Here is a 113,896-nt window from a genome sequence, read left to right as displayed (position 1 = left end):
GCGTTGATCTCGGCCGCCGCCTCGGGCGTCACTTCGCCCCATTCGGCATGCATCTTGTGGGTCGTCACATCCTCGACCTTCACGGGCAGGAAAGTGCCCGCGCCGACATGCAGCGTGACCTCGGTGAACTGCACGCCCTTTTTCGCCAGCGCCTCCAGCAGCCAGGGTTCGAAATGAAGGGAGGCCGTGGGGGCCGCCACGGCGCCGGAATGGCGGGCGAAGATCGTCTGGTAGTCGGTCATGTCCTGGGCATCGGGCGCCCTTTTGGCGGCGATATAGGGCGGCAGGGGCATCTGGCCCGCCTCAGCCAGGGCCGCGTCGAAATCATCGCCCGTGAGGTTGAAAGAGAGGGTCAGGTCGGTCTCGGACTTTTCCGCCACCGTGGCCGAAAGGGCATCCGAAAACCGGATGACCTCTCCGACATTCACCTTGCGCAGCGGCTTGGCCAGCGCCCGCCAGCCCGTGGCACGGGGCTCCAAGAGGGTGATTTCGACCTTCGCCACGGCCTCGCCGCGCTGGCGGGTGCCCGTCAGACGCGCCGGGATGACCTTGGTGTTGTTCAGGATCAGCCGGTCGCCGGGCTGAAACACCTCCAGCAGGTCGGCCACCGTCCTGTCCTGCATCCTGTCGCCCTCGACCACCAGAAGCTTGGCGGCCGAACGGGGCACCATGGGGCGGGTCGCAATCAGGTGCTCGGGCAGGTCGAAGTCGAAATCGGACAGGTTCATCCGCCATTTCCTAGGTTGGGGGCCGGGGCGCGGAACAATTCGCGGAACATGCCCGGCGTCAGGATCGACAGCGGGTTGACGCTGACATCGGGCACCGCCGCCGTGCCGCGCAGTTTATAGGCAAAACCGAAGAGCCCTTCGCCCTTGCGGGTCAGGATCGCGCCGATGCCGTTCAACAGGTAAAGCGGCGAGACGACGCCCTGCATGTCGAACCGGGTGGAGCCCGTGTCATAGCGCCCCTCCAGCGAGACGCCCATCGACAGGCCGATGGCCGAACCGCGCCGGATCTCGATGACCGAGGGGGTCAGAAGGAATTCCGCCTCGGCGCGGTCAAAGACGATGCCGTCGCCGTTCAATTGGTCCAGGAGCCCCACGACCGAGATGGCCGAGAGGAGATCGGCCATGAAGGAGCCGTATTTGACCCGAACCCGCTCGATCCGCGCCGTGCCGTCATAGATGCCCGATCCCGCGAGGGGGACAAGCGACAGGGTCAGCTTGCCGCCCTGGGCCGAGGCGAAGAGCCCGGCCGAGCGGGCGACGGCGCCGGCGTCATCGGCCTCGATCCGCACGGCCGATCCGTTGCGGGTGGGCACGACGGTGCCGGTGATCGGCGCCTCGCCGTTGACGCGGCCGCGGAAAGTGCCGTTGAAGCCGCCCCTCAGGGTGAAATCGCCGCTGAAGGGGGCGATGCGGATGCCCTCGGTCACCCGGAGCGAGGCCAGGTCGGCGCGGATGCGGTTGCCGCCCGAGCCGCCGCCGCCCCGGTTCTCGGGGAAGCGCCGCATGTCGATGCTGCCCGAGGTCACGGCGAATTCCACCAGCTTGGAGCCGTTGCCCTTGATATCAAGCCCGCCGTCCAGCCAGCCGCCCATCTTGACGCGGGAGAACCGTGCGAGGTCCAAAAGCCCGTCCGAACGCAGGGTGACCGTGCCCTCGGCCGACAGGCCCGGGGCCGACAGCGCGAGGCGGTCCACCCGGGGGACGGTGCCCAGCGTGACCTCGGCCTTGAGCGTGCCCGCCGTCCCTGCCCCCTTGCGCCAGCCAAGCTCGGGGATGGCCAGCACCAGGCCCTCCAGCGTCGAGGTGAGCTCCATGCGGCCGGGCTGGCCCTTGGCCAGGGTCAGGACGACCTCGGCCGGGCCCTCGCCCTGGACGGCGGTCTTGGGGAGCCCCAGGCGGAACTCTTCGACGGCGGCCGGAGAAAGCGTGACGGTGCCCGCAACCAGGGTCGGCGGGGCGGGGATGGCCTCGGGGAAGATCAGGACGCCCTGGGGGAGGTTGGCTTGCAGCGACGCCTGGCGCGGGGTCAGGCGGGAGATGGGGATGACCTGGGACAGGGTCATGTCGAAGGGCACCTGGCCCACCGCGCCCTTGCCCGCGATGGTGAGCTGGGTCGAGGTCACATGCACATCCAGCGCGGGGGCCGTCACGCGGTGATCCTTGATCAGCTTGTCGGACAGGAAATCCCGCACCACGGCGCGCACATCCAGGGTCACATGCTCTTGCAGGACGCGGGCGATCAGCGGGAAGGAGATGCGGGCGGTCAGGTCGACATTGCCCGTCCCGAGGTCCACCGGCTGCCCCGCCTTGCGCATATAGGACAGGGGCGGCTGGTCCAGAAGCGACAGCGTCGCGGTCAGGGGCCCGCGCAGGCGCAGCCCGATCTCGGCCACGGCAGGTTTCAGCGTGATATCGGGCACGGCAAAGACGGTGCCCGAGACATCCAGAAGCCCGCCCTCGGGCGGCCGGATCTGACCCTTGGAGACCACCAGCGTATAGCGCCGCCCCTGGATCGTCGAATAGCCATCCGCCCCCGTGACCTGGGGCATCTTGGGCATGAAGCGCAGCTCGGCATCGGCGAAGGAATAGGACAGTTCGGCGCGCGGCTCCTGCCCCGGCGCGAGGCGTAGGGCGGCGGTCAGGTCCTTCAGCTGCGCATTGCGGATATTGTCGCGCACCCAGTTGCGCGTGCCGGTCACCAGCCGCAGGGGCCAGATCGCCAGAAGCCGGTCGCGCGAGATGCGGTTCAGGTTCAGGTCGATGGCCGTCGTCCAACCCTTGGGCGAGGCCGAGATGCGGCCCTTCAGGCTCAGCGTGTCGCCCGCCTCGGCCAGGGTGAACTGGCCGATGTCCAGCGTGAAGGGATCAAGCCGCAGGCGGGCGTCAAAGGCGCCCTCGCTGAACTGCACGGGCGCGGCAAAGAGCCCGTCCGGATCGACGGAAAGGTCGGAAATCGTCAACTGCCCGAGGAAGGCCGCAGGAATGCGCGCCGACAGGGGGCCCGTCTCCCTCTGGCCCTGGGCGTCGACCATATAGGCCTGCCCCTTGGCCTTCAGCCGCAGGGTCTGGCTTTGCAAGGACAGGTCCGTCAAGAGGAGCCGCCCGGCCTGCGGGTCGAAGCCCAGCCCCAGGCTCGCCCGGTCGAAGGCGATGGGCGTGGTGCCGGGCGTGGGCTGCAAGGCACCCGCCCCGATCTCGAGCCGCCCTTCCAGCGCCGAGACGCCCTCGGTCCCGATCGTGGCCGCCAGCCGCCCCGAGATCGGCGCGTCCAGCACCCCAAGCCAGGCCAGGGCCGGAGCCCCCGAGGCGAGGTCCGGGGCCGAGACCTGGGTGACCTCGGCGGAAAGCCGCGCCTCGGCCTTGCCCTTGCCCAGCACCGCCGTCAGCACGGCCTGGGCCGGGGTCTCGCCACCGGCCACCAGGGTCATGGCGAGCTGGGCCGCCAGTTCCTCGGGCCGGTTGTCGATGGAAAGCCGCCCGTCGCCCACCTCCCAGGTGCGGTTCGTGGCGCGGTCGGTGAGGGTCAGGCTCAGGGCCTCGACATCGATGCGGGTCAGATGGGCGAAGGCGGGTTGGGCAAAGGCGGCCTCCAGAAGCGCAAAGGCCTGGGCCGGGCTTTCCAGACGGGGGGCGGGGGCGGAACCGGCGCTGCCGAGGTCAAGGTCGAAGCGCCCATCCGCATCGCGCCGCACCGCCAGCCGCGCCCCCACGATCCGCAGGCTTTGCGGCTGGATGGCGCCGTGCAAGAGGCTGCCGGGGTCCAGTTGCAGATGGCTCTCGGGCAGGGTCAGGAGCGTCTGGCCCGAGGGCTGAAGCAGCCGCAGGTCCTCGATATCCAGCGTTGGCGTCCAGTCGCTGCCCACGGTCAGGGTGATGCCGCCGACCGAGGCGGCATGCTGCGGCAAGACGCGGTCGATGGCGTCATTCAGGCGGGATTCGATCTCGGCCACGGCCCAGACCGGCAGGGGGATGGTCCGCCCGTTCAGCGCCAGAAGCCCAAGGCCAAGCGCCGCGACGAGGAAGAGAAAGACCAGCCGCCCGCCAAGGCCCGAAGAGCGCCGACGCCGACGCCTTTCGCGCCCGCCGGGGGGGCCGAGGTCAGCCTTGCGGCGGTCGGGGAGCGCGGCATCGGGGAGCGCTGTGTCGGGCTGCGCTGTGTCGGGGGGCGCTGTGTCGGGGACTTCGGCCCGGGACAGGTCTCGACCGGGGCTGACGCGCGCAGCAGGCTCCAGCACCAGCGGCGCTTCGCCCGCCGGGCTCGCTCCGCCGGACGGGCCAGCAGTCTGGCCAGCCGTCTGCGTCTTGCCTGTTGCCGTCATTCCGCCTGACCTGCCGCCTGACTTGTTCGTTTCGCTCTGCCCGCGCCCCGGGTTGGGGTTTTTTCCGCCCCTTGTCCCGGCCATGCCTTTATCTTTGCCGCAAGGCAACTAAAACGCCAAGGAAGCGGGGGCAATCCCGCAGAAAACAAGGCAAGGAGCCGCCCATGGCCGATGTGAAACCCGCAGATCACCCTCCGATCGGGCAGATGGCCCCCGATTTCACCCTGATGCGTGAGGATGGCAGCGCGGTCACGCTTTCCGCCCTGCGGGGCAGCCGGGTGGTGCTGTTTACCTATGGCGCCGATGGCACGCCCTCTTGCACCAACGAGATCATGGAGTTCCAGGCGCTCTTGCCCGAGTTCCAGGCGGCGGGGGTGACGGTCCTGGGCCTGTCCAAGGACGGGGTGGAAAAGCACCGCAAATTCGCGGCCAAGCAGGGGCTTGGCATGGCGCTTCTCTCCGACAAGGAGGGCCATGTGATGGAAGACTGGGGCTCTTACGGCGCCAAGATCTTCTTCGGCAAGGAGGTCGTGGGGGTTCTGCGCTCGACCTTCCTGATCGGCGCGGATGGGGTGCTGGAAAAGACCTGGCGGGTCGAGAAGGTCAAGGGCCATGCGGCCGAGGTCCTGACGGCGGTCAAGGGCTAGACCCCGCAAGCCGCATCTGTGGCAGGCCTGACGGATGGTCTTTCCGGGCCAGGCGGGAGGGGCGTTCCGCCCCTCCCGCACCCTCCCCAGACCGGGAGGGGGCAAGCCCCCTCCCGGACCCACCCCATCCCGAGCCGGTTGGCCCCCCTTGGGGACAGAGGCGAGAAAAAAGACTTGCGGCGCAAGCCGCTCCTTTGGATAGACGGGGCCAGGCGCCAAGGGAGGATCGTATCGTGACACTGGCTGAGATGGCGGTTCAGGTCCTGAGCTGCGGCGAGGCACGGGCCAAGGTCGAGCTGGGGCGGACCCATGCGGCGGCCTGGTTGGCCTCTCGGGCAGCGGGAGCTCCCTTGGAGATCGGGCGGGCCGATCCGCCCTTGCAGCCCGCCCGGCCCTCCGAGCCGGTGCTCCTCGACCCCCGCGATGTTCCCAAGCGCAAGCCGGGGTCGCTGGCGGGGCGGCAGGCGATGCTCCATGCGGTCGCCCATATCGAGCTCAACGCGGTCGATCTGCACTGGGACATCATCGCAAGGTTCTGCGATCAGCCGATGCCCCTGGGCTTCTATGACGACTGGGTGCGGGCAGCAGATGACGAGTGCCGGCATTTCCTGATGGTCTGCGATTGTCTGCACGCCATGGGCAGCCATTACGGCGCCCTGCCCGCCCATGCCGGGATGTGGCGGGCGGCCGAGGACACGGTGGGCGACCTCCAGGCCCGGCTCGCGGTGGTGCCCATGGTGCTGGAAGCCCGGGGGCTGGATGTGACCCCTGGGATGATCGCGCTCTTCGAAAAGGCCGGAGAGACAGGGGCGGTGGAGGCGCTGAACGTGATCTATGCCGAAGAGGTCTCCCATGTCGCCTATGGGTCCAAGTGGTTCAACTGGCTCTGCGGCCGCGAGGGCAGCGATCCGAAGGAGGTCTTCCACGACCTGGTGCGGCGCTATTTCCACGGGTCGCTGAAACCGCCCTTCAACGAGGAGAAGCGCGCCGATGCCGGGCTGCCGCCGGATTTCTATTGGCCCCTGGTCGAGGAGCGGGAATAAACGCGGCACTCGCCCCATGTCTCCCCGGCACAGTCGGCGGGGCGACCGAGCATGAGCCAACGCAGGCTTCCAGTCGGCAGGGCGACCTGCCACTTCACAGTCGGCGGGTCCTCCCTTCAACGTTCGCACCAAGGCTCCAGTCGGCAGGGCCCCCTCCCCCAAGGGCGCCCCCCTTTCAGCGGATTCCCGCAAGCCCGGGGTCGGGGCGGTTGAAACCCGAGCGCCGGGCGGCTAGCCAAGGGAAAGCCCGTCTCTGGGGCGGAACTCAAGGAACCGGACGACGTGCTGCAACGTTTTGCCTATCGCCTCAACCTTGCGCTGGAACCCTGGTTCCCGGAGCAAAGGCTGTTCCTGAAATCCGACACCGCCACCCGATTCGTCCGCCTGCGCCCGCTCACCCAGGCCATGGGGCTCATGCTGGGCACGCTGGCCATGGGCTGGATGATGGTGGCCTCGGCGCTTTTGATCGTCGACATGCTGGGCCAGGCCAACAGCCGCGACCAGGTGGCCAGCCAGACCGAGGTCTTTGCACAGCGGCTCGAGGCGCTTTCGGCCGACCGCGACCTGCGCGTGGCCGAAGCCGCCGGCGCCCAGTCGCGCTTCAACCTCGCCCTGGACCAGGTCTCGGCCATGCAGGAGCGCCTTTTGGCCGCCGAGACCCGCCTGCGCGAATTGCAGACCGGCATCGACGTCATCCAGAACACGCTGCGCCGCACCATCCGCGAACGCGACACCGCCCGCGCCGAGGCGCAAACCGCCCAGGCCGCCCTCGCGGCGGGCGGGTCGGGCAGCCCGGTCACCCAGGCCGAAGACCTGGCCAGGACGCTGGACCTGATGTCCGAGGCCCTGACCAGCGCCGCCCGCGACCGCGACACGATGCTGACCGAAGTGGCCGAGGCCGAGGCCAAGACCGCCGAAGTCGCCAAGGCCAAGGCCGAGGTCGAGGCGCGCAACGCCATCATCTTCGCCAAGCTCGAAGAGGCCCTGACCGTCTCGGTCGAACCGCTGGAGAAGATGTTCACCGCTGCCGGGCTGAACCCCGATGACCTGATCTCGGCCGTCCGTTCGGGCTATTCGGGCCAGGGCGGGCCCCTCGTGCCGATCAAGCTGTCCACCATGGGCCTTTCGGGCAGCCCGGACGAGACGCGGGCCAATGCGATCCTGGCCACGCTGGACACGCTGAACACCTATCGCATGGCCGCCTTCAAGGTGCCGCTTGGCCTGCCGCTGAAGACCTCTTTCCGCCTGACCTCGGGCTTCGGCGGCCGAAACGACCCGATCAACGGGCGCCACAAGATGCATGAGGGCCAGGACCTGGCGGGTGATTACGGCGATCCGATCTATGCCACGGCCGATGGAACCGTGACCTATGCGGGCTGGGAGAACGGCTATGGCCGGCTTGTGAAGATCAGCCATGCCTTCGGCATCGAGACCCGCTATGGCCACCTGTCCGACATCGGCGTGAAGGTCGGTCAAAAGGTATCGCGCGGGGAAAAGATCGGTGATATGGGCAATTCTGGCCGGTCCACCGGCACTCACCTTCACTACGAGGTCCGCCTCAGCGGAACCGCCGTCAATCCGATGACCTTCATAAGGGCTGCGAGAGATGTTTTCTAAGAGTCGCATCAATGAACCCGGACCCAAGGGCGAGGGAGACAAACCCAAGGCACCGGAGGCTCCGATGACGAAACCCACGACCGACTACACCCCGGCCGCCCCGCGCGGCAAGGTCGGCGCCTCGATCCTGTCGGCTGACCTGACGGTGGTGGGCAATCTGAAGACCTCTGGCGACATCCAGGTCGAGGGCACGGTCGAGGGCGACATCCGGGCGCATCTCTTGACCGTGGGCGAATCGGCGACGATCCGCGGCGAGATCGTGGCGGATGACATCGTGGTGAACGGGCGTGTGATCGGAAGGGTGCGGGGCCTGAAGGTCCGCCTGACCTCGACGGCCCGCGTCGAAGGCGACATCATCCACAAGACCATCGCCATCGAATCGGGAGCGCATTTCGAGGGTTCGGTCCAGCGCCAGGAAGACCCGCTCGCGACCTCGCGCGGGGCCCTGCCCCCGCCGGTGGCCGGCGAAGGCGTCTGAGCGCCAGGCCAGCGGTCCGCGGCATTTGTCCGGACCGGAATGCATTGCGAGAGCAAGAAACAGATTTGCCAATCCAGGGCCCCCCGACGGGGGCCCTTTCCTTTCCCCGAAGGGGCGCGGTCCTTCGGGTTTCCAATCGGGCAAAGCCCGACTGGAAATCCGAAGGAGGGGGGCGGCGCGCGCTTGCGCGCGCCGCCCGGGTCCCGGAGGTGGCACTGCGGGCAAAGCCCGCTGCGCCACCTCCGGGAGGGCGCGGTCCCTGGCGGGACCGAAGACGCGCTGCGCCAGGGGGGCCCCGCCAAGGCCCTGTCAGACGACCAGCCGCCGGTAAAGATGCCAGGAGGCATGGCCGAAAAGCGGCAGCACGATGAAGAGCCCCAGGAACCCCGTCAGCATCCCAAGGATCAGCCCCAGCCCGATCAGCCCGCCCCAGCCCAGCATGACAACCGGAGAAGCCGTCACGCAACGCAGCGAGGTCAGCATCGCGGTGATGAAATCCACCTCGCGCTCCATCAAGAGCGGCAGGCTCACCACGGTCAGGCTGAACAGCAAGACCGCGATTGCCGCCCCCAGCACCGTGCCGAAGGCCAGCATCCCCAGGCCTGCGGGCGTGGCAAAAATCGCCATCGAGGAAGAGACATTCGTCAGCGTGGCCGTCCCGAGGAAGAGCGCAAAGACGATATGCGACAGGAAGTTCCAGAACAGGAAGAAGACCACGACCACCGCCGCCATCGAAGGAATCTGGCGGTCCTTCTGGCGCCAGATCATCCCCACCACTTCCCGCGCGACCAGCTTCTCCCCCAGTTCCAGGCGCCGCGAGACCTCGTAGAACCCGCAGGCGATGAAGGGCCCCAGGATCGGGAAGCCCGCCATGGCCGGGATGGTCCACCAGATCTGCCCATGCGCGGTCAGCGCCGCCAGGATCCCCCAGCCGCCCAGCACATAGACGACCGAGAAAAACGCCCCATAGGTCGGCGCCGCCAGGAAATCCGCCCAACCCGCCGCCAAGGCCGCCCGCAGATCGCTGAGATCGGCCTGCATGACCGTGACCCGCGCCGGGCCCGCCACCACATCCTCCATCGCCCAGGGCCTCCCAACCCCGCCCGATGCCTTTCAACTTGGCTCAAATATCTCCGGGGGGTCCGGGGGGCTGGCCCCCCGCTGCCGCCGCCGCAGGGCATCAGGTAGACCTCAGGCTAACCCCGCCCCCTCCGAACCCCAAACAAAAAAACCTCCCCGTCCAGCGAAGAGGTCCCATTCAGACTGCCCCAAACACGCACGGGGTTTCTCAAGGGGGATGAATCCCCCTTGAGGCAGGGGGTGCGGGGGGTATGCCACTTGGTTCGCCACTGGTTCGAGAAACAAGTGGCATGAGCCCCCCGCTTTCACTCGCCCTGGGCGTCAGCCCGGCTCTTGCCCGCCACATCCATGGCGAGCGTCGCCGCCATGAAGCCATCGAGATCGCCGTCCAGCGTGCCTTGCGTGTCCGAGGTCTCGTAATTCGTCCGCAGGTCCTTCACCATCTGGTAGGGCTGCAGAACATAAGACCGGATCTGGTTGCCCCAGCCCGCATCGCCCTTGTTCTCGTGGGCCTCGTTGATGGCGGCGTTCCTTTTGTCCAGCTCCATCTGGTAAAGCCGCGCCTTCAGCGCCGTCATGGCGATGTCGCGGTTCTGGTGCTGCGACTTCAAGCTCGAGGTCACGACGATGCCAGAGGGGAAGTGCGTGATCCGCACGGCCGAGTCGGTCTTGTTGACGTGCTGACCACCGGCACCGGAGGAGCGATAGGTGTCGATCCGGATGTCCTTGTCATGGACCTCGATCTCGATGCTGTCGTCCACCACCGGATAGACCCAAACGCTCGCAAACGACGTCTGCCGCTTGTCGCCCGAGCCAAAGGGCGAGATCCGCACCAGGCGATGCACGCCCGATTCCGTCTTCAGCCAGCCATAGGCATTCTTGCCGGTGATCTTGTAAGAGGCCGACTTGATCCCGGCCTCGTCGCCATCGACTTCGGACAGCAATTCGACCTGGTAGCCCTTGCGCTCGGCCCAGCGGGTATACATCCGCGCGAGCATCAGCGCCCAGTCGCAGCTTTCCGTGCCCCCAGCGCCCGCGTTGATTTCGAGGAAAGTGTCATTGCCATCGGCCTCGCCGTTCAAGAGCGCTTCCAGCTCTTTCTGCCGCGCGACCTCCACCAGGCCCGCGATGGCGCCCTCGGCCTCGGCGACGATCTCGGCATCGCCCTCGGCCTCGCCCATCTCGATCAGCTCGATATTGTCGCGCAAGCCATTGGCCAAAAGGTCGTAAGACCCCTTGGCGTCGATCAGCCCCTGGCGCTCGCGCATCAGCTTCTGCGCTTTGCCTGGGTCGTTCCACAGGTCCGGCGCCTCGATCATGGCGTTGAACTCTTCCAGCCGGTGGCCGACCGTTTCCAGGTTCAGACGCTGCCCCAGCAGGACCAGCGACTTCTGGATCGCATCGACATGGTTCTGGATTTCGGCGCGCATTTGAGACCTCGGAAGACTGACGGCACGCGGGGAAGCCCGCAGGCGGGGGAAATAGCGGCTGATCGCCTCTGGGGCAAGCCCGATACGCCGGTCAGTAAAGCCCGCCCGAGCTGGCAGAGCCGAAAGTGGCCTTCTTGGGCACTTCCTTGACCTGGCCATCGCCGGTGGTCACCGTCTCGGTCTCGACCGAGACGCCGATATCGCTTTCGCCGGGTGCAAAAAGCGGCAGGTCCTGGCCCATGCCGAAGCCGCCATCGACCAGCGCGCCCAGGCCAAAGACCGGAACCTCGCCGTCGCGGAAATATTCGGCCACCACATTGGGGCCCGAGGCGTCGTCGGGCAGTTGCGCGCCGGAATAGCGGTCGATCTTGATGAAATGCCCGCCCGGAGGCACCTTGAACTCGGTCCCGCCGTATTTCTTCACGACCTCGTCCATGAATTCCTTGAAGATCGGAACGCAGAGCGTGCCGCCAAAGGCGCCTGGACCCAGGGTCCGGGGATTGTCGTAGCCAAGATAGCAGCCCGCCACGGTGTTCGAGGTAAAGCCGATGAACCAGACGTCCTTGGCGTCGTTCGTGGTCCCGGTCTTGCCGGCCGTGGGCACGTCCAGGCGGGCGCCGGTGGCCGTGCCATGATCCACCACGCCCTGCATCATCGAGGTCAGCTGATAGGCGGTGATGGCATTCATCACCCGCTCGCGGTTCGAGGTGATGGCAAGGCCCGCCCCGGGCGGAAGGCTCTCGGCGGCGCAATCCTCGCAGCTGCGCGCATCGTGGCGATAGATCGTCTTGCCATAGCGGTCCTGGACGCGGTCGACGAGGGTCGGTTCCACCCGCTCGCCGCCATTGGCAAACATGGCATAGGCGGCCACCATCTTGAACAGCGTGGTCTCCTGCGCGCCCAAAGAGTTCGCCAGAAGCGGTTGCAGGTGGTCATAGACGCCGAAGCTCTCGGCATAGCCCGCAACGGTCTCCATCGTCACATCCTGCGCCAGGCGGATGGTCATCAGGTTGCGGCTTTGCTCGATCCCGATGCGCAGGGGGGCGGGGCCGTAGAACTTGTTCGAGGAGTTCTTCGGCGTCCAGAGGCCCTGGGGCGTATCGACCACGATGGGCGCGTCGACGACCATGGTGGCGGGGGTAAAGCCAGAGTCCAGCGCCGCCGCATAGACAAAGGGTTTGAAGCTGGAACCCGGCTGGCGCAGGGCCTGGGTCGCGCGGTTGAAGACCGAGTCCATGTAGCTGAACCCGCCCTGCATGGCGATGACGCGGCCGGTGTTCACGTCCATGGCCATGAAGCCGCCCTGGATTTCGGGCACCTGCCGCAGGCTCCAGCGGACGAAAGAGCCGTCCTCGTCGCTGGTGATGGCGCGGACCATGACGATATCGCCGACCTCGACCAGGTCGGCGGGCACGCGCGCCTTGCGCCCCAAAGAGCCATCGGCGTTGCGCTTGCGCGCCCAGGTCACATCCTTGGCCGGGATCGTGCCGGTCGCCTCTTCGCCCTCGATGCCGACCTCGGCCGTGTCTTCGCCCAGCGACAGGACGACAGCGGCCTTCCAGCCCTCGACATCGCGGGCAAGCCCCGCGACATCGGAGAGCGCCTTGCGCCAGTCGGAGAGCTCTGCCGCCGTCAGCCTTTTGCCCGTTCCGCGCCAGACGCCCTGGTCGCGGTCGTATTTCTCAAGGCCCGTGCGCAAGGCCTTGGCGGCGAGCTTTTGCAGCTCGGGGTCTTCGGTGGCGCGGATCGCAAGGCCGCCCGAGAAGAACTCTTCCTCGCCGAAGGTGCCCGAGAGCTGGCGGCGAATCTCGTCGGTGAAATAGTCGCGCGGCGGCAGGGCTGCGCGATAGGGCGGGATCTCGCCGCCCTGGACGGTGCGCAGGGGTTCGGCCTTGGCGGCCTCTCCGACAGGCTCGTCCAGGTAGCCGTTCTGCTCCATCTCGTTCAGCACATAGTTGCGCCGGTCAAGGAGCTTCTCGCGGTTGCGGACGGGGTGATAGTCGGAGGGCGCCTTGGGCATGGCGGCCAGCGTCGCGGCCTCGGCCGGGGTCAGTTCGGAGAGGGTCTTGTTGAAATAGGTCTGGGCGGCGGCGGCCACGCCGTAAGAGTTCTGACCGAGGAAGATCTCGTTCAGGTAAAGCTCCAGGATGCGGTCCTTGGACAGCGCCTCTTCCAGGCGCGGCGCGAGGATCAGCTCCTTGATCTTGCGTTCGGCGGTGCGGTCGCCCGAAAGGAGGAAGTTCTTGGCCACCTGCTGGGTGATGGTCGAGGCGCCCCGCGCATCCTTGCCGCGCGACTTGAAGGCCTCCCAGGCGGCGGCGGCGATGCCGCGCAGGTCATAGCCCGGGTGGGTGAAGAAGTTCTTGTCCTCGGCCGAGACGAAGGCCTGTTGCACCAGGGGCGGGATATCGCCGATGGGCGTGAAGAGGCGGCGCTCGGTGGCGAATTCGTCCATGAGCTGACCCTCGGCCGAATAGATTCGGCTGATGGTCGGCGGCGCATAGGTTTTCAGGCTTTCGGGCGAGGGGACCTCGCGGCCATACATGTAGAAGATCCCGCCCACGGTGAGGACGAGAAAGGCCAAACCCAGCGTGGCCATGGAGAAAATGGCCCCGACGACAGAAACGATGAAACGCAGCAAGCCCTGACCCTCGCGTGGATGGGCTGCTTATAGGGCGAAGACGGGGCAAGGTCAAAAGCGGTCGCACAAGACCGCGTGATCTTGCCGATGGGGCGCTGCCGACTGTGGGGGCGGGGCCCGGCGCCGGACGTGGCCCTGCCGACTGCCGGGGGGGGCCTGCCGACTGCACCCGCGCGGGGTCTGGCCCGGGGGTGGCCCTGCCGACTGGGCAGGCAGGCGGTCGGGGCGCGGGGTGCCCTGCCGGGGAGGGGAAGGCGGAATCGGCGCGAGGGGGGCGAGACCGTTCAGCAAAGCTGCCGCCGCAGTCGGCGGGGCGAGGCTGTGGCAGGACCGACCGGCGGGCGCAGTCGGCAGAGCCCAGGCCGCAGTCGGCGGGGCGCCGGCGGGGACCAGTGGGCGGGGTCATTCGGCAGGGCCCCCGGCGCTCAGGGCGCCGCCGCTTCCACCTCGGCCCAGGTCTTCAGCCCGTCCAGGATCGCCGCCTGAAGCCGCGCCCGCCACTCCGGGTCGGACAGGCGGTCCAGGTCGGACTGGCTGGACATGAACCCCACCTCCAGAAGCACCGAAGGGATATCGGCAGATTTCAGCACCGCGAAAGAGGCCTCCTGGTGCGGGTGGCGGTGCATCTTCAGCCCCGCCCCCTTGATCGCCGCGACCAGCGAGGCCGCCAGGCGCTCGGTGCGCGGCGTGGTCTCGGCCCGCGCCATCTCCATCAGCACCTTGGCCACCTGGTCATCCTGCCCCGACAGGTCCACCCCCGCCAAAAGGTCGTCGCGGTTGTGCCTTTCGGCCAGGGTCTGGCTGGCCTTGTCGCTGGCCTCCTCGGAGAGGGTATAGACGGTGGCACCCACGGCCTCGCCTTCGGGGATCGCATCGGCATGCAGCGACAGGAAGACCTGCGCCCCGGCCTGGTGGGCCAGGGAAATTCGCGTCTCCAGGGGCACGAAGACATCCTCTTCCCGCGTCATGGTCACGGCAAAACCACCATCGCGCAGAAGCAGCTCCTTCAGCTCGCGCGCGAAGGTCAGCATCAGCGCCGCCTCGGAGAAGCCATCGCGCTCGGCCCCGGGGTCGAGCCCGCCATGCCCTGGGTCCAGCACGACGACCAAGGGGCCCTCGCCCCGAGGCGCCACCGGAGCCAGAGCCGCGGCCTTAGGCAGGGCCCAGCCCGGAGGCTCTGGCAGGGCCGCGGCCTTGGCGAAAGCCTCCGCCGTCGTGGGGCCCAGGCGGATCGTCACCTGGGCCTCTGCCCCGGTGGCCATCCCCGCCTCCTCCACGGCCAGGGGCCCCTTCAGGTCCAGGACCAGCCGCGACCAACCCGGGCGGAAGACCCCGGCACGCAGGCCCGCGACCCGTGCCGAGGCCTGGGGCATCTCTTCGAGCCCCGTCCAGTCGACCTCGCGGAAATCAACGACCAGGCGCGGCGGCTGGTCCAGCACCCGCACGCGCCAGGGCACCGGCTGGCTGATCGCAAGCCGCAGCTCCACCCAAGCGCCATCATCGCGGAGCTCACTCGCCGCCGGATCAAGCCGGGCCAGGGCCGAAAGCTCCTGCGCCGCTGCGGGCCCGCACAGGACCGCCAGGACCAAGGCGAGCACCCTGCCCCACAGCACCCTCAAAACGGCACATCCGTGACCTGGTGCGCCGGGATCACCCAGCGCGCGACGATGTTCTTCAGCCCGGAGTGTTCGAAGTCGATCTCCAGCTTGTCGCCCTCCATCGCCACGATATTCCCGTAACCGAATTTCTGGTGGAACACCCGCTCGCCGATGCCATAGCCGGTCACCGCCTGGGCGTCGATCGTCAGGTGAGAGGCCTCGCGCGGGGCCGAAACGCCGCGCGTCTGCTGGCTGTTCTGCAACCGCCGCCAGCCGGGGGAGTTGTAGACATCGGCCTTGGCCACCCGTGCATCGAAGCTGTTGCCCCCGCCCATGCCATAGCTGTTGTGCAAGGAGGGCGCCGAGAGGACATCGACATGGTCCGCCGGCAATTCATCGATGAAACGGCTGGGGAGCTGACTTTGCCACTGACCGTAAACCCGGCGGTTGCTGGCGAAAGAGATGGTGCACAGCTCCTCTGCCCTTGTGATGCCGACATAGGCCAGCCGCCGCTCCTCCTCGAGCCCCTTTTGCCCGCTTTCATCCATCGAGCGCTGAGAGGGAAACAGCCCCTCCTCCCAGCCCGGCAGGAAGACGGCGGGAAACTCCAGCCCCTTGGCGGCGTGAAGCGTCATGATCGAGACCTTCTCGGTCTGCTCTTCGCTCTCGTTCTCCATGATGAGCGAGACGTGTTCCAGGAAGCCGGTCAGGTTTTCGAACTGCTCGAGCGCTTTGACGAGTTCCTTGAGGTTCTCGAGCCGCCCCGGAGCCTCCGGCGTCTTGTCCTGGACCCACATGTCGGTATAGCCGGATTCTTCCAGGATCGCCTCGGCCAAGGCAATATGGCTGGTGAGAAGCCCGAGCCGAAACTGCAGCGGAGAAAGGCGGCGGGCGCGCTCCCGTTCCGCCTCGGCCCTGTCGTCTTCTTCGAGATGCGAGAAATTCAGGTCTTTCAAGGACGCGATTTCCGCCTCAAGCGGCGCGACAAGCTCTGGATTGTCCCTGTTGAGCACAAACCAGTTCCACCGATCTATGCTTTCCACGAAGGTCCGAAGGGCAGCGCCTCCCTTGCCACTGACTTGACCATGGGCGAGACACTCTCGGGCACCATCCAGAAGCGAAACCTCGGCAGCGCGGGCAACTTGATTGATCGTCGCAAAGGCCTTTTCACCCAATCCGCGCTTTGGAAGATTATAGACCCTCTCGAAAGCCAGATCATCGCCCGGCGAGACCGCGAGCCGGAAATAGGCCATGGCGTCGCGGATTTCCTGGCGTTCGTAGAAGCGGGGTCCGCCGATGACGCGGTAGGGCAGGCCGATGGTCAGGAAACGGTCCTCGAAGGCGCGCATCTGGTGGGAGGCGCGGACGAGGATGGCCATATCCTCGAGGCTCAGGTCATGGCCGAGGCGGCCGCGTTGCAGGTCCTCGATCTGCTCGCCGACCCAACGCGCCTCTTCCTCGCCGTCCCAATGGCCGATGAGTCGCACCTTCTCGCCCTTGGTCTCTTCGGTCCAGAGCGTCTTGCCCAGGCGGTTGGCATTGCCCTTGATCACCCCCGAGGCGGCGGCGAGGATATGGGGGGTGGAGCGGTAGTTCTGCTCCAGCCGGACGACGACCGCGCCGGGGAAATCGGCCTCAAAGCGCAGGATATTGCCGACCTCGGCGCCCCTCCAGCCATAGATCGACTGGTCGTCATCGCCCACGCAGCAGATGTTGTGATGGGCCTGGGCCAGGAGCCGCAGCCAGAGATATTGGGCGACGTTGGTGTCCTGGTATTCGTCCACCAGGATATAGCGGAAGCGGCGCTGCCAGTCCTCCAGCACGTCGCGGTGGCGCTGGAAGATCGTCACGCAATGGAGAAGGATATCGCCGAAATCGACGGCGTTGAGGGTCTTCAGGCGGTCCTGATATGCCTCGTAAAGCTCCGTCCCGCGGTTGTTATAGGCGGAGGCTTCGGAGGCCGGCACCCGGTCTGGCGTCCAGGCGCGGTTCTTCCAGCCGTCGATGAGGCCCGCCAGAAGCCGCGCGGGCCAGCGCTTTTCGTCGATATTGGCCGCCGCGATGAGCTGTTTCAAAAGCCGCAGCTGGTCGTCGGTGTCGAGTATGGTGAAGGAGGACTTCAGCCCCACGAGCTCCGCATGGCGGCGCAGGATCTTGACGCTCAGCGAGTGGAAGGTGCCCATCCAGGCCATGCCCTCCGCCGCCTCGCCAAGCTGGCCGAGGATGCGGGTCTTCATCTCCCGCGCGGCCTTGTTGGTGAAGGTCACGGCGAGGATCTGGTTGGGATAGGCCTTGGACTGCCGCACAAGGTGGATGATCCGAGCCACCAGGGCCTTGGTCTTGCCGGTGCCCGCGCCCGCCAGCATCAGGACCGGGCCGTCCAGGGCCTCGACCGCCTCGCGTTGCGCGGGGTTCAGGTCGTTCAGGTAATCGGCCTCGGCCGCGACCGGGGCACGGGCGGCGAGAGCGCGGGCGGAGAGGGAGAGGGACTCGGACATTCCCGAGAGCCTAAAGCAATGCGCGCGGCTTGGGAAGCGGTGTTCTCTTTATGTTCCAGCCGCTCCCCAGAAATTGTGCAAGGGTCGCCCGTGGCCACTTTCCGTAGGGCGGGTTTCAACCCGCCATCCCCGGATACCGCCCCTCGGCAGCGACGAGGTGACCCCCGACCCAGGCCATCCAGGCACAGGCGATGCGGTGGGTAAACGCAGGCTGCGTGATTACACGCACCGCGCCGCCAACGGTGCGTGAGATCACGCACACTACAGGCGACCCGGCGCCGCAGGCGTCATTTCGTGCCGGGATATTCCGCCCGCATCCCCTCGGTATAGCGGCCGAAGAGACGGGAGAAGGTCAGGATATCCTCCTCCGACCAGGTGGAAAACAGCCGCATCGTGCGGCGCCACTTGGCCTTCAGGAACCCGTCCAGCAGGGCAAAGGCCGCTTCGGTCGGCTCCAGCACCGACCTGCGCCCATCGGCCTGGGAGACGGCGCGCAGGAGAAGCCCGCGCTCCACCAGGTCCGAGGCGATGCGGCTGGCGCGGGAAGGGTCGAGCGACATTTCCTCGGCCAGAAGGCCCACGGTGGCCTCGGCCGCCTCGCGGCCATAGCCGAAACGGATGCGCAGGATGGCCGACAGCGCGTGGAACTGCGTGGCCTCGAGCCCCGCGCCCAACTCGTCCATCAAGCTTTGCGGCACATCGCCCTTCATCACCCGGCGGACATAGTGGAAATGGTCGGCATCCAGCGCCAGGAGCGCCTGGACGGCAGCCTCGCCATAGCCCGCCTCGGTCAGGACGGAGCGGATGCGCTCGGAAGGCGGGGGAAGGGTCTTGTCGCTCATGGCCCCATCTGACGCGATTGCCTGCGCCTGTCAAGTGCGTGATGGGCGCAATTATATGCCATTGACATATATCTGCGCCCCACCTATGACCCGGAGGGCGAAACAGCGCCAAGGAGCCCCCCATGTCCGAACCCAATCCCCGCATCACGCATGGCGGCGAGGCCAAGTCGCTGCGCATGGTGATCCTTTCGGTCGGGCTCTTGCTGCTTCTGGCGGCGCTGGACCAATCCATCGTCTCGACCGCCCTGCCCCGGATCGTCAAGGACCTCGGCGGGATCGAGCATCTGAGCTGGGTCGTCACGGCCTATATCCTGACCTCGACCGTCGTGGCGCCGCTTTACGGCAAGCTCGGTGACCTTTACGGGCGGCGGAACACGATCTTCGCCTCGGTGGGGATCTTCCTTTTGGGGTCGCTCGCCTGCGGGCTGGCGGGGACGATGACCGAACTGATCCTCGCCCGCGCGCTGCAGGGCCTGGGCGGCGGCGGGCTCTTCGTCCTGGCCCTTTCGGTCGTGGGCGATGCCGTGCCGCCGCAGGACCGGGGCAAGATCCAGGGCGTCTTCGCGGCGGTCTTCGCGACCTCGTCGGTCATCGGGCCCCTGGCGGGAGGCTGGCTGACCGAATATGCCGACTGGCACTGGATCTTCTTCATCAACCTTCCGCTTGGCGGGCTTGCGCTGGTGGGCTTTGCCGCCTCGTTCAAACCGCGCGGGACCAGGGTCTCCCACAAGATCGACTGGTGGGGCGCGCTGGCCCTGACCATCGGCATCGGCGGGCTGACGCTTTTGACCTCGCTGGGGGGGCGGAGCTTCGGCTGGACCTCTGCGACCGGGCTTGGCATGGGGCTGGTCAGCCTGGTGGCGCTGGCGGCCTTCCTGCGGATCGAGACCAGGGCGGCCGAGCCCATCCTGCCGCTCTGGCTCTTCAAGATGAATGTCTTCTGGGTGACCTCGGTCCTGGGCTTCGTCGTGGGGGCGGCCATGTTCGGCGCGGTGACCTTCCTGCCGATCTACCTGCAATTCGCCAAGGGCTCGACGCCGACCGCCTCGGGGCTGGAGATGATCCCCCTGACGGCTGGCATCCTGGCGGCCTCGACGCTGGCGGGGCGCTACATGGGGCGGACCGGGCGTTACCTGATCCTGCCCAAGCTCGGGATGAGCGGTCTGGCCATCGGGCTTCTGGGCCTGTCGCAGATCGGGGTTGAGACGCCTTATCCGGTGTTTGCAGGGCTGCTCCTGGTCCTGGGGCTGGGCATGGGCTGCATCTTCCCGGTCGTCACAACGGCCGTGCAGAACGCCGTCCCCCGCCACACCCTGGGCACGGCGACGGCGGCGGGGATCCTCTTGCGGCAGCTGGGCGGGGCGCTTGGCGTCGCGGCTTTCGGCGCCATCTTCTCGGCCGGGCTCTTCGCCCGCCTGGGCGAAGCGGCCAGCCAGATCACCGTGGGCGAGGGCGCGAGCAGCCTCGACCCGGCCAAGGCCGCGGCGATGGCGGATGCGGTCGTCCTGTCGGTCCACCCGATCTTCTGGATTGCAGGGCTTGCGGCGCTGTTCGGCCTGGCCTTCGCCTTCGTGCTGGAGGAGATCCCGCTGATCAACCGCGTGGTGCCCAAGGGCGAGTGAGGCAGCCCCCCCGGAAAACAAGGCCGCCGCCTGTCGCTTCGTTTGACCGGCGGCGTGTTTCAGGGCCCGATCGCCACTGCCCGCGCCGCGAAAGGGATCGGTCGGAAGCGCGGGCTCCCGGTTTCTCGCCCCACCTGGTTCAGCAAGATCCAGCCCGAGGCGACCCATGTCCTGCTGCTTTCCCGGGCAGTGGGGACGCTGACTGCGGAAATCTTGCGCGAAGCGTCGCTCTCCCCCCTTGCGCTGCGGTGCAGCACCCATAAAGTGCAGGCCAAAAGCTGCGACAAACACGCGCAGGGCCAAAGGGGATGCCGATGACCGTCTTCAAGAAAATTCTCGTCGCCAATCGGGGCGAAATCGCCATCCGCGTCATGCGCGCCGCCAATGAGATGGGCAAGAAGACGGTCGCCGTCTATGCCGAGGAAGACAAGCTGTCCTTGCACCGCTTCAAGGCCGACGAGGCCTATCTGATCGGCGAGGGGCTCTCGCCCGTGGGCGCCTATCTCTCGATCCCCGAGATCATCCGGGTGGCCAAGGAATCGGGCGCCGATGCGATCCATCCGGGCTATGGGCTCTTGTCGGAAAACCCTGACCTGGTCGAGGCTTGCGACCAGAACGGCATCACCTTCATCGGGCCCCGGGCGGAAACCATGCGGGCCTTGGGCGACAAGGCTTCCGCGCGGCGCGTGGCGATCGAGGCGGGCGTGCCGGTCATTCCCGCCACCGAGGTCCTGGGCAATGACTTCACCCAGATCAAGGAAGAGGCGGCCAAGATCGGCTATCCCCTGATGCTCAAGGCCTCCTGGGGTGGCGGCGGGCGCGGGATGCGCCCGGTGAACGGCCCCGACGAGCTGGAAGCCAAGGTGCTGGAGGGTCGCCGCGAGGCCGAGGCCGCCTTCGGCAATGGCGAGGGCTATCTGGAGAAGATGATTCTCCGCGCCCGCCATGTCGAGGTGCAGATCCTGGGCGACAAGCAGGGCAATGTCTGGCACCTCTGGGAGCGGGACTGCACCGTCCAGCGCCGCAACCAGAAGGTGGTCGAGCGCGCCCCTGCCCCCTATCTGACCCCCGAACAGCGCGCCGATGTCTGCGAGATGGCGCGGCGCATCTGCGCCCATGTGGGCTATGAATGCGCGGGCACGGTCGAGTTCCTGATGGATATGGACTCCCAGAAGTTCTATTTCATCGAGGTCAACCCCCGCGTCCAGGTCGAACATACCGTCACCGAACAGGTCACCGGCATCGACATCGTCCAGGCCCAGATCCTGATCGAAGAGGGCAAGACGCTCCCCGAGGCGACCGGCGTCGCTTCGCAATCCGAAGTGCGGTTGAACGGCCATGCCGTGCAGTGCCGCGTCACGACCGAAGACCCGCAGAACAACTTCATCCCGGATTATGGCCGCCTGACCGCTTACCGCTCGGCGACCGGCAACGGCATTCGCCTCGATGGCGGCACGGCCTATGCGGGGTCGGTCATCACGCGCTATTACGACTCGCTCCTCGTGAAGGTCACCGCCTGGGCCCAGACGCCCGAGGCCGCCATTCACCGCATGGACCGGGCTTTGCGCGAATTCCGGATCCGGGGGGTTTCCACGAATATCGAATTCGTCATCAACCTGCTGAAACACCCGACTTTCCTGGATTATTCCTACACCACCAAGTTCATCGACACGACGCCCGAGCTCTTCCAGTTCGTCAAGCGCAAGGACCGCGCGACCAAGATCCTGACCTATATCGCCGATATCACGGTGAACGGTCACCCCGAGACCGCAGGCCGCCCCAAGCCCCATGCCGAGGCCCGGAAAGCCCGCGCGCCGAAGGCGAAGTCCGAACCTCCGATGGGCACCCGCAACCTCCTGGAGCAAAAGGGCCCGCAGGCCGTCGCCGACTGGATGCTGAAACAGCAAAAGGTCCTGATCACCGATACGACGATGCGCGACGGCCACCAGTCGCTTCTGGCGACCCGGATGCGGTCGATCGACATGATCAAGGTTGCGCCGGCCTATGCGGGCAACCTTTCCCAGCTTTTCAGCGTTGAATGCTGGGGGGGCGCGACCTTCGACGTGGCCTACCGTTTCCTGCAGGAATGCCCCTGGCAGCGCCTGCGCGACCTGCGCGCCGCCATGCCCAACCTGATGACGCAGATGCTGCTGCGGGCCTCGAACGGCGTGGGCTATACGAACTACCCCGACAACGTGGTTCAGGCCTTCGTGAAGCAAGCGGCGACCTCGGGCGTCGATGTCTTCCGGGTGTTCGACTCGTTGAACTGGGTCGAGAACATGCGCGTCGCCATGGATGCCGTGTTGGAGGCCAACAAGCTCTGCGAAGGCACGATCTGCTATACCGGCGATATGCTGGACCCGAACCGGGCCAAGTATAACCTGAAATACTATGTGGATCGCGCCAAGGAACTCCGCGACGCCGGCGCCCATGTGCTGGGTCTGAAGGACATGGCGGGCCTCTTGAAGCCCGCCGCTGCCCGGCAGTTGGTGAAGACCCTGAAACAGGAAGTCGGCCTGCCGATCCACTTCCACACCCATGACACCTCGGGTGCTGCGGCGGCCACGATCCTCGCCGCCTGTGACGCAGGCGTCGATGCGGTGGATGCGGCGATGGACGCCTTCTCGGGCGGCACGTCCCAGCCCTGCCTGGGTTCCATCGTCGAGGCGCTCCGCCACACCGACCGCGACACCGGCCTCGATATCGCCGCCATCCGCGAGATCTCCAACTACTGGGAGGCGGTGCGCGGCCAGTATGCGGCCTTCGAGTCCAGCCTTCAGGCCCCGGCCTCGGAAGTTTACCTGCACGAAATGCCCGGCGGCCAGTTCACCAATCTCAAGGCGCAGGCCAGGTCTTTGGGCCTGGAGGACCGCTGGCACGAAGTGGCCCAGGCCTATGCCGATGCCAACCAGATGTTCGGCGATATCGTCAAGGTCACGCCCTCCTCCAAGGTCGTGGGCGACATGGCCCTGATGATGGTGGCGCAAGACCTCTCCCGCGCCCAGGTCGAGGACCCCGCCGTCGAGGTCTCCTTCCCCGAATCGGTCGTGGACATGATGAAGGGCAACCTCGGCCAACCCCATGGCGGCTGGCCGCAGGGCATCCAGAAAAAGGTCCTCAAGGGCGAGGCGCCGATGACCACGCGTCCGGGCGCGAGCCTGCCCCCGGTGGACCTGGAAGCCACCCGCGCCAAGCTGGAGAAAGAACTCGGCCGCAAGGTCGATGACGAGGATCTGAACGGATATCTCATGTATCCCAAAGTCTTCACCGACTACATGGCGCGGCACGAGGCCTATGGCCCGGTGCGTGTCCTGCCGACCAAGACCTTCTTCTATGGCATGGATGCGGGCGAAGAGATCAGCGCGGAAATCGACCCCGGCAAGACCCTGGAAATCCGCCTGCAAGCCGTGGGGGAAACCACCGAGGAAGGCGAGGTCAAGGTCTTCTTCGAACTGAACGGCCAGCCCCGCGTGATTCGCGTCCCCAACCGCGCGATCAAGGCCAAGACCGCGGCCAAGCCCAAGGCGCAAGAGGGCAACCCCAACCACCTCGGCGCGCCGATGCCGGGCTCCATCGCCAGCGTTGCGGCCAAGGTGGGGATGAAGGTGAATGCGGGCGATCTGCTCTTGACGATCGAGGCGATGAAGATGGAAACCGGGATCCATGCCGACCGGGCCGGGGTGATCAAGGCGGTTCACATCCACCCCGGCGCCCAGGTCGAGGCAAAGGATCTCTTGGTGGAGCTGGAATGAAACGTTTTGCGATTGCGCTGAGCCTGCTGGCTTGGACCTCTGCGGCCCAGGCCGAAGAGAAGATCTTCGCCATGGCCTCGGATGACCCGGCCATGATGGCCGCGACCGAGGAGGCGCTCGCGACGCTTCCGGTCTTCATGGACCATGTCATCGGCCCGCGCGGCATCGCCAAGGAGGGTGCTGTCCTCAAGGCCTGCGTCGAGACCGGCGATGCCGAGCACCCGTCCGAGTGCTTCTGGTTCTCGCCCTTCCTGCTTCTGCCCGATGGCAAAATTGCGGGCATGTCGCTGAACGAGGGCGTCTATACCGACAAGGTCAAGGCCGATGCGCCCTTCGCCTTCGGCCGCGAGCAGGTGATCGACTGGGGCTGGCGGCCGGGCGACGGCAAGGCCTGGGGCGAATACACGACCCGGGTGATCTTCGAAGCCCAGGGCGCCGATGCCGAGGCGCTCCTCGGCCTGCCCTTCTCCGAGACGCCCCTGCCGCCCGAGTGGAAGTAAGCGCCCCTTCCCTTTCACACTGGCCCAAATATCCCGGGAGGTCCGGAGGGCAGTGCCCTCCGGGGGTTCCGCATGGAAAAGGCCGCCAGGATCGCTCCTGGCGGCCTTCCCATCATGGCTGCCCGAACGGGCGAACCTGGATCAGGCGGGGCCCGATCATGCCGGAATGGTGCCGGCTTCTTGCGCAGCCTTCAGCTCGTCGGCCGAGATCTGGCCATCGGCATTGGTGTCAGCGCCCTTGAAGGCCTCTTCCGTCAGGTCCGGGAAAGCGGCTTTCAGCTCTTCCATCGAGAAGGTGCCATTGCCATCGGCATCCTTGATTTCGGTGGCGGCCAGGGAGGCGACCGAGGTCAGAGCCACGAGAGCGGCGGCAAGAACGGTGTGCTTCATCTTTATTCTCCAGATATTCCAGGGCCGGATCGGCCTCTGTCGAAGGACTTGACCTTCGCCGCGCAACCTACTGACTGCGATACGGAAATCCAGATGATAACGCTTTGGCTCACAGCGATTTTACTGCACCTGCAAAGGCCATTGACGCAGCGCAGCGAAAGGCGTTGGAAGGACGGTTTGCCCCTCGATGGTCGAAACCGCGCGGCCCCCAAGCCCAGGCGCACAGCCAAATTTTCGCAGAAACTTCGTTTTCCCCCTTGCAGCCACGCGACCCATTCCGTAAATCCCCCTCCACGGAGTGCGGGCGTAGCTCAGGGGTAGAGCATAACCTTGCCAAGGTTAGGGTCGAGGGTTCGAATCCCTTCGCCCGCTCCAGTGAAAAAGGGCGCCCCAGGGCGCCCTTTCGCATTCTTGTGCGCCCTTTCGCGTTCTCGTGCGCCCTTTCGCTTTGCCACGCGCCCCTTCGCAGTGCCGGGCGCCCTTTTCCTCTTCGCAAGAGTCTTGCGCCGTAAGGCGCTCCGCTGGATCAGCGCTTCCGGGCGATCTCCACCACCGCCAGGGTCAAGAGCCATGACCCCCAGGCCGTGACCTGGTAGGTCTCCGCCACAGTCCAGCCCAGGGCCATCAGCGGCGCCATGATGACCCGCAGGCTGACCGCGGCAAAGGTCAGCGCGACGGAGCGCAGCATCCAGACCCGGTGCGCCGCGAAATCCCCCCGCCGCGCCGCCGCGATCCCAAGCGCCGTCGTCGCGATCCACAGCACGGCGAGCACCCCAAAGCCCCACCGCGCAAGGTCCGAGGCCACCGAGACCGGCAGAAGGCTCAGCGCGGCGATCCCCGCCACCAGAACCGAGACCCCATAGGCCCGCCCGGCCCAGCGGTGCAGCGCGCCCTTCGCCCGCCGCAGTTGCAGGGGCACCAGGGCCAAGGCGATGGGCGCAAAGATCACATGGCCCCAGACCCCCAAAGGCACATCGCGAAGATATGCGCCCATCTCCGGCATCACCAAATCCATGGGCAGAAAGAAGACGCGCCACGAGACCAGCGCCACCAAAAGCGCAGGCAAAGAGAGCGCCCAGAAAACCGGACGAGACATGGAAGACTCCTTGACAGTGTAAAGCCAGCCCTTTCTGCGGCACTCGCTTGACACTGTCAAGCGGCTTTGCGAAGAAAGGTCATGGATGAACTCTCGCTGCGCGAAAGGCTGATCGAGGCCGGGATCGTGCTTTTGGAACAAGACGGCATGGCAGGCATGAGCCTGCGCAAGACGGCTGCCCTGGCCGGGGTCAGCCATGCCGCCCCGGCGCATCACTTCGACGGCCTCCCCGGCCTCCTGACCGCCATCGCCGCCGCCGCCTTCGGGCGCTTCGTCACCGCGATGGAGCGTGCGATCGCCGCAGCCCCGGGCGATCCGGTGAGCCGGTTGCGGGCGACCTGCGCGGGCTATCTCGACTTCGCCGCAAGCCATGCCGGGCTCTTCCATGTCATGTTCCAGAACCCCCAGGTCTGCCGCGAGGACCCCGACCTCCTGGCCTCCTCGGCCCGGGCCTATGACCTCTTGCGCCTGGCCTGCGCCCCCTTCGCGCCCCAGCGCGACGAGACTTTCGAGACCGCCGTCTGGTCTCTGGTCCATGGCTATGCGCTTCTGGGCTTTGGCGCCCAGGTCGGGCAGACCCGGGGCCAGCTTCGGGTTCCGGGCTTTTCCGCCTGCCTCGACCACCTGATTGCAGAAAATCGCAAAGACCCCCTTGCGCGCCCCCAAAGCCCGGACTATTAGACGCCCCACGGAGTGCGGGCGTAGCTCAGGGGTAGAGCATAACCTTGCCAAGGTTAGGGTCGAGGGTTCGAATCCCTTCGCCCGCTCCAGTGAAAAGGACGCCCCCAGGGCGCCCTTTCGCTTTGCCGCGCGCCGTTTCGCTTTGCGTGCGCCCTTTCGCTTTGCCACGGGCCCTTTCGCTGGGCCACGCGCCCATTTTCGTCTTCGCAAGAGTCTTGCGCCTGCCAAGGCGCTCCGCTGGATCAGCGCTTTCGGGCAATCGGCGGCGCGGGCCGATCCCGCCGCATCCTCCATGGGGCCAAGGCCCGCCCACACCCACCGGATTCTCGGCCACCCCATCGCTTTTCCCTTGGGACTCCAGCAGCTTCCGCTATTCTCGGGCAAGGGAAAACGGGGGGAAAGATGCGCCATATCGCGGTTCTGGACATCGGCAAGACGAATGCCAAGGTGCTGCGGGTCGACCTCGCCACCGGCGAGGAAACCCGGGTCTTCAAGACCCCGAACCTCGTGCGCCCCGCGCCCCCCTATCCGCATTACGACACCGAGGCGCTCTGGGGCTTTTTCGCGGCCAGCCTCAAGGCCCTGGCCGCAGAGGGCCCGGTCGATGCCATTTCCATCACCACCCATGGCGCGGCGGCGGCGCTGGTCGATGGCGCCGGAGCGCTGGTGCTGCCGGTGCTCGACTACGAATTCCCGGACCCCGGCGAGGACGCCGATTACGCTGCGCTCCGCCCCGGTTTCGCCGAGACGGGCTCGCCGCGCCTGCCCCTGGGCCTGAACCTTGGCGCGCAGATTCACTGGCTGGAACGGCACCATCCGCAGGCCTTCGCCCGCGCCGTGCATTGCCTGATGTATCCCCAATACTGGGCCATGCGCCTGACCGGTGTCGCGGCGTCCGAGGCCACATCCCTGGGCTGTCACACTGACCTTTGGAGCCCCTGGGAGGGACGTTTCTCCTCCCTGGTGCGCGGACGCTGGGAGGGGCTTTTCCCCGAACTGCGCCCAGCCTCGGACCATGCGGCGCTCCGCGATGACCTGGCGGCAGCCTGGGGCCTGCGCCCCGGTCTTCCGGTGCATTTCGGCCTGCATGATTCCAACGCCTCGCTTCTGCCCTATCTGGCCGAGGCGGGGCCCTGTGCGGTGGTCTCCTCGGGGACCTGGATGATCTGCATGGCGCTGGGAGGGCAAAGGGTGGCCTTGGACCAAAGGCGCGATGTGCTGATCAACGTGAATGCCAAGGGAGAGCCCACCCCCACCGCGCGCTACATGGGCGGGCGGGAGTTCGAGGAGATGACCGGGGGCCAGGTCGTGGCGGGCGCCAAGGGGGCGGTGCCGGTGCCCCTGCCCTCGCGCCATCCGGAATGCGGGCCCTTCCCCGGTCTGTTGCAGGGCGCGCTGCCCTCGCAAAGCCCGGAGGACCGCACAAGGTCTGCCAGCTGGTATGCCGGTCTGATGACGGCGGAATGCCTGGGGCTGATCGGGGCCGAGGGGCCGATCCATGTCGAGGGGCCCTTCGGGGCGAACCTCGACTTCGCCCGCATGCTGGCCACGGCGACAGGCCGCCCGGTGATCGCGGCGGGCCAAAGCGCGGGCACGGGTCTTGGCGCGGCGCTGCTGGCGGGTCCGATCCTCGCCGCCCGCTCCGAGCGCGCACAGATCCTGCCCGATCCGGCGCTTGTGCCGGTGGTCGAGGACTGGCGCGCACAAGTGGCAGAGCTCTGGTCCCAAACCTGACAGGAGGGCTGTCCGGCAATCCGTCAAGGGCGCAAGCGCCCTCTCCGTCTTGCCGGAGGGAGCGGCGCTGACGCGCCGTTTTTTTGTGCTCGACTTTCACGGGTCCCCAAATATCCCGGGGGAGGTCTGGAGGGGCCCCGCGGGTCCCTCCAGGCGGGGGGTCCGGGGGGCGGCAGCCCCCCGGCCTCCTCCCGGAGAAAACCACGGCCTTTCAGGCCGGGGTTTTCTCCGGGACCCCGCTCACTCCATGTAGAATGTCTCGACCAGCGGCACCGCCATGGGTGAGCCATCCGGGTTGGTGCGCATGATGTCGCCCATATGGGCCCACCACTTCTTCATCACGGGATGGGAGGGCAGATCCTCCATCCGGTGCCCTTCGGGCCGCTCCAGGTAGCCGAAGAGCACGCCGGTCTCGCGGTCGAGGTGGATCGAGTAATTCGACACCCCCACCGCCTGCAGAAGCTCCACCAGCTCCGGCCAGATCGCGTCGTGGCGGCGAATGTATTCCGCCTCCATCCCCGCGTTCAGATACATCTTGAAAGCGTGGCGCATCATCCCCTCCGCAGCCTTTCCCACAGGTTCGGCCCCAGGACCGAGACGATCAACAGGATCCCGATGACCCCGGTCTGGATATGCCCGGTGATATTGGTCAAAGCCATGCCGTTCCTCAGGTTCAGGATGATCAGGATCGACAGGATTACCCCCGCCATCGAACCCTTGCCGCCAAAGATGCTCACCCCGCCCAAGAGAACCATGGTGATGATGTCGAGCTCGAAGCCCACCCCGGCATCGCCCCGCACCGAGCCGAGCCTTGCCGCATAAAGCACCCCGCCCAGGGCCGCCATGCTGGAGGCCATGAGGAAAAGCGTTGTCTTCACCCGCGCGACATCCAGGCCCGAGAACCGCGCCACCTCGGCATTGGTGCCGATCACCACGACCTGCCGCCCAAAGCCCGTGCGGTGCAGCAGCACCCCCAAGCCCACGGCGAAGATCACGAAGAGCCAGAGGCTCAAGGGGATCGGCCCGAGGAAGCCCTTTTGGCCAAGGTCGGTGACCCACTGGGGGAAATCCCCCATGCTCTGATCCTTGACCAGGATCCGCGCCACGCCGCGAAAGCCGATCAGCATGGCGAGAGTCACGACCAGCGAGGGTATCCCCACCCGCGCGATCAGGACCGCGTTGATCAGCCCCGCCACCGGACCCACGGCCAGCGCCGCCAGGATCGCCAGGGGCGCCGCGACGCCGATATGGACCAGGTAGCCGAAGACACAGGCCGCCAGCCCCAGGACCGAGCTGACCGAAAGGTCGATCTCGGCATTGATGATCACCAGGGCCATGACCAGCGCGATGATGATCTTCTCGATCGACAGCTGGAAGAGGTTGATCTGGTTCTGCAACGTCAGGAACTCGGGCGCGAGCATGGCATTGGCGACGAGCGTCAGGAGGAAGAGGAAGGCCAGCATGCCCTCCCAGGATTTCAGCTTCATCTCAGCTCTCCTTCCGCGACAGGCGGCTCAGTTGGCGCGACATGAAGGTGTCGACCGTCACCGCCGCCATGATCAGGAAGCCTAAAAGCGCATCACGCCAGAATTCGCTCACCAGCTCCCACCTTGTGAGCGAATTGTCGATCGTGTCCACGAGGACCGTGCCGATCACGACGCCGACCATGGAGCCCGAACCGCCCAGGATCGAGACCCCGCCGACCACGACGGCGGCCACCGATTTCAGCTCGAAGCCCATGCCGGCGACGACCGTGATGTTCCCGAACTTGGCGAGGAACAGGAACCCCGAGAGCCCCGCCAAGGCACCCGAAAGGACAAAGGCCAGAAGCGTGACCATGGGCAGATTGATCCCCGCCATGACCGCCGCGTCGGGGTTCGACCCCACGGCAAAGAAGCGCCGCGCGGCCCTCAGGCGGCTGAGGCAAAGCCCCATCACCACCGCAGAGGCCAGGGCCAGGACCACCGTCACCCGCACATCAATGCCGAAGATCGAGAAGGCATTGGCTTGCGGCAGATCGACCAGCCATTGCGGCAGGCTTGCCGTCGTGATGGTCCGTGCGTCGGAATACTCGACCAGGAAGGAGCGCAAGAGCGCCAGCGTCCCGAGCGTCACGATGATCGAGGGCACGCGGCCCCAGGCCACCAGGATGCCATTGATCGCCCCGATCCCCGCGCCGATCCCCATGGCGAGGCAAAGAACCAGCACCGGATGCAGCTCTGGGTGGCCGGAGAGGTAATCCCCCGTCAGATAGGCCACGACCCCCATGGTGGACCCGATGGAGAGGTCGATGTTGCGCGTGATGACCACGATGGCCTGTCCCACCGCGATGGGCAGGATCACGGCGGCCGAAGTCGAAATCCGCGTGAACATCCGTTCCGACAGATAGCCGTCGATCTGGGTGGAGAAAAACAGCACCGTCGCCAAAAGCGCCGCTGCCAGGGCCAGGATGCGCAGGGTCTGAGGATGCATCAGGCGGCTCCCTTCATGTCATGTCCGGCGGCCAGGCCGATGACGCGTTCCTGTGAGGCCTCCTCGATGGGCAAAAGCCCGGCCTGGGTGCCCTCGCGCATGACCAGCACGCGGTCGGCCAAGGCCAGGACCTCGGGCAGGTCGGAGGAGATCACGATGACCGCGACGCCCTGCCCGGCCAGCGTGCGGATGATGTTATGGACCTCGGCCTTGGCGCCGACGTCGATGCCGCGCGTGGGCTCGTCGAAGATCAGGATGCGCGGCTTGGTTTCCAGCCACTTGGCCAGCATGACCTTTTGCTGATTGCCGCCCGAAAGCTTGCCGACCTCGACCCGCGTATCGGCGGATTTGATCGCAAGCTGCTTGCGGTAGGTCTCGGCCATGGCGGTCTCTGCCTTGGCGTTGATCAGGCCGAAGAGGCCCATCAGTTTTCCAAGGCTCGCCAAGGAGATATTGGCGAAGATCGGCAGCGTCATGGCCAGGCCCATCTTGCGGCGGTCCTCGGAGACATAGGCGATCTGGTGGGCCATGGCCTCGGCGGGGGTGCGGATCGTGACGGGCGCGCCGTCGATCTTGATCTCGCCCTCGGTGGCAGGGGCGATGCCGAAGAGCGCGAGCGCCACATCGGTGCGCCGCGCGCCAACGAGGCCAGCGAAACACAGGACCTCTCCGGCATGGACGGTGGCGTTGATGCCGCGAAAGACCCCTGCCCGGCCGAGGCCCTGCATCTGAAGCACGGGCGCGCCATGGGGGCTCGCCTCGGTCTTGACGGCGAAGCTGTCAATTGCGCGGCCCACCATGTCATGGACCAGGCCCTCGGGCGTGACCTCGGCGATGGGCTTGGTGGAGATATGGCTGCCGTCGCGGATCACGGTCACGCGGTCGGCGATCTGAAAGATCTCGTCCAGGCGGTGGGAGATATAGATGACCGAGACGCCTTGCGCCCGCAGCGCCCGGGCGATGTCGAGGAGGCGGGCCACCTCATGGGCCGAAAGGCTCGCGGTGGGCTCGTCCATGATCAGGACCTTGACGTTCAAGCTCAGCGCGCGGGCGATTTCAACGGTTTGCTGCTCGGCCAGGGTCAGGCCGCTGGCCGCGCGGCGCACGTCGAGCTTCACGCCAAGCTTGGCCACCAGGAGATCGGCCTCGGCATAGAGGCGGCGCCAGTTCATCACGGCGCTCTCGGCCCGGTTCGAGATGAAGATGTTCTCGGCCACATCGAGGTCTGGAAAGACCATGGGCTCTTGATAGATGGCCGCGATCCCGGCGCCTTGGGCGTCTTGCGTGCCGCGCAGGGTGACCGCGACCCCGCCAACGCGGATCTCGCCCCGGTCGGGCTGATGGACCCCGGTCATGATCTTGATCAGCGTGGATTTCCCCGCGCCGTTCTCGCCCACGATGGCGTGGATTTCCCCGGGCTCGATGGCCAGGGACATGTCCTTCAGCGCCTGCGTCGCGGCAAAGGATTTAGAGACGTGCTGAAGCTCCAGAACGGTCACGGCGGCCACCAATGTCAGGGAAAATGGCGCAGGCGCGCCGGGAGAGGCGGGGCCCGGGGGCCCCGCCAGATGCCTTACTTCGAGGCGGCTTCGACGTTGTCCTTGTTGTAGACCGTGAAGGGCCCCATCAAGACTCGCTTGGCGCCTTCGCGGCCCGGATCGGCCTCGATGGTGAAGTCACCCATGCGGCCCGCGGTGAAGGTCTCGCCGACCTCGCCCTTGATCGCGCCGGTGGCCAGGAGGTAGGAGGTATAGGTGGTCAGATACCCCAGGTCGACGAAGGACCAGAGCGCAAACTCCGGCGCGCAGCCGTTCATCGTGTAGGAGACCATCTCGGCCGGCAGACCGAGGCCCGAGACCTTGACCTTCTCGCAGAGGCCCTCGTCCTGCATGGCCTTGGCGGCGGCGACGATGCCAACCGTGGTGGGGGCCATGATGACCTTCAGGTCGGGATACTTGTCCACGAGGCCAAGCGCCTTGTTGTAGGATTCCTCGGACTGGTCATTGCCATAGACGACATCGACCAGCTTCAGATCCTTGTACTTGGCATCCTCGGCCAGGACCTTCTTCATCGCCTCGATCCAGGCGTTCTGGTTGGCGGCATCCGGCGAGGCCGAGAGGACCGCGAATTCACCCGCGCCGCCGGTCATCGACATGACCATATCGGCCATGACCGTGCCGATCGAGCCGAAGTCCACCTGCGCCACGAAGAGCGATTCGCCCTTGCCGCTCGGAATCGGCGAGTCCCAGGTCACGACCTTGGTGCCAGCGGCCTGGGCGGCCTCGGCCACGGCGGCGATCTGGTCACCGGCGTTGTTGGACAGCATGACCACGTTCTGCTTTTGCGTCGTGGCGGTGGTCAGCATCTCGATCTGACCGGCAGCCGAATTCTCGGGGGTCGGCCCGATATACTGATAGGTGCCGGTGCTGCCGAGCTCCTTGGCGGCTTCCTGGGCGCCGCGATCCGCCTGGTCGAAGGGCAGGATGCCGAGGAACTTGGGCAGAAGCACCATGTTCACGGCCTGGCCCGGCGTGGCCTTGACGGCTTCGGCCATGACGGCCGAAGACATGAGGCTGGCCACCAGCCCCAAAGCGATACCAAGTTTCGTCATAGTCTTCCTCCCTATGAGCGCGGCTTTCATGCCGCTGACAGTTTAGCCTCCGCAGGATCGGCGATCAGGACCTCCACGCCCTGAGACCGAAGCTGTTCCCTCATCGCCCGGGGGATGCCCGGATCGGTGATGACCGTGTGAACGCGCGAGAGCGGGCAGACGACCATATTGCCCCGCGCTTCGAATTTCGTGGAATCCAGAAGGATGATCAGCTTTTCGGCGCGGGACAGGAGCTTGGCCTCGGCCCGCGCCACCAGGGGATCGCTTTCGATCACCCCCATGGGCGTCATCGCGTAACAGGACATGAACATCATCGAGGCCGCGAAATGCTGGATCGCGTCCTCGTCGAAGGGGGAGAGGATGATCCCCGCCTCGCGGTAGACCTCGCCGCCCGGGACCACGACGCGGTTGGCGGAATGGGCGACCAGCTCTTGCGCGATGGGGAAGGAGTTGGTCAGGACCTGCATCCGGTGCGACCGCAGACGCTGCGCCATGAACCAGGTGGTGGAGCCGGCGTTCAGGATGATCGAGGCGCCGTCCTCGCAGAGCAGGGCGGCCCGGGCGGCGATGGCCTGTTTCAGGTCGGCATTGGTGGTCTGGCTCGCGCCAAAGGTCGGCGCGGTCAGCTCGGTCTGGCCCGAGGCCACCGATTCCGCCCCACCATGGACACGGCGCAGCTGGCCGGTGTCCTCAAGTTTCGCGAGGTCACGGCGCAGCGTGGCCACGGAAGCACCGGTCACCGCCACCAGGTCGGTGACCCGGACGATGCCGCGCTCCTTGAGGCGGTTCAGGATGAGTTGCTGGCGTTCACGTTCTAACATGCCAGTGAGGCTAGTCAGAATCGCTCATATACGTCAAGAAACAATCGCAATGCTGCACTGCGGAAGATTTTCCGCGATGCAGAATGGCGCTTTGTGATTGACGTTGATCGTTTTACGGGCAAGGCTGCGCCAAACCCCTTCACACGATGGATGCCATGACCGACATCACCCTGCCCAACCTTTGGGATGCCAGCAAAGCCGCGACGATGGATGAGCCCGGCAAGCTTCTGTATCGCTCGAACCTCCTGGGCTCGGATTTGCGGATCACCAATTTCGGCGGCGGGAATACCTCGGCCAAGGTCAAGGCGCGCGACCCGCTGACCGGGGAAGAGGTGACGGTGCTTTGGGTCAAGGGCTCGGGCGGGGATATCGGGTCGATGAAGCTGGATGGCTTTGCGACGCTTTACATGGACAAGCTCGCGCAGTTGCGCGCGCAATATCGCTCACTCGACCAAGAGGATGCGATGGTCGATGCGCTGGGGCATTGCATCTTCAACCTGAACCCTCGCGCGCCTTCGATCGACACCTGGCTGCATGGTTTCGTGCCCAAGGCCCATGTGGACCATGTGCATTCGGATGCGGTGATCGCGATTGCGGCTTGCGCGGAACAGGTGCGGCTGACGGAAGAGATTTTCGGCGGCGAGATCGGGTATTTGCCCTGGCAGCGGCCGGGGATCGACCTCGGCATCAAGCTGGGGGAGCTTGCGGTCTCGCGGCCCGATCTGAAGGGGGTCGTGCTGGGGCAGCATGGGCTGTTTACCTGGGCGGATACGGCGGAAGACTGCTATGCGCTGACCTTGGAAATCATCAACAAGGCCGCCGTCTGGCTTCGCGAGCATGGGAAGACCCCCGCCTTCGGCGGTGCCATAGTCGAAGCTTTGGCGCCGGCGGAACGCGCGTCCGTCGCCCGGCGGTTGATGCCCTTGATCCGGGGGCGCATTTCCAAGGGCGAGATGAAGGCGGGGCATTTCACCGATGCGGCGCCGGTGCTGGAGTTTGTGAACTCGGCGGCCTTGGCGGACCTGGCGCCGATGGGGACCTCTTGCCCCGACCACTTCCTGCGCACCAAGATCAAGCCCCTGGTCGTGCCGCATGATGTGGATGAGGCGGGTCTGGATGCGCTGCTTGAGGGCTATCGGGCGGACTACGCGGCCTATTACGAGCGCTGCAAGCACGCCAATTCCCCCGCCATGCGCGATCCCAATGCGGTGATCTACCTGGTGCCGGGCGTGGGCATGATCTCTTTCGCCAAGGACAAGGCGACGGCGCGGATATCGGCGGAGTTTTATCTGAACGCGATCAATGTGATGCGGGGGGCTTCTGGCGTCTCGGTCTACCAGGGCCTGCCCGAGCAGGAGGCCTTCGACATCGAATACTGGCTTCTGGAGGAGGCCAAGCTGCAGCGCATGCCCAAGCCCAAGAGCCTTGCGGGGCGGGTGGCTTTCATCACGGGCGGGGCGGGCGGGATCGGCTCGGCCACGGCGGACAGGCTCTTGCGCGAGGGCTGCAATGTCGTCCTGGCCGATATCGACCAGGCCAGCTTGGATGAGGTCGTGGCCGGGTTCGGCAAGAAATACGGGCGCGATTCGGTGCGCGGGGTCTTGATGAACGTGACCTCCGAGGCGGCGGTGACCCAAGCCTTCGAGGCCACGGTTCAGGCCTATGGCGGCGTCGATATCGTGGTGAACAACGCGGGGATCACCACGGCGGCACCGGTCGAGGATACGACTTTGGCCATGTGGAACAAGACCATGGACATCCTGTCGACCGGCTATTTCCTGGTCGGCCGCGAAGGGTATCGGATCATGAAGACCCAAGGGATCGGCGGGTCGATGGTCTTTATCTCCTCCAAGAACGGCGTGGCGGCGAGCCCTGGGGCCAGCGCCTATTGCACGGCCAAGGCGGCGGAGATCCACCTTGCGCGCTGCATGGCGCTGGAGGGCGCGCCCATGGGGATCCGCGTCAACGTGGTCAACCCGGACGCCGTGCTGAGGGGCTCCAAGATCTGGGCGGGGGAGTGGAGCCAGCAGCGCGCGGCCAGCAACAAGATCAGCGTCGATCAGCTGGAGGACCATTACCGCAAGCGCAGCCTGTTGCAGCGGTCGGTCTTCCCCGAGGACATCGCGGAGGGGGTCTATTTCTTTGCCTCCGACCTCTCGAACAAGTCGACCGGCAATTTCCTGAACGTGGACGCGGGCAATGCCGTGTCCTTCACGAGGTAAGTCATGATTTCCAAGGACCTGATCGGGACGAAGAACGAAGCGGCGCGGGTGGCGCATGAGGATGATTACGGCAGCCTTGGCCGCCAATTGGCGCGGCGCGGGGTGGAGATCGAGACCCTTACCGCGCGCGCCATGGCCTGGTCGGTGGCGATCCCGACCTGGGGCGTAGGGACCGGCGGCACGCGCTTTGCCCGCTTTCCGGGTCTGGGCGAGCCGCGCAACATCCATGACAAGCTGGCCGATTGCGGGGTGATCCAGGCTCTGACCAAGGGGACGCGGACCGTCTCGCCCCATATCCCCTGGGACAAGGTGAGCGATTACAACGCTTTGCGCCAGGAGGCGGCCTCTTACGACCTGGGGTTCGATGCGATCAACTCCAACACCTTCCAGGACCAGCTGGACCAGGAGGCGACGTATAAATTCGGCTCGCTCGCGGCGGCTGATCCCAAGGCGCGGGCGCTGGCGGTTGCGCATAACATCGAATGCATCGAGATCGGGAAAGCGCTCGGGTCGGGGGCCCTGACGGTCTGGGTCGGCGACGGCACGAACTTTCCGGGGCAGCAGTCGCTGGGCGGGATGTTCCGCAATTACCTCGAGGCCATGGGCGAGATCTATGCCGCCCTGCCCCCGCAGATGTCGATGTTCATCGAACACAAGATGTATGAGCCGGCTTTCTACTCGACGGTGATCAGCGATTGGGGCTCCAGCCTCATGGCGGCGCAGGCCTTGGGGCCGCAGGCCAAGTGCCTGGTCGACCTCGGCCACCACGCGCCCAACACCAATATCGAGCAGATCGTGGCGCGGTTGATCCATGTCGGCCGCCTCGCGGGCTTCCATTTCAACGATTCGAAATACGGCGATGATGACCTCGATGCGGGCTCGGTCGATCCTTTCCGGCTCTTCCTGGTCTTCAATGAACTGGTCGAGGCCGAGGGGGCGAAGGGCTTCGATCCGGCCTATATGATCGACCAGAGCCACAATGTGACCGACCCGATCGAGAGCCTGATGGGCAGCGCCATCGAGATCGCGCGGGCCTATGTCCAGGCCTCGCTCGTGGATCGCAAGGCCCTGGCCGAGGCGCAAGCGGCCAATGACGTCCTGGGCGCGCATCGGATCCTGAAGGCGGCTTACCTCACCGATGTCTCGCCGATCCTGGCCGAGGCGCGGGTGCGGCAGGGCGGCGCGCATGACCCGATTGCGACCTATCGCGCCAGCGGATACCGGGCCGAAAAGGCCGAGGAGCGGCCTATGGTGAAGGGCGCCTCCTCGGGCATCGTCTGAGGGCATCGTCTGAGGAGATCGTCCGGGCGGAGTTTACGGGCGGGGGCGCGGCCTCCGCTCGTTTTGTTCTGCGATATCAGCGCTTTGCTTCAGCTGGCCGCCTTCAGCCAGTAAAGCGGATGGGCAGAGAACCCGTGGCAGGCGGAGCCGTCGGGGAAGGAGATGTCCCAATTCTCCTGGGTCGTGGGCAGGCCTCCCCAGGGCGCCCAGAGCTTGGCGATGATCTGGCGGATGGCGTCATTGCGCCCGGCCTTTTGCAGGGCGGCAAAGACATAGTGGTGCATGAAGGGCGAGGCGCGGGTGGCGGCTTCCCCGAGGCTCGCCGCGATGATCGCACCGGGGTCGTGGTGCGTGTCGGTCAGCGACAGGAAGGCGAGGGCGAGCTGGCTGGCGGGGGCTCCGCCGGGGCTTTCGCGCCAGTCTGGGCCAAGGGTGCGGATCGCTTGTTGCAGGGCCTCGGCCTCCGCCCCCCAGGCCCCGGTCAGGCGATGGGCGATTTGCAGCGCGTAAAGGTAGCGCAGGTTGTAGGTCAGGTTGGGCTCGGCCCGGCTCATGGACGACCAGTCGAGGAAAAGCCTCCGCCCGGGTTGGGAATGGATCAGGCCATCTTTCAGGTCTTGTTGGAAGCGACCCAGCATCTTGTGCAGCACCGGGGCCAGGCGGGTGAGCGTATCGGGCTCGGCCTTGGGATGGCTGAGGTAGAGGTCCAGAAGCTCGACCCATGAGAAATTGTAATCGGTGACGACATAGGCTGGAACGTCGCCGGGCAGGATCGAGGGCAGGATGCCGTCCTCTGCCGCCCCCGCCGCCGCCATGTCCAAGGCGAATTTCATCGGGCGCGGGTCGTCGCTGATCGCGGAGAAGGCCAGGGCCTCGGGGACCACATCGCCCAGCCATTGCGAGCTTTCCCGCCAGATGCTGTCGACGAAACCGTCCTGAAGACAGGTCAGGATGGTGCGGCGGCAGGTCTGCGCGATGGGGTTCAGCGCGCCCTGGTCGGGATAGGAGATTGGGTCGAAGGGGTAATGCGCGGTGCGGACCTGCACCTGTGGCGGGGCTTTCGAGAGCAAAAGCAGATAGCGGGCGCCGCGGGGGGTGAAGGGCTGGACCTCGTTCCGGCCGGGGGACAGCGCGTAACGGTCGGTGACACGCATCCGGCAATAGGTCTGAGGGTCAGAAATCAGGGGAAGGTCGCCGGCCAGCTTCTCGGCATAGGAGATGAGCAGGGTTCCGGGGCCCTCGATGGTGACTTCGGGGGAGACAGTCTGGGAGACCCCAAGGTCATAGATCGTCAGCCGCCCAGCGCCGGGCTCGGACAGGGCGCGGGTGATTTGGCCGTGAAGCGCCGAAGCGGGCCCGTGACCCTCTGGCAGGGGCGCGGGGAGGACCTTCCAAGGCGTGAGCCCCCTGACCTCCTCGCGCAAGAGCGGCAATGGGCGGGGGTGCAGGCCCTGCCACAAGGGCCCCTCGGGCGGTTGCAGGATGCGGGGGGCGGCATAGCCTTGGTCCCGGGGCAAGGCGCGGTCCTCGACCCCGGTGCCATAGATCGAGACGCGGGGGACCTCGGCGGCATAGCTCCGGTCGCGGGAAACGCGCCAGCGCGGATCCGAGGGCGCGCCCTCCATCCCGCCGATCCAACCGCAAGCCGGGCGGGAGACATGGGCGAAATGCGAATAGCCGGGGGAATAGGTCTGCACCTCGATCCGGTTCAGACCGACCCGCAGGGCGTGGGAGATGTCATGGTCGTCATAAGCCATGGCCCAGGGCCAGGAGCGGCAGCCCCCGCGGGCGATATGCACGCCATTGACCCAAAGACGGTAGCGGTGGTCGCAGGCGATGGCGAACCGCCCCTTGGGTTCGGCAAGCTCGATATCCCGGCGGAAGGTCAGGTAGCACTCGGCCAGGTCAAACGGATGGTCCGAGCCGATCCAGAAGGCGCCCTCCAGGGCGCCTCCGGGGGCAAAGGGGCCAACCGCGCGGAAAGTCACTGCAAGGTCCGGTATTTCGCGGCCAGCTCATTGACCAGGCGGTAGGCCCGCACGAGGCGCATGGGCGGGATATCGGGCTGGATGAAATGCCCGCCGTTGAAGATGAAGCCGCCGCCAGGCGCATAGATGTGGAAGCGCTGGGTGATATATTCGTCCAGCTCATCCCCGTCGTATTTCAAGAGCCCATCGACCACGTCGAGGCTGCCGTAAATGGTGATCTTGTCGCCCCACTTGGCCTTGACCTCGGCGGGGTCGATGCCTGCGCTCTCCTGCACCGGATGCCAGGAGGAAAACCCCATCTCGATCACGTCATCGACGATCTGCAGGATATAGCCGTCGGAATGCAGGTTGACCGGCAAGCCGAGGCTTTTCGCATGGGCCACGACGCGCCCGGCATAGGGCTTGATCAGCTTCCTCCAGGCCTTGGGGTTGAAGAGCATCGTGCCATTCGAGCCCCAGTCGTCCGAGAGCGTCATCATGTCGACCCCCGCCGCGACCAGTTCCTCGACCTGGACGCAAAGCCAATCGGCATAGCGGTCGAAATGGGCGGCCATCTTGTCGGGCTGGCCGCCGAGATGCATCCAGCAATTCTCGATCCCGAGGAAGGAGGAGGTCCCCTCGACCATCCCCCAGACATGGGCCAGCACCGCCCTTTTCCCATGGTGATCGGCGAGCGCCGTGCGGATATTCACCCCGCCGAAGTCATAGTTCCAGTCGCTGAACCCCAGCCATTTCGGATCGCGCGGATCCTCCAGGGGGACCGAGGCCAGTTCGGAGATATCGAAGCGCTTCCCGTATTGGTTGGGATAGGGCATGAGGCCCACAAAGACATCGACGCCGAATTCCTCGATGAACTTCTCGCGCGGGCCGTAATCCGCGGCCAGCCGTTCCACGAATTGCTTCTGATAGAGCCAGCAGTCGATCGGCGTGCGGTCGACGGGCTTTCTTGCAAGGGTGGCCAGCACCCGATCCCGGCCATTCATCGAAAGCGTCATTCTTCCTCCAAGACCAGCATATGGCGCCAGTCGGCCAAATCCACCTGGGCCACAAAGCCCGAATGGAAGCTTTCCCAATGGACCTGCTCCCATTGCGGGATCAGGCCCTGAATTTCGGCGGGGCATTTCTGGATCAGCTCGGCATAGGCCGCCTCGAGGAGGCGATAGCCCGAGGTGTCAGAGACCTTGTATTTCGGATGGGGCGCGATCAGCCCATCCTCGACCATGGCTTGGTCGAGGATATCCGACATCTGGTGCAAGAGCTCCAGTTTCCGCGCCCAAGGCGTCTCCAGCCTTGGCGCTTCCTCGACGATGGCGGCAAGGCGCGGCCCCATGCGCGGCAAGCGGTGGAAGGCGACGGTCAGCCATTTGTCGTAGGGGTAGTATTGGCGGTCCAGAAGGAAGGCCATCTGCACGCCCCAACGCAAGGAGCGGGCAAAGGTGGTGGAGGCGTAAAGCCAGTTCTCCCGCAGGATGGCGCGCTTCAGGGCATAGACGCCCATGCCGGAGAAATAGCGGCTCCAATGGGCGAGGCGGCGCAGGCGGACAGGTTCGGGGTAATAGGCCTCCAAGGCGGCCCGCACCGCCGAGAAGCGGCCCGAGGGGTCATGCCAGACCTCTCCGGCCACGACATGGGTGACGTCCTCTTCGGGGATCGAGAGCCACTCGGCCAGGGTCGCGGGCGGGTGGTCCAGCCCGATGGTGGAGAGAAGGTGGTGTTCCAGGGAAGCCACCGTCACGCCCCGCGTCTTCGAATACATCACCCCCAGCTCGCGGCCGCGCCAATGGGTCGGAAGCGCCTCCAAAGCCGCCTCCAACGCCGGGACCTGATCCATAAGCGCCTGGGGCAGAAGGATATTGACCCGCAGGCCCCAGTGGTGATCGATGGAATACTGGTCATCCAGCCCCAGCACATCGGACCCATAGCCGAAAAAGCCCGCCGCCATCTGGTCCAGCGGGAACCCTGCCAGGGCGGGCCGCACCACCTCCTCCCAGAAGGCGCGGCTTTCCGTCATGATCGTGCTCATTCTCCCCCCGAAACTCCCCTCAGGCAGCGAAAATCAGGCGGGCATCACCCCCGCCAGCCAATCCTTCTGCCGCATTTCCTGGAACGGCCCGCCGCCCTCGTGGTCGTTGAACGTGTAGCGCGCCATCTGCTTGGGCGCGGCATAGGCGTTATAGGCGCCGTAGACGGTCGAGGGCGGGCAGATCGTGTCCATGATCCCCACCGAAAAGAGCGCGGGCGCCGTGGCACGGGCCGCGAAATGCACGCCGTCGAAGTAGGAGAGCGTGCGGAAGACCGCCTCCTCCGCCCCGCGATGGACAGCGAGATAGCGCGCGATTTCAAGGTAGGGATCGCGCGTCGCCACCGTCACCCCGCGCCAGAAGTCGCAGAGATAGGGCACATCGGGCATGACCGCCGACAGCCCCGGCACCAGTCCCGCCACGGCCAGGCTGATCCCCCCGCCCTGGCTCCCCCCCGCCACCGCAACCCTTGGGTAAAGCGTAAAGGCCGCCTCGACCGCCCGCACCGCATCGGTAAAGACCCTGCGGTAGAAGTAATCCTCGCGCCGCAGGATGCCCCTGGTCATGAAGCCCGCGTGGGCGGGGTCCGACCCCACCGGGTCCGGCGTCGCCCCCGGCGCCCAGCCGCTCCCCTGGCCCCGCGTGTCCATCACCAGCACCGCCCGCCCCGTGGAGGGCCAGAAGAGATGCTCATGCGCAAAAGACCGCCCGCCGTTATAGCCGATAAACTTCACAACGACCGAAGAGGCCCCGGGCGGGGCAATCAGCCAGCCCTTGACCTCATGCCCGCCAAAGCCGCGATAACTGACATCGCTGACCTGAAACACCGGGCCATCCTCGACCGGCGTGACCGTCAACCCCAGGTCGCCGCGCGCCCCGGCCAATGTCCCGCTCCAAAAGGCATCGAAATCCTCGGGCGCCCGCGCATCGCTGCGATATTCGGCCACCACGTCAGGGGAAAGGTCGGGAAAGGGCATCTGGGATCCTCCACCCTCACTTGACCCCAGAATCACCCGTCTTTCCAGCCTTTTCAGCGCCCCCTCTGCGCCCTATAAGCAGCCCCAAAGGAGAGCCCCATGCGCCAGGCCACGATCACCCGCAAGACCCATGAGACCTCCATCGAGGTGACGCTCGACCTGGATGGCACCGGCAAGTCGGATATCCAGACCGGGGTCGGCTTCTTCGACCACATGCTGGATCAATTGGCCAAGCACAGCCTCATCGACATGGTGATCCGCGCCAAGGGCGACCTGCATATCGACGACCACCACACGGTCGAGGATACCGGCATCGCCATCGGCCAAGCCCTGGTCAAGGCTCTGGGCGACAAGAAGGGCATCCGCCGCTATGGCCATTTCGCGCTGGCCATGGATGACGCCCAGGTGACTTGCGCGCTGGATCTCTCGGCGCGGCCCTACCTGATCTGCGACTTGGGCTTCCCGACCCAAAAGATCGGCACTTTCGACACCGAACTGGTGCGCGAGTTCTTCCAGGCCATTGCCACCCATGGCGGCATCACGCTGCATATCGACCGCCGCCACGGGATCAACTCCCACCACATCGCCGAGGCCGCCTTCAAATCCGTGGCGAAGAGCCTGCGCATGGCCGTCGAGAAAGACCCCAGGAACGACGCCCTCCCCTCCACCAAGGGCGCGCTCTAGTCTTTCAATTTGGCCCAAATATCTCCCGCCGGAGGCCCCGGCATCCGCCCGCGATAAGGCATCCGAATGCTCACCGTCCTCGTAGACTACGATTCCGGCAACCTGCACTCCGCCCAAAAGGCCTTCGAGCGCATGGCGGCAGAGACGTCAGGCGAAATCCTCGTCTCCTCGCGGCCTGAGGACGTGGCGCGGGCCGACCGCATCGTCCTGCCGGGCGACGGCGCCTTCCCCGCCTGCCGCAAGGCCTTGGGCGAGCACGGCGGGCTGTTCGAGGCGATCGACGAGGCCGTGACGCGAAAGGCCCGCCCCTTCATGGGCATCTGCATCGGCATGCAGATGCTGGCGACGCGCGGACTGGAATATGAACCCACCCCGGGCTTCGACTGGATCGGCGGAGAGGTCACGAAGATCACCCCCTCCGACCCGGGCCTCAAGGTCCCGCATATGGGCTGGAACGACCTGATCCTCGACCACCCGCACCCCTGCCTTGCGGGGCTCTCGACCGGCGATCACGCCTATTTCGTCCATTCCTATCACTTCAAGGTGGCCAACCCCGCCCACCGCCTCGCCCATGTCGACTATGCGGGCGAGGTCACGGCCATCGTCGGCCGCGACAATCTCTTCGGCACCCAGTTCCACCCCGAGAAATCGCAAGCTGCGGGCTTGCGGCTTATCGCGAATTTCCTCGCCTGGAAGCCCTGAGGCCCCAGGCTGGGGCCAGGCTCGCCAGGGCCAGGACGAAGCTCAGGCCGAAGACGACCAGAAGCACCAGGCGCAAGGCCTCCCCCTCGGCCAGGCCAAAGCCCGCGAGATTGGCCGCCAGCCCGTAAAGCGCGGCGCCGATGCCGTAACCGGCCGACATGACCACCGGCAAAAGCCCCGAGGCCACGTCGCGCTCCGCCCCCGCCTCTTCCATGACCATCTGGCTCAGCGCGCCCCAGGACAGACCAAAGGCCGCTCCGGTCACCAGCTGCCCCGCCAGCATCAGGGGCGCCGAGGTGGCCCAAAAGGCCGCCAGCATCGCCCCCTGCCCCAGGACCAGAAGCCCCGCCCCCCAGATCACCAGGCGCCTGCGGTCTCCGCCGATGCTTGCCGCAAGGGTCTGCATCCCCGACCAGCTGATGGCAAGGACCGTGGCCTCGAGCCCCGCGAGGATCGGCGTCCAGCCCCAGAGCATCTGCAAGCCGTATGACAAGAAGACCGAGCCCGCCGATTGCGACAAGGGCATCAAGAGCGCGAGCCAAAGCCCAAGGCCCAGGGCGCCCAGGCCAAAGGCCCCGCGCGGGAAAAGCCGGACCTCGGCCCGCCCATCCGCCCGGATCACCAGGACGAAGAGCGCAAGCCCCAAGGCCAAAAGCGGCGCCGCCATCCAGCCCGCACCATCCGAGACCAGAACCAGCCCCATCCCCGCCGCACAGCCCAAAAGCGGCACCAGGGGCAGCCCCGGCGCCTGGTCCGCACCCTTGGCATTGCTCACCACCCTGGGCACCAGCGCCAGGAAGACCAGCGCCATGGGCACCGCCGTAAGAAGCGCCCAGCGCCAGGAGGCGACCTCGGCCAGCCACCCCGCCAGGGCCGGCGCGCCAAAGGCCGCCACGGCCCAGGCCACGGCCTCGACCCCGAAGACCCGCGGGATCAGGCGCGGCGGAAAAAGCTGCGGGATCAGGACGTAACAGCCCGATTCGATGAAGCCCGCTCCAAAGCCCTGCAAGGTCCGCCCGGCCAGAAGCCAGCCCATCCCCGGCGCAAAGGCCGCCATCAGCGTGCCGCCCAGGAACACGACCCCCGCCAGCATGAACAGCCGCCGCGCCCCCAGCCGGTGCATCCCCGCCGCCGCCGAGGGCCCCGAGAGCATGCTTGCGATGATGTAAAGCGATGTGGCCCAGGCCAGCCACTCCCGCCCGCCGAAATCAGAGACGGCCGCAGGCAGGGCCGTCGCCACGACAAAGGCGTTGAAGGCGAAAAGCACCACGCCAAGCGCCACGGTCACCGTGGCCGCCAGGTGCCGGGGCGTCACAAGATCGGCCCAGCGGCTGGGGGCCTCGTCGGAAATGGCATCGGTCATGGCAAGTCTCCTTGCCCCCGTTCTAACCCTTTCCCGCGCAAGAGCCAGCCCGGGACCGACCTCTGCCCTATTTCACCCGGGTCCAGTCCTGCGCCCGACAGATCAGCCCGCCCATGACGCAGCCCGAGACCGAGAGCACATCGCCCGCAAGGCTCATCTTGGCGACATAGGTCTTGTCGCGGTCCGGCGCCCAGACCTGGCCGCCGTCGTAAAGGCCATCCCCCTCGGCCACCATGTCCCAGACGATCTGGCGGCCGATATGCTCGCTCTCGCGCGCCGTGCCCGTCTCGTCAAAGGCCTTGACCAGCGTGCCGCAAAGCGCCGTCCCGCAAGGCGCGATCTTCACATGGCCAAAGTGGCCGTTGTCATCGGGCTTGGTCTTCCACAGCCCCTCGACCGGATCGGCCATGGCCGCCCCCGCGCCCATCAGGGCCAGCACCAGTATCAGTGTCTTCATGTGATCCTCCCTTTGCCCACAGGAGAACCAGCCAGGGCCCGGCTGTAAAGCGTGACCTTGCGTCCCGCCGCCATGGCCCCTAAACAGCCGCAAAATGGAGGCTGCCATGATCCTTTATCCCGCCATCGACCTGAAGGACGGCCAATGCGTGCGGCTCTTGCGCGGCGAGATGTCGGCGGCCACCGTCTTTGGCGACGACCCCGCCGCCCAGGCGCTGAAGTTTCAGGACGCGGGCTGCCAGTGGCTGCACCTTGTCGACCTCAACGGCGCCTTCGCGGGCGCCCCGGTGAATGGCGCCGCGGTCGAGGCGATCCTGAAGGCCATCAAGGTGCCCACGCAGCTTGGCGGCGGCATCCGGGATATGGCGACCATCGCCATGTGGCTGGAAAAGGGCCTCTCCCGCGTGATCCTCGGCACCGTGGCGGTCGAAAACCCCGCCCTGGTGCGCGAGGCGGCGCGGGCCTTCCCCGGACAGGTCGCCGTGGGCATCGACGCCCGCAAGGGCTTTGTCGCCACCAAGGGCTGGGCCGAGGAGACCAATGTCCAGGCCACCGACCTCGCCCGGAGCTTCGAAGATGCGGGCGTCGCGGCCATCATCTACACCGACATCGACCGCGACGGCGCCATGGGCGGCCCCAACATCGAGGCGACCGAGGCGCTCGCCCGCGCGGTGTCCATCCCCGTCATCGCCAGCGGAGGCGTCTCCCGGATGGCGGACCTGCACGCCCTGAAAGCCACGGGCGTCATCGCCGGCGCCATCTCGGGCCGCGCGCTTTACGACGGGGCCATCGACCTTACCGAGGCGCTGAAAGCCCTGGCCTGAGCAGGCTCCCCAGCCAGATCAGCGCGACGAGGCAGGTCACCACGGCCAGGGGCCAGATCTCCAGTCCTTCGGGGAAGGCATCCCAGGCCAGCCGTCCCAGCATGGCCGTCACCAGCGGCGTGACCAGGAAAAGCCCATGCCGCCAGCCCCCCGAGGGGCCAAGGCGCAGCGGCTGGCGGTCTCCGACCCGGAAGGCCAGCCAAACCAGCACGGCCAGGATCACGGGCAGCAAAAGCCGAAGGGGGCTCAGCGTCGCCACCCCCTGCATCGCCCAGGAGGCCCCCAGCAGCCCCCCCGGCAAGGCCATGACCCAAAGCGGCGGCGCCGTCAGCGGCCCGATGCGATCCAAGGCCAATTGCGCCGCCACCACCAGCGCGCCAAAACCCATCAGATAGGCCAGAACCGCCTCCTGCCCCGGGATCGGGTGTTCCTTGGGCCAATAGCTCGCCAGAACCGCGCCAAAGACCCCCAGACCCAGCCACAGGCCCAACCGTTGCAAGGCGCCTCCCGCCCGCCCCAGCCCCAGCACCACCCCGCCCGAGATCAGCGCATGCCAGGCCAAGGGCGTCCAGACCAGCTGGAAGGGGAAGGCGTCATACATGGTCCCCACCACCGCGCCCTCGACCAGATAGCCCAGCACCGCGCCGCCGAGGAAAGCCGCCTTCACCCCCTGCACCCCCGCCCGCGTCACGACATAAAGCGCCACCGAGGCGCAGAACATATAGGCGAGGCATGTCACCGCCTGATCGGCCAAGGCGAAATCCGGATGCGGGATCGACCAGAAGAAGACCTCCGAGGCCCAGAAGGCGATGATCCCAAGGCAGGCCGAGGCCAGAAGAAACCGCATCGCATCCTCCGTTTTCGCGCAGTCTGCCATGAAATCGGCCGCGCGCCTGACCTTTGGCACCGTGGCGGCATCTTTCCGCCTTCCCCGCCCGGGCTGCCCCGGCTATACCCCTGCCCATGCTGAAAACCCGTCTCATCCCCTGTCTCGATGTCGCCGATGGCCGCGTGGTCAAGGGCGTGAATTTCGTCAACCTGATCGATGCGGGCGACCCCGTGGAGGCCGCGCGCGCCTATGATGCGGCGGGGGCGGACGAGCTCTGTTTCCTCGACATCCATGCCACCCATGAGAACCGCGGCACGATGTTCGACCTGGTGACCCGGACGGCGGAACAGTGCTTCATGCCCTTGACCGTGGGCGGGGGCGTCCGCACCCACCACGACGTGCGGGCCTTGCTTCTGGCCGGGGCCGACAAGGTCTCTTTCAACTCCGCCGCCGTCGCCAACCCCGATGTGGTGGCCGAGGCCGCCGACCGCTTCGGCAGCCAATGCATCGTTGTGGCCATCGACGCCAAGACCGTGGCGCCGGGACGGTGGGAGATCTTCACCCATGGCGGCCGCAAGGAGACCGGCATCGACGCGGTGGAATTCGCCGTGATGATGGCCGAGAAGGGCGCCGGAGAGATCCTCCTGACAAGCATGGACCGCGACGGCACCAAGGGCGGCTACAACCTGCCCCTGACCCGGGCCATCTCGGACGCCGTTCCCGTCCCCGTCATCGCCTCAGGCGGCGTGGGCACGCTCGACCACCTGGTCGAGGGCGTGACCCAAGGCGGCGCCTCTGCCGTCCTGGCCGCCAGCATCTTCCACTTCGGCACCTATACGATTGCCCAGGCCAAAGCCCATATGGCCGAGGCCGGCATCGCGATGAGGCTGTGATGGAGACCAAGGCCTTCACACTGGAAGGCTATCCGCTGGCCAAGGCCATGAAGCTTGCGCGGCGACGTGGCATGCCGCGCGGGGTCCGCTGGGCGCCCCTGTTCCTGGTCCTTGGGGCCTTGCTGCTCCTGACACTGCCGACACTTCTGCACAAGTTCGGGCTGATCGACCCCAGGATGGCCGCGTGGCTCCCCCTGGTCGCCCTGGCTCTCTTGTGGGTTGGTGTCTTGCGGTTCCGCAGCCGGAGCGTGACCGGGGTCGTTGCCCAAGCGCCCATCCTGACCGGGCGGCTTCAGGTCCGCCTGTCGGATGGCGGCGTGATCCTGCAAAGCGACCTCGCCCGCCACGAGCTGACCTGGGCGGCCATCAGCGACATCGTTCCGGGCCCAGACGGCCTCCTGCTCATCACTCCCGGGGTCAGTTTCTTCCCGATCCCCAGCTCCGCCTTCGCTTCCCCCGCCGAGATGGAGGCCTTCACCGCCGCCATCCGCGCCCGCATCCCCGTCGTGAAAGAGCCCTTCTGATGACGCTCGCCCATCTCGCCGCCACCATCCAGGCCCGCAAATCCGCCTCCCCCGACAGTTCCTGGACGGCCAAGCTCCTCGCCAAGGGCCCCGAGAAATGCGCCGAGAAGTTCGGCGAAGAGGCCATCGAGGCGATCATCGAGGCCGTCAAGGGCGACCGCGACAAGCTCATCGCCGAGGCGGCGGATGTGCTCTACCACCTCCTGGTGATGCTCGCCGCCCGGGATATCACGCTTTCCGATGTCGAGGCCGAACTGACCCGCCGCGAGGGGACCTCGGGCATAGCGGAAAAAGCCGCGCGCTAGGGGGCGGTGCGCTGAAGCGCACCCTACGCTGCCTTGATGCCGGAACGGCTCCAGGACCGGCCAGAGAGCGGGTCATGCCGGGCAAGGTCATCCGTCCCGGCCAAACCGGCAGCCCCAACGCGCCCAGCGCAACGCCCAAGCGCGGCCTGCGCAGCAGGCCGCGCCCCCTCCCCGGGTGGGCGGCGGATTTCGCAGAAATCCTCCGACCGCGCGGGGAAAGCTACCGTTTGAACTTGTCGCGCAGCGCGTCGAAGGCGCCCCCACCGACCGATTTCGGCGCCGCCGACATCGCCCCCCGCACATGCCTGTCCTTGGGCGCCCCCCGCTCGCTCGACGGCACTGCCGAGGCCCCGCCGTCCTTCTTCATCGTCAAGGCAATGCGTTTCCTCGCCACATCGACCTCGACGACCCGCACCTTGACCACATCCCCCGCCTTCACCACCTCATGCGGGTCCTTCACGAAACGGTCGGCCAATTGGCTGACATGCACCAGCCCATCCTGGTGCACCCCCACATCAACAAAGGCGCCAAAGGCCGCGACATTGGTCACCGTGCCCTCCAACAGCATCCCCACCTTCAGATCCTTGATCTCCTCGACGCCTTCCGTGAAGGTCGCCGTCTTGAACTCCGGCCGCGGGTCGCGCCCGGGCTTCTCAAGCTCCGAGAGGATATCCTGCACCGTCGGCAGGCCGAACTTCTCATCGACAAAGGCGCGCGGGTTGAGGGCCTTCAAGGCGCCAGCATCCCCCATCAGGCTGCGGATATCCCGCCCGCATGAGGCCACGATCTTCCTCGCCACATCATAGGCCTCCGGGTGGACCGAGCTTGCGTCCAAAGGCTCCGCCCCATCCCGGATGCGCAGGAAGCCCGCCGCCTGTTCAAAAGCCTTGGGACCGAGCCGCGCGACCTTCAACAGCTCTTTGCGCGACCGGAACGGCCCATTCGCATCCCGATGCGCCACGATGGCCCGCGCAAGCCCCTCGCTCAGCCCCGACACCCGCGAGAGCAAGGGCGCCGAGGCCGTGTTCAACTCCACGCCCACGGCGTTCACGGCATCCTCGACCACTTCGCCCAAGGACTTCCCCAGCCGCCCCTGGTCCACGTCATGCTGATACTGGCCAACCCCGATCGCCTTGGGCTCGATCTTCACAAGCTCCGCCAGCGGGTCCTGCAAACGCCGCGCAATCGACACGGCGCCACGAAGCGAGACATCCAGCTCCGGGAACTCCTGCGCCGCCAATTCGCTGGCCGAATAGACCGAAGCCCCCGCCTCACTCACCACGACCTTGGCAGGCTTCTCGCCGGGCAGCAAAGCCAGCATATCGGCCACGAGCTTCTCGGTCTCGCGCGAGGCCGTCCCGTTGCCGATGGCGATCAGCTTGACCCCATGCGCCACGACCAGCCGCGCCAAGGTGGCCGTCGCGCCGCGCACATCGTTCTTGGGCTGGAAAGGATAGATCGTGTCAGTCGCCAGAACCTTGCCCGTGGCATCGACCACCGCGAGCTTGCAGCCCGTGCGGATGCCCGGATCGACCCCCAGGGTCGCCTTGGCCCCCGCCGGAGCCGCCAGGAGCAAATCCTTCAGGTTCCGCGCAAAGACCCGGATCGCCTCGGCCTCGGCCTTCTCGCGCAGCTCTCCCATCAGGTCCAGGACCAGCGAGGTCCGGATCTTGATCCGGAAGGCCCAGGCCGCAGCCTCGCGCAGCCACTTGTCCCCCGGGCCCCGTCCTTCGGCACGCAACACCGCCCCGCAGGCCCGCTCACAGGGGCTCTCGCCCTTGGGCGCCTCGGCATCGACCTCGAGGTCCACCGACAGCATCCCCTCGTTCTGCCCGCGCAGCATGGCCAGAACCCGGTGCGAGGGCGCAAGCCCCCAGGGTTCCTGATGCGCAAAGTAATCGCGGAACTTCTCGCCCTCGGCCTCTTTCCCCGCCACGACCTTGGCCGAAAGAACCCCCACCTTCTTCATATGCTCGCGCAGGCGCCCCAAAAGCCCGGCATCCTCCGAAAGCCCCTCGGCCAGGATATCGCGGGCACCTTCCAGCGCCGCCTTGGCATCCGCCACGCCCTCCCGCACATAGCCACCCGCCAAGACCATCGGATCCGCCGAGCGATCCGCCAGCACGGCATCGTAAAGCCCCTGCAACCCCAGTTCCCGCGCGATCATCGCCTTGGTGCGCCGCTTGGGCTTGTAGGGCAGGTAGAGGTCCTCGAGCTCCGCCTTGGTCACCACCCCGGCAATCGCCCGGGCCAGCTCATCGGTCATCTTGCCCTGCTCGGTGATCGAGGACACGATCGCCTCGCGCCGTGCCTGCAACTCGCGCAAATACACCAGCCGCTCGGCCAGCGTCCGCAGCTGCGTGTCATCCAGCCCCCCCGTCACCTCCTTGCGATAGCGCGCGATGAAGGGCACCGTCGCCCCGCCATCCAGAAGCTCCACCGCCGCGGCCACCTGCCCCACCGAGGCGCCGATCTCGGTGGCAATGATCTGGGGAATGGGACGAATGGCCATGGCGCGACTCCTGATGCGAAACGGGCGCCGAACATCGCCGCAGCCCGCCCCGGGCGCAAGCCCCCCACCGCCGCACGCCCTCCCCTTTCATTGGTCGAAAAATATCCCGGGGGTCCGGGGGCAGCGCCCCCGGACCAACCACCCGCACCAAACCCACCCATTTTTGGAATATTCATTCCAAACCACTTGCCCCGACTCGGCGTCCGCGCTAGGCCACCCTCCAAACCCAAACCGAAAGGTGATCCCATGCTGAAGGCCAAACTGGGCATCTCGCCCATCTGCTGGTGGAACGACGACCTCGTGGAACTGTCCGATGATGTGTCCCTGGAGGAATGTCTCCGCCAGGCCTCGGTCGCGGGCTATACCGGCATGGAGACGGGCCGCCGCTTTCCGATGGACTGGGCGGAACTGGGCCCGATCCTGAAGGCGCACAACATGTCGGTCTGCGGCGGCTGGTTCTCGGGGACCATCCTCGAGGGCGACATCGAAGAGAACAAGGCCCGGATCCAGGCGCAGATGGCGCTCTTCAAGGCGGCAGGCGCGCCCTGCATCGTCTATGGCGAGGTCGCGCGCTCGATCCAGGGCGACCGCTCCAAGCCCCTGGCAACCAAGCCCAGGCTGGACGAAGACCAGATGCGCATCTATGCGCGCAACATGACCACCTTTGGCGAATGGTGCGCCGAGCAGGGGATGCCCTTGTCCTATCACCACCACATGGCGGCGGTCGTTGAAACCGAAGCGGAACTCGACCTCTTCATGAAACACTCCGGCGCAGGCATCCCCCTGCTCTTTGACGCGGGCCACCTGGCTTTTGCCGGCGGCGACTGCCTGAGGGCCATCGACAACCACCACAAGCGCATCACCCATGTCCATACCAAGGACATCCGCCGCGCCGTGGTCGACAGCCTCGACCGCACGAAGGAAAGCTTCCTCGACGCCGTCATGAAGGGCGCCTTCACCGTGCCGGGCGACGGCTCGCTGGACTTCGAGGCCATTGTGAAACGCCTGGCCTCTTACGGCTATGAGGGCTGGTTCGTCGTCGAGGCCGAGCAGGACCCGAAGAAGGCTCCTCCGCTGGAATGGTCGACCAAGGGCAACAAGGAACTGCACCGCGTCATGCAGGCTGCGGGCTATACGGTCGTCTGATCGGCTGGCACGCAAGGAGCCCCGCGGTATGCCCCGGGGCTCCTACTGCGCGGCCATCTCGCGCGTGCCGCCAAGGGCGCGTTCGCTGACCTCGCTGAGCGCCAGCGCCGCCGCGCCATGGGCCCAGAGGAGGTCACCCCAGGCATGGATCTCGATGGGCGGGCGCGGGCGACCGGAGTTGATCACCAGGTCCTGCATCTCGGCCAGCGTTTCGGCGGCGTAGAGATAGTCGTATTTCATCCGCTCGCCCGAGAGGATGATCAGCGCCGGATCAAAGAGGTTCACCACATTGGCAAGCCCCAGCGCCAGGTAGCGCCCCGCCCGGCGGAAGATCGAGCGGGCCGTCGCATTGCCCGCCTTGGCATGCTGGTAAAGGCTTTCAAGCAGCACGTTCATCGAGGGGCTTTGGCGGTGAGAAAGGTTCAGCGCCGTCACCGCCTCCCGCGCCAGGGCATAGTCGGCGACATAGGCCTCCAGGCAACCGCGCTGGCCGCAGCGACAGAGCGCGCCGTCGAGCTGCACCTTGGTATGGCCAAGCTCCATCCCCAGGCGCTGCGCCCCGCGATAGATGCGGTGGTTCATCACGAAACCCATGCCCACGCCGTGCTCGATGGTGACCACGGCGAAATCGGCCAGCGCCCGGCCCGCGCCGAACCAAAGTTCGGCCAGGGCCACCAGGTTCGCATCATTGTCGATGGACACCGGGCAACCCACCCGCAGGCTGGCCGCCCGCGCCAGCGGCACCTCGCGCTCGACCAGCGTCGAGGACCAATGCACCATCCCCTCGGCATGATCGACGAAGCCCGGCACGCCGATCCCCACCCCCGAGAGCGCCGAGCGCGCCACGCCCGCCTTGGCGCAGACCTTGTCCAAGAGCACCTCGACCGCGTCGAGCAGCTCGTCCAGCGTCGCAGGCCCCGGCTCACGCGCGACCGCATCATCGGCCAGCATGTTGCCCGCGAAATCCACGATGACGGCGGTGTGCTCGCGGTCGGAAAGCTTGAGCCCCGCAACGACATGGGCCCCGGCCCGCACGCCCAAGGCCACAGCCGGACGGCCCCTCCCGGCAGCGGCGGGGGTCGCGGTCTCTTCGATCAGGCCGACCTCGATCAGCTCTTGCGTGATCGTGGTGACCGAGGCCGGAGAGACGCCCAAATCCTTGGCCAGCTGCACGCGCGGCACCAGGCCCTGGGCGCGAATCCGTTCGAAGACCTGCTGGCGCAGGGGCCGCATCTGTTCGGACCAAGGCGTGATCAGCGGACCACAGCCCGAATGCTCCCCTTGTCCCTCTCTGCGCATTTCTTCACCCCTTGAACGAAAAACCCGTAGATTGGTCAAATGTCCTGCCGCTTTTTCTGCAATGCAGCGCAAAAACCGTCCCTATTTTCGCCAAACTCAGAATGCGATGCGATTTATATTTTGACAACTGAAATTATTCGCGGCAGGGTCACGCCTGCCCCGACGAATCTGCGGGGCGGCCATACGCTGGCCACATCCATGGGAGGATAAGAATGCGTAAAGTAGTTCTCGCCGCGCTGCTCGCGGCGACCAGCCTGTCGACCGCCGCCTTCGCCGAAGGCAAGAAGATCGGCGTTTCGTGGGCGCAATTCCAGGAAGAGCGCTGGAAGATCGACGAAGCTGCCATGAAGGCCGCCATCGAAGCCGCCGGCGACGAGTATATCTCGGCCGACGCGCAGTCCTCGGCCGAAAAGCAGCTGTCGGACATCGATGCGCTGATCGCCCAGGGCGTTGACGCCCTGATCATCAACGCCTGGGACAAGGACGCCATCGGGCCGGCCATCGAAAAGGCCGCTGCCGAAGGCATCCCGGTCGTCGGTTACGACCGCCTGATCGAAGACGCCCGCACCTTCTACCTGACCTTCGACAATGTCGGCGTCGGCCGCATCATTGCCGAGAACGTCTTCGCGGCGGCTCCGAAGGGCAACTATGCCATCATCAAGGGCGACCCCGGTGACCCGAACGTCGGCTTCCTGCGTCAAGGCATGGAAGAAGTCATCGGCGCTGCCGTGGCTGCGGGCGACATCAAGATCGTCGGCGAAGCGAACTCGGACGGCTGGAAGCCCGAGAACGCCCAGAAGAACATGGAACAGATCCTGACCGCCAACAACAACGCCGTTGACGCCGTTCTGTCGCAGAACGACGGCATGGCCGGTGGCGCTGCTGCCGCCTTGGCGGCCCAGGGCCTGAACGTTCCGCTGGGTGGCCAGGACGGCGACCTCGCCGCCATCAACCGCGTGGCCCGCGGCACCCAGACCGTCTCGGTCTGGAAGGACTCGCGTCAGCTCGGCAAGGCTGCCGGCGAGATCGCGGCCCAGCTGGCCGAGGGCGTGGCGCTGGACGCCATCGCCGGTGCGACCAAGTTCTCGGGCGGTGAGAAGGGCGTGGAGATGAATGCCATCCTCCTGTCGCCGACCGCGATCACCAAGGACACGGTCAACCTGGCGATCGACGCCGGCCACATCACCAAGGAACAGGCCTGCGAAGGCGCCATGGCCGGTGTGAAGGGCTGCGAATAAGCCTTTGACTTCGCGCCGGTCCCCTTCGGGGGGCCGGCGTTTTCCTTTGCTCCACGGTCGGGGCACGCAGTTCTCCTTCCGGCCCCAACCCTCGCATCGGAATCGCCCGAGTGGCCCACCCCAAAGGGGTGCCAGGCCCCGCGTTTCCCGTCTGCGCAGCCGCGCGGCCCCAGTTCATGGACACAACATGACCGATACATCCCATCGCCCCCAGACCCAGGAGAAGGACGGCCCCATCGCCGCCTTCCTGCGTGCCACCGAGCTTGACCCCCGCCTGATCGGCATGGTCGGCGCGCTGTTCATGATCTGGGTGGGCTTTCACGTCTACGGCGAGTTCGTTCTGGGCGACGGGTCCTTCCTGACCCCGCGCAACCTGTGGAACCTTTCGGTTCAGACCGCCTCGATCGGCATCATGGCGACCGGCATGGTCCTGGTCATCATCACCCGCAACATCGACCTGTCGGTGGGCTCCATCGTCGGCGTGACCGGAATGTACATGGGCCTCTTGCAGGTCGAATGGCTGCCGCAATGGCTGGGCCTCGGTCATCCGATGATCTGGGTCATCACGGTGATCTTCGGCCTGGCCGTGGGCGCTCTGATCGGCGCCTTCCAGGGCTCGCTGATCGCCTATCTCTCGATCCCCTCCTTCATCGTGACGCTGGGCGGCCTGCTCGTCTGGCGCGGCGTGGCCTTCCTTGCGGCCGATGGCCGGACGATCTCGCCGGTCGATGCGACCTTCAACCTGATCGGCGGAGGCCCCTTCGGCGCCATCGGCGGCACGGGCTCCTGGATCGTGGCGGCCATCGCTGCGGCGGGTGTCATCTGGATGATCGTCAACGGCCGGGCCAACCGCAAGCTACACGGCTTCCCGCTGCGCCCGATGTGGGCCGAGGTCTTCATGGCCGCCCTGGGTCTTGGCGTGATCGGCGGCGCGACCCTGGTCGTGAATGCCTATCCCTGGCCCAAGGGCATCCTGAAGCAGTATTACGAGGGCCTGGGGCAGGAAGTGCCCGAGAATGCCTTCATCTCTCATGGCTATGCCTATCCGGTGCTGATCCTGCTGGTTGTCGCCATCGGCATGACCATCCTGATGACCCGCACCCGGTTCGGACGCTATGTCTTCGCCATCGGCGGCAACCCCGAGGCGGCTGCGCTCTCGGGCATCAACACCCGCGCCATGACGGTCAAGATCTTCACCCTGATGGGTGCGCTGGCTGGCCTTGCGGGCGTCATCGCCTCGGCCCGCCTGAACTCGGCCACCAATGCGCTCGGTGACCTCGACGAACTTTACGTCATCGCCTCGGCTGTGGTCGGCGGCACCTCCTTGGCGGGCGGCGTCGGCACCATCTATGGCGCGATCATCGGGGCCCTGGTCCTGGTGTCCTTGCAGACCGGCATGGTCCTGATCGGCTTCGGCGACGGGTCCTACCGCAAGATCGTGATCGGCGCGGCCCTGGTTCTGGCCGTCTATCTCGACATCCTCTACCGCAAACGCATCAAGTAAGGGGACGACATCATGAGCACTTCCAATCGCGGCACCCCCCTGGTCGAACTGCGCGACATCTCGATCGCCTTTGGCGGGATCAAGGCGGTGGACCATGTCTCCATCGACCTCTACCCCGGCGAGGTCGTGGGCCTTCTGGGTCACAACGGCGCGGGCAAGTCGACGCTGATCAAGTGTCTGTCCGGCGCCTATCAGGCTGACAGCGGCGAGATTCTGATCAACGGCGAGAAGGTCGAGATCAAGAACCCCCGCGACGCCCGGGCCCAGAACATCGAGACGATTTACCAGACCCTGGCCCTGGCCGATAACCTGGACGCCGCCTCGAACCTCTTCCTCGGGCGGGAACTCGTGAACTCCATGGGTTTCGTGGACGAGACCAAGATGGAGGCCGAGACCCGCAAGATCATGGGCCGGTTGAACCCGAACTTCCGCAAGTTCAACGTGCCGGTCTCGGCTTTGTCGGGCGGTCAGCGCCAATCGGTCGCCATCGCGCGGGCGGTCTATTTCAACGCCAAGATCCTGATCATGGACGAGCCGACCGCCGCTTTGGGCCCGCATGAGACCCAGATGGTGGCCGAGCTCATCCAGGAGCTGAAGGCCCAGGGCCTTGGGATTTTCCTGATCGAGCACGACATCCACTCGGTCATGAAGCTCTGCGACCGCGCCGCCGTGATGAAGAACGGCCAGTTGGTCGGCACCGTCAAGGTCGACGAGGTCACCGACGAAGACATCCTGGGCATGATCATCCTCGGCAAGAAACCGGCAAAGGCTGCGTGATGTATATTGGTCTGGACCTTGGCACTTCGGGTTTGAAGGGCATCCTGATCGACGACAACCAGAAGGTGGTGGCGGAAGCCACCGCCCCCCTGACCGTCCAGCGCCCGCATGAGGGCTGGTCGGAGCAAGAGCCCTCCTCCTGGATCGCGGCGGCCGAGACCGTCCTGGACAAGCTCTCGGCCCATGGCCTGGGCGCGGTCAAGGGCATCGGGCTTTCGGGCCACATGCATGGGGCCACCGTCCTGGACAAGTCTGACCAGGTGCTGCGGCCTTGTATTTTGTGGAACGATACCCGCAGCCACGAGGAAGCCGCCGAGATGGACGGCGACCCGATCTTCCGCCGGGTGACGGGCAACATCGTCTTCCCGGGCTTCACCGCGCCGAAACTGGCCTGGATGCGCAGGCATGAGCCCGCGTTGTGGGACCAGGTGGCCATGGTGCTTCTGCCCAAGGATTTCCTGCGGCTCTGGCTGACGGGCGAACATGTGGGCGAGATGTCCGATGCCGCGGGCACCGCCTGGTTCGACACCGGGGCGCGGGACTGGTCGGATGACCTTTTGTCCGCCGCCGGTCTGACGCGCGCCCAGATGCCGCGCCTGGTCGAGGGCTCGGAGGTTTCGGGGCACCTGCGCGGGGAATTGGCCTCACGTTGGGGCATGGGCCAGGTCGTCGTGGCCGGGGGCGGAGGCGATAACGCCGCCTCGGGCGTCGGCGTGGGTGTCGTGAAGGCGGGGCAGGCTTTTGTCTCGCTTGGCACCTCGGGCGTGCTTTTTGCCGCCAATGACGGCTATCAGCCCGATCCGGCCACCGCCGTTCACACCTTCTGCCACGCCCTGCCCGGCACCTGGCACCAGATGGGTGTGATCCTCGCCGCCACCGATGCGCTGAACTGGTATGCGGGCCTGGTGGGCCAGACCGCGGCCACGCTGACCGGCGAGCTTGGGCCGCTGCAAGGCCCGGGCAAGGGGCTCTTCCTGCCCTACCTGGGCGGCGAGCGCACGCCCTTGAACGATGCCGCCATCCGCGGCGCGCTTCTGGGGCTGGAGCATCAGACCGACCGTGCGGCAGGCACCCGCGCCGTGCTGGAGGGCGTGACCTATGCCTTCCGCGACAGCCGCGACGCCCTGGCTGCCACCGGCACCAAGCTCGAGAATGTCCTGGCCGTCGGCGGTGGCTCGCGGTCGGACTACTGGCTGAAGCTGATCGCCACGGCGCTGGATGTGCCGGTGCAGGTCCCGGTGGCCGGCGACTTCGGCGGCGCGCTGGGTGCGGCCCGGCTTGGCCTGATGGCCGCGACCGGCGCGGGCGCCGAGGTGGCGACCATGCCCCCCATCGCCCGGGTGATCGAGCCCGACACCTCCCTGACCGCCGCTTTCGATGCCGGACACGCCCGTTTCCGCGCCGCGCAAAAGGCGATCCAGGCGCTTTCCCACTAACTTTGCCCCCTCAAGGACTGACCATGACCGACTTCTTCAAAGGCATCCCGCAGATCAAGTACGAAGGCCCGGATTCGACCAACGAATTCGCCTTCCGCCACTACAACCCCGACGAGATCGTCCTGGGCAAGCGCATGGAAGACCACCTGCGCTTTGCCGTGGCCTATTGGCACTCGCTGGCCTATGAGGGCCACGACCCCTTCGGCGGGCGCACGCTGAACCGCCCCTGGTTCGACGGCGGCATGGAGGCCGCGAAGATGAAGGCCGACGTGGCCTTCGAGCTCTTCGACATCCTGCAGGCGCCCTTCTATTGCTTCCACGACGCCGATGTCCGCCCCGAGGGCGCGACTTTCGCGGAATCCAAGCGCAACCTGGATGAGATCGTCGATTACCTCGCCCAGAAGCAGGCCACCCACAAGACCCAGCTCCTCTGGGGCACGGCCAATATGTTCTCGAACCGCCGCTGGATGGCCGGTGCCGCGACCAACCCGGACCCGGATGTCTATGCCTATGCGGCGGCAAGCGTGAAGGCGAACCTCGATGCCACCCACAAGCTGAACGGCGCGAACTATGTCCTCTGGGGCGGGCGCGAGGGCTATGAGACGCTGCTCAACACCGACATGAAGGCCGAGCGCGCCCATGCCGGCCGCTTCCTGCAGCAGGTGGTCGAATACAAGCACAAGATCGGCTTCAAGGGCCAGATCCTGATCGAGCCCAAGCCGCAAGAGCCCTCCAAGCACCAGTATGACTATGATGTCGCCACGGTTTACGGCTTCCTGAAGGACTTCGGTCTGGAGGGTGAGGTGAAGTGCAACATCGAGACCGGCCATGCTTTCCTCGCGGGTCACTCCTTCGAGCATGAGCTCGCGACGGCGGCGGCCCTGGGGATCCTGGGCTCGATCGACATGAACCGCAACGACCTGCAATCGGGCTGGGACACCGACCAGTTCCCGAACAACGTGCCCGAGACCGCCGTGGCCTATTACGAGATCCTCAAGGCCGGTGGCCTGGGGGCTGGTGGCACCAACTTCGACAGCAAGATCCGCCGTCAGTCCCTGGACGCCGAGGACCTGGTCCTGGGTCATGTCGGCGGCATGGACACCTGCGCCAAGGCTTTGAAGGCAGCGGCGGCTTTGCTGGAATCGGGCGAGCTGGAAGCGGCCCGGGAGGCGCGCTATGCCGGGTGGAAGTCGGAGAAGGCTCAGGCCATGCTGAAGGGCTCGCTGGAAGAGGCCGCCGCGCGGGTGACCGCCGAGGGCCTGGAGCCGCAGCCGAAATCCGGTCGGCAAGAGCGTCTGGAGAATCTCTGGAACCGTTACGTCTGAAGCGGGGTCCGGGAGACATTGCTGGCATGAAATGCCTGCGATGTCTCCCGGAGGAAGCGGGGGTGATGAGCGCCCGGAAAACCTTCCAGTGGAAGGTTTTCAGCGAAGAACGCCGCGCAACGCCTTGCGCGGCTGGCGCGCCCCCCGCACCCCCTGCCCAAAGGGGCCCCCGGGCCCCTTTGGAAACCCCGGATATGTTTGCAAATTCATTCGTTTGACGTTTCTATCGACAAAGGGGGATTTCCCCCGCAACCGTGCTGAACAGCCCGCAAAGGGCGCGGACCTTGGGAGGGGTGGCATGCAACGGCGCAGCTTTTTGACCGGGGGCGTGGCCCTTGCGGTCCTGTCCCTGACCTCTACCGCCTGGGCCGATACGCGCGACGAAGCCGCCAAGCGGGTGCTGAACAACTGGTACAAGCTGGGCTTGGAGCTGGTCAGGCACACGGCCACCATGACGCCCCCGGTCGCCTCGCGCGCGCTGGCGCTGATGGGGATCGGCGCCTATGAGGCCCTGGTGCCCGAGGGGCGGGGCCTCGTCTCGCTGGCAGGCCAGCTGAACGGGCTTCAGACCCTGCCCGACCGGGCTCCGGGCCAGGGCTATGACACGGCCGTCGTGATGAATGGCGTGCTGGAGACGCTGGTCCAGGCGCTGTTCCAGAACACCGGGCCCACGGGCCAGCATGCGACCCAGGTGATGACCGCCAAGATGGCGGAACAGGCGGCCGAGGGGGTCGCGGCCGATGTCGTGGCCGCCAGCCGTTCCGCCGGGGTCGGGCTGGGCCGGGCGATCCTCGACTGGGCCGCCACGGATGGCGGCGCGGTGATCGAGAACCAGGGCTTCCCGAAGGAATGGAAGCCCAAGGGCACGCCCGGCGAATGGCTGCCCACCTCGAAGATCAGCCTGCAACAGGCGCCGCTTCTGCCCAATTGGGGCAACAACCGGCCCTTTGCCATGCCCGCCTCGCTCCCCTGCGGCATCGCGGACCCCACGCCCTATTCCGAGGAACCGGGCTCGCAATTCCACACCGAGGCGCTGCAGGTCTATGAGACCTCCAAGACCCTGACCGAGGAGCAGACCCATATCGCCCGCTTCTGGGCCGATGACGCCATGCTGACCTGGACCCCGCCGGGGCATTGGGTCGCGATCCTGATGCAGGTGGCCGAGGAACGCGGGCTTGACCTGTCGGCCACGGTCGAGGCCCTGGCCCGCATGGGCATCGGCCAGGCCGATGCCTTCATCGCCTGCTGGGCGGCCAAGTACCGCTTCGACACGATCCGGCCGGTGACCTATATCCAGAAGGTGATCGACAAGGCCTGGGTTCCGATCCTGAACACCCCGCCTTTCCCGGAATACCCTTCCGGCCACTCGGTGCAATCGGCAGCCGGAGCCACGGTCCTGACCGCGCTTTTCGGCGAGGACTATGCCTTCGACGACCACTCCCCCACGCCCGATGGCGTGCCGGAACGCAGCTTCGCCAGTTTCTGGGCGGCGGCGGACGAGGCCGGGATATCGCGGCTTTACGGCGGCATCCATTTCATGCCCGCCATCACCGAGGGGCAGAAGCTCGGGCGCTGCGTCGGCCAGTTTGCCGTCGACCTGAAGACCAGGGCCTGAGAGATGCGCAAGTCCCTGGCCCTCACCCTGGTTCTGGCCATGCCTGCCCTGGCCGAACCCGTCGTGCCGCAGTTCCAGGACCAGACGGCGACCTCGGGCGTCGTCCACAGCTATGAGGGCGACTGGCAGTTCATGGTGGGCGGCGGAGTTGCGGCCTTTGACTGTTCGGGCGACAGCTTGCCGGAGCTGTTCTTCGCGGGCGGCACGGCGCCGGCCGCGCTTTACCTGAACGAAAGCAAGCCGGGGGCGCTGAGCTTCCGCGCCCAGGTCGCGGGGCTGGAAGAGACCCGCGTGACCGGCGCCTGGCCCCTGGACATCGACTCCGACGGGGTGATGGACCTCGTGGTGCTGCGCTCGGGCGAGGACCTGGTGATGCGCGGCCTGGGCCAGTGCCGCTTTGAACGCATGAACGAGGCCTGGGGTTTCGAGGGTCGCGACCTCTGGTCCAGCGCCTTTGCCGCGACCTGGGAGAAGGGCGCGGATTGGCCGACGCTCGCCGTGGGGACCTATATCGACCGCAAGGAAGAGGCCTTCCCCTGGGGCTCTTGCACTGAAAACCTGCTTTACCGGCCAAAGGGTCAGGGCTTTGCCGAGCCCTTGGAGCTGCAGCCCAGCTTCTGTGCCCTCTCGATGCTCTTCACCGATTGGAACCTCTCGGGGACCCCCTCTTTGCGGGTGTCCAATGACCGGGAGTATTACAAGGGCGGGACCGAGCAGATGTGGCATGTGCCGCCCGGTGAGGCGCCGAAGCTTTACGGCAAGGAGGAGGGCTGGAAGCCCCTCAAGATATGGGGCATGGGCATTGCCAGCGCCGATGTGAACGGCGACCTTTTCCCCGATTACTACCTGACCTCGATGGCCGATCAGAAGCTGCAAACCCTGGCCGAGGGCCCGGGCAAGCCGGTCTTCAAGGATGTGGCATTCGCGATGAAGGCCACGGCGCACCGGCCCTATACCGGCGGGGACGAGCGGCCCTCGACCGGCTGGCATGCCGAGTTCCAGGACGTGAATGACGACGGCTTCGTCGATCTCTTCGTGGCCAAGGGCAATGTCGAGAAGATGCCGGATTTCGCGCAGAACGACCCGAACAACCTGCTTCTGGGCGGCGAGAAGGGCTTCACCGAGGCGGGGGACCGGGCGGGCGTGGCCTCGATGGCCATGGCGCGGGGGGCTTCGGTCGTGGACCTCGACGGCGATGGGCGACTGGACCTGGTGGTGGCGAACCGCCATTCGGGGGCGGAGCTCTGGCGGAACAAGGGCCTTGGGATCGGGGGCGAGGCACTGGGGCATTGGCTGATGCTGGCGCCGGTGCAAGAGGGCGCCAATCGCGATGCGGTGGGCGGCTGGATCGAGGTCAGGGTCGGGGACCGCGTGCAAAGGCGCGAGCTGACGGTGGGCGGCGGGCAAGGCGGCGGCCAGATCGGCTGGCGTCACTTCGGGATCGGCGCCGAGGCTGCGGCCGAGGTCCGGGTGATCTGGCCCGATGGCAGCGAAGGCCCCTGGGAGAACCTGGCGGCCGACAGCTTCTATCACCTCCCCAAGGGCGGTGCTGCCGTCAAGCGCTGACCCGATGGAGCGGCTGACGCCGCAAGCCTTTCCTGTCGCCTCCGGGCCTTCGCCCTCCGGTTCCGGCCCCAAAGCCCATGGCTTTGGGGCATGCCTCCGGCGGGGATATTTGGGCCAGTGAGAAAGGGCAGGGGCGGCGCCATGGGGCGGGCTCCGGCGCTGAAGACATTTGGAGGTCAGGTCATCACGCGCCGCAGCTCAGCGCCCGGACCACAAGACACCAGAGCGGCACCCCCCCAGCACCCGTCGTCAAACAGGCCTCCGCCGCCAACCGGGCGCCGGGGGAGGTCCGGAGGGGGCTCGCTCCCTCCGGCCGGGGCCGCCGCGCGGGCCGAGGGCTTGCCCGAGGCCCCCCCGCCCCGAAGCGCTACCCTGCGAAATCGGTGATCACCGCCACGCCGGGCGGCATCGGCCCGTCGAAGGCGCGCAGTTCGGCGCTGGCCGCGCTCAAGGCCACCTCACGCGCCACGATGGGGCGGACATCGACCTTGCCCGTCTCGATCAGCGACAAGAGCGAGGGATAGCGCCAGGCCGGCATCCCCCGGCTCGCAAACAGCGAGAGCTGCTTCATATAGACTGCCAGCATATTGACCTCGACCTTCGCCAGGTGCCCGGTCGGCATGCCGATCTGGATATGGCGGCCCAAGGGCCTCAGGCATTCGATCGAGGCATTCAGCGTCTGGGGTATCCCCAGGGCCTCCAGCGAGACATGGGCACCGCCTTTCGTGGCCTCTCGGATCGCGGCCGCCACATCGCTGTCACGGGCATCGAGCGCCAGCTCCGCCCCAAGGCTGCGGGCATGGTCCAGCCGCTCGGGCACCACGTCGACCGCGATGATCCTCGCGCCCAGGGCCCGCGCGATCAGAAGCGCCGAGAGCCCGACGCCCCCGGTGCCATGGATCGCCAGCCACTCCCCCGCCTGCAAGGCCGCGCGCCCGGTCAGCGCGTGATAGGCCGTCGTCACCCGGCAGCCCAGGCCCGCCGCCAGGGCCGGAGAGAGGCTCTCGGGCAAAAGCGTCAGGTTGTGAGACCTCGGGACGGAGATGTATTCCGCATAGGCCCCCGGCTCGCCAAAGCCCGGCACGCGCTGATTGCCGCAGGTCGTCGATTGGCCCGACCGGCACTCGGGGCAATCGCCGCAGGCCAGGATGAAGGGCGCGATGACCCGCTCGCCGACGCGGAACTTGGCCAGGGGCCCGGCCTCGACCACCTCGCCGCAATATTCATGGCCGGGGATGGCGCCGGGCTTCACGCGGGCATGCTCCCCCACCCAGCCATGCCAGTCGCTGCGACAGATGCCACAGGACAGGACCTTGAGGACCACGCCATCGGCCTCGCAGACCGGGTCGGGGACGGTTTCAAGGCTCAGATCGGCGCGGTATTCGCGCAGGACGGCGGCTCGCATCGGACACTCCTTTTGGCCCCAAGCCTAAAGCGGAGCCGCGAAAAGGGAAATCCGGTTTCGACCGGAGAGCTGGGCCAAGGAACTGGGCCCGCGAACCGGGCAAGCGCGGGCCGGACCGTCCGACGGGGCAATCCCCGGGCGGGCCTGGCGCCGGGACAACAGAAAGCCCCCGCGCGGGGGGCTTTCCGTCCTCGCAAGAGGTCGCGGCGCTTCCTGCTTCAGAGGATCTCGACGCGGTAGCTTTCGATGACCGTATTGGCGAGGAGCTTCTCGCACATCGCCTTGACGGTCTCTTCGGCGTTCTCGGTCTCGGCCAGGTCCAGTTCAATCACCTTGCCCTGGCGGACACCATGGACGCCCTCGAAGCCCAGGGTCCCAAGGGCGTGGCGCACGGCCTCGCCCTGCACATCCAGGACGCCGGCTTTCAACATGACGGTGACACGGGCTTTCATCGGGACGGGCCTTTCAAGTAGGGGGGTCAGTTGATCAGGGTGGGTTTGGTCGCATGGGTGACGTTGGAGGGCAGGACCCCCAGGCGCCGCGCCAGCTCGGAATAGACATCGGCCATGGGCCCGGGCTCGGAGGCCGGTGCGCCCTCGGGGCGGCGCAGGTCCCAGAGGCGGCACGAGTCGGCGCTGATCTCGTCGGCCACGATCAGCCGCATGAAGTCGCCATCCCAGATCCGCCCGATCTCCAACCGGAAATCGGCCAGCCGCGTGCCCACGCCCAGCATGACGCCCGAGAGGAAGTCGTTCACCCGCAGGGCCAGCGCGATGATATCGTCAAGGTCCTGCTGGCTGGCCCAGCCAAAGGCGATGATGTGCTCTTCCGAGACCAGGGGCAGGTTCAGCCGCGGGTCCTTGTAGTAATATTCCACGATGGGGCGCGGCAGGGGCGTGCCCTCGGGGATGCCCAAGCGGTTCGAAAGGTCTCCGGCGGCGAAGTTGCGCACCACGACCTGCAGGGGGATGATCTCGGCCTCGCGCACCAATTGCTCGCGCATGTTGATGCGGCGGATGAAATGGGTGGGGACGCCGATGGCATTCAGCCCGGCCATGAAGAATTCCGACAGGCGGTTGTTCAACACGCCCTTGCCCTCGGCCGCAGCCGATTCCTCGGACGAGGGGCCCGGGGCGCCTTCGTCCTTGAAATACTGGATCAGGGTGCCGGGCTCGGGACCTTCGTAAAGGATCTTCGCCTTGCCTTCATAGACCTTCTTGCGCCGTGCCATCTGTATCCCGAAACACCAATGGGGCCCCGACCTGCGGGACCCGTTCGGCTTGGGCTATACGCGATGGGGGGGCGGGCGGCAAGGCAAAGGCGACTTGCGCCCCTGCCCCTTGCAGGAAAGCCCGCGCGCGGGCATATGAGGGTAAACACTCCAACCAAGGGGCCTGATGATGACCACCTTCGACGACCGCGAAAACGCTTTCGAATCCAAGTTCGCCCATGATGCCGAGATGCAGTTCCGGGCCGAGGCGCGGCGCAACAAGCTCGTGGGGCTTTGGGCGGCCGAGCTTCTGGGCAAGTCGGGCGATGATGCGGCCGCCTATGCCGTCGAAGTCGTCAGCGCCGATTTCGAAGAGGCGGGGATCGAGGATGTGGTGCGCAAGGTCGCGGGTGACCTCGCGGGCAAGGCCACGGCCGACCAGGTCCGCGCCAAGATGACCGAGCTGCTGCCGGTCGCCAAGGCCCAGCTGATGAGCGAAGTCTGACAGCGTCGAGGCTCCGGGTCAGGCCCGGAGCCGCCCTGCCCCTGTGGCCCCTGGCGCGACCGGTGGCCCTGATCCAAAGCCGCTCCGGGCCCCGACCCGGAGCCTCCCCCCTCCCCCGGAGACCTGCCATGGACCTTCTGTCGAAACTCCTTTCCGAACGTGACTGGCTTTTGGCCGATGGCGCCACGGGGACCAATCTCTTCAACATGGGGCTCTCGTCGGGCGAACCGCCGGAGTTCTGGAACACGGAAAAGCCCGAGAATATCCTGAAGCTTTACAAGGCGGCGGTGGATGCGGGATCGGATCTCTTCCTGACCAATTCCTTCGGCGGCAATGCGGCGCGGCTGAAGCTGCACCAGGCGCAAGGTCGGGTGCATGAGCTGAACAAGGTGGCGGCGGAGCTGGGCCGCGAGGTGGCCGACAAGGCGGGGCGGCCGGTGGTCGTCGCGGGCTCGGTCGGGCCCACGGGCGAGATTTTCGAGCCCATGGGGACCATGACCCATGAACTGGCGGTGGAGATTTTCACCGAGCAGATGGAAGGCCTGAAGGCGGGCGGCGCGGATGTGGCCTGGATCGAGACCATGTCGGCCTTCGAGGAATATGCCGCCGCCGCCGAAGCGGCCTCGGCAGTCAGTCTGCCCTGGGCGGGCACGATGAGCTTTGACACGGCCGGGCGAACCATGATGGGGATCACCTCGGCTGATCTGGCCAAGCGCGTCGAGGCGATGGTGACGCCGCCCCTGGCCTTTGGGGCCAATTGCGGCGTGGGCGCCTCGGACCTGATGCGGACGGTCCTGGGCTTTGCGGCGACGGGGACCACGCGGCCCCTGATCGCCAAGGGCAATGCCGGGATCCCGAAATATCACGAGGGCCATATCCATTACGACGGCACGCCGGAGCTGATGGGGGAATATGCGGTCCTGGCCCGCGACGCCGGGGTGAAGATCATCGGCGGTTGCTGTGGCACCATGCCCGAGCACCTGGCCTCGATGCGGCATGCTTTGGAGACCAGGCCGAAGGGTTCCCTGCCCACGGCGGAGGAGATTCAGGCGAAGCTTGGGGCTTTCTCCTCGGCCAGCGATGGCACGGATGGCAATGGGCCGGAAAAGCGCGAACGTCGCCGCCGGGGGTAATGCCTTGGCGTGACGGCGCAGGGCTCTGCGTCAGCTTGCGTAGCCCGGGGTATACCCCGGGTTTTTCTTTTCCCTCCCGTTGCGTGCAAGCAAACAGCCTGGCCCGGGCCAAGGGGGCCTCGCTTTTCAAGCTCGGCCCGCGCGGCGGCCCCGGCTGGAGAGGGCGCTGCCCTCTCCAGACCTCTCCCCGGATATTTGGGCAAGAGTGAAAGGGGGGCGGCACGCTGGCCCGATCAGGGGGAAAGCTGCGGGGGGGAAGGCTCAGAGCGGGGGCGGAGCCGGGTGGGGCGGGGGAAGCCGCGCCCGGGTGAAGAGAGGTGCAGGGTGAAGTGGCGGGAAAGGGGCAAGTGGGTCCCAAGTGAAGAGGGGCGCCTGGCAAAGAGGTCGGACTGCTTTCGCGGCCCAGGCAGGCACCTGCCCCGCCGCCTGCGCTACAGGTCAAAGCCCATCTGCGCGCCCTGGGCCAGGGGCGGGCGGAAGAGGTCGGTGCGCAGCGGCGGCAGCTCGGGCGTCAGGCCAAGGCGCTTGATGGCGACCTCGAACCTCTTGCGCATCAGGTCGGCCCAGATCCCCTGACCCTTGAACCTTTGGCCGAAGGCCGCGTCGTAATCCTTGCCGCCATGCAGTTCACGCACCCGGCCCATGACCTTGGCGGCGCGGTCGGGGTAATGCTCGGCCAGCCAAGCCTTGAAAAGCTCTGCGACCTCCAGCGGCAGGCGCAGGTGGATCCAGCTGGCGGCCAGGGCCCCGGCCTCCTTGGCGGCCTGGAGGATGGGCTCCAGCTCGTGATCCGAGAGGCCAGGGATCAGCGGCGAGACCATGACGCGCACCGGCACGCCCGCCTCGGTCAGGCGGCGGATCGTTTGCAGGCGGCGCGCGGGGCGGGGCACGCGGGGCTCCATCCGGCGGGAGAGGGTGTCGTCCAGCGTCGTCACCGTGATGCCGACGCGCAGCAGGCCATCGGCAGCCATGGGGGCGAGGATGTCCAGGTCGCGCTCGATCAGGGTGCCCTTGGTGGTGATGGCCAGGGGATGGCGATGGGCAGAGAGGACCTCCAGCACCTCGCGCATGACGCGATGCTCGGCCTCGATCGGCTGGTAGGGGTCGGTGTTGGTGCCAAGGGCGATCACAGCGGGCTTGTAGCTGCGCGCCCGCAGCTCGCGGTCAAGGACGGCGCCGATGCCGGGGCGGGCGATCAGTTTGGTCTCGAAATCCAGACCCGGCGAGAGGTTCAGGTAAGCATGCGTGGGCCGGGCGAAGCAATAGATGCAGCCATGTTCGCAGCCCCGGTAGGGGTTGATCGAACGGTCGAAGGGGAGGTCGGGGGATTGGTTATAGGTGATGGCCGAACGCGGCGCCTCCAGCCGGACCTCGGTGCGGACGAGGCGCTCGTCATGGGGGATGTCCCAGCCGTCGTCATGGGCCTCCCGCGTGGTGGCCTCATAGCGGCCCGCCGCGTTGCTGGCGGCACCACGGGCGCGGAAGGCTTGGCCGGGGAGGATCGTATCCTTGGACATGGGGCCAGGATAGAACGTTTCAGGAACGCAGCCAAGGGGAAGCGTCAGGAGACCGGCTTCTCGCAGGGGTTCGGGCCCCGCTTGGCCAAGACCATGACCTCGTAGTCCAGCACCAGTCGCCCCGACCGAAAGACCTTGAACCGGTAAGGCCCCGGGTCAAGCGCCTCTCCCTTCTCGGGCTTTCGACCAAACCAGAAGTTGCCATCCGCCGACAAAGGCCTGGACCAGCTGTCGGGCACCCCGTCCTTCGGGCCGGTAATTTCGAAGGTCATCCCCTCGCCCGGGCGGGCGTCCGTAAGCCGGGCCTGGACCCCGATCCCGACATCGGTCGCAGCCGAAACCGCGCCATAGGTGAAAAAGTCATAGGGCTGGTCGTCGACCCCGACCCAACCGCTCTTGACCGAGGGCGCCGGCGCATAGCTGTCAGGCTCTTTGACGCAATAGGCCCCGGCCACCAGGAACCACAGCTGCGTGCCCTGCCAGACCAGGCCCGCCCTGGCCTGCGAGACCCCGAGGCCAAGCGCCACCACCAAGGCCGAAATCACCCGCATGCCGCCTTCCCCCTGAGACCATACCGCCAGCGCCTTGACCTTCTGTCAAGAATCCCGCGCTATGGCAGGGTGAAACCCCCTTGCTGTCGGCTTTCATCCGGGGCATGTCGGTAAGGGAATAGTGCGCGGCCCGCGTTGGCCCCATCACTTGCCAAACGCTTTCAGGAGCAGACCCATGGCCGACGACGACGAAATCATCCTCTCTGAACTCTCCGACGACGAGCTGGTCCTGCAGATGCATGACGACCTCTACGACGGTCTGAAGGAAGAGATCGAAGAGGGCGTGAACATCCTGATCGCGCGCGGCTGGACGCCCTATGACGTCCTGACCAAGGCTCTGGTCGCCGGCATGACCATCGTCGGCGCCGACTTCCGCGACGGCATCCTCTTCGTTCCCGAAGTGCTCTTGGCCGCCAATGCGATGAAGGGCGGGATGCAGATCCTCAAGCCGCTTTTGGTCGAGACCGGCGCGCCCCGCATGGGCAAGATGGTGATCGGCACCGTGAAGGGCGACATCCATGACATCGGCAAGAACCTTGTCGGCATGATGATGGAAGGCGCGGGCTTCGAGGTGAAGGATCTCGGCATCAACAACTCGGTCGAAAGCTACCTGGCCGCGCTGGAAAGCGAGCAGCCCGATATCCTCGGCATGTCGGCGCTTCTGACCACGACGATGCCCTATATGAAGGTCGTGATCGACACGATGAAGGAAAAGGGCCTGCGCGACGACTATATCGTGCTGGTCGGCGGGGCTCCGCTGAACGAAGAGTTCGGCAAGGCCATCGGCGCGGATGCCTATTGCCGTGACGCCGCCGTGGCCGTGGAAACCGCAAAGGCCTTCGTCGCCCGCAAGCACAACCAGCCCAACGTCTGAAGCTCCCCCGGGGTATGCCCCGGGCGACGCAGCGGATGCAGAGCACCAATCCCCGGGCCCCTCGCGCGCCCGGGGTTTTCTTTTGCGCCCGGCGCGGGCATGGTGAGGCGATGGACCCAGATGACCAGACCCTGACGGAAACCGGCCTCGCCCCCAGGGGCGGGCGCGTTCTGGTGCTGGCCTGCGGAGCCCTGGCCCATGAGGTCCTTGCGGTGAAACGGGCCAATGGCTGGGACCATCTCGATCTGCAATGCCTGCCCGCCAAGCTGCATCTTTACCCCGACAAGATCACCTCCGAGGTCGAGAGGGCCGTCAAGGCCGCCAGCCACGAGCGGGTCTTCGTTCTGTATGCTGATTGCGGCACCGGGGGCCAATTGCAGGAAAAGTGCAAGGAATTGGGCGTCGAGATGATCGCGGGACCGCATTGTTATTCGTTTTTTGAAGGCAACGCGACCTTTGCCAAGCTCTCCGAGACCGAGTTCACCGCCTTTTACCTGACCGATTTCCTGGTCCGGCAGTTCGATGCCTTCGTCTGGCGGCCCATGGGGCTCGATCGCCACCCGGAGCTTCGCGACATGTATTTCGGCCATTACACGAAACTGGTCTACCAGGCCCAGACCAATGACCCCGCGCTGGACGCCAAGGCCGAAGATTGCGCCCGCCGCCTGGGCCTGGCCTATGAGCGCCGCTTCACCGGCTATGGCGACCTGGTCCCCTTCCTGGAAAGCGCCGCAAAGTGACGCCCGAGGACCTGCCCAAGCTCTACGCCTCCGCCTTCGGCAAGGGCGATGCCGAGACGGTCGGGACCTGGCTCGCGCCCGATGCCGATGTGGTGACGCTGACAGGCGGCCTGGCGGAGGGCGCCGAAGAGGCCCGCAGCCTGATGCGCTCCGAATTCGCGGGGATCTTCGCCGGGGCCAAGCTGGTCAGCGGCAAGGGGCGGCTTCGCCCGCTCGGCCCCGGTGCCACGATCCTGACCCAGCGCTATGTCGTGGCCGGGGCCCGCGATGAGACGGGCGCCGAGCTCCCCCGCATCGGCTGCCAGCTGACCGCCATGCTGGTCGCCACCCGCGAGGGCTGGCGCGTGGTCAACTGGGCGCTGGTCGCGGTCTGAAGGCGGCGTCTCCGCCGGGGAGATCTGGCAACAGACGAAAGAGACCGCGCAAGGATCGAGGAGCCACGGAAGAGGCCCCATCGCCCGTCTTTCAACTTGGCGCAAACATCCAGCCAGAAGAAACCCGCCATCAGGCCCCCGACACCCCGGCCCTTTCACATTGGCCCAAATATCCACGGGGTTTCCAAAGGGGAGCGTGCTCCCCTTTGGGCGGGGGGCTCGGGGGGCGGCAGCCCCCCGATTGCGGGGGGTGCGGGGGGCTGCAAGCCCCCCGCACCCCCCGTGAGACGGCCATGGCCTGGAAGGCCTTGGCCCGTCTCACGGACCCAAAAGCGCCCGTGCCGCCGCCCGCGCCGCGTCCGAGATCACATCCCCCGCCAGCATCCGGGCAATCTCTTCGACCCGCTCCTCGGGCGAGAGCCCCACGACGGTCGACAACGTCAGCCCATCGGTGACACGCTTCTCGACCCGCCAGTGATGCCCGCCCAAAGCCGCAACCTGGGGCGAGTGGGTGACGACCAGGACCTGCGCGCCCGAGGCCAGGGCGGCCAGGCGCCGCCCCACGGCATCGGCGGTGGCGCCGCCAACCCCGCGGTCGATCTCGTCGAAGATCATCGTCAGCCCCGGCGTCCCGCCGGTCAGGCAGACCTTCAGCGCCAGAAGGAAGCGCGACAATTCCCCGCCCGAGGCGATCTTGTTCAAGGGCCCAGCCGGAGCCCCCGGGTTGGTCGCGACGGTGAAGGTGACCTCGTCCACCCCCTCGGGCCCCGGAGCCGCCTCGGTCACCACGGACCGGAACACCGCGCGTTCCATCTTCAGGGGCGCAAGCTCGGCCGCCATGGCGGCATCGAGCCGCGCAGCAGCCGCCAGGCGCGCGGCCGTCATCGCCCCGGCCCGCGCCGCGTAATCGGCCGCCGCATCCTTCACCGCCTGGCGCAGCTTGATCAAGCCGCGCTCGCCCATGTCCAAGGTCTCCAGCCGCGCCCGCAAACGGTCGGCATGGGGGCCCAGGTCGTCGGGCAGAACCCCATGTTTCCGCGCCAGGGCCCGGATCGCGAAGAGCCGCTCTTCGCAGGCCTCAAGAGCGGAGGGGTTGAAGTCCAGCGCCTGCAAACAGGCCTCGACACCCGATTGCGCCTCTTGCAGCTCGACCATGGCCCGCTCCAAGGCGGCCAGCGGCGCATCCAGCCGCCCCTCCGCCTTGTCCGACACCGCACCCAGCCAGCGCGTCGCGTCCTGGATCGAGGGCTCGGCGCCTTGCGAGAGCACGGCATGGGCCCGGGCGATGTCTTCTCGGATCCGCGCCGCGCCCTGCATCAGGCGGCGTTCGGCATCAAGCCGCGCCTCCTCGCCCGCCTCGGGGTTCAGCTTGTCCAACTCGCCCACCGCGTGGCGCAGCCATTCCTCCTCGGACCGGATCGCGGCGATGCGCGCCTCCGCCTCGGCCAGGGCCGCCTCGGCCACCCGCCGCGCGGTCCAGGCCGCCCGCAAGCCGCCAAGCTCCAGCCCCCCGAACTGGTCCAGAAGCGCCCGATGCCCGCGCGGGTTCAGGAGCCCCCGGTCGTCATGCTGGCCATGCAGCTCGACCAGCACGTCGGACAGGTCGCGCAAGACCTCGCCCGAGACGCGGCGGTCGTTCACCCAGGCCGTCTTGCGGCCATCGGCGGTGTTGACCCGGCGCAGGATCAGCTCGTCCTCGGCCTCGATCCCCGCCGCTTCCAGCACCGCCCGCGCCGCATGACCGGGGGAAAGGTCGAAGACCGCCGTCACCTCGCCCTGCGCCGCGCCCTGGCGGACGATATCCGCCCTGCCCCGCCAGCCCAGGACGAAGCCCAAAGCGTCCAAGAGGATCGACTTCCCTGCCCCGGTCTCGCCGGTCAAGACATTCAGCCCGGGCTGAAAGGCCAGGTCCAGCCGATCGATGATCAGCACATCACGGATTTCAAGCGAGTTGAGCATGTCGACCTGCGGTAGGGTGCGTGATCTCACGCACCTTTACAACCATTCGCCCTTGACCATCTGGCGATAGATCGTCGAGAGCCAGGAGGTCCCCTTGGCCTCGGGCGCAAGACCGTTCTTCTTCAAGAGGTTGAAGGCATCCTGGTAGAAGGGAGAGGCCTGGTAGTTGTAGCCCAGGATCGCCCCGGCCGTCTGCGCCTCGTCGGGCAGGCCAAGGCCGATATAGCATTCCACGATCCGCATCAGCGCCTCGGCCGTATGGGTCGTGGTCTGGTAATCCTGCACCACGGTGCGGAAGCGGTTCAAGGCCGCCGCATAATGCCGCCCCTTGAGGTAATAGCGGCCGATTTCCATTTCCTTGGCCGCCAGGTGGTCGAAGGCCAGGTCGAATTTCAGCATGGCCGACTTGGCATATTCGCTGTCGGGATAGTCCTCGATCACGACGCGCAGCGCCATCAGGGCCTGGAAGGTCAGGCCCTGGTCGCGGCCCACCTCGTCGATCTGATCGTAATAGGACAGGGCCAGGAGGTAATGCGCATAGGCGATATCCTCGCCGGCCGGATAGAAATCGACATAGCGCTGCGCCGCGGCCCTTGCCTCTTCGTATTCGCGGGTCTGGTGCAGCGTATAGGCCTGCATGATCAGCGCGCGCTTGGCATATTCGGAATAGGGGTAAAGCCGCTCGACCTCCTGGAAATAGGGGATCGCGGTCTTGGGGCTGGTCTTGGCGGAAAGCTCGTATTCGCCGCGCTGGAAGATCTCTTCCGCGGTAAATGCCGACAAATCCTGCTGTTGCGGGGTCTTGGGGGCGCAGGCGACCAGAAGCGCCAGACCCAAGGCCATTCCCAGACCCTTTGCCGCCCCTGCCCCAAACCCTGCCATCACCGTGCCAAATCCCGAAACCCCGGGGACCTTTGTCCCCCTGCTTTGCCCCGTCCTAGCATAGAAAAATGGCGGGCGCAAAATGGCTTTCGCGCTTCAGGCAAGCCAGTGCAAGTCGCCGCGATGCACGCCAACCCCGGGAAGCTTGCCCCGGACGAAGGCATCGCAATCATCCCGCTCGACCGCGCCCTCGGCGGCAAAGAGCGCGCGAAGCAGGCGGTTGGTCATCGCATGGCCCGCGCGGTTGCCGGTATAGCGCGCCAGAAGCGGGGCGCCCGCCAGCGCCAGGTCGCCAAGCGCGTCCAGCATCTTGTGGCGGACGGGTTCATCGGCATGGCGCAGGCCACCCGGAGACAGGATCTCTGCCCCGTCGAAGACCACCGCATTGTCCAGGGTGCCGCCCAGGGCCAGGCCACGCTCGCGCATCGCCTGGACATCGGACTGGCGGCAGAAGGTGCGGCTGTCGCAAAGCTCGCGCACGAAGGCGCCATTGGCCATGTTCAGCGCCCGGGTCTGCGTGCCGATCGCTTCGTCGGCAAAGTCGATGCGGAAGTCGATCTCCAGCATGGAGGCCGGTTCCAGCCGGGCCCAGGCCGCACCGTCGCGGACCTCGACCGGACGCAGCACCCGCAAGGTGCGCGAGGGAGCGGGATGGGCGGTCAGGCCCTTTTCCAGGATGCCCGCAACGAAGGGCGCGGCAGAGCCGTCCATGATCGGAACCTCGGGACCGTCGATCTCGATCTCGACATTCCAGATCGCAAGGCCCGCCAGCGCCGCCATGATATGCTCGATGGTCGAGACCGAGACCCCGTCCTCATTCGCGATCAGGGTGCAAAGCGACGAGGGCACGACCGCATCCCAACGGGCCGGAACCACCGGGTCCAGATCGGCAACATCGGTCCGACGAAAGCGGACGCCGCTGTCGGGGGCGGCGGGGTGCAGGACCATGCGGACGGGTTGGCCCGAATGCAGGCCGACACCGTCGAAACTCACCGATGATTTCACCGTATTCTGCACGTTGCGCCTGCCGTTAACCAAATCTTGTGGCCAAGGCGGATTCGTCCTCCATGGCTTGGAATTTGTTTAGGATGCAGACGCAGCAGAGACAACTCACCAATTATGACGGCATGTAACAGCGCCTGATTTTTGCCAGACATGGTCAGAATTGAAACAAAACCGGGGCGCCTGGGCGCCCCGGTGTAACAATCCGTGAGGAGTGTTTCAGTTCGCCTGACGGCGGAGGAAGGCCGGAATTTCCATCCGGTCCTGGTCGGTTGCGGGCTCGTTTTCCTCGTCATAGGCCGAGACTTGCGGCTGCTGACGCGCAGGCGCCGCCTCGGCATGAGAGCCTGCCATCCGGTTGATCAAGCCGCCGATGCCGAAGCGCGGGCGCTCGGCCACGGGCTTGGCGGCGGGTTTCGGCGCGGGCGCCGCGGGACGGGCAGCCGCAGCAGGCGCCGCCGGGGTCTTGGAGACGGCGGCCTGCAGACGCGCCATGGCCTCGGGCGAGGGCGTGCCCATGGCGCGCGGACGCGGGGCGATGTAGCTGGAGGCATCGGGCTCGCGGGCGGCGACGGGGCGCTGCTCGGGGGCGGGGCGATAGGCGGGCGCGGGCATCTCGTCCAGTTCCTCGACCGGCTCGGGCGCGCGGAAGCTGGCCTGCTCGGGCTCGAAGGCCGGGGCGGGCGCCGGGGCGGGTTGCGCCACCGGTTGGGTCAGTGTCATCGGCTCGGGCGCGGGACGGGCGGCGGCGGGCTTCAGCGTCTCGCCCATCGGACGGCGGGCGACCGGGGTCTCGGCCTTGGCGGTCTTGAGGTCGATGCCGGTGGCGACGACCGAGACGCGCAGCGTGCCTTCCATCGTCGGGTCCAAGGTGGAGCCCACAATGATATTGGCGTCGGGATCGACCTTTTCGCGGATGATATTGGCCGCTTCGTCCAGTTCGAACAGCGTCAGGTCATAGCCGCCGGTGATGTTGATCAGCACACCCTTGGCGCCGTTCAGCGAGATTTCATCGAGGAGCGGGTTGGCAATCGCCTTCTCGGCCGCCTGAACCGCGCGGTCCTGGCCCGAAGCCTCACCGGTGCCCATCATCGCCTTGCCCATCTCGTCCATCACGGCGCGCACGTCCGCGAAGTCGAGGTTGATCAGGCCGGGGCGGACCATCAGATCGGTCACGCCCTTTACGCCTTGATACAGAACGTCATCAGCCATGGCGAAGGCTTCGGTGAAGGTGGTGCGCTCATTGGCCAGACGGAAGAGGTTCTGGTTCGGGATCACGATCAGCGTATCGACGACCTTTTGCAGGGCCTCGATGCCCTCTTCGGCCTGGCGCATCCGCTTGTTGCCCTCGAACTGGAAGGGCTTGGTCACGACGCCGACGGTCAGCACGCCCAGCTCACGCGCCGCCTGCGCGATGATCGGCGCCGCCCCGGTCCCGGTGCCGCCGCCCATGCCAGCGGTGATGAAGCACATATGCGCGCCGGCCAGGTGGTCAACGATCTGCTCGATCGACTCCTCTGCCGCCGCTGCGCCGACCGAGGGGCGGGCGCCCGCGCCCAGACCCTCGGTGACTTTCAGCCCGATCTGGATCTTGTGACCCGAGCGGCTTTGCTGCAGCGCCTGGGCATCGGTATTGGCCACGACGAATTCGACGCCTTCGAGGTTCTTTTCGATCATGTTATTGACCGCATTGCCCCCGGCACCGCCGACCCCAAAGACCGTGATGCGCGGCTTCAGGTCTTCATGCACTGCATCGACTGTCAAATTCAAAGCCATGGTCCGTGTCCCGCCGTTTCTTTGCCACCACCGCTGTATCGCGGCTTCACCTGGTTACCTGGCGCCCGCCTGAACATGGCAAACGCTTCATTATCCGTGATTCTACCGAAAGCGCCGCCCAAGGTCACGAAAAAACATCGCTAACCCCACAAAATATGGGGAATGGCGCCGAAAGGCCCCCGCGATCTCGGATGGACCACAGCCCTTAGCGGTTACCAGTTGTCCTTGAACCATTTCAGCGCCCTTTTCAGCGACCGCGCCGGGTAGCGTTCCGACGGAATGGAGAAGTCCCACCACTCGTCTTGCGGATGGGCGGCGAAAAGGCAAAGCCCCACGGTGGAGGCGAAAGAGGCCCCCGTGGCGGCCTGCGGCAGGCCCTGGACGCGCAGGGGCCGCCCCATGCGGACCCTCTGCCCCAGAATGCGCGAGGCCAGCCCGTCCAGCCCCGGGATCTGGCTTGCGCCGCCCGTCAGGACGATCTGCTGCGAGGGCAGGCTTTCGAACCCCGCCGCGACCAGACGCTCGGCCACCTGTTCGAGGATCTCTTCGACGCGCGGCCGGATGATGCCGATGAGCTCCGTCCGGCTGATCTGGCGGCGGTCCTTCTCCCAGTCGCCGCTATCCCCGCCGATCTCGATCATCTCGCGGTCGTCCATCGAGGTCGCATGAACCCCGCCATGCTTGGTCTTGATCCGCTCGGCCACGGCGAAGGGCACTTGCAGCCCCTGCGCGATGTCAGAGGTCACATGGTCGCCCCCCAGACGCACGGAATCCGCGAAGATCATGTGCTTCTTCCAGAAGAAGCTCAGCCCCGTCGATCCGCCGCCCATGTCGACACAGGCCGAACCCAGCTCCCGCTCATCCTCGACCAGGGCCGAAATCCCCGAGACATAGGCCGAGGAGGCGATCCCGGCGAGTTCCAGGTCACAGCGCTTGATGCAGTGCATCAGGTTCTGCACCACGGCGGCATCGACAGACAGCAAATGCATGTCACAGGCCAGGCGGTTGCCGATCTGGTCGCGCGGATCGCCAAGCCCCGAGCGGTGATCCAGCGCAAAGTTCACCGGCTGGGCATGAACGACCTCGCGGCCCTCGCCGATATCGGGCAGGTCGCAGGCCGCAAGCACCCGGCCCACGTCGCTGTCCTTGACCACGCCGTCCTCCAGCGCGATTTCCCCGGCCAGGCCATAGCTGCGCGGCTCCCCGCCCGAGAAGCAGGCGATGCAATGGTCCACCCGCACATTGGCCATCTTCTGCGCGGCCTGAACGGCGGTGCGGATCGCCCGCTCCGTCTCGTTCATCGCGCTGATTTCCCCAAACCGCACCCCGCGCGACTTCGTCGTCGCCGCCCCGATGACCCGGAAATTCGACTGCCCCGCCATGGAGCCCACGCCATCGCCCTCGGCCTGTTCCTCCAGCCCGTCGAAGCGCAGGATCAGGCAGGCGATCTTCGAGGTCCCCACGTCCAGGATGGCCACGACACCGCGTTGCAGGGCGGCGCGGCGCATGTTCCGCATGGCACGTTGCATCTGGTAAAGATCGGTCATTGCTGGGGCTCCGGGGCAGTGGCCTGCGTGCGCAGGACGTCAAGGGCATAGGGGGTAAGGCGAAGGACCGGGCGGTCCGGGTTGCGCATGTCGACCGCAATCAGGTCGCGCGAGAGAATGTCTTCGGCATGATCGAGGCTGGCCAAGGCCTGAACGGCGGCCACCGGATCATGGGCGGGCAAAAGGATGCGCTGGTCGCGGTCCAGGACGATGTCCCAGCGCCGTTCCGACAGGCGCACGAGGCCCCGGATGCGCTTGGCCCAAGGGCTGGCCGCCAGGATCGCCTGGGCCTCGGGGATGGCCTTGTCGGCGCCCTGACCAGCCACCAGGGGCAGGTCGGCGCGGTCCGCGCGCTCGGCAAGTCCCGCGATGCGGTGGCCCGTGGCGTCCAGCATCATCAGCCCCGCCTCGGACCGCCAGACCCAGGCTGGCGTCCGCTCGGTGATCTGCAATTCCAGCACATTGCCCGCGCCCAGCCGCACGACGGCCGATTGCACCGCATCCAGCCGCTCGGCCTGTTCGCGGATCGCATCAAGGTCCAGGTCCAGCGAGCTTTGCGGCAGCTTCACATCCAGCCGCGCCCGCACCGCATCGGCCAGTTCGGGCGAGGCGCCGGTGATCGACAGAAGCTCGACCATGAAGATCGGGCTCTCGGCCACTGATCCCCGCAGGGCGCCGAACATCTCCGCCGCCCCGGCCCGCCGCGCCGCATCGGACAGGTAAATCCCGCCCACCAGCACGACGACGAAGACCGGCAGGCCAATGCGCATCCCCGCCCGGAACATGGGCGTCAGCCAAAGCCGCTGCATCCGGTAGGCCCAACGGGACGGGGCCGGATCGCGACGCAGAGGCAGGGCGCGGCCTAGCGATTGCACGAAGCATCCTCCACCAGCCAGGCGCAAAGCGCGGGGAAGGAGATGCCGCAATGCGCGGCCTGTTCAGGGGCAAGCGATGTGGGCGTCATGCCGGGCTGGGTGTTGGTCTCCAAGAGGATCAGGCCATCGAGGCCCCTGCTTTCGTCCCAGCGCATGTCGGTGCGTGACAGACCCCGGCAGCCCAGGGCGCGATGGGCCCGCAAGGCGTAGTCGAGACAAGCCGCCGCGATCTCCTCCGGGATTTCGGCCGGCACCACATGGCGCGAGCCCCCCGGCGCATATTTCGCGTCGTAATCATACCAGCCCGAGGTGATGATATCCGTCACCGTCAGCGCCCGGTCGCCCAGGACCGCCACGGTCAGCTCCCGCCCCGGCGCATAGGTCTCGACCATGACCTCCTCGGGCATGGTCTCGGCCAGACGCGGCGCGTTGGCGCCCTCGCGGACGATATAGATGCCGACCGAAGAGCCCTCGTTGTTGGGCTTCACGACGTAGGGCACCGGCAGGATATGGCGCTCCGCCACCTCTTCCCGCTTGGCGATGACCGAGGTGACAACCGGCAGACCCGCCGCGACAAAGGCCGCCTTGGCCGAGGTCTTGTCCATGGCCAGCGCCGAGGCCCGGACGCCCGAATGGGTATAGGGAATGGCCATCCACTCCAAAAGCCCCTGGACGCAGCCATCCTCACCCCAGCGGCCATGCAAAGCATTGAAAACGACGGCAGGCTTCAGGTCGGCCAAACGCGCCGCCAGATCGCGGCCCGCATCCAGGGTGACCACGTCATATCCCGCATCCCGCAGCGCCTGGGCACATTGCGCGCCCGATGACAAAGAGACCTCTCGTTCCGCCGAGAGCCCGCCCATCAATACCGCCACGGGCCCTGTTTTCAGGTGTCCCGCCATTCGACTGCCTCAACCCGGTCTTTGCCGGTTCTTATTTTGGCGTATGGTTACCCACACGCATGATTTCCCACTCTAGCGTGATCCCGCTGGTTTGGAAAACCCTTTTTCGGACCTCTTCGCCAAGTTTTTCAAGGTCATCCGCCGTGGCGCCGCCCGCGTTGATCAGGAAGTTGGAATGCATGGTGGACATCTGCGCCCCTCCGATCCTGGCGCCGCGCATCCCCGCGTCATCGATCAGCTTCCAGGCCTTCAGCTCATGGGTATCATCGGCCTTGCCGGTCGAGGAAAACCCGGCCGGGTTGCGGAACGTGCTCCCCGCGCTCCGCTCCTTGGTGGGCTGAGAGGCATCGCGCTTGGCGATCTGCTCGACCATCCGCACCTCCAAGGCCGCCGGATCGCCCGATGGGGCCTCAAACGTCGCCCCGATGATCACCCAACCCTCCGGCAGGCTGCTTTGCCGATAGGCGAGCCCAAGGTCGGAAGCCGGGATCGTCACGACCTCGCCCTGACGCGTCACGGCGCGCACCTCGACCAGGTGGTCCTTGACATAAGACCCATAGCAGCCCGCATTCATCCGCACCGCCCCGCCGATAGAGCCCGGAATGGTGCGCAGGAAAGTGAGGTCCACCCCCGCCTCCGCCGCCCTCCGCGCCACATGCGCATCCAGCGCCGCAGCCCCCGCCGTCACCCGGCTGCCCTGAACGGAAATCCCATTGAACCCCCGCCCAAGCCTGATGACGACGCCCCTCAGCCCCCCATCCCGCACGATCAGGTTCGACCCCACCCCCATCGGAAAGACCGGAACCTCCGGCGCAAGGTCGCGCAGGAAAGCGGCCAAATCCGCCTCATCCTCCGGCTGATAAAGCCACTGAGCAGGCCCCCCAACCCGCAGCCAGGTCAGCTCCGAAAGCGCGCGGTCAGCGGTGAGAGTGCCACGGGTGGCGGGGAGTTCAGTCATAGGGGCCTCCGGGTTGCGGAGGTCTTATGGCGGAAACTGCAGAGGGCGGGAAGGGGGTTAGGGGCGGGAGGGGACGTCTGCGCCATCATCAACGACGCCAGATCTGTGACGGCGGTTGCGGGCATCCAACGCCAGGATTGCGAGGTAGGATTTTTGGGAATAGACAAATCAGCGGCTCATTAAATACCCGATCTCTGCGGGCAATGTATTGGTGAAGGGATTGTCCGGATCTGTTCGATATTTCTTGAGGTCATTTACCCACCCCAACACCGCCTCCACCTTCCCCTCGGTCACCGGCTCCTCCGTCACCGCCAGAGTCACCGCCTTCAGCCGCACCCCTGGCCCGAAGGGAGCGGAAAGGTCATCCGGGTCCACAAGGGCCACGGTCTTTGGGTCGGCGATGTCGGTGAAGGTGACCATCAGCGGCCAGGCCTTGGGCGGAAGGGGGACCGGCGGCTTGCCGCGTTGCGCCTCGACGCTGCGCATATTCTCCTCAAAGACCGTGCCCGGACCGCCCAGCCCATAGGCCGCGTCTGCCCAGCCAAGAGCCCCGGTTAGCAAGACGAAAAGATACCGCCCCGGGGCGATTTCGACCACCACCGCCTCGCCCGTCAGCCGACTCTCGACCCCGCCGCCATCGGGCAAGAGCCCGTCGAACCCGTCCACCTCGACCGCCGTCACCGAGGCACCGGAAACCTCGCCCATCGGGGTCTGAACCGTCACTGTCAGCTTCTGGTGCCAGCCGAAATGCTGCGTGCAACCCGCCAAAGCCACAAATGCAAAGAGAAGAGCCACAGTCGCGCTTCGGAGCTTCATTCCAGTCGCCCGCCAAGCGAAGTCGCCACTTTCGGCTTGTCCCCTGCCCGCCTCACCCGATCCTCCCGCCCGTCATCCACCTGACCCCACACCTCAACGGCCAGCGCAGGATACTCCCCGCCGCCAGGGCAAAGACCGCGACCGCGCCCCAGCCTTGGCTTACCCAAAGCCAGGCCACCACCGGCACCGCAAGAGCCATCAACCCATAAGCCGCCCGCCAATGGTAATCGCGCGAGGGGAACATGCTCAGCACCTGGGCCAGCACGACCCAAAGACAGCCCGCCACGATGCTCATGAGCCCCTCCGTGGGTCGACCACCGGCAGACCCAGTGCCTTGCGGGTGAAATAGATCAGCGGTCGCCGGAACATCGAGCCAAAGGCCAGAAGGAAGGCCAGCCCGATCACCGCGCCCGCCTCGTGAAACCCCCAGGCGATCAGCACCGGAGCACTCGCCAGCAGCACCAGCCCCGGCACCATCTGCCGCCGCATCGGGAGCAAAGCCGTCAACGTCGCCAGCATCACCCAGATCACACCGCACAGGATCAAAGCCATGGCTCACCTCCGCCCCCTGCATGCCCTCCTCCGATGGCAGGAATGGGGCGAAAGCCGGACGGGTTCGGGGAGGCGGAGGGGACGGAGCCTCCGGCGGGGATATTTGTGAAAAGATGAAACCCGAAGCCCAAGCTGCAGCGCGACCCGCAGATCGCAAGTCCGCCCCCGATTTCATCTTTTCAAAAAAATCCACGGGGGTTTCCAAAGGGGGAGCGTGCTCCCCCTTTGGGCGGGGGGTCGGGGGGGCGGCAGCCCCCCCGCCTGCCCGGAGAAGGTTACAACTTGCCCGGCAAAGCGTTGGCCCAGGCCGAAATCGACCCGGCCCCAAGGCACACGACCAAATCCCCCGGCCGCGCCTGTTCGCGCACCAGCCGCGCCAAGTCAGCCTCGTCCAGCAGGGCCCTTGCATGGCGGTGACCATGGGCGATCAGCCCGGCCACCAGGTCATCGCGCGAGGCGCCGGCAATGGGCTCTTCGCCCGCCGCATAAACCTCGGCGATGGCGGCCACATCGGCCTCGTTGAAACAGCTGCAGAAGTCCTCAAAGAGGCTCGCAAGCCGCGTGTAGCGGTGCGGTTGGTGGATAGCGATGACGCGGGCTCCGGGGGTATCGGCCACGGCGCGGCGGGCGGCTTTCAGGGTCGCTGCGATCTCGACCGGGTGGTGGCCGTAGTCGTCGATGATCGTGACACCATTCCACTCGCCCACCTTGGTGAAGCGGCGGTTCACGCCCTCGAAGGCCGCGAGCGCCGCCTTGATCTCTTCGCGCTTCATGCCGAGGTGACGCGCCACGGCAATCGCGGCCAGGGAGTTCGAGACATTGTGATCGCCGGGCATCGGCAGAACCACGCCCTCGATCTTCGCCCCGCCCTCGTTTTGCAGGACCACGTCATAGACCGGCCGCGCGGCCTCGTAGCGCAGGTTCACCGCCCGCACATCGGCCTGGGCGTTGAAGCCAAAGGTCACGATGCGGCGGTCGGTCACGCGGCCCACCAGGGCCTGGACCTCGGGGTGATCGGTGCAGCAGACCGCCAGGCCATAGAAGGGCACGTTCGAGACGAAGTCGAAGAAGCCCTTCCGCAGCGCCTCGAAGGTGTGCCAGTGCTCCATATGCTCGGGGTCGATGTTGGTGACGATGGCAATCGTCGCGGGCAGGCGGTTGAAAGAGCCATCCGACTCGTCCGCCTCGACCACCATCCACTCCCCAGCGCCCGCCCGCGCGTTGGAGCCATAGGCATGGATCACCCCGCCGTTGATCACGGTGGGGTCAAAGCCGCCACGGTCCAGCAAAGTGGCCACCATCGTCGTGGTCGTCGTCTTGCCATGCGTCCCCGCCACGGCGACATTCGACTTCAGCCGCATCAGTTCGGCCAGCATCTCGGCCCGGCGCACGACGGGGAGTTTCCTGCGCCGCGCCTCTTCCAGCTCGGGGTTGCCCTTCTTGATGGCCGAAGAGATCACCACCACGGCGGCCTCGCCCAGGTTCTCGGCCTTCTGCCCCTCGAAGAAGCGCGCGCCCAAGGACACCAGCCGGTCGGTGATCTTCGACGCCCGCGCATCCGAGCCCTGAACCGAGTAGCCCAAAGTGATCAGCACCTCGGCGATGCCCGACATGCCGATGCCGCCGATCCCCACGAAGTGGATGGGGCCAAGTTCCAGGGGCAGTTTCGTCGCGTTCATCTCGGGCTTCCGGCTAGAGCCTCGACCATGGCGGCGAGGCGGATTGTGGCATCGGGCCGCCCCTCGGCCAAGGCGGCGGCTGCCATGGCTTCGGCCTTCTCGGGCGCCTGAAGGATGGCGGCGATTTCGGCCGAAAGGCGCGGAACGTCAAGCCCGGATTCCGGCATCATCAGCGCGGCGCCGGCTTGCACAAGGCCCGCCGCATTGGCGGTCTGATGGTCTCCGGTCGCCTGGGCGAAGGGGATCAGGATGGCCGGGCGGCCGATCACCGAGATATCGGCGATCGACGAGGCGCCCGAGCGCGAGATCACCAATTGCGCCTCCGAGAGCCTGCGGGGGATATCGGTGAAGAAGGGCTCGACCTCGGCCTGCATCCCTGCGCCCTGGTAGGTGGCGGTGACGCGGGCCTGGTCCTCGGGCCTTGCCTGGTGGGCAATGCGCAAGAGGGGCCGCAGCGCCTCGGGGAGGGCGGCGAGGGCTGCGGGGACGACGTCCGACAGGACGCGCGCGCCTTGGGAGCCGCCGATGACCACCAGCGACATCGGGTAATCGCCCGGCGGGATATAGGGCGCACCCGCGCGGTCAAGGACGGATTGGCGGACCGGGTTGCCCACGGGCTCTCCGGTGACGCCCTGGGGCAGCTTGGTGGGCCAGGTGCCGCAGGCGATCTTGTTGACGCGCCGCGCAAAGACCTCGTTCACCCGGCCCAGGATGCCGTTCTGCTCATGGATCATCCGGGGCAGGCCCAAAGCCCAAGCCGCCCCCAGCGCGGGGATCGAAGGATAGCCGCCAAAGCCCACGACCACATCGGGCCGGTCCTTCCGCGCCTGCCAGAGCGCCGAGATCACCCCGCCCGCGATGCGGAAGGGGACCGCCAGCTTGGCCAGGGGACCGCCCCGGGCGAAAGTGGCCGAAGAGAGGACCTGCCGCTCGACCTCTGCCGGAAAGCCCCCGGCATAGCGCGCGCCCCTGGCATCGGTCGAGAGCTTGACCCGCCAGCCCTTGGCGATCATCGCCTCGGCCAGGGCCTGCGCGGGGAACATATGGCCGCCCGTGCCTCCGGCTGCGATGAGGAGAAGGGGCATCAGCGCCTCCGCTTGAAGATATCGGCGATCTCGCCCTGCGGCCTGGTGCGGGTCAGGGCCAGAAGCATCCCGACCGTGATCCCGGCCGCGATGACCGAAGAGCCGCCGTAGCTGACGAAGGGCAGGGTCATGCCCTTGGCCGGAAGAAGGCGCACGGCCACGCCGATGTTGATCATGGCCTGGACACCGAAGATACAGGCGAGCCCTGCGCCCGCCAATCGCACGAAGGGGTCTCGTTCCCGCATGAGCCTGAGGAGGCTGCGCACCACGACGGTCGAATAGAGGCAGATGATCAAAAGCACCATGATCAGCCCGTATTCCTCGGCCGCCACCGCGATGATGAAGTCGGTATGGGCGTCGGGCAGCGTCCATTTGACCTGGCCATTGCCGACGCCGACGCCGAAGAAGCCGCCCTCCTGGATGGCGTTGGTGGCATAGCCGATCTGGCTGCGCGGATCGACCTCGGCGGTCAGATAGCCGTCGATGCGGCGCTTGAGGTGTTCCGAATTCTGATAGGCGAAGTTCCCCGCCAGCCCGACCAGGCCCAGGATGGCGATGATCACGGCCATCCTGGCGCCGGACATGAAATAGACCACGCCCCAGCCGAAAAGCACCAGCATGGATTGGCCGAAGTCGGGCTGGGTGGCCAGGAAGAGCAGGATGACGACCAGGAGGATGAAGGAGAAGAGCCGCCCCGGCGGGCCGTTCAGCTCGGAGGCGGCGGCCATGAGCCAGGCCGCGACGATGATGAAGCCGGGTTTCAGGAACTCGGACGGCTGGAAGGAGACGAAGCCCAGCGAATACCAGCGCACGGCGCCCTTGCCGAAGTCGGTGCCGAGGAGTGGCAGCAGGACCAGGGCCAGGAAGGTCACGGCAAAGCCCATGACCCCCATGCGCCGGATCGCCTTGGGCGAGAGGAGCGAGAAGGCAAACATCGTGGCCAGGGCGACCGTGCCGAAGAAGGCTTCGCGCTGGACGTAATAGAAGGAGGGCAATCCGTTCCGCGTGGCCAGCGGGACCGAGGCCGCGAGGCCCAGGAGCAGGCCGATGCCGAAGAGGCACAGGATGGCCGAGAGCGACCATTTGTCGATGGTGCGCCACCAACGGGGAAGGACCGGTTCGCGTGCCTGGGCTGGCACCGCGCCGTAAACCATTTCGGTCATGGATAAGCCTGCTTCTGCTGCCCGTCGGGGTTATCTCCCCGATCGAGGCTCAGCCTAGCGCAATCCCGCCCGGCTGGCTAGCGGGATTTCCCCTGCCCAGCCTCAAGCGGAGCGGCTGGCGCCGCAAGTCTTTCATCTCGCCTCTGGGGCTGGCGCCCCAACCGGCTCGGGCCTTGGCCCCACGGTGCCACCCGGGCGGGCCGGGTGGGGCCGGGAGGGCTTGCCCTCCCGGTCAGGGGAGGGTGCGGGAGGGGCGGAACGCCCCTCCCGCTTCTTCGGAGAAGAATTCCGCCGCGCAGGAAAAAGACCGCCCGGCACGCCTCAGCTCGCCACCCCATGCCGCGCCAGGAGATCGGCCCGCCGCGCCAGGGCCTCCTCGGGCCAGAGTTTCGAGCGCTGGTAGAACTCCGGGAAGGACGGGATCGCAGGGTCCAGCACCAGCCAGGGCAGCTTGGTTTCGGTGAAGATATGCACATCGGGCGGGCAGTCCCCCGGGCGCTCGAGCGTCCCCACCCGCACGAAGGCCATGAGCCGCCCTGCCCCGGCGTAATGGCTGTAAAGCGCCACCCGGCAGGTGGGACAGCGGGCGATCACCTGCCCCTTGCCCGAGGCCGAGGGGGTCACCACCTCCTCGACCGCGCCGGTGAGTTCCAGCGCCTCGGTCTCGATCATGGCGTTCAGCGCAAAGGCCGCGCCGGTCTCGCGCTGGCACCAGGTGCAGTGGCAGGCATGGGTGAAAAGCGGGCTTCGCGTCAGGCGGTAGCTCACTCCGCCGCAGGTGCAATGTCCGTTCATGAGGCCCTCCGCTTTGCCACGAGACTGGCGCGGGTGCGAGGCCCCGGTCAAGCCCCCCGCCCCTTTACCCCTGGCCCAGAAGCGCCTTGACCCTTGCGGTGAAATCCTCGCCGCGCTTCTCGAAATTCGCATACTGGTCGAAGCTCGCCGCCGCCGGAGACAAAAGCACGACCTCCCCCGCCTGCGCCTCTTCGGCCGCCCGCGCCACGGCGGTCGCCATATCCCCGCAGATCTCGAAAGGCACATCGCCCAACTGGCCCGCAAACTCCGCAGCCGAGGCGCCGATGAGATAGGCCTTCACGACCGAGCCCATGTCCGGCGCCAGGGCAGCGATCCCGCCCTCCTTCCCCTGCCCGCCCGCAATCCAGCGGATCGCCGGATAGGCCCGCAAGGCCTGGGCGGCCGAATCCACATTGGTCGCCTTGCTGTCGTTCACGAAGCGCACCCCCGCCCGCTCTCCCACGACCTGGCTGCGATGCGGCAGGCCGGCAAAGGACTGGAAGGCCGCCTCGATCTGCTTGGGCGCCAGGCCAAGGGTCCGGCAAACCGCCCAGGCCGCGCAGGCGTTCTGGTGGTTATGCGCGCCCGGCAAGGCCGCCACCCCCCGCAGATCGACGGAGGCCGCCTGTTTCCCATGCCGCCACTCCGAAAGGAAGCCCTTGCGGGCAAAGACCGTCCAGGCAAAGCCCTCCAGCCTCTGCCCCGAGGAGATCCGGATCACCCGGTCATCCCCCGGCCCCTCGGCCAATTGCCCGGCGAGGTAACGCCCCTCCGCCTCGTCCACGCCCACCACCGCCCGATCCGGCCCGCCCTCGGCGAAAAGCCTCCGCTTGGCCGCGAAATAGCCGCCCATCCCGTTGTGGCGGTCGATATGGTCGGGCGAGAGATTGGTGAAGACCGCGACATCGGGGGTCAGGGCGCGGGCGAGTTCGGTCTGGTAGGAGGAAAGCTCCAGCACCACGACCTCGTTGTCCCGCGCCGGGTCCAGATCCAGGACCCCGCGCCCGATATTGCCCCCCATCTGGCAGGGCCGCCCCGAGACCTCGAGGATATGATGGATCAGGGCCGTCGTCGTGGATTTCCCGTTCGACCCCGTGATGCAGACCACCTTCGGGGCCTGGCCGAAGTCGTCCCAATCCTCGGTCGCATAGGACCGGAAAAAGAGCCCGATGTCGTTGTCGACCGGGATCCCCAGCTCGAGCGCCCGGGCGATGACCGGATGGGGCGCGGGGTAAAGATGCGGGATGCCGGGCGAGGTCACCAGCATCGCGCAGCTCTCGACTCCGCCGCGCCGGATCAGGTCGGTCAGGGTGAAACCCTCCGCCTCGGCCTTGGCCCGCGCCGCCTCGCCATCGTCCCAAAGGAGAACCTCCGCCCCCCCCGCCTGCAAGGCCCGCGCCGCGGCCAGCCCCGACCTGCCCAGGCCGAGCACGGCCACTTTCTTACCTGCGACGCCTTGGACCGGGATCATCTGAGCCTCCATTTTCGCGGCAAGATGGCGGGGAAAGGCCCCGGGCGCAAGCCGGGTGGCATTGCACGCGTGCAAGAGCGGGCAAGTCACTGGAATTCCTTTCCTTTCCGAAAGGCGTTAACCTTTTGGAAAGGCCCTGCACAGCGGGATTTTCGATCGGCCATGACCGGGGCCCGGCGCCGAGGGGGCTTGACCCGGGCCGCAGGGCGCCGGAACCTTGGCAGGGCCGTCCCTGCGGCGTCCGCCCTTCCCCGCTCCAGACCGCCCCTTCCCCGCCCAGAGAGACCCATGCCACCCAACCTCCCCCAGATCCGCCCCCTCACCCCGACCGACCGCGCGACCTGGGAGGCGCTCTTCGCCGCCTATGCCGCCTTCTACAAGACCACGACCACGCCCGAGGGTCGGGACGCGGTCTGGGACTGGATCTTCGGGCCGGAGGACTTCTGGTGCGACCTGGTCGAGCACGAGGGCCAGGCGGTGGGCCTGGTGCAATACCAGCTGATGCACCGCTCGCTCTCGGGGGAGAAGGTGGTCTATCTCTCGGATCTCTATGTCGATCCTGGGGCCAGGGGCGCGGGCCTCGGCCGGGCGCTGATCGACCATGTGATCGCCTTCGCCCGCGCAAGGGGGATCGGAAATGTCCGCTGGCTGACGCAAGAGTTCAACTATGCCGGCCGCAGGCTCTATGACAGCTACCGGCCGAAGAGCGACTTCATCCTCTATTCCGTGCCGGTGGAATAGAGGCCGCCGCCCCGGCGCCCGGGGTGCCCCCCGGGCTACAGCACCACATAAGTCCCTCAGGTCGGCGGTCAGGAGAAGGCCGCTTCCGCCCAGATCACACCAAGTGCGTATCCCCCGCCCCCGGCTGCGTGATCCCACGCGCCGAGCCAGCACGGGCCCCGGGGTGCCCCCCGGGCTACATCCCCACATAAGCCCCATCGATCGGAATTGCGGAAAAGGCCGCTTCCACGCGCGCCCCAGGCGACAGGACCGCGCAAGCCCTCCCGCCCGCCTGCGGCAGCCAGCTTTGCCAGGGGCTCGATGCCCCTGGCAAAGCTTCCCCCCTCTCCCGAGGAGGCCGAGGCAGAGCCGAGGCCCCCCCTCCTCAGATCTCGATCTGCGTGAACCCGTCGCGCAAAGCCTTGCTCCAGGCCTCGGACATGGCGCGGAACTGCGGATCCCCCGCCTCGATCCGCCGCCTTTGCGTCACCTGCAGCGCATCCCTTTCGATCACCGCCATATCCAAGGGCATCCCCACCGAAAGATTGGACCGCAGCGTCGAATCCATCGACAAAAGCACCGCCTTCTTGGCATCGGCCAGCGAGGTCCCGGGCTTCACCACCCGATCGAGGATCGGCTTGCCATATTTGTGCTCGCCGATCTGCAAAAACGGCGTGTCCTCGGTGGCCTGGATGAAATTCCCCTCGGGATAGATCAGGAAAAGCCGCATCTGGCCGCCCTTCCTCTGCCCCGCCACGATCAGCGAAGCCGTGGCCCCCTGGTTCATCGCATTCAGCTTCTCGTCGATCTCGAGCCGCGTCTCGGCCAGAGTATTGCCGATGATCGAGGCCGCCTTCAGCAAAGTCGGTGCCTTCAGGATCGAGGTCGTCTCATCGGCATCGGGCGCATCGATCGCCTCTTGCAGCCGCGCCATGGCGGTTTGCGTCACCGAAAGCGACCCCGCCGTCATGATGGTGATGACCACCTCGCCGGGGCGTTCGAAGAAGAACATCTTGCGATAGGTCGAGATATTGTCCAGCCCCGCATTGGTGCGGGTGTCCGACAGCATCACCAGCCCCTCTTTCAGCAGCAGCCCCACGCAATAGGTCATCGATCCCCCAGATTCCGCACTCTCATTTCGGGCGGACCCTATTGCTGCGTCGCCAGAACCGCAACCGTCACATCCAGCGTTTCCGCCCCGGTCGAGCGCGCCGAGCCCCGGATCGGCGCGGCCTCGCGCGCATCGAGGCCAGAGCCCAGGCGGACATAGCGGTCATCGGGGCAGCATTCATTGGCCGGATCGAAGCCCACCCAGCCCAGGCCCGGGATGAACAACTCCGCCCAGGCATGGGCGGCCTGGTGGGCTTTGCCCTCGGCATCGGCCAGAAGATAGCCCGAGACATAGCGCGCCGGGATCATATTGGCCCGGGCCACGGCGCAAAGGATATGGGCATGGTCCTGGCACACGCCCTCGCCCGCCTCAAGGGCCTCGGCGGCGGTCGTATGAGAGGCCGTCGCCCCCGGCACATAGGTCACCGCCTCCGACACCGCACGCGAGAGCGCGTGACAGGCGGCGAGGCGGTTCTCCTCGCCCTCCACCACCCGGGCCAGGGTGCCAAGTCCCCCGCTGGCCTCGGTCAGGGACGTGTCGCGCAGATAGGCCTCGACCGCCACGCTTTCGCGGTGGCCGCGCAACACGCCGGCCGTGTCGGTCGTGGCGACCTTGCCGCGCACCCGGACCTCGATCTCGCTGACCGGCCCCTTGACCGACCAGCCCTGCACCACATCCCCCGCCCCGTCTCGGAACGAGCCCCCCGCGATGCCCCCGGTCACGGTGACCTGCCAGTCGATGACCTGCTGCCCCTCGTGCAGCGACGGCGTCAGGCGGTGGCTTTGCACCACGCCGCGCACCGGCGCGTCATAGCGGTAACGGGTCAGGTGGTCGATGAGGAGAAGCATCACATGTCCCCCGAAAGATAGCTGTCATGCACGGCCCCGGCCAGGGCCGCGATCTCGCGGATGAAGCGGGTGAGGAAGTCATGCAGCCCCTCGTCGAAGATCGCTTCGGGGCTGGAGGCGTTGAGCCCCTGCAAGAGACCCTGGGCCAGGTGCTGGGCCTCGGTCTCGCGGCCGTAGAGCTTGGCCAGATGGGTCAGCGCCGTGTCGATTTCCTGCCCGCAAGTCATCAGGGCACGCGGGCAAGCCGGGTTCAGGATCAGGAAATGGGCGATCTTCTGGGCGGTGAGCTCGCCGCCATAGGCCCAGTGGAAGGCGCGGTTGAGGTTCAGGGCGCGCAGGAGCATGGACCATTGGTCATTCTCGGCCCCCGCGCCGATGACACCCGCGCGCGGCAGAAGGACGTAATACTTCACGTCGATGATCCGCGCCGTGGCATCGGCCCGCTCCAAGGCGAAGCCGAGGTTCAGGAAGTCATAGCCGTCGTTGCGCAGAAGCGTCGCATCGATGGCGCCCCGCAGCATGGCCGTATGCTTGGTCGTCCAATCGGTGAGCCGGGAAAGCTCCAGCTGGCTGCGCGGGGTGCGCTCGATTTGCCGCAGCTCCTGGAAGGCGGTGTTGAGCGCATCCCAGACCTGCCCCGTCAGCGCTGTCCGCACGATGCGCCCATTCTCGCGCGCCGCCGTGATGCAGGAGGCGATGGAGGAGGGATTGTCGCGGTCGAAGAAGAGGAAGCTCTCGATATTCCGCTGGGCAAAGCTGTCGTATTTCTTCTGGAAGGCCCCGATTTGCCCCGTGGCATTCAGGATCGATTCCCATTCGTTGCGGAAGCCTTGCGCGGTCGGCAGCAGAGACATCCGCGCGCCCACTTCCAAGAGGCGGGCCAGGGTCTCGGCGCGCTCCATATAGCGGGCGATCCAGTAAAGGTTGTCGGCGGTTCTTGAAAGCATGACTTACTCCGCCAAAACCCAGGTGTCCTTGACGCCGCCACCCTGCGAGGAGTTGACGACCAGCGAGCCCTCCCGCAAAGCCACCCGCGTCAGCCCCCCGGGGACCAGCTCGATCCGCTCGCCCACCAGGCAATAGGGCCGCAGGTCGACATGGCGGGGCGCGACGCCTTCCTCGACAAAGGTCGGCGTCGTGGACAGCGACAGCGTCGGCTGGGCGATATAGTTCGACGGGTCCTTCAGGATCTTGTGGCGGAAGGTCTCGATCTCTTCCTTCGAAGACTTCGGCCCCACCAGCATCCCATAGCCGCCCGAGCCATGGACCTCTTTCACCACCAGCTCCGGCAGCTTGTCGAGGACGTATTTCAGATCCTCCTCGCCCGCGCATTTCCAGGTGGGGACATTTTGCAGGATGGGCTCTTCGCCCAAGTAGAAGCGGATCATCTCGGGGACATAGGTATAGACCGCCTTGTCATCGGCCACGCCCGCCCCCGGCGCCGAGCAGATCGACACCCCGCCCGAGCGGTAGACATCCATCAAGCCCGGCACGCCCAGCATGGAATCGGGGCGGAAGCAGAGGGGGTCCAGGAAGGCATCGTCGATGCGCCGATAGATCACATCCACCCGCTTCGGGCCCTCGGTCGTGCGCATATAGACGAATTCGCCATCGACAAAGAGGTCGGCGCCCTCGACCAGCTCCACCCCCATGAGGTCAGCGAGGAAAGAGTGTTCATAGTAAGCCGAGTTGAAATGCCCCGGCGTCAGGATCACCACCGTGGGCTCGCCCTGGCATTTCGCGGGCGCCACCGACATGAGCGTCCGCCGCAGCGCTTCATGATAGCGGTCCACCGGTTCGATGCGGTTTTCGCGGAACAGGTCGGGGAACATCCGCATCATCATCTCGCGGGATTCGAGCATGTAGGACACGCCGGAAGGCGTGCGGCAATTGTCCTCCAGCACGAAGAAATCCGTGGGGCCGGTGCGGACGATATCGATGCCAACGATATGGGAATAAACCCCTTTCGGCGGCACGAAGCCCGCCACCGCGCGCTCATAGGCCTCATTTTGATAGACGAGGTTCGCGGGGATCCGGCCCGCCCGGATGATCTCTCCGCGCCCGTAAACATCGGTCAGGAAGGCGTTCAAGGCGCGGGCGCGCTGCTTGATCCCACGATCGAGCTTGGCCCATTCCGAATGGGTGAAGACGCGCGGGAACATGTCGAAGGGGATCAGCCGGTCCGGATCGCCCCCCTCGCCATAGACCGCGAAGGTGATGCCGATGCGGCGGAACAAAGCCTCGGCCTCGGCCTGTTTCTGGATGCGCAGATCGGCCGGCATGGCCTTCATCCAGGCCTCGAGCCCGGCATAGGGCGGGCGGGTCTGGTCGCCCTGATACATCTCGTTGAACTGGGGCATGGGGCCTCCCTTTTGTGGCAGTAAAGCCGGGGGCGGGGCGCGGCGAAAGGGGGGGAAGCGGGAAAAAGCTGCAAAGGGGGCAAACTGCGCAAAATTTATGCAACCCGCAGCCGCGCCTCCGCTTTCAACTTGGCCCAAATATCCCCGCCGGAGGCGCAGCTTTCCGCCCAAGCTCCCGCCAAAGTCCGGGGGCTTCATTGGGTCTGCGTAGCCCGGGGTATACCCCGGGGCTCCCCCCCGGTGCGTGCCAGCACGCACCCTACCCCAGCCCCGCCCGCGCCGCCCCCCTTTCACATTGACCCAAATATCCCCGCCGGAGGCGCAGCTTTCCGCCCAAGCGCCCGCCAAAGCCCGGGGGCTCCGGTGGAACTGCGTAGCCCGGGGTATACCCCGGGTCTCGCCCGTGCTGCCTGCCAGCACGCACCCTACCCAAAGCCGCCCCGCCGCCCTATCCTTGGCCCATGGACCTGATCGAACGGCGACCGGAGGGGCTTTATTGCCCCGCCGGGGATTTCTGGATTGACCCGATGCGCGCCGTGCCCCGCGCCCTGGTCACCCATGGCCATTCCGACCATGCGGCGCGGGGGATGGGCGCTTACCTTTGCACCACGGGCACCCTGCCGGTAATCCGTCACCGCCTGGGAAAGATCACGGCCGAAGCCATGGCTTACGGGGAGCGGCGCCAGATCGGCGCGGTCACGGTCAGCTTCCATCCGGCCGGCCATGTGCCGGGCTCGGCCCAGATCCGGGTCGAACGGGGGGGAGAGGTCTGGGTCGCGGCCGGCGACTACAAGGTCGAAGGCGACGCGCTCTGCGAGGCTTTCGAGCCCGTCCCCTGCGACACATTCCTCACCGAGACGACCTTCGGCCTGCCGATCTTCACCTGGGCGCCCGAGGCCGAGGTCTTGACCGCGATGCGCGACTGGTGGGCGGGCAATGCGGCCGAGGGCGTGACCTCGGTGGTCCTGGCCTATTCCTTCGGCAAGGCGCAAAGGATCCTGGCGGGGCTGGCGGGGTTGGACCTGCCGGGGCCTCTGGCCTGTCATCCGACGGTCGAGGCTGTGACGGAGGTCCTGCGGGCGGCGGGCTATGCCCTGCCTGCGACGGGGGAGGTCTCCCCGGGGGCGCTGGTCATCGCGACGCCGCAGGGCATGGCTTCGGACTGGGCGCTTTCGCTGGGGCTGCACCGGGTGGCGGCGGCCTCGGGCTGGATGGCTTTGGCGGCGCGGCGGAAGGGGGTGGACCGGGCCTTCGTCCTCTCGGATCACGCGGATTTCCCTGGGCTGAACGCCGCCGTGGAGGCGACCGGGGCGGGGCGGGTGATTTGCCTGCATGGCTATCGCGAGGCGTTTGCCCTGTGGCTGCGGGGGCGGGGTTATGAGGCCGAGGCGTGGTAATCGGGGGGCTCCCGCCCCCCGAACCCCCTGGCTGGAGGGGCTTCCTGCCCCTCCAGACCTCCCCGGGGATATTTGGATCAATGTGAAAGACGGGTGATGGAGGAGCTGGCGGCGTTTCTGGAAGGCGGGGCGGCGACCGGGGCGCGGTTTGCGGCCCATGGTTTTGCCATGCCGGAGCAGGCTGCTGCGGTCTTGGCGGGGCGCAGGGTCATGGGGATGGGCGAGATCTGGGCAAGGGCCTCGGAAGGGCTGCCGGAAGGGGTGGCGGCGGCTTGTCTGGCGGCTTGCGGCGACCGGGCGGAGGCTGCGGCGCTGCTGATGGGGCGGGCAGAGGGGGACCCGGTCGGGCTGGAGGAGGTGCTGGCCGTGCGCTCGGAGGGGGTCTTTGCGCTCGCCCGGCGGATGGAGCCGGTGGAGCGAGCCTGGTTCTTCCGGCTGATCTCGGGCGCCCGGCGGTCGGTGGTGGTGGAGGAGGCGGGGGGCCCGGGGGAATGCCTCGCCGTCCTGACCATGGTCGAGGGGGCGCAGGGGCAGTTTGCGGTCCGGCGGGGCAATGGGCTCGTGCCTTTGGTCAAGCTGCCACTCGGCCCCCATGGCGCCGAGGTCCTGGCCTGGGCGCGCGGCGCGGTGCTGGAGCGCTTTGGCCCCCTGCGCTCGGTCCGGGCCGAGCAGGTCTTTCGCATCGCTTGGGAGGCCAAGGTGGTGAACAAGCGGCGCAAACTGGGCTTTGACCTGGTGGGCGCGCGGGTCGTGGATTGGGAGCGCGGCGCCTCGGTCGACCAGATCGCGGAAGGGTGATCGCCTCGGGGCGGTTCCCTTTTCGCCTGCGCCCGCCTATCTATGGGAAAACAGTCCTCCGAGGTTCCCATGCTGCCTTTCCCCCTGCCCCGCCCGGTTTACGACGTCAACGCCGGGAGCGCCGCTTTCGGCGACCTGCCCTCCTGGAACCTGTCGGACCTCTACACCGCTCCCGATGCGCCTGAACTGGGGCGGGATATCTCCTGGCTGAAGCAGAGCTGCGCGGGCTTTGCCGAGGCCTACCAGGGGAAGCTGGCGGGGCTTTCGGCTGATCAGATGCTCGATTGCGTCCAGGCCTATGAGCGGATCGAGACCACGGCGGGGCGGGTGATGTCCTATGCGGGCCTGCGCTATTACCAGAACACGCTGGACGGCGAGCGCGCCAAGTTCATGGCCGATTGCGAGGGCCAGATCACCGATTTCACCGCCCATCTGGTGTTTTTCTCGCTTGAGTTCAACACGCTGGAGGATGCGCACCTGGAGGGGCTTTTGGCCTCCAGCCCGGCTCTGGCGCGCTACAAGCCGGTCTTCGACCGCATGCGCGCGATGCGTCCGCACCAGCTTTCGGCGGAATTGGAGCAGTTCCTGCATGACCAGGGGGTCGTGGGCTCCTCCGCCTGGAACAAGCTTTTCGACGAGACCATGGCGGGGCTGATGTTCACCGTGGATGGCGAGGCGATGCCGCTGGAGGCGACGCTGAACCTTTTGACCGACCCCGACCGGGGGCGCAGGGCGGCGGGGGCTGCGGCTTTGGCGGAGGTCTTCCAGGCCAATATCAAGCTCTTTGCCCGGATCACCAATACCCTGGCGAAAGAGAAGGAAATCCACGACCGCTGGCGCAAGATGCCCTCGCCGCAGCATGGGCGCCACCTGTCCAACCATGTCGAGCCCGAGGTGGTCGAGGCGCTCCGCAATGCCGTCGTCGCGGCCTATCCCAAGCTCTCGCACCGCTATTACAAGCTGAAGGCCAAGTGGCTGGGCCTGGAAAAGCTCCAGACCTGGGACCGCAACGCGCCTTTGCCGCAGGAGAACCCGCGCCTCGTGCCCTGGGACGAGGCGGTGGAGACCGTGCAGGGCGCCTACCGCGCCTTTGACCCGCGCATGGCCGAGATCGCCCAGCCCTTCTATGACAAGGGCTGGATCGATGCAGGCGTGAAGCCCGGCAAGGCTCCGGGCGCCTTTGCGCACCCGACCGTGACGACCGTGCACCCTTATGTCATGCTGAACTACCTCGGCAAACCGCGCGACGTGATGACGCTCGCGCATGAGCTGGGCCACGGCGTCCACCAGGTCCTGGCGGCGGGCCAGGGGGAGATGCTCTCCTCGACGCCTTTGACCCTGGCTGAGACGGCATCGGTCTTCGGCGAGATGCTGACCTTCCGTCGCCTTCTGGACGGCGCCAAGACCAAGGAGGAGCGCAAGACGCTCCTCGCCGGCAAGGTCGAGGACATGATCAACACGGTCGTGCGCCAGATCGCCTTCTATGACTTCGAGTGCAAGCTGCACGCCGCCCGCGCCGAGGGGGAGCTGACGCCCGAGGATATCAACGCGCTCTGGATGTCGGTGCAGGCGCAAAGCCTGGGGCCGGTCTTCGACTTCCAGCCGGGCTATGAGACCTTCTGGTGCTATATCCCGCATTTCATCCACTCGCCCTTCTATGTCTATGCCTATGCTTTCGGCGACGGCCTGGTGAATGCGCTTTACGCGACCTATGCGGAAGGCATGCCGGGCTTCGAGGACAAGTATTTCGAGATGCTGAAGGCGGGGGGATCCAAGCACCACAAGGAGCTTCTGGCGCCCTTTGGCCTGGACCTGTCGGACCCGAAGTTCTGGGACCGGGGCCTGTCGATGATCGCGGGCTTCATCGACGAGCTGGAGGCGATGGAGTAAGCGCGCCCCGGGGTATACCCCGGGCTACGCAGTGGAAGCAGAGCGACCAAAGCCGGATCGGGGCTCGGATGGCAACCGCGTAGCCCGGGGTATACCCCGGGTTTTTGGCGTTGTCTGGGGGCGCAAGGGCGCGTTGCGCAGAATTCTATGCGCGCGTGGCATACCGGTCTCTGCGCCGTTATGCGCCCACGCCGCCCAGGGCCGGGCCCTTGCAACACGGCCTGGCCCGGGGTTCTGGGGGCGAAATGCGCAATCCCCGCGCCGCTTAAGACTTTCTTGGGAAGTCTCACCTAGAATCGAAACCGGTGTTCTGGTGAGGTGTAACGATGTGCCAGCTTTCAACTTGCCCCCACAAGGGGCCAAACCGGTCGAGCCTGGGACGGCGCGGGTTTCTGGGCGGGATGGCCGCCATGGGGGCCCTGATGGCCTCACCCTTGCGGGCCGGGGGCCATGCGGATGCGATCCTGCTCTCCTGCATGGATTTCCGACTGGTCGATGACCTGGCGATCATGATGAACCAGATGCAATACCGCAATTCCTATGATCATGTGATCCTGGCAGGCGGCGCGCTCGGCGCGGTTCATCCGCAGTTCGAACCCTGGCACGCGGTCTTCTGGGAACATGTGGGCCTGGCGGTCAAGCTGCATGACGTGCACGAGATCATGGTGATCAACCACCGCGACTGCGGCGCGGCCAAGCTCGCGCTGGGCGAGGATGTCGTGGCCGACCCCGCGAAGGAACTGGCCGCCCATACCGCCGTGCTGGCAGAGTTTCAGAACGTCGCCGCGCAGCGCTTCCCGCAGCTGCATGTCAAGGGTTTCCTGATGAACCTGGACGGCACGGTCGAAAGGCTGCGGCCCGGCCAGACGGCCGCGCATGACACGGCAGGCAATGCCGCCGATGCCGAGGCGGCACAAGGGGCGGAGCACGGGGCGGAGCCGATCTCGCACTGACCTCAGCCGAGGAAAGGCCAAGGATTGGCTTTATCGAACAAAGATCAGGCAAGTCCCGGGGGATCACCTCCGGGACTTGCCCTTTTCGAACATTCAAAGCGTGACGGCGCTTTCCATCTGGAAGACGCGGTCGATCATGGCCTGGGTGCCGCGCACGAACTCCAGCGGGCAGGGATAGGCCGCCCCGGTGCGGACCGAATGGCAAAAGGCCTCGACCTGGAGCTTGTACTGGTTGACGCCCGGGAAGCGTTCGGTCACGACCTTGCCGCCCGGCAAGTGCAACTCGACCTGGGCCTGGTCATGGACGCCTGCGTTGAAGGGCGCATTGGCCACGCGGATCATCCCCTTCTCGCCCTGGAAGACCACCTCTTGCCGGTTGGACAGCCGCATCGAGGTCATGGCGGAATAGGTGAAACGGCCCTGGGGTCCCTGCATCACCGAAAAGATCTGGGCCCAGACATCGACGCCATTCTCGCGCCGGATCTTCGACATCAGCTCCTGCGGCTCGGCCCCGGTGACATAGCGCACGGACCCATAGGTATAGACGCCGATATCCCGGATACCACCACCGCCGGTATCGGGCTTGTTGCGGATATTGTCGGTGTCGTCCTTGTTGTTGTAGGAAAAGGCCGCGTCGACATGGGTGACCCGGCCGATCGCGCCCTCTTCGACCAGGGCCTTCGCCCTTTGCCACTGCGGGTGGAAGACGATCATATAGGCCTCGGCCGCGAGCTTCTTGGCCGCATCGCGGGCGTTGATGATCTGGTCGACCTCGCGCGCATGCATGGCGATGGGCTTTTCGGTCAGCACATGCTTGCCCGCCGCCAGGGCCTTCAGCGTCCACAGCACATGGAGGTGATTGGGCAAGGGGATATAGACCGCCTCGACCTCTGGATCGGCCAGGAGCGCGTCATAGCTGTCGTGGACCTTGAGCCCGGGGGCGAAGGCGCGAAAGGCCTCGGCCTTGTCGGGCCAGGCGGTGGCGAGCGCGTAAAGCTCCGCCCCCGTGGCGGCATGGATCGCCGGTGCCATATGTTCGCGCGCAAATTTCGCCGCGCCGAGAATTCCCCATTTGACCGCTGACATCATGACCTCCCCCAAATGCCGCAAGGCTAGGAGAAAGCCTTGGGCCAAGCAAGCCAAGCCCCCCTATAGCCCGCGCAACCCCCGGCGGTTCTTGCGGAATTGCCACAGCGACTGGAGGATGACCACGATATAGGCAATGTCGATCAAGAGCATGGTCTGCCAGGGAAAGGTCAAGAGCGCGGCCACCATGGCGACGAAACCTATGACGACGAAGCGCACATTCTCGGCCAGGACCGTCACCGACTTGAACGAGGGCGTGGGGATGCGGCTGATCATCAGCCCGCCGACCAGGAGCAGCCACAGCATCAGCGCAAAGGGCGGAAGCTTGGCCTCGGGCCAGATGAAGGCCGCGTAAAGCGGCAGAAGCGCCAGCATGGCCCCGGCAGGGGCGGGCACCCCGGTAAAGGTCGCCGAGGTCTCGCCCTCGGCCTTCTCGACGCGGTTGCCGATGTTGAACCGTGCAAGCCGCAGCATGCAGCAGGAGGCATAGATCAAGGTGGCGATCCAGCCGCCCGACTGTTGCCCTGCAAGCCCCCAGAGATAGACCACGAGCCCGGTCGCCACGCCGAAATTGACGAAATCGACAAAGCTGTCGAGCTCGGCTCCCATCTCGGATTCCGACTTCAAGAGCCGCGCCACGCGCCCGTCCAGCCCATCCAGCACGGCGGCCAGAAGGATCATGGCCACGGCCCAGGAGAACTGCCCGTTCACCGCGAAACGGATGCCGGTCAGGCCCGAGCACATGGCCGAAATCGTCATCAGGTTGGGCAGAAGCTGCGTCAGGTGCAACTCTCGGGGGCGTTGATCGGGCATCAGGTGCTCCGCGCAGGTCGGGCCGCGGCCTCCGAGCGGAGGTCGGCGATCACGGTTTCCCCGGCGATCATGGTCTGGCCCAGCGCCACCATGGGCGCCACGCCCGGCGGCAGGTAGACATCCAGCCGCGAGCCAAAGCGGATCAGGCCGAAGCGATCCCCGGCGCGCAGGGCCTGCCCGGGCTTGGCAAAGCACAGGATCCGCCGGGCGACCAGCCCCGCGATCTGCACCACGGCGACCTTGGTGCCGTCCGGGGTCTGGATCAAGAGCGCATTGCGCTCATTGTCCTCGGAGGCCTTGTCCAGCGAGGCATTGACGAAGGTCCCCGGGCGGTAAGCGATGGTCTGGATCGTGCCGCCCACCGGCATGCGGTTCACATGGCAGTTGAAGACCGACATGAAGACCGAGACGCGCAAGAGGGGCTGCGGGCCCATGCCCAGTTCAGCGGGGGGCACGGCGGGCTCGATCAAGGAGATCACGCCATCGGCGGGGGAAAGGATCAGGCTCTCGTCTTGCGGCACCGACCGCACCGGGTCGCGGAAGAAGTAATAGCACCAGATCGTCAGCCCGACGCCCAGCCAGCCCAGGGGCTCCCACAGCCAGAAGAGCACCAGCGTCACCGCCGCGAAGACGGGGACGAAGCGCCAGCCCTCGGGGTGCATGGGTTTCAGAAAGGTTCCAAGCATCGTCATCGGCGTCTCCTCGTATCAGGCTTGGTGATAGACGGGGGGGCGCAGGCGTGCAAGCGGGCTTGGGCGATGGGGCGGGACGGCGAGATGCGGGCGAAATCCGCGTTAACCTCGCTAAACGTTGACAGATCGGGCCGGAGGATATGCGGTCATGGTGTGTGAAAGTTTAACAGGATCGTGCGAATGATGCGTTTTTTGACCTCTGCCCTGCTCTCTGCCGCCTTTACCTTGGGCGTCGCGCCCGCAAGCGCCGCGACCTATGACTTCAGCTATACCTCCGGCAATGGCATCACGATGACCGCCACGCTGGAGGGCTCGGCCCTGGCCGATGGTAACCGGATCCAGGTGAATTCCGTGACCAGCCTTGTGATCGGCGGGATCACCCGGACGGTGTTGAAGGCCTACAAGTTCTACGATGACTTGAGCTTCTCGGCCGGTTGGCTGAGCCTGGATGGGCAGGACAACGCGCTGGTGATCCGCGTGGTGTCGGTTCCCTATCCCGATGAGCTCATGTTCTTCACGGCCGGTGAAGGACAATTGTGGGAATATGACCGCTTCTACGGCTCGGGGCTCTTCAGCGAGCAAGGCGAGCAAGTCATCACCGCCAATTATTCCCTGACCGAGGCCGCACCCCCTGCCCCCACCCCTGCCCCCGTTCCCCTGCCTGCGGGCGGGCTTCTGCTGCTGTCGGGCCTGGGGTTCCTCGTGCTGCGCCGCAAGCGCGGCTGAGACGGGTCCAAAGACGCCAGAGCCCCGGGGCCAGGACCCCAAACACGACCAGAATCCCGGGGCCACGGCCCCGGGCTACGCGGCGGAGCCAGGGCGCTTGCGGACCGGGCGGCAGTCCGGCGGGGCCCGCAGCCATGGCGCGAGGTCGCCTCGGACAGGAAAAGGGGCCCCGGGATCACACCCGGGGCCCTTGTCCTATCCCGCAGCCCTTGGCGGTCGAGGCCCCGGGTCAAGCCCGGGGCGGCTGGGCGCTGGAGACGCGCGGGGGGCTCAGACTGGCACCACCATGCCCTTTTCCATCGCCAGTTCCCGCATCCGGGCTTGCAGCTTTTCAAAGGCCCGGACCTCGATCTGGCGGATCCGCTCGCGCGAGACGCCGTAGCTGGCCGAAAGATCCTCCAGCGTGACGGGGTCTTCCGAGAGGCGCCTTTTGGTCAGGACATCGCGTTCCCGCTCGTTCAGCGCATCCATCGACCGGGCCAGGAGCGAGAGCCTGGCGTCCATCTCGTCGCGCTCGGCATAGTCGCCCGCCTGGTCGCTGTCCTCGTCCTCGAGCCAATCCTGCCACTGGCTGGCGCCCTCTTCCGAGCCCACCGAGGCATTCAGCGAGGCATCCCCGCCCGAGAGGCGGCGGTTCATGTCGATGACTTCGTTTTCCGAAACCGACAGGTCCTTGGCGATCTGGGCGAGGTTTTCGGGGCGCAGGTCGCCCTCTTCAAGGGCGCCGACCTTGGCCTTGGCCTTGCGCAGGTTGAAGAAGAGCTTCTTTTGCGCGCTGGTCGTGCCGAGCTTCACCAGGCTCCAGGACCGCAGGATATATTCCTGGATCGAGGCCCTGATCCACCACATGGCATAGGTCGCAAGCCGGAAGCCCTTTTCGGGGTCGAACCGCTTGACCGCCTGCATGAGGCCGACATTGGCCTCCGAGATCACCTCGGCCTGGGGCAGGCCATAGCCGCGATAGCCCATGGCGATCTTGGCGGCCAGACGCAGGTGAGAGGTGACGAGCTGGTGGGCGGCCTGGGAATCCTGGCGATCGACCCAGGCCTTGGCCAGCATGTATTCCTGTTCCGGCTCCAACAGCGGGAAGCGGCGGATTTCTTGCAGATACCGGTTCAGCCCCTGTTCGGGGCTGGGTGCCGGAAGATTCGCGTAGGTGCTCATAAGACGCCCCCTTTCCTGTCCGGTGCGATTGCGCCCCCGGTCCTTGAACCCGCTGAAGTAAGGAGCCCGAGGGCTTTCTTCAAGAGCGGCAGGGCCGAAAGCCTGTCATGCTTGTGTTAACGAAGGGTGAACCTCTTTCCGTCGCGGCGCCAGTTGGATTTCTGAGCGTTTTTGCAGGGCATTGGCGCGAAAGCGCCTCACTTGGGCGTGAGGGGGGGGGCGTGAGGGGGGGCGTGAGGGCCGGCCCAGCCGAAGGGCAGCCCCCGCCCGCAGCGGCCCACCCTCTGGCGGCTCCCCTTCCGCGAGGTCTCCCCGGGGGAAGGGCGCCATCACGGGATGCAAAGGCAGTCGGCAGGGCCCGCCTTGCAAGGAAAGCGGCGCCCCCTCAGTCGGCAGGGCCCAGCCCGACAGTCGGCAGGGCCTGCCCCGGACGACAAGCCTCGGCCCCACAGTCGGCGGGGCCCCGCCTTCAGTCGGCGGAGACCGGCCGCAGACCCTCGACCAGGGTCACGAAATCCTCCGGCGGGTCGGCGCGGAACTCCAGCCGCTCGCCGGTCAGGGGATGGTCGAAGCCCAGGGTCGCGGCGTGCAGCGCCTGGCGGGGGAAGGCATTGGCATAGTCCGACCCCTTGGTCTTGGCGGGCAGGCGCCGCGTGCCGCCATAGGTCGGGTCGCCGATCAGCGCATGGCCCGCATAGGCCATATGGACGCGGATCTGATGGGTGCGCCCGGTCTCGAGCCAGCATTCCAGGAGGCTCGCCACGCCGTAATCCTCCATCACCCGCACCCGCGTCACCGCATGCCGCCCCGCGCCATCCCAGACCACGGCCTGTTTCTGCCGGTCATTCTTGTGGCGGGCCAGCTCGGTCATGATGCGGATGATCCCCCCGGCCTCGACCCCCACCCCACGCAGGCCCCGCAACCTGGGGTCCGAGGCCATGGGCACGCCATGCGCCACCGCCAGGTAGCGGCGCGAGACCGTATGGGCCGCGAATTGCGCCGAGAGCCCATGATGCGCCCGGTCGCTTTTCGCCGCCACCAGGAGCCCCGAGGTCTCCTTGTCGATGCGGTGGACAATCCCCGGCCGCCGCTCGCCGCCAATGCCCTGCAGGCTCTCGCCGCAATGCCAGAGGAGCGCATTGACCAGCGTCCCGCGCGGGCTCCCCGGTGCGGGATGCACCACCATCCCCGCGGGCTTGTTCACCACGATCAGCTCGCCATCCTCGTAGACCACGGTCAGGGGGATATCCTCGGCCAGGGTCTCGACCGCTTCGGCCGGGTCCAGCCGGAGCACGAAAACATCGCCCGCAACCGCTTTGGACTTGCCATCCGCCACCGGGCTGCCATTCTTGAGAACAGCGCCTTCGGCGATCATTTTGGTCAACCTGCTGCGGGAGATACCGGCCTCATCTGGCAAGAGAGAGATCAAGACCTTATCAAGCCTGTCATGTGCGTCGGACGGGATCACGAGGACCAGGTCCTCGGCCAGATCATCGTCAGAAGAGGTCAAGAGCGAGGGGTTCATGTCTGTGACGTCCAAAGAGACCGAAGTGCCGCTGCCGGGTTCGGTGGTCTTGTTGAAATGGCTGGTGATCCTTCTGACCGCCAGCATGATTGGCGGTGTCATAGCCGTGGTCTGGCTGCTTGTCACCCGTTTGCCGCAGATGGGCCAGCTCCAGACCCCCGTCCTGCCCGAAAGCCTGGTCCTGCCCCCGGACGTGAGCCCCCGCGCGGTGACCATGGGCACGGGCTGGATCGCGGTCGTGGGCTCGGACGACCATATCCACATCTTCGGCACGGATGGACGCCCCTGGGCCGACATCGCCATCACCCGACCGGAGCCCTGAGCGCAAGAATGGCAGAGCTTTCCGCCGGTTCCGGACTTCTCGCGCGGGCATTGGACTTTGCCCGGCGCCAGCCTGCCTCCGAGATCGCCCACCAGGCCCGGGTCCTGCGCGGATTTGCCCTGCGGCGGCGCGCCCTGGTGACCGTGGCCTTCGGCATCGGGCTTGCCTATCAGCCGCTGTGGGTGGCGGCGCTGTTTTATGCGCTGGACGTTTTCTTCGACCTGACCTCGATGCGGCTCCTGGACGACCTGGACCCGGCCGAGAAACCGGGGCGCTATCTCTGGGCGCTTGCGACGAACATGGCGCTGTCGGCCACGTTCACGCTTTATCCCGCCCTGTCCTGGCTGGTCGATGCGCCCATGGCAAAGGCCTATGCGCTTGGCCTTGTGCTGATCGCGCTGATCCACCATTCGACCCTGCGCAATGTCCACCTGCCGCTGTCGCTCTCGGCCTCGCTCGGCACGTCCTTCGTGGCTTTCACGGCCAATACCTGGCTCTGGCTGCCCGAGGGCCAGTGGCAGATCCTTGCCGCCACCACGCTCAGCCTTGCAGCGGCCAGCTACTATGCCATGCTGACCATCCTCTCGATGAACCGGCTGCAAGCCGACCTCTTGCGCGAACGCGAGACGGCGCGGCAGGCCAACCTGGCCAAGACCCGCTTCGTGGCGCAGCTCAGCCATGAGCTGCGCACCCCCCTGAACGCCATCATCGGCCTCAGCGAATCCGAGCGGCTTCTGTCGCGCCAGCCCGAGACGCAAGAGCGCATGGCCATGCTGGAGCAATCGGCCCGCGACCTGGGCGACCTTCTGGAGGATATCCTCGACCTCTCGGCCATCGAGGCCGAGCAATTGTCGATCCGCCCCGTGGCGCTGGACCTTTCCGCCCAGATCACCTCGGGCGTCGCGCTGTTCCGCCGCCAGTTCGAAGAGCGCGGCATGCAGGTGACCCTGACGCTCTCCCCAGACTTGCCGCAGATGGTGCGGCTGGATGGCAAGAGGCTGCGGCAGTGCCTGTCCAACATCCTGTCGAACGCGGTCAAATATGGCCAGCGCGGCGAAGTGCGGGTCGAGGCCTGGACCAAGCACCCGGGCTGGCTGTCGGTGCTTGTGGCCGACAGCGGGCCGGGCGTGGCCGAGGCGCTGCGCGAGCGGATCTTCGAGCCCTTCGTGCGCGGCCATGACCTGGCGCCCGGCACGGGTCTTGGGCTGGCCATCAGCCGGATGCTGGCGCGGCGGATGGGGGGCGATCTTGTGCTCTTGCCCGAGGGGCCGGGGGCAAGGTTCCTTCTGACCCTGCCCTTCGGCGCCCAAAGCCCGGTGGCCGCCGCCCCGCCGCCCGAGCTTCCGGCCCGGTTCGACGGGTTGCGCGTGCTGGTCGTCGACGACATCGCCACGAACAGGCTGGTGGCCGCGACCTACCTGCGGCTTTTGGGGGCCGAGGTCATGCTGGCCTCGGACGGGCCCCAAGCGCTGGAGCTGGTCCGGCAAAGCCGCCCCGATGTCGTGCTCTTGGACCTCGTCATGCCGGGGATGGATGGCGAGGCCACGCGGGCGGCCATGGCCGCGCTCTGGCCCGACAGCCTGCCGCCGATCATCGCGCTTTCGGCCGAGGCGGCCCAGCCGGCCGATTTCGACGGCCACCTGATGAAGCCCCTGACGCTGGACAAGCTGCGCGAGGCGCTGGCGCCCTGCCTGCCCGCTTCCCGTCTTCCGGCTTCCTGAGGGCGGAAAGCGACGGCGAGAGGGCGCAGACAAGACGGACAGGCCCGGCTTCCGCCCCCAGCCTGAGGGCAAAACGGGGGGAAAGCGATGGATTTCCGGACACGGGATGCGACGGCCTGGGCCGAGGCGGTGGCGCGGGGCGAGGTCCAGGCCTCGGAGCTCTTGCAAGGCGCGCTGGACCGGGTGGCCGAGGTCAATCCCAGGCTGAATGCCGTGGTCCTGATCCAGGAAGAGGTCGCCCGCAAGTCGCTGAGCGCCCTGCCGCGCGGCCCCTTTCGCGGCGTGCCCTTCCTGTTGAAGGACCTGGGCTGCGAGGCGGTGGACTTTCCGTCGTTCAACGGCTCGCGGCTTTGGGGGCTGACGCGCTATTCCGGCGACAGCGCGATCTATGCCCGCATCAAGGAGATGGGCGTGGTGACCTTTGGCCGCACGACCTCGCCCGAGGGCGGGATCGGGGCGGCCACCGAGGCGGTGGTCTATGGCGGGCCGACGCGCAACCCCTGGGACCTGGGCCGGACCTCGGGCGGGTCCTCGGGTGGAGCGGGGGCGGCGGTGGCGGCGGGGATCGTGCCCTTCGCCCATGGGTCGGATGGCGGGGGGTCGGTGCGCATCCCGGCCAGCAGTTGCGGCTTGTTCGGGTTCAAACCCACCCGCGCGCGGCTGCCGGATGGGCCGTTTTCGGGCGAGGGCTGGGCGGGCATGTCGATCGACGGCTTCCTCACCTGGTCGGTGCGCGATACGGCGCGGGCCTTGGATGCCTGCATGGGGCCGGATTTGGGTGCGCCTTACGTCGCTCCGCCGCTTGCGCGCAGCCATGCCGATGCGATCTCGCGCCCGCCGCGCCGCTTGCGGGTGGGGGTGGTGGACACGACCTTCACCGGGGCGGCGATCCATCCGGGCGTGGCCGAGCAGGTCCGCAAGGCGGCAAGCCTGGCCGAGAGCCTCGGCCATCACGTCGAGGTCCACCAGGTCCGCGCCGATGTGGCGATGATGATGCGGGCCTGGACCGATATCGTCGCGGTCGGCACCGCGCTTTCGATCCGGGGCGGGTTGCAGGGACGGCCCCTCGAGGGCCTGGTCGAGGGCGTGGGGCGCGGTGCCCTCGCCCATGCCGAAACCCTGTCTCCGCTGCGCTACCTGGAGGCGGTGGGGCAAATCCATGCCTTCGGGCGCCAGATGGCGGCGGAGTTCGCGGGGATTGACCTGCTGATGTCGGCGACGCTGGCCGAGCCGCCCGCCAAGGTCGGCCGCTTCAACCATGACACCGAGGATTACGTCGCCTATCGCACGGGTCCGGAAGGGATATTCGCCTATTCCCCCTTCTGCGCCATCTTCAATGCCAGCGGACAGCCCGCCGCCTCGGTGCCGCTTGGCATGGTGGATGGCCTGCCGGTCGGCATCCATGTCGCCGCCCCCTATGGCCAGGACGAAGAGCTGATCGCTTTTTGTGCAGAACTCGAGGCCGCCGCGCCATGGTTCGGACGAAAGCCCGGAATTTGAGCGCGACTGCAAGAATCATTTGCAGTTGCGCGCGGCAGGGCGCCAATATGATCAAAACAACGGGGAGTGCGCGGTGAGCCAAACCATCGCCATATCGGCACAGAACGTCATCAAGGCGTTCGGCCATGGGGAACACGCCGTCCGCGCCTTGGACGATGTCTCGCTGGACATCCGCAAGGGGGAGTTCTTCACGCTGCTCGGCCCCTCGGGCTGCGGCAAGACCACGCTTCTGCGGCTGATCGCGGGCTTCGAGATGCCTTCGGGCGGCACGATCCTTCTGGATGGCGCCGATATCACCAACCTGCCGCCGAACAAGCGCCCGGTGAACACGGTTTTTCAGTCCTATGCTCTGTTTCCTCATCTGACCGTGGCCCAGAACGTGGCTTTCGGGTTGGAAATGTTGGGAAAGTCCAAGTCGGAGGTCAGCGCGCGGGTGGCGGAGATGCTGGCCCTGGTCAAGCTGGACCACCTGGCGGCGCGGAAAACCAGCCAGCTTTCGGGCGGCCAGCAACAGCGCGTGGCCCTGGCGCGGGCGCTCGCGCCGCAGCCCAAGGTTCTGCTTCTGGACGAGCCCTTGTCGGCCCTGGACCTGAAACTCCGCAAGGAGATGCAGATCGAACTCAAGCGTCTGCAACTGGAAACCGGCATCACCTTCGTCTTCGTCACCCACGACCAGGAAGAGGCGCTGACCATGTCCGACCGGATCGGCGTGATGAGCTCGGGGCATCTGCAACAGGTGGGCTCGCCTAAAGAGATCTATACGCGGCCCAGGAACCGCTTCGTGGCCTCCTTCATCGGCGAGACCAACTTCCTGCCCGCCACGCGCGAGGCCCTGGGCTACCGCCTGGACTGCGGCATCGTCGTGCAGGCCCCCGCCAGCCAGGCCCAAAGGGTCACCCTGACCATCCGCCCCGAACAGCTGCGCCTTGTCCCCGAGGCCGAGGGCGATGTGCCGGTCAAGATCACCAACCTCGTCTATTTCGGCACCGACACCCATTGCCACATGTCGCTCCCCGACGGGACCGAGGTCGTGGCGCGGCTGCAATCGCCCTCGGATGGCGAAAGCGGGTTGCAGGTCGGACAGGGCATCGGCCTGCGCTTCTTGCCCGGCGCGCTCCAGGTGCTGGAGGAATGAGCGGGGCGCCCCTCTCCGGGCCCTCGCAGGCCGAGGCCGCCCTGGCGGCCAAGACCGTGCGCGGCGGCTGGCTTCTGTCGCTGCCCGCGCTGGTGCTCCTGGCCGTGGCGGCCGTCGGGCCGCTTTTGATCATGGTGGTCTATTCCTTCCTCCTTCCGGGCGAATATGGCAATGTCGAATGGGGCTTTTCCTTCGACGCCTGGACCGGGATCCTCTTCACCCGCGATGTCTTCGACGACACCCTGCGGCTGGAGGACGCCCATCTTTCCATCCTCCTGCGGTCGGTCAACCTGAGCCTTCTGACCACGATCTTCACCTTTGCCGTGGGCTTTCCCACCGCCTGGTTCATCGCGACACGGCCGCAGAGGCAAAGGGCGCTCTGGCTTTTCCTGATCACGATCCCCTTCTGGACCAACCTTTTGATCCGCACCCTGGCCATCAACGAGATCATCCGGGCCGAGGGGCTTTTGAACAATATCCTCATCGGCCTGGGGCTGATCGACCAGCCCTTGCAGATCATCTACACCGATACGGCGGTCTTCATCGGCATGACCTATGTCTACCTGCCGCTGATGGTCCTGCCGCTCTTCGCCGCCATCGACCGTTTCGACATGCGGCTCCTGGAGGCGGGATACGACCTTTACGCCACGCGGTTCCAGGTGCTGCGGCGGATCATCGTGCCGGTGGTGAAACCGGGGATCATCGCGGGCTCGATCCTGGTCTTCGTCCCGGCGCTGGGGGCTTATGTCACGCCGCGCATCCTGGGCGGCGGCAAGCAGATGATGATCGGCAATTTCATCGAGCTGCAATTCGGCCAGGGTCGGAACTGGCCCCTGGGCGCGGCGCTGTCGGTGACGCTTCTGGTGATCGTGACGGCCGCGCTCTTGGTCTATGTGCGCTTTGCCAACCGCGAGGTGCGCCATGGCTAGGCCCATCAGCCACCTGCCCGGCTTCACCCCCATCGCCATGGCGGTCTTTGCGGCGCTCTACCTGCCCCTGGTGATCCTGGTCTTCTACTCCTTCAACGCGGGCGAGGACCTGGCGCATTGGGAGGGCTTCGGCCTGCACTGGTTCGCCAAGGCCTGGGAGAACGACCAGGTCAAGGATTCGACGATCCGCAGCCTGTGGCTTGCGGCGGTGGCCGCCGTGATCTCGACCGTGGTGGCGACCATGGCGGCGCTCGGCACGACGCGGCGGGCCAGGTTCAAGGGCCAGACCTTCATCTATGTCATGATCAACCAGCCCCTGATGGTGCCGGAAATCGTGACGGCGGTGGCTTTGCTGATCTTCTTCGCCTGGTTCAAGGTGACGCTGGGATACCAGGGCATGGGCTACCTCGTGCTGGCCCATTCGGCCTTCTGCATCCCCTTTGCCTATCTGCCGATCCGGGCACGGCTGGAGAGCATGGACCTGACGCTGGAGACCGCGGCCGCCGATCTTTACGCCACGCCCTTCGCCACTTTCCGGCGGGTGACCTTTCCCCTGCTCTTGCCGGGGATCCTGGCGGGGATGATGCTGGCCTTCGTCACGTCACTGGATGACGTGGTGATCACCGTCTTCGTGAAATCGGCAGGCCAGGACACATTGCCCACCTATATGCTGGGCCAGATCCGCCGACAGGTTTCGACCGAGGTCTATGCGATCTCGACCATGCTTCTGGGGCTGACCGTGGTGATGCTGGTGGCCTTCATGGCGCTGACACGGAAAAAAGACTGACACAACAGGGAGTAAACGATGAAGAACCTTCTGACGGCGACGGCGATGCTGATGGGCCTGACGGCCATGGCCCAGGCCGAGGGCGAATTGCAGCTCTACAACTGGGGCGACTATACCTCGCCCGAGCTCTTGGCGAAATTCGAAGCGGAGACCGGGATCAAGGTCACCGTCACGGATTATGACAGCAACGACACGGCACTCGCCAAGATCGAGGCGGGTGGTTCGGGCTTCGACCTGGTCGTGCCCTCGGCAAACTATGTGCCGATCTATGTCGAAAAGGGCCTCGTGCAGGAGCTGGACCTGTCCAAGATCCCGCATCACGGCAATATCGCGCCCGAGTGGATGAATGTCGACTATGACCCCGGCCGGAAGTTCTCGATCCCGTGGCAGTGGGGCACCACCGGCATCGGCATGAACAAGACGCTCTATGCGGGCGATATCAACACCTCGGCCATCTGGCTGGACCCGCCGGCGGAAGTCGCGGGCAAGATCAACGTGACGCCCGAGATGAACGACGTCCTGGCCATGGCCACGATGTACCTGGGCGGCCAGCCCTGCTCGGAGGATGCCGAGCTGATGAAGAAGGTCCGCGACAAGCTCCTGGAGGCCAAGCCCAAGTGGGTCTCGATGGACTATGGCATGACCGAGAAGATGTCCTCGAATGACGTCAAGGCGACGGTCTATTGGAACGGCGCCATGTTCCGCTCGCGCCTGGCCAATCCGGATGTGAGCTTCGGCCTGCCGCGCGAAGGCTTCCCGATCTTCATGGACCAGGTGATGCTTCTGTCGGATGCGAAGAACGTCGAAGAGGCCTACAAGTTCCTCGACTTCATCGCGCTCCCGGAAAATGCCGCGCTGATCTCGGCCTTTGCCCGCTATGGCAACGGCATCGCGGGGTCGGAAGAGTTCATGCCGGCCGACATGAAGGACGCGCCCGAGATCGTCATCCCGGAAGAGCTGAAATCCAAGGGCGTCTTCCTGAAGACCTGCACCGGCAAGGCCCAGGACTATATCACGGCGATCTGGACCGAACTGCAGAAGTGAGTTGCGCCGCCTGACGGCGTCGCCCGAATGGGGGGGAGGGCCTTGCCCTCCCCCCCATACCCCCCTTCCCGCGTGAGAGGGACTTTGCCCCTCTCACACTCTCCCCGAGTATTTGGACCAAGTTGAAAGGGCCGTGATGGAGCTTTGGGAGATGTCGGCCTCGGATCTGAGCCGGGGGATTGCGGCGCGGGACTTTGCGCCGTCGGAGGTCATGGCTGCGCATTTGGCGCGGATCGGAGCGGTCAATGGCGCGGTGAATGCGGTGGTGTCGCTGCGCGATGCGGATGCGTTGATGGCCGAGGCGCGGGCGGCGGATGATGGGGTTGGGGGCTGGCTGCATGGGCTGCCGCTGGCGGTGAAGGATCTGTGCGCGACCAAGGGCTTGCGGACGACCTGGGGCTCGCCGATCTACAAGGATTTCGTGCCGGTGAAGGATGATCTTCTGGCCGCCCGGATGCGGGCCGCGGGGGCGATCTTCATCGGAAAAACCAACACGCCGGAATGGGGGCATGGCTCGCAGAGCTTCAACCCGGTCTTTGGCGCGACGCGCAACCCCTATGACCTGGGGCGCACGGCCGGGGGCTCGTCGGGGGGCGCTGCGGCGGGGCTGGCCGCGCGGATGCTGCCGGTGGCGGATGGGTCGGACATGATGGGCTCCCTGCGCAACCCGGCCGGGTTCTGCAACGTTTACGGCTTTCGGCCGAGCTGGGGGCTGGTGCCTGCCGATGCCGAGGGGGAGGCTTTCCTGGCCACCCTGGCGACCGAGGGCCCGATGGGGCGGACGATCGAGGATGTGGCGCGGCTCTTGGCGGTCCAGGCGGGGGTGAACCCCGAGGTGCCCTTTGGCCGGGAGCCTGGGGATTTCACGGGCGCCCTGGAGCGGGCCTCGCTGAGGGGCAAGCGCATCGCCTGGTTGGGCGATTGGGGCGGGGCCTATGCGATGGAGCCCGGGATCCTGGAGATCTGCCGGGCGGCGCTCGCGCAGATGGAGGAGATGGGCGCCATGGTCGAGGAGGTGGCGCCGCCCTTCCCGGCGGGCGACCTCTGGAGCGCCTGGGTGACGCTGCGGGCCATGCTGAACGCCAATGGTTTTGCCGAGCTGTTCTCGGACCCGGCCAAGCGGGCGATGATCAAGCCCGAGACGCTGTGGGAGATCGAGGCCGGAAAGGGGATGAGCGCCGAGCAGGTCTATCGGGCCAGCGTGATCCGGTCGCGGTGGTATGCCGAGGTGGCGCGG

At 66.6% G+C, this 113,896-nt stretch carries 99 protein-coding genes and 2 tRNA genes (2 of these 101 running past the window's edge); 46 read left to right on the top strand and 55 right to left on the bottom strand.

From position 1 onward, the window contains the following. Both queA and GV832_RS05915 read right to left on the bottom strand, forming a co-directional pair. Positions 1-728: the 5' portion of a tRNA preQ1(34) S-adenosylmethionine ribosyltransferase-isomerase QueA gene (gene queA / locus GV832_RS05920; protein WP_168773907.1), read on the bottom strand. It extends 337 nt beyond the left edge of the window; 728 of the gene's 1,065 nt are visible here — the first part of the coding sequence; it begins with the start codon at positions 726-728; its stop codon lies beyond the left edge, outside the window. Next, entirely contained in the window at positions 725-4,327 is a 3,603-nt protein-coding gene (locus GV832_RS05915) for a YhdP family protein (RefSeq protein WP_168773906.1), read from the bottom strand. The genes queA and GV832_RS05915 overlap by 4 nt, the downstream gene beginning before the upstream one ends. A gap of 164 nt (positions 4,328-4,491) precedes the next feature. On the opposite strand from GV832_RS05915, the gene GV832_RS05910 reads away from it, so the two are divergent. From GV832_RS05910 to GV832_RS05895, 4 genes are all read left to right on the top strand, one after another. Continuing rightward, complete coding sequence (locus GV832_RS05910; RefSeq protein ID WP_168773905.1) at positions 4,492-4,974, top strand: peroxiredoxin; 483 nt, start codon at positions 4,492-4,494, stop codon at positions 4,972-4,974. 248 nt (positions 4,975-5,222) lie between these two features. After that, positions 5,223-6,017 (top strand): ferritin-like domain-containing protein, encoded by a 795-nt coding sequence (locus tag GV832_RS05905; protein WP_168773970.1) that lies wholly within the window; start codon positions 5,223-5,225, stop codon positions 6,015-6,017. A 282-nt stretch (positions 6,018-6,299) separates the two neighbouring features. Then, positions 6,300-7,634, top strand: a complete 1,335-nt coding sequence (locus GV832_RS05900) for a DUF5930 domain-containing protein (protein WP_168773904.1) — start codon at positions 6,300-6,302, stop codon at positions 7,632-7,634. Next, a complete protein-coding gene (locus tag GV832_RS05895) occupies positions 7,624-8,112 on the top strand; it encodes a bactofilin family protein (protein WP_168773903.1) in 489 nt (162 codons plus the stop codon). The genes GV832_RS05900 and GV832_RS05895 overlap by 11 nt, the downstream gene beginning before the upstream one ends. A gap of 309 nt (positions 8,113-8,421) precedes the next feature. On the opposite strand, the gene GV832_RS05890 is transcribed toward GV832_RS05895, so the two are convergent. The 6 genes from GV832_RS05890 to GV832_RS05865 form a co-directional block, all read right to left on the bottom strand. Further along, on the bottom strand, positions 8,422-9,192 hold the full coding sequence (locus tag GV832_RS05890) for a DUF2189 domain-containing protein (protein ID WP_168773902.1): 771 nt from the start codon (positions 9,190-9,192) through the stop codon (positions 8,422-8,424). Positions 9,193-9,497: 305 nt separating this feature from the next. Continuing rightward, positions 9,498-10,622, bottom strand: a complete 1,125-nt coding sequence (gene prfB, locus GV832_RS05885; RefSeq protein ID WP_168773901.1) for a peptide chain release factor 2 — start codon at positions 10,620-10,622, stop codon at positions 9,498-9,500. A gap of 91 nt (positions 10,623-10,713) precedes the next feature. After that, positions 10,714-13,263, bottom strand: coding sequence for a penicillin-binding protein 1A (locus GV832_RS05880; RefSeq protein ID WP_168773900.1), 2,550 nt, complete (start codon positions 13,261-13,263; stop codon positions 10,714-10,716). A gap of 425 nt (positions 13,264-13,688) precedes the next feature. Then, the gene (locus GV832_RS05875) at positions 13,689-14,861 is read right to left on the bottom strand and encodes an N-acetylmuramoyl-L-alanine amidase (protein ID WP_354001928.1); all 1,173 of its coding nucleotides are present in this window, start codon (positions 14,859-14,861) and stop codon (positions 13,689-13,691) included. Positions 14,862-14,878: 17 nt separating this feature from the next. After that, positions 14,879-17,359 carry an ATP-dependent helicase gene (locus GV832_RS05870; protein ID WP_168773898.1) on the bottom strand — a complete coding sequence of 827 codons (2,481 nt, stop codon included), beginning with the start codon at positions 17,357-17,359 and terminating at the stop codon, positions 14,879-14,881. Between the two features lie 287 nt (positions 17,360-17,646). Further along, positions 17,647-18,201, bottom strand: coding sequence for a MarR family winged helix-turn-helix transcriptional regulator (locus tag GV832_RS05865; RefSeq protein ID WP_168773897.1), 555 nt, complete (start codon positions 18,199-18,201; stop codon positions 17,647-17,649). 122 nt (positions 18,202-18,323) lie between these two features. Between GV832_RS05865 and GV832_RS05860 the strand changes: the two genes are divergently transcribed. From GV832_RS05860 to GV832_RS05850, 3 genes are all read left to right on the top strand, one after another. Beyond that, a complete protein-coding gene (locus tag GV832_RS05860) occupies positions 18,324-19,823 on the top strand; it encodes a DHA2 family efflux MFS transporter permease subunit (RefSeq protein ID WP_168773896.1) in 1,500 nt (499 codons plus the stop codon). Between the two features lie 314 nt (positions 19,824-20,137). Beyond that, complete coding sequence (gene pyc / locus GV832_RS05855) at positions 20,138-23,575, top strand: pyruvate carboxylase (protein ID WP_168773895.1); 3,438 nt, start codon at positions 20,138-20,140, stop codon at positions 23,573-23,575. After that, positions 23,572-24,075, top strand: a complete 504-nt coding sequence (locus GV832_RS05850; protein ID WP_168773894.1) for a DUF2314 domain-containing protein — start codon at positions 23,572-23,574, stop codon at positions 24,073-24,075. The genes pyc and GV832_RS05850 overlap by 4 nt, the downstream gene beginning before the upstream one ends. Before the next feature lie 156 nt (positions 24,076-24,231). On the opposite strand, the gene GV832_RS05845 is transcribed toward GV832_RS05850, so the two are convergent. Continuing rightward, the gene (locus tag GV832_RS05845; protein WP_168773893.1) at positions 24,232-24,465 is read right to left on the bottom strand and encodes an EF-hand domain-containing protein; all 234 of its coding nucleotides are present in this window, start codon (positions 24,463-24,465) and stop codon (positions 24,232-24,234) included. Between the two features lie 300 nt (positions 24,466-24,765). Between GV832_RS05845 and GV832_RS05840 the strand changes: the two genes are divergently transcribed. Next, a tRNA-Gly gene (locus GV832_RS05840) sits at positions 24,766-24,840 on the top strand. Positions 24,841-24,991: 151 nt separating this feature from the next. Here the strand turns inward: GV832_RS05840 and GV832_RS05835 are convergent. Next, positions 24,992-25,561: a DUF2306 domain-containing protein gene (locus GV832_RS05835; RefSeq protein ID WP_168773892.1), complete on the bottom strand. Its 570-nt coding sequence runs from the start codon at positions 25,559-25,561 to the stop codon at positions 24,992-24,994. Between the two features lie 81 nt (positions 25,562-25,642). Here GV832_RS05835 and GV832_RS05830 point away from each other — a divergent pair, with 81 nt between their 5' ends. The 3 genes from GV832_RS05830 (at position 25,643) to GV832_RS05820 (ending at position 27,976) form a co-directional block, all read left to right on the top strand. Beyond that, the gene (locus GV832_RS05830) at positions 25,643-26,242 is read left to right on the top strand and encodes a TetR/AcrR family transcriptional regulator (protein WP_168773891.1); all 600 of its coding nucleotides are present in this window, start codon (positions 25,643-25,645) and stop codon (positions 26,240-26,242) included. 14 nt (positions 26,243-26,256) lie between these two features. Then, positions 26,257-26,331 (top strand) — tRNA-Gly (locus GV832_RS05825). Between the two features lie 313 nt (positions 26,332-26,644). After that, positions 26,645-27,976 (top strand): FGGY-family carbohydrate kinase, encoded by a 1,332-nt coding sequence (locus GV832_RS05820; RefSeq protein WP_168773890.1) that lies wholly within the window; start codon positions 26,645-26,647, stop codon positions 27,974-27,976. 240 nt (positions 27,977-28,216) lie between these two features. On the opposite strand, the gene rhaM is transcribed toward GV832_RS05820, so the two are convergent. From rhaM to GV832_RS05790, 6 genes are all read right to left on the bottom strand, one after another. Then, positions 28,217-28,531: an L-rhamnose mutarotase gene (gene rhaM, locus GV832_RS05815; protein WP_168773889.1), complete on the bottom strand. Its 315-nt coding sequence runs from the start codon at positions 28,529-28,531 to the stop codon at positions 28,217-28,219. Further along, a complete protein-coding gene (locus GV832_RS05810; protein WP_168773888.1) occupies positions 28,528-29,463 on the bottom strand; it encodes an ABC transporter permease in 936 nt (311 codons plus the stop codon). Before GV832_RS05810 ends, rhaM begins: the two co-directional genes overlap by 4 nt. A gap of 1 nt (position 29,464) precedes the next feature. Then, a complete protein-coding gene (locus tag GV832_RS05805) occupies positions 29,465-30,448 on the bottom strand; it encodes an ABC transporter permease (RefSeq protein ID WP_168773887.1) in 984 nt (327 codons plus the stop codon). Beyond that, positions 30,448-31,947, bottom strand: a complete 1,500-nt coding sequence (locus tag GV832_RS05800; RefSeq protein WP_354001927.1) for a sugar ABC transporter ATP-binding protein — start codon at positions 31,945-31,947, stop codon at positions 30,448-30,450. Before GV832_RS05800 ends, GV832_RS05805 begins: the two co-directional genes overlap by 1 nt. A 74-nt stretch (positions 31,948-32,021) precedes the next feature. After that, entirely contained in the window at positions 32,022-33,059 is a 1,038-nt protein-coding gene (locus GV832_RS05795; protein WP_168773886.1) for a rhamnose ABC transporter substrate-binding protein, read from the bottom strand. A gap of 26 nt (positions 33,060-33,085) precedes the next feature. Further along, on the bottom strand, positions 33,086-33,880 hold the full coding sequence (locus GV832_RS05790; protein ID WP_168773885.1) for a DeoR/GlpR family DNA-binding transcription regulator: 795 nt from the start codon (positions 33,878-33,880) through the stop codon (positions 33,086-33,088). Positions 33,881-34,026: 146 nt separating this feature from the next. Between GV832_RS05790 and GV832_RS05785 the strand changes: the two genes are divergently transcribed. Both GV832_RS05785 and rhaI read left to right on the top strand, forming a co-directional pair. Continuing rightward, positions 34,027-36,102 (top strand): bifunctional rhamnulose-1-phosphate aldolase/short-chain dehydrogenase, encoded by a 2,076-nt coding sequence (locus GV832_RS05785; protein WP_435531741.1) that lies wholly within the window; start codon positions 34,027-34,029, stop codon positions 36,100-36,102. Positions 36,103-36,105: 3 nt separating this feature from the next. After that, entirely contained in the window at positions 36,106-37,383 is a 1,278-nt protein-coding gene (gene rhaI / locus GV832_RS05780) for an L-rhamnose catabolism isomerase (protein ID WP_168773884.1), read from the top strand. A gap of 89 nt (positions 37,384-37,472) precedes the next feature. Here rhaI and GV832_RS05775 read toward each other — a convergent pair whose 3' ends face one another. From GV832_RS05775 to GV832_RS05760, 4 genes are read right to left on the bottom strand one after another with little or no spacing between them, the layout of a single operon-like run. After that, positions 37,473-39,371 (bottom strand): hypothetical protein, encoded by a 1,899-nt coding sequence (locus tag GV832_RS05775; protein WP_168773883.1) that lies wholly within the window; start codon positions 39,369-39,371, stop codon positions 37,473-37,475. Further along, positions 39,368-40,366 carry a uroporphyrinogen decarboxylase family protein gene (locus tag GV832_RS05770; protein WP_168773882.1) on the bottom strand — a complete coding sequence of 333 codons (999 nt, stop codon included), beginning with the start codon at positions 40,364-40,366 and terminating at the stop codon, positions 39,368-39,370. The genes GV832_RS05775 and GV832_RS05770 overlap by 4 nt, the downstream gene beginning before the upstream one ends. After that, positions 40,363-41,394, bottom strand: coding sequence for a DUF4037 domain-containing protein (locus GV832_RS05765; RefSeq protein WP_168773881.1), 1,032 nt, complete (start codon positions 41,392-41,394; stop codon positions 40,363-40,365). The genes GV832_RS05770 and GV832_RS05765 overlap by 4 nt, the downstream gene beginning before the upstream one ends. A gap of 33 nt (positions 41,395-41,427) precedes the next feature. After that, positions 41,428-42,369, bottom strand: coding sequence for an acetylxylan esterase (locus tag GV832_RS05760; RefSeq protein WP_168773880.1), 942 nt, complete (start codon positions 42,367-42,369; stop codon positions 41,428-41,430). A gap of 99 nt (positions 42,370-42,468) precedes the next feature. On the opposite strand from GV832_RS05760, the gene hisB reads away from it, so the two are divergent. Both hisB and hisH read left to right on the top strand, forming a co-directional pair. Next, on the top strand, positions 42,469-43,053 hold the full coding sequence (gene hisB, locus GV832_RS05755; RefSeq protein WP_168773879.1) for an imidazoleglycerol-phosphate dehydratase HisB: 585 nt from the start codon (positions 42,469-42,471) through the stop codon (positions 43,051-43,053). A 66-nt stretch (positions 43,054-43,119) separates the two neighbouring features. Next, positions 43,120-43,755 carry an imidazole glycerol phosphate synthase subunit HisH gene (gene hisH, locus GV832_RS05750; RefSeq protein WP_168773878.1) on the top strand — a complete coding sequence of 212 codons (636 nt, stop codon included), beginning with the start codon at positions 43,120-43,122 and terminating at the stop codon, positions 43,753-43,755. Here hisH and GV832_RS05745 read toward each other — a convergent pair. Further along, positions 43,724-45,118 carry an MFS transporter gene (locus GV832_RS05745; RefSeq protein ID WP_168773877.1) on the bottom strand — a complete coding sequence of 465 codons (1,395 nt, stop codon included), beginning with the start codon at positions 45,116-45,118 and terminating at the stop codon, positions 43,724-43,726. The two genes, hisH and GV832_RS05745, sit on opposite strands and share 32 nt — an antisense overlap. A gap of 67 nt (positions 45,119-45,185) precedes the next feature. Then, positions 45,186-45,575 carry a DUF2147 domain-containing protein gene (locus GV832_RS05740; protein WP_168773876.1) on the bottom strand — a complete coding sequence of 130 codons (390 nt, stop codon included), beginning with the start codon at positions 45,573-45,575 and terminating at the stop codon, positions 45,186-45,188. A gap of 106 nt (positions 45,576-45,681) precedes the next feature. On the opposite strand from GV832_RS05740, the gene hisA reads away from it, so the two are divergent. Then, positions 45,682-46,398 carry a 1-(5-phosphoribosyl)-5-[(5-phosphoribosylamino)methylideneamino]imidazole-4-carboxamide isomerase gene (gene hisA / locus GV832_RS05735; RefSeq protein ID WP_168773875.1) on the top strand — a complete coding sequence of 239 codons (717 nt, stop codon included), beginning with the start codon at positions 45,682-45,684 and terminating at the stop codon, positions 46,396-46,398. Here the strand turns inward: hisA and GV832_RS05730 are convergent. Then, complete coding sequence (locus GV832_RS05730) at positions 46,370-47,245, bottom strand: hypothetical protein (protein WP_168773874.1); 876 nt, start codon at positions 47,243-47,245, stop codon at positions 46,370-46,372. The two genes, hisA and GV832_RS05730, sit on opposite strands and share 29 nt — an antisense overlap. 116 nt (positions 47,246-47,361) lie before the next feature. On the opposite strand from GV832_RS05730, the gene hisF reads away from it, so the two are divergent. Genes hisF through GV832_RS05715 form a run of 3 tightly spaced genes read left to right on the top strand, consistent with a single transcriptional unit; the run spans position 47,362 to position 48,949 of the window. Continuing rightward, positions 47,362-48,120: an imidazole glycerol phosphate synthase subunit HisF gene (hisF, locus tag GV832_RS05725; RefSeq protein WP_168773873.1), complete on the top strand. Its 759-nt coding sequence runs from the start codon at positions 47,362-47,364 to the stop codon at positions 48,118-48,120. Further along, positions 48,120-48,644, top strand: coding sequence for a YcxB family protein (locus tag GV832_RS05720; protein ID WP_168773872.1), 525 nt, complete (start codon positions 48,120-48,122; stop codon positions 48,642-48,644). Before hisF ends, GV832_RS05720 begins: the two co-directional genes overlap by 1 nt. After that, entirely contained in the window at positions 48,644-48,949 is a 306-nt protein-coding gene (locus GV832_RS05715; protein WP_168773871.1) for a phosphoribosyl-ATP diphosphatase, read from the top strand. Before GV832_RS05720 ends, GV832_RS05715 begins: the two co-directional genes overlap by 1 nt. 220 nt (positions 48,950-49,169) lie before the next feature. Here the strand turns inward: GV832_RS05715 and GV832_RS05710 are convergent, their stop codons facing one another. After that, the gene (locus GV832_RS05710; protein WP_168773870.1) at positions 49,170-51,461 is read right to left on the bottom strand and encodes a Tex family protein; all 2,292 of its coding nucleotides are present in this window, start codon (positions 51,459-51,461) and stop codon (positions 49,170-49,172) included. Between the two features lie 246 nt (positions 51,462-51,707). On the opposite strand from GV832_RS05710, the gene iolE reads away from it, so the two are divergent. Beyond that, the gene (iolE, locus tag GV832_RS05705) at positions 51,708-52,607 is read left to right on the top strand and encodes a myo-inosose-2 dehydratase (RefSeq protein ID WP_227754257.1); all 900 of its coding nucleotides are present in this window, start codon (positions 51,708-51,710) and stop codon (positions 52,605-52,607) included. Positions 52,608-52,649: 42 nt separating this feature from the next. Here the strand turns inward: iolE and GV832_RS05700 are convergent, their stop codons facing one another. Then, positions 52,650-53,906 carry an ROK family transcriptional regulator gene (locus tag GV832_RS05700; protein WP_168773869.1) on the bottom strand — a complete coding sequence of 419 codons (1,257 nt, stop codon included), beginning with the start codon at positions 53,904-53,906 and terminating at the stop codon, positions 52,650-52,652. Between the two features lie 212 nt (positions 53,907-54,118). On the opposite strand from GV832_RS05700, the gene GV832_RS05695 reads away from it, so the two are divergent. The 7 genes from GV832_RS05695 to GV832_RS05665 all read left to right on the top strand — a co-directional run bounded on the left by GV832_RS05695 (position 54,119) and on the right by GV832_RS05665 (position 63,367). Further along, positions 54,119-55,144 carry a substrate-binding domain-containing protein gene (locus GV832_RS05695; protein ID WP_168773868.1) on the top strand — a complete coding sequence of 342 codons (1,026 nt, stop codon included), beginning with the start codon at positions 54,119-54,121 and terminating at the stop codon, positions 55,142-55,144. A 187-nt stretch (positions 55,145-55,331) separates the two neighbouring features. Continuing rightward, positions 55,332-56,648, top strand: a complete 1,317-nt coding sequence (locus GV832_RS05690) for a sugar ABC transporter permease (protein ID WP_168773867.1) — start codon at positions 55,332-55,334, stop codon at positions 56,646-56,648. A gap of 12 nt (positions 56,649-56,660) precedes the next feature. Then, positions 56,661-57,425 (top strand): ATP-binding cassette domain-containing protein, encoded by a 765-nt coding sequence (locus GV832_RS05685; RefSeq protein WP_168773866.1) that lies wholly within the window; start codon positions 56,661-56,663, stop codon positions 57,423-57,425. Beyond that, a complete protein-coding gene (gene xylB, locus GV832_RS05680) occupies positions 57,425-58,861 on the top strand; it encodes a xylulokinase (protein WP_168773865.1) in 1,437 nt (478 codons plus the stop codon). Before GV832_RS05685 ends, xylB begins: the two co-directional genes overlap by 1 nt. Positions 58,862-58,884: 23 nt before the next feature. After that, positions 58,885-60,186, top strand: coding sequence for a xylose isomerase (xylA, locus tag GV832_RS05675; RefSeq protein ID WP_168773864.1), 1,302 nt, complete (start codon positions 58,885-58,887; stop codon positions 60,184-60,186). Positions 60,187-60,484: 298 nt separating this feature from the next. Further along, complete coding sequence (locus GV832_RS05670; protein WP_168773863.1) at positions 60,485-61,801, top strand: vanadium-dependent haloperoxidase; 1,317 nt, start codon at positions 60,485-60,487, stop codon at positions 61,799-61,801. A gap of 3 nt (positions 61,802-61,804) precedes the next feature. Then, positions 61,805-63,367: a CRTAC1 family protein gene (locus tag GV832_RS05665; protein WP_168773862.1), complete on the top strand. Its 1,563-nt coding sequence runs from the start codon at positions 61,805-61,807 to the stop codon at positions 63,365-63,367. A 367-nt stretch (positions 63,368-63,734) separates the two neighbouring features. Here GV832_RS05665 and GV832_RS05660 read toward each other — a convergent pair whose 3' ends face one another. The 3 genes from GV832_RS05660 to GV832_RS05650 form a co-directional block, all read right to left on the bottom strand. Continuing rightward, positions 63,735-64,772: a zinc-dependent alcohol dehydrogenase family protein gene (locus tag GV832_RS05660; protein ID WP_168773861.1), complete on the bottom strand. Its 1,038-nt coding sequence runs from the start codon at positions 64,770-64,772 to the stop codon at positions 63,735-63,737. Positions 64,773-64,990: 218 nt separating this feature from the next. Further along, on the bottom strand, positions 64,991-65,224 hold the full coding sequence (gene purS, locus GV832_RS05655) for a phosphoribosylformylglycinamidine synthase subunit PurS (protein WP_168773860.1): 234 nt from the start codon (positions 65,222-65,224) through the stop codon (positions 64,991-64,993). 26 nt (positions 65,225-65,250) lie between these two features. Then, positions 65,251-66,003, bottom strand: a complete 753-nt coding sequence (locus tag GV832_RS05650; RefSeq protein ID WP_168773859.1) for a phosphoribosylaminoimidazolesuccinocarboxamide synthase — start codon at positions 66,001-66,003, stop codon at positions 65,251-65,253. A 169-nt stretch (positions 66,004-66,172) separates the two neighbouring features. Between GV832_RS05650 and GV832_RS05645 the strand changes: the two genes are divergently transcribed. Together GV832_RS05645 and bmt are read left to right on the top strand one after the other, a co-directional pair. Next, positions 66,173-66,487 (top strand): DUF1476 domain-containing protein, encoded by a 315-nt coding sequence (locus GV832_RS05645; RefSeq protein WP_168773966.1) that lies wholly within the window; start codon positions 66,173-66,175, stop codon positions 66,485-66,487. A 128-nt stretch (positions 66,488-66,615) separates the two neighbouring features. Continuing rightward, positions 66,616-67,620, top strand: a complete 1,005-nt coding sequence (bmt, locus tag GV832_RS05640) for a betaine--homocysteine S-methyltransferase (protein WP_168773858.1) — start codon at positions 66,616-66,618, stop codon at positions 67,618-67,620. A 431-nt stretch (positions 67,621-68,051) separates the two neighbouring features. Here bmt and GV832_RS05635 read toward each other — a convergent pair whose 3' ends face one another. Both GV832_RS05635 and GV832_RS05630 read right to left on the bottom strand, forming a co-directional pair. Continuing rightward, positions 68,052-69,137, bottom strand: coding sequence for a PA0069 family radical SAM protein (locus GV832_RS05635; protein WP_168773857.1), 1,086 nt, complete (start codon positions 69,135-69,137; stop codon positions 68,052-68,054). A gap of 44 nt (positions 69,138-69,181) precedes the next feature. Then, entirely contained in the window at positions 69,182-69,688 is a 507-nt protein-coding gene (locus tag GV832_RS05630) for a hypothetical protein (protein WP_168773856.1), read from the bottom strand. Between the two features lie 175 nt (positions 69,689-69,863). Here GV832_RS05630 and GV832_RS05625 point away from each other — a divergent pair, with 175 nt between their 5' ends. The 3 genes from GV832_RS05625 to GV832_RS05615 all read left to right on the top strand — a co-directional run bounded on the left by GV832_RS05625 (position 69,864) and on the right by GV832_RS05615 (position 71,676). After that, positions 69,864-70,562 (top strand): corrinoid protein, encoded by a 699-nt coding sequence (locus tag GV832_RS05625; protein WP_168773855.1) that lies wholly within the window; start codon positions 69,864-69,866, stop codon positions 70,560-70,562. A gap of 110 nt (positions 70,563-70,672) precedes the next feature. Then, positions 70,673-71,302, top strand: a complete 630-nt coding sequence (locus GV832_RS05620) for a DUF1638 domain-containing protein (RefSeq protein WP_168773854.1) — start codon at positions 70,673-70,675, stop codon at positions 71,300-71,302. Beyond that, positions 71,299-71,676 carry a nuclear transport factor 2 family protein gene (locus GV832_RS05615; protein ID WP_168773853.1) on the top strand — a complete coding sequence of 126 codons (378 nt, stop codon included), beginning with the start codon at positions 71,299-71,301 and terminating at the stop codon, positions 71,674-71,676. The genes GV832_RS05620 and GV832_RS05615 overlap by 4 nt, the downstream gene beginning before the upstream one ends. Positions 71,677-71,994: 318 nt before the next feature. On the opposite strand, the gene recN is transcribed toward GV832_RS05615, so the two are convergent. The 16 genes from recN to murD all read right to left on the bottom strand — a co-directional run bounded on the left by recN (position 71,995) and on the right by murD (position 89,138). Next, the gene (gene recN / locus GV832_RS05610; protein WP_168773852.1) at positions 71,995-73,635 is read right to left on the bottom strand and encodes a DNA repair protein RecN; all 1,641 of its coding nucleotides are present in this window, start codon (positions 73,633-73,635) and stop codon (positions 71,995-71,997) included. A 36-nt stretch (positions 73,636-73,671) separates the two neighbouring features. Beyond that, positions 73,672-74,517 carry an outer membrane protein assembly factor BamD gene (locus tag GV832_RS05605; protein ID WP_168773851.1) on the bottom strand — a complete coding sequence of 282 codons (846 nt, stop codon included), beginning with the start codon at positions 74,515-74,517 and terminating at the stop codon, positions 73,672-73,674. 96 nt (positions 74,518-74,613) lie between these two features. Beyond that, positions 74,614-75,534 (bottom strand): UDP-3-O-acyl-N-acetylglucosamine deacetylase, encoded by a 921-nt coding sequence (lpxC, locus tag GV832_RS05600; RefSeq protein WP_168773850.1) that lies wholly within the window; start codon positions 75,532-75,534, stop codon positions 74,614-74,616. Positions 75,535-75,738: 204 nt separating this feature from the next. Further along, positions 75,739-77,295, bottom strand: a complete 1,557-nt coding sequence (gene ftsZ / locus GV832_RS05595; protein ID WP_168773849.1) for a cell division protein FtsZ — start codon at positions 77,293-77,295, stop codon at positions 75,739-75,741. 212 nt (positions 77,296-77,507) lie between these two features. Then, entirely contained in the window at positions 77,508-78,842 is a 1,335-nt protein-coding gene (ftsA, locus tag GV832_RS05590) for a cell division protein FtsA (protein WP_168773848.1), read from the bottom strand. Continuing rightward, on the bottom strand, positions 78,839-79,717 hold the full coding sequence (locus GV832_RS05585; protein WP_354001926.1) for a cell division protein FtsQ/DivIB: 879 nt from the start codon (positions 79,715-79,717) through the stop codon (positions 78,839-78,841). The genes ftsA and GV832_RS05585 overlap by 4 nt, the downstream gene beginning before the upstream one ends. Beyond that, a complete protein-coding gene (locus tag GV832_RS05580) occupies positions 79,705-80,619 on the bottom strand; it encodes a D-alanine--D-alanine ligase (protein ID WP_227754255.1) in 915 nt (304 codons plus the stop codon). The genes GV832_RS05585 and GV832_RS05580 overlap by 13 nt, the downstream gene beginning before the upstream one ends. A 31-nt stretch (positions 80,620-80,650) precedes the next feature. Beyond that, complete coding sequence (gene murB, locus GV832_RS05575) at positions 80,651-81,577, bottom strand: UDP-N-acetylmuramate dehydrogenase (RefSeq protein ID WP_168773846.1); 927 nt, start codon at positions 81,575-81,577, stop codon at positions 80,651-80,653. Positions 81,578-81,745: 168 nt separating this feature from the next. Then, entirely contained in the window at positions 81,746-82,393 is a 648-nt protein-coding gene (locus GV832_RS05570; protein WP_168773845.1) for a hypothetical protein, read from the bottom strand. A gap of 52 nt (positions 82,394-82,445) precedes the next feature. Next, complete coding sequence (locus tag GV832_RS05565; protein ID WP_168773844.1) at positions 82,446-82,688, bottom strand: DUF2484 family protein; 243 nt, start codon at positions 82,686-82,688, stop codon at positions 82,446-82,448. Continuing rightward, entirely contained in the window at positions 82,685-82,945 is a 261-nt protein-coding gene (locus GV832_RS05560; protein WP_168773843.1) for a DUF2484 family protein, read from the bottom strand. The genes GV832_RS05565 and GV832_RS05560 overlap by 4 nt, the downstream gene beginning before the upstream one ends. Before the next feature lie 275 nt (positions 82,946-83,220). After that, positions 83,221-84,624: a UDP-N-acetylmuramate--L-alanine ligase gene (gene murC / locus GV832_RS05555; RefSeq protein WP_168773842.1), complete on the bottom strand. Its 1,404-nt coding sequence runs from the start codon at positions 84,622-84,624 to the stop codon at positions 83,221-83,223. Continuing rightward, a complete protein-coding gene (locus GV832_RS05550) occupies positions 84,621-85,709 on the bottom strand; it encodes a UDP-N-acetylglucosamine--N-acetylmuramyl-(pentapeptide) pyrophosphoryl-undecaprenol N-acetylglucosamine transferase (protein WP_168773841.1) in 1,089 nt (362 codons plus the stop codon). Before GV832_RS05550 ends, murC begins: the two co-directional genes overlap by 4 nt. Beyond that, on the bottom strand, positions 85,709-86,872 hold the full coding sequence (locus GV832_RS05545) for a peptidoglycan glycosyltransferase FtsW (RefSeq protein ID WP_168773840.1): 1,164 nt from the start codon (positions 86,870-86,872) through the stop codon (positions 85,709-85,711). Before GV832_RS05545 ends, GV832_RS05550 begins: the two co-directional genes overlap by 1 nt. A 321-nt stretch (positions 86,873-87,193) precedes the next feature. Then, on the bottom strand, positions 87,194-87,667 hold the full coding sequence (locus GV832_RS05540; RefSeq protein ID WP_168773839.1) for a GFA family protein: 474 nt from the start codon (positions 87,665-87,667) through the stop codon (positions 87,194-87,196). A gap of 64 nt (positions 87,668-87,731) precedes the next feature. Continuing rightward, a complete protein-coding gene (gene murD / locus GV832_RS05535) occupies positions 87,732-89,138 on the bottom strand; it encodes a UDP-N-acetylmuramoyl-L-alanine--D-glutamate ligase (protein WP_168773838.1) in 1,407 nt (468 codons plus the stop codon). A 288-nt stretch (positions 89,139-89,426) separates the two neighbouring features. On the opposite strand from murD, the gene GV832_RS05530 reads away from it, so the two are divergent. Continuing rightward, positions 89,427-89,879 (top strand): GNAT family N-acetyltransferase, encoded by a 453-nt coding sequence (locus tag GV832_RS05530; protein WP_168773837.1) that lies wholly within the window; start codon positions 89,427-89,429, stop codon positions 89,877-89,879. A 364-nt stretch (positions 89,880-90,243) separates the two neighbouring features. On the opposite strand, the gene GV832_RS05525 is transcribed toward GV832_RS05530, so the two are convergent. From GV832_RS05525 to GV832_RS05510, 4 genes are read right to left on the bottom strand one after another with little or no spacing between them, the layout of a single operon-like run. Next, a complete protein-coding gene (locus tag GV832_RS05525; protein WP_168773836.1) occupies positions 90,244-90,969 on the bottom strand; it encodes a proteasome-type protease in 726 nt (241 codons plus the stop codon). 38 nt (positions 90,970-91,007) lie between these two features. After that, positions 91,008-91,817, bottom strand: coding sequence for a transglutaminase family protein (locus tag GV832_RS05520; RefSeq protein ID WP_168773835.1), 810 nt, complete (start codon positions 91,815-91,817; stop codon positions 91,008-91,010). Next, positions 91,817-92,764, bottom strand: coding sequence for an alpha-E domain-containing protein (locus GV832_RS05515; protein WP_168773834.1), 948 nt, complete (start codon positions 92,762-92,764; stop codon positions 91,817-91,819). The genes GV832_RS05520 and GV832_RS05515 overlap by 1 nt, the downstream gene beginning before the upstream one ends. Positions 92,765-92,767: 3 nt before the next feature. Continuing rightward, positions 92,768-94,177, bottom strand: a complete 1,410-nt coding sequence (locus GV832_RS05510) for a circularly permuted type 2 ATP-grasp protein (RefSeq protein ID WP_168773833.1) — start codon at positions 94,175-94,177, stop codon at positions 92,768-92,770. A 461-nt stretch (positions 94,178-94,638) separates the two neighbouring features. On the opposite strand from GV832_RS05510, the gene GV832_RS05505 reads away from it, so the two are divergent. From GV832_RS05505 to GV832_RS05490, 4 genes are all read left to right on the top strand, one after another. Beyond that, the gene (locus GV832_RS05505; RefSeq protein WP_168773832.1) at positions 94,639-95,574 is read left to right on the top strand and encodes a ligase-associated DNA damage response exonuclease; all 936 of its coding nucleotides are present in this window, start codon (positions 94,639-94,641) and stop codon (positions 95,572-95,574) included. A gap of 96 nt (positions 95,575-95,670) precedes the next feature. Continuing rightward, on the top strand, positions 95,671-96,372 hold the full coding sequence (locus tag GV832_RS05500) for a hypothetical protein (RefSeq protein ID WP_168773831.1): 702 nt from the start codon (positions 95,671-95,673) through the stop codon (positions 96,370-96,372). Positions 96,373-96,444: 72 nt separating this feature from the next. Further along, complete coding sequence (locus tag GV832_RS05495) at positions 96,445-98,262, top strand: M3 family oligoendopeptidase (protein ID WP_227754265.1); 1,818 nt, start codon at positions 96,445-96,447, stop codon at positions 98,260-98,262. 422 nt (positions 98,263-98,684) lie between these two features. Next, positions 98,685-99,215, top strand: a complete 531-nt coding sequence (locus GV832_RS05490) for a carbonic anhydrase (RefSeq protein ID WP_168773829.1) — start codon at positions 98,685-98,687, stop codon at positions 99,213-99,215. A 93-nt stretch (positions 99,216-99,308) separates the two neighbouring features. On the opposite strand, the gene GV832_RS05485 is transcribed toward GV832_RS05490, so the two are convergent. The 3 genes from GV832_RS05485 to GV832_RS05475 are packed head-to-tail and all read right to left on the bottom strand — an operon-like array spanning position 99,309 to position 101,806. Beyond that, positions 99,309-100,304, bottom strand: coding sequence for a Gfo/Idh/MocA family protein (locus tag GV832_RS05485; protein ID WP_168773828.1), 996 nt, complete (start codon positions 100,302-100,304; stop codon positions 99,309-99,311). A 60-nt stretch (positions 100,305-100,364) separates the two neighbouring features. Next, positions 100,365-101,114, bottom strand: a complete 750-nt coding sequence (gene pssA / locus GV832_RS05480; protein ID WP_168773827.1) for a CDP-diacylglycerol--serine O-phosphatidyltransferase — start codon at positions 101,112-101,114, stop codon at positions 100,365-100,367. Beyond that, a complete protein-coding gene (locus GV832_RS05475; protein ID WP_168773826.1) occupies positions 101,114-101,806 on the bottom strand; it encodes a phosphatidylserine decarboxylase in 693 nt (230 codons plus the stop codon). Before GV832_RS05475 ends, pssA begins: the two co-directional genes overlap by 1 nt. A gap of 180 nt (positions 101,807-101,986) precedes the next feature. Here GV832_RS05475 and GV832_RS05470 point away from each other — a divergent pair, with 180 nt between their 5' ends. Next, positions 101,987-102,532 carry an LPXTG cell wall anchor domain-containing protein gene (locus GV832_RS05470; protein WP_168773825.1) on the top strand — a complete coding sequence of 182 codons (546 nt, stop codon included), beginning with the start codon at positions 101,987-101,989 and terminating at the stop codon, positions 102,530-102,532. Between the two features lie 270 nt (positions 102,533-102,802). Here the strand turns inward: GV832_RS05470 and rpoH are convergent, their stop codons facing one another. Both rpoH and GV832_RS05460 read right to left on the bottom strand, forming a co-directional pair. Further along, positions 102,803-103,696 (bottom strand): RNA polymerase sigma factor RpoH, encoded by an 894-nt coding sequence (rpoH, locus tag GV832_RS05465; protein ID WP_168773824.1) that lies wholly within the window; start codon positions 103,694-103,696, stop codon positions 102,803-102,805. Between the two features lie 469 nt (positions 103,697-104,165). Then, positions 104,166-105,221: an RluA family pseudouridine synthase gene (locus GV832_RS05460; RefSeq protein ID WP_168773823.1), complete on the bottom strand. Its 1,056-nt coding sequence runs from the start codon at positions 105,219-105,221 to the stop codon at positions 104,166-104,168. On the opposite strand from GV832_RS05460, the gene GV832_RS05455 reads away from it, so the two are divergent. The 8 genes from GV832_RS05455 to GV832_RS05420 form a co-directional block, all read left to right on the top strand. After that, positions 105,220-105,543, top strand: a complete 324-nt coding sequence (locus GV832_RS05455; protein WP_227754254.1) for a DUF6476 family protein — start codon at positions 105,220-105,222, stop codon at positions 105,541-105,543. The two genes, GV832_RS05460 and GV832_RS05455, sit on opposite strands and share 2 nt — an antisense overlap. A gap of 8 nt (positions 105,544-105,551) precedes the next feature. Then, positions 105,552-107,264, top strand: a complete 1,713-nt coding sequence (locus tag GV832_RS05450) for a hybrid sensor histidine kinase/response regulator (protein ID WP_168773822.1) — start codon at positions 105,552-105,554, stop codon at positions 107,262-107,264. Positions 107,265-107,351: 87 nt separating this feature from the next. Beyond that, a complete protein-coding gene (locus GV832_RS05445) occupies positions 107,352-108,764 on the top strand; it encodes an amidase (protein WP_168773821.1) in 1,413 nt (470 codons plus the stop codon). Positions 108,765-108,837: 73 nt separating this feature from the next. Further along, positions 108,838-109,899 carry an ABC transporter ATP-binding protein gene (locus GV832_RS05440; RefSeq protein WP_168773820.1) on the top strand — a complete coding sequence of 354 codons (1,062 nt, stop codon included), beginning with the start codon at positions 108,838-108,840 and terminating at the stop codon, positions 109,897-109,899. Beyond that, positions 109,896-110,828, top strand: coding sequence for an ABC transporter permease (locus GV832_RS05435; RefSeq protein ID WP_227754253.1), 933 nt, complete (start codon positions 109,896-109,898; stop codon positions 110,826-110,828). Before GV832_RS05440 ends, GV832_RS05435 begins: the two co-directional genes overlap by 4 nt. After that, a complete protein-coding gene (locus tag GV832_RS05430; protein WP_168773819.1) occupies positions 110,821-111,615 on the top strand; it encodes an ABC transporter permease in 795 nt (264 codons plus the stop codon). Before GV832_RS05435 ends, GV832_RS05430 begins: the two co-directional genes overlap by 8 nt. A gap of 18 nt (positions 111,616-111,633) precedes the next feature. Beyond that, the gene (locus GV832_RS05425; protein ID WP_168773818.1) at positions 111,634-112,659 is read left to right on the top strand and encodes an extracellular solute-binding protein; all 1,026 of its coding nucleotides are present in this window, start codon (positions 111,634-111,636) and stop codon (positions 112,657-112,659) included. Positions 112,660-112,795: 136 nt separating this feature from the next. Next, positions 112,796-113,896 carry the 5' portion of an amidase gene (locus GV832_RS05420; RefSeq protein ID WP_168773817.1) on the top strand. The gene runs 309 nt beyond the window's last position, so only the first 1,101 of its 1,410 coding nucleotides appear in the window; its start codon is at positions 112,796-112,798; the stop codon falls past the right edge of the window.

Source organism: Stagnihabitans tardus (assembly GCF_009925085.1).
In the GTDB taxonomy this organism is placed as follows: Bacteria; Pseudomonadota; Alphaproteobacteria; order Rhodobacterales; family Rhodobacteraceae; genus Stagnihabitans; species Stagnihabitans tardus.
The sequence above is the reverse complement of the archived record's forward strand: the minus strand, read 5'-3'. Positions and strand labels throughout refer to the sequence as shown.

Coding starts and splice junctions, on each gene's coding strand:
- GV832_RS05915 (WP_168773906.1), bottom strand. CDS start 4,327: ATGACGGCAACAGGCAAGACGCAGACGGCTGGCCAGACTGCTGGCCCG.
- GV832_RS05910 (WP_168773905.1), top strand. CDS start 4,492: ATGGCCGATGTGAAACCCGCAGATCACCCTCCGATCGGGCAGATGGCC.
- GV832_RS05905 (WP_168773970.1), top strand. CDS start 5,223: ATGGCGGTTCAGGTCCTGAGCTGCGGCGAGGCACGGGCCAAGGTCGAG.
- GV832_RS05895 (WP_168773903.1), top strand. CDS start 7,624: ATGTTTTCTAAGAGTCGCATCAATGAACCCGGACCCAAGGGCGAGGGA.
- GV832_RS05890 (WP_168773902.1), bottom strand. CDS start 9,192: ATGGAGGATGTGGTGGCGGGCCCGGCGCGGGTCACGGTCATGCAGGCC.
- prfB (WP_168773901.1), bottom strand. CDS start 10,622: ATGCGCGCCGAAATCCAGAACCATGTCGATGCGATCCAGAAGTCGCTG.
- GV832_RS05870 (WP_168773898.1), bottom strand. CDS start 17,359: ATGTCCGAGTCCCTCTCCCTCTCCGCCCGCGCTCTCGCCGCCCGTGCC.
- GV832_RS05865 (WP_168773897.1), bottom strand. CDS start 18,201: ATGAGCGACAAGACCCTTCCCCCGCCTTCCGAGCGCATCCGCTCCGTC.
- GV832_RS05860 (WP_168773896.1), top strand. CDS start 18,324: ATGTCCGAACCCAATCCCCGCATCACGCATGGCGGCGAGGCCAAGTCG.
- pyc (WP_168773895.1), top strand. CDS start 20,138: ATGACCGTCTTCAAGAAAATTCTCGTCGCCAATCGGGGCGAAATCGCC.
- GV832_RS05850 (WP_168773894.1), top strand. CDS start 23,572: ATGAAACGTTTTGCGATTGCGCTGAGCCTGCTGGCTTGGACCTCTGCG.
- GV832_RS05845 (WP_168773893.1), bottom strand. CDS start 24,465: ATGAAGCACACCGTTCTTGCCGCCGCTCTCGTGGCTCTGACCTCGGTC.
- GV832_RS05835 (WP_168773892.1), bottom strand. CDS start 25,561: ATGTCTCGTCCGGTTTTCTGGGCGCTCTCTTTGCCTGCGCTTTTGGTG.
- GV832_RS05830 (WP_168773891.1), top strand. CDS start 25,643: ATGGATGAACTCTCGCTGCGCGAAAGGCTGATCGAGGCCGGGATCGTG.
- GV832_RS05820 (WP_168773890.1), top strand. CDS start 26,645: ATGCGCCATATCGCGGTTCTGGACATCGGCAAGACGAATGCCAAGGTG.
- rhaM (WP_168773889.1), bottom strand. CDS start 28,531: ATGATGCGCCACGCTTTCAAGATGTATCTGAACGCGGGGATGGAGGCG.
- GV832_RS05810 (WP_168773888.1), bottom strand. CDS start 29,463: ATGAAGCTGAAATCCTGGGAGGGCATGCTGGCCTTCCTCTTCCTCCTG.
- GV832_RS05805 (WP_168773887.1), bottom strand. CDS start 30,448: ATGCATCCTCAGACCCTGCGCATCCTGGCCCTGGCAGCGGCGCTTTTG.
- GV832_RS05795 (WP_168773886.1), bottom strand. CDS start 33,059: ATGACGAAACTTGGTATCGCTTTGGGGCTGGTGGCCAGCCTCATGTCT.
- GV832_RS05790 (WP_168773885.1), bottom strand. CDS start 33,880: ATGTTAGAACGTGAACGCCAGCAACTCATCCTGAACCGCCTCAAGGAG.
- GV832_RS05785 (WP_435531741.1), top strand. CDS start 34,027: ATGGATGCCATGACCGACATCACCCTGCCCAACCTTTGGGATGCCAGC.
- rhaI (WP_168773884.1), top strand. CDS start 36,106: ATGATTTCCAAGGACCTGATCGGGACGAAGAACGAAGCGGCGCGGGTG.
- GV832_RS05770 (WP_168773882.1), bottom strand. CDS start 40,366: ATGACGCTTTCGATGAATGGCCGGGATCGGGTGCTGGCCACCCTTGCA.
- GV832_RS05765 (WP_168773881.1), bottom strand. CDS start 41,394: ATGAGCACGATCATGACGGAAAGCCGCGCCTTCTGGGAGGAGGTGGTG.
- GV832_RS05760 (WP_168773880.1), bottom strand. CDS start 42,369: ATGCCCTTTCCCGACCTTTCCCCTGACGTGGTGGCCGAATATCGCAGC.
- hisB (WP_168773879.1), top strand. CDS start 42,469: ATGCGCCAGGCCACGATCACCCGCAAGACCCATGAGACCTCCATCGAG.
- hisH (WP_168773878.1), top strand. CDS start 43,120: ATGCTCACCGTCCTCGTAGACTACGATTCCGGCAACCTGCACTCCGCC.
- GV832_RS05745 (WP_168773877.1), bottom strand. CDS start 45,118: ATGACCGATGCCATTTCCGACGAGGCCCCCAGCCGCTGGGCCGATCTT.
- GV832_RS05740 (WP_168773876.1), bottom strand. CDS start 45,575: ATGAAGACACTGATACTGGTGCTGGCCCTGATGGGCGCGGGGGCGGCC.
- hisA (WP_168773875.1), top strand. CDS start 45,682: ATGATCCTTTATCCCGCCATCGACCTGAAGGACGGCCAATGCGTGCGG.
- GV832_RS05730 (WP_168773874.1), bottom strand. CDS start 47,245: ATGCGGTTTCTTCTGGCCTCGGCCTGCCTTGGGATCATCGCCTTCTGG.
- hisF (WP_168773873.1), top strand. CDS start 47,362: ATGCTGAAAACCCGTCTCATCCCCTGTCTCGATGTCGCCGATGGCCGC.
- GV832_RS05720 (WP_168773872.1), top strand. CDS start 48,120: ATGGAGACCAAGGCCTTCACACTGGAAGGCTATCCGCTGGCCAAGGCC.
- GV832_RS05715 (WP_168773871.1), top strand. CDS start 48,644: ATGACGCTCGCCCATCTCGCCGCCACCATCCAGGCCCGCAAATCCGCC.
- GV832_RS05710 (WP_168773870.1), bottom strand. CDS start 51,461: ATGGCCATTCGTCCCATTCCCCAGATCATTGCCACCGAGATCGGCGCC.
- iolE (WP_227754257.1), top strand. CDS start 51,708: ATGCTGAAGGCCAAACTGGGCATCTCGCCCATCTGCTGGTGGAACGAC.
- GV832_RS05700 (WP_168773869.1), bottom strand. CDS start 53,906: ATGCGCAGAGAGGGACAAGGGGAGCATTCGGGCTGTGGTCCGCTGATC.
- GV832_RS05695 (WP_168773868.1), top strand. CDS start 54,119: ATGCGTAAAGTAGTTCTCGCCGCGCTGCTCGCGGCGACCAGCCTGTCG.
- GV832_RS05690 (WP_168773867.1), top strand. CDS start 55,332: ATGACCGATACATCCCATCGCCCCCAGACCCAGGAGAAGGACGGCCCC.
- GV832_RS05685 (WP_168773866.1), top strand. CDS start 56,661: ATGAGCACTTCCAATCGCGGCACCCCCCTGGTCGAACTGCGCGACATC.
- xylB (WP_168773865.1), top strand. CDS start 57,425: ATGTATATTGGTCTGGACCTTGGCACTTCGGGTTTGAAGGGCATCCTG.
- xylA (WP_168773864.1), top strand. CDS start 58,885: ATGACCGACTTCTTCAAAGGCATCCCGCAGATCAAGTACGAAGGCCCG.
- GV832_RS05670 (WP_168773863.1), top strand. CDS start 60,485: ATGCAACGGCGCAGCTTTTTGACCGGGGGCGTGGCCCTTGCGGTCCTG.
- GV832_RS05665 (WP_168773862.1), top strand. CDS start 61,805: ATGCGCAAGTCCCTGGCCCTCACCCTGGTTCTGGCCATGCCTGCCCTG.
- GV832_RS05660 (WP_168773861.1), bottom strand. CDS start 64,772: ATGCGAGCCGCCGTCCTGCGCGAATACCGCGCCGATCTGAGCCTTGAA.
- purS (WP_168773860.1), bottom strand. CDS start 65,224: ATGAAAGCCCGTGTCACCGTCATGTTGAAAGCCGGCGTCCTGGATGTG.
- GV832_RS05650 (WP_168773859.1), bottom strand. CDS start 66,003: ATGGCACGGCGCAAGAAGGTCTATGAAGGCAAGGCGAAGATCCTTTAC.
- GV832_RS05645 (WP_168773966.1), top strand. CDS start 66,173: ATGACCACCTTCGACGACCGCGAAAACGCTTTCGAATCCAAGTTCGCC.
- bmt (WP_168773858.1), top strand. CDS start 66,616: ATGGACCTTCTGTCGAAACTCCTTTCCGAACGTGACTGGCTTTTGGCC.
- GV832_RS05635 (WP_168773857.1), bottom strand. CDS start 69,137: ATGTCCAAGGATACGATCCTCCCCGGCCAAGCCTTCCGCGCCCGTGGT.
- GV832_RS05630 (WP_168773856.1), bottom strand. CDS start 69,688: ATGCGGGTGATTTCGGCCTTGGTGGTGGCGCTTGGCCTCGGGGTCTCG.
- GV832_RS05625 (WP_168773855.1), top strand. CDS start 69,864: ATGGCCGACGACGACGAAATCATCCTCTCTGAACTCTCCGACGACGAG.
- GV832_RS05620 (WP_168773854.1), top strand. CDS start 70,673: ATGGACCCAGATGACCAGACCCTGACGGAAACCGGCCTCGCCCCCAGG.
- recN (WP_168773852.1), bottom strand. CDS start 73,635: ATGCTCAACTCGCTTGAAATCCGTGATGTGCTGATCATCGATCGGCTG.
- GV832_RS05605 (WP_168773851.1), bottom strand. CDS start 74,517: ATGGCAGGGTTTGGGGCAGGGGCGGCAAAGGGTCTGGGAATGGCCTTG.
- ftsZ (WP_168773849.1), bottom strand. CDS start 77,295: ATGGCTTTGAATTTGACAGTCGATGCAGTGCATGAAGACCTGAAGCCG.
- ftsA (WP_168773848.1), bottom strand. CDS start 78,842: ATGACCGATCTTTACCAGATGCAACGTGCCATGCGGAACATGCGCCGC.
- GV832_RS05580 (WP_227754255.1), bottom strand. CDS start 80,619: ATGGCGGGACACCTGAAAACAGGGCCCGTGGCGGTATTGATGGGCGGG.
- murB (WP_168773846.1), bottom strand. CDS start 81,577: ATGACTGAACTCCCCGCCACCCGTGGCACTCTCACCGCTGACCGCGCG.
- GV832_RS05570 (WP_168773845.1), bottom strand. CDS start 82,393: ATGAAGCTCCGAAGCGCGACTGTGGCTCTTCTCTTTGCATTTGTGGCT.
- GV832_RS05565 (WP_168773844.1), bottom strand. CDS start 82,688: ATGAGCATCGTGGCGGGCTGTCTTTGGGTCGTGCTGGCCCAGGTGCTG.
- GV832_RS05560 (WP_168773843.1), bottom strand. CDS start 82,945: ATGGCTTTGATCCTGTGCGGTGTGATCTGGGTGATGCTGGCGACGTTG.
- murC (WP_168773842.1), bottom strand. CDS start 84,624: ATGAACGCGACGAAACTGCCCCTGGAACTTGGCCCCATCCACTTCGTG.
- GV832_RS05550 (WP_168773841.1), bottom strand. CDS start 85,709: ATGCCCCTTCTCCTCATCGCAGCCGGAGGCACGGGCGGCCATATGTTC.
- GV832_RS05545 (WP_168773840.1), bottom strand. CDS start 86,872: ATGACCGAAATGGTTTACGGCGCGGTGCCAGCCCAGGCACGCGAACCG.
- GV832_RS05540 (WP_168773839.1), bottom strand. CDS start 87,667: ATGAACGGACATTGCACCTGCGGCGGAGTGAGCTACCGCCTGACGCGA.
- murD (WP_168773838.1), bottom strand. CDS start 89,138: ATGATCCCGGTCCAAGGCGTCGCAGGTAAGAAAGTGGCCGTGCTCGGC.
- GV832_RS05530 (WP_168773837.1), top strand. CDS start 89,427: ATGCCACCCAACCTCCCCCAGATCCGCCCCCTCACCCCGACCGACCGC.
- GV832_RS05525 (WP_168773836.1), bottom strand. CDS start 90,969: ATGACCTATTGCGTGGGGCTGCTGCTGAAAGAGGGGCTGGTGATGCTG.
- GV832_RS05520 (WP_168773835.1), bottom strand. CDS start 91,817: ATGCTTCTCCTCATCGACCACCTGACCCGTTACCGCTATGACGCGCCG.
- GV832_RS05515 (WP_168773834.1), bottom strand. CDS start 92,764: ATGCTTTCAAGAACCGCCGACAACCTTTACTGGATCGCCCGCTATATG.
- GV832_RS05510 (WP_168773833.1), bottom strand. CDS start 94,177: ATGCCCCAGTTCAACGAGATGTATCAGGGCGACCAGACCCGCCCGCCC.
- GV832_RS05505 (WP_168773832.1), top strand. CDS start 94,639: ATGGACCTGATCGAACGGCGACCGGAGGGGCTTTATTGCCCCGCCGGG.
- GV832_RS05500 (WP_168773831.1), top strand. CDS start 95,671: ATGGAGGAGCTGGCGGCGTTTCTGGAAGGCGGGGCGGCGACCGGGGCG.
- GV832_RS05490 (WP_168773829.1), top strand. CDS start 98,685: ATGGCCTCACCCTTGCGGGCCGGGGGCCATGCGGATGCGATCCTGCTC.
- GV832_RS05485 (WP_168773828.1), bottom strand. CDS start 100,304: ATGATGTCAGCGGTCAAATGGGGAATTCTCGGCGCGGCGAAATTTGCG.
- pssA (WP_168773827.1), bottom strand. CDS start 101,114: ATGCCCGATCAACGCCCCCGAGAGTTGCACCTGACGCAGCTTCTGCCC.
- GV832_RS05475 (WP_168773826.1), bottom strand. CDS start 101,806: ATGACGATGCTTGGAACCTTTCTGAAACCCATGCACCCCGAGGGCTGG.
- GV832_RS05470 (WP_168773825.1), top strand. CDS start 101,987: ATGATGCGTTTTTTGACCTCTGCCCTGCTCTCTGCCGCCTTTACCTTG.
- rpoH (WP_168773824.1), bottom strand. CDS start 103,696: ATGAGCACCTACGCGAATCTTCCGGCACCCAGCCCCGAACAGGGGCTG.
- GV832_RS05455 (WP_227754254.1), top strand. CDS start 105,220: ATGTCTGTGACGTCCAAAGAGACCGAAGTGCCGCTGCCGGGTTCGGTG.
- GV832_RS05460 (WP_168773823.1), bottom strand. CDS start 105,221: ATGAACCCCTCGCTCTTGACCTCTTCTGACGATGATCTGGCCGAGGAC.
- GV832_RS05450 (WP_168773822.1), top strand. CDS start 105,552: ATGGCAGAGCTTTCCGCCGGTTCCGGACTTCTCGCGCGGGCATTGGAC.
- GV832_RS05445 (WP_168773821.1), top strand. CDS start 107,352: ATGGATTTCCGGACACGGGATGCGACGGCCTGGGCCGAGGCGGTGGCG.
- GV832_RS05435 (WP_227754253.1), top strand. CDS start 109,896: ATGAGCGGGGCGCCCCTCTCCGGGCCCTCGCAGGCCGAGGCCGCCCTG.
- GV832_RS05430 (WP_168773819.1), top strand. CDS start 110,821: ATGGCTAGGCCCATCAGCCACCTGCCCGGCTTCACCCCCATCGCCATG.
- GV832_RS05425 (WP_168773818.1), top strand. CDS start 111,634: ATGAAGAACCTTCTGACGGCGACGGCGATGCTGATGGGCCTGACGGCC.